This window comes from Micromonospora sp. SL4-19, from assembly GCF_047921475.1.
In the GTDB taxonomy this organism is placed as follows: Bacteria; Actinomycetota; Actinomycetes; order Mycobacteriales; family Micromonosporaceae; genus Micromonospora.
Genome location: NZ_JBLROB010000017.1, coordinates 1 through 111,018 on the forward strand (window position 1 = coordinate 1; position 111,018 = coordinate 111,018).

Genomic DNA, 111,018 nt, shown 5'->3' on the forward strand with positions numbered 1-111,018 from the left:
CGTGCGTCGCCACTTCCTGCACAAGGTCGCCAACCGGCTGGTCAAGACCCACGACCGGCTGGCTCTGGAAGACCTGCACACCGCCGGCCTGCTACGTAACCGGCGTCTGGCCGCCGCCATCTCCGACGCCGGCTGGGCCGACCTGGCCCGCATCATCAGCTACAAACAACGCTGGCGCGGCGGGCAGGCCACCCGGGCACCCCGCTGGTACCCGTCCACCAGAATGTGCAGTGCCTGCGCCACCATCGGCCCGGCCCTACCCCTGTCCGTACGCATCTTCCGCTGCGACGAGTGCGGGCACACGGCGGACCGGGACGTCAACGCGGCGGTCAACCTCGCCGTCTGGGCCGAGCAACACCATGCCCAGACCCGGGACCCCGAAGCACGAGGCCCGGACATCAACGCCTCCCGAGGGGACGGCTCTGGCCAGCGCTCACGCGCCGGTGAAACCAGCCCCGATGACGGAGGAACCCTGCCGCCACGAATATCCGTGACGGCAGGGACGCCCGAGACGGGCGGTGTCTCATGACCCAACCAACTATTGAGACACGCTGTAAGGTTCAGGAGGTCAGCTTCCCGCCGGCGGGGAAGGAGGTGCCGCGGTGGGTCTGAGGACCTTCATCGCGGGGTGGCCGGTCTACCGGCAGCTCACCGGCACCGACCCGCTGGGCCGGGGCGCCGCGGCCCGGTCGGCCCGGTCGGCGGCCCTGACCGCGCGCACCGAGACCGCCGACAGCGTGGCCCGATCGGTCTGCCCGTACTGCGCGGTGGGCTGCGGGCAGCGGGTCTTCGTCAAGGACGGGCAGGTCACCCAGATCGAGGGCGACCCGGACAGTCCGATCTCCCGCGGTCGGCTCTGCCCGAAGGGTTCGGCCAGCAAGAGCCTGGTGACCAGTCCGCTGCGGCCGACCAAGGTCCGCTACCGCCGGCCGTACGGCACCGAGTGGGAGGACCTGGACCTCGACGTCGCGCTCGACATGATCGCCGACCGGGTCATCGCCGCCCGCGCCGAGACCTGGGAGGACGTCGACGAGGAGGGCCGGCCGCTCAATCGGACGCTGGGCATCGCCAGCCTCGGTGGGGCCACCCTCGACAACGAGGAGAACTACCTCATCAAGAAGCTGTTCACGGCGATGGGGGCCCTCCAGATCGAGAACCAGGCCCGTATTTGACACTCCGCCACCGTCCCCGGTCTGGGGACCAGCTTCGGTCGCGGTGGCGCGACGGATTTCCAGCAGGACGTCGCCAACGCTGACGTCGTCATCATCCAGGGCTCCAACATGGCCGAGGCCCACCCGGTGGGCTTCCAGTGGGTGATGGAGGCCAAGAAGCGGGGCGCGAAGGTCTTCCACGTGGATCCCCGGTTCACCCGGACCAGCGCGTTGGCCGACACGTACCTGCCGATCCGGGCCGGCAGCGACATCGCCCTGCTCGGCGGCGTGGTGCGCTACATCCTGGAGAACGAGTTGGACTTCCGGGAGTACGTGCTGGCGTACACCAACGCGGCCTCCATCGTCAGCGACGAGTTCGTCGACACCGAGGATCTGGATGGCCTGTTCTCCGGGTACGACCCGGAGACCCACACGTACGGCCAGCGCAGCTGGCAGTACGCGGGCCACGAGCGAAACGGCCGCGACACGCACGGGGAGCGGGAGACGGCGGCGGCGCTGCGGCACGAGTCGCACGGCATGCCGGTCGGCGGCCAGGTCCGGCGGGACGAGACATTGCAGCACCCGCGCTGCGTCTACCAGATCCTCAAGCGGCACTTCTCCCGCTACACGCCGGAGATGGTGGAGCGGGTCTGCGGCATCCCGCAGGATAAGTTCCTGGAGCTGGCCCGGGCGTGGGCGGAGAACTCCGGCCGGGAGCGGACCGGTGTGCTGATCTACTCGGTGGGCTGGACCCAGCACAGCGTGGGCGTGCAGTACATCCGCGCCGGCGCCATCATCCAGCTGCTGCTGGGCAACATGGGCCGACCGGGCGGTGGCATCCTGGCGCTGCGCGGGCATGCCAGCATCCAGGGCTCGACCGACATCCCGACGCTGTTCAACCTGCTGCCGGGCTACCTGCCGATGCCGCGCTGCACGGACCACGTGACGTTCGACGAGTGGGTGGACGGCATCCGCCACCCGGGCCAGAAGGGCTACTGGCACGAGGCGCGGACCTTCGGCGCCAGCCTGCTCAAGGCCTACTGGGGTGACGCGGCCACGCCGGAGAACGACTTCTGCTACGGCTACCTGCCCCGGATGACCGGCGACCACGGGACGTACCAGACGGTCCTGAACATGATCGACGGAAAGGTCAAGGGTTACTTCCTGCTCGGCCAGAACCCGGCGGTAGGCTCCGCCCACGGCAAGGCCCAGCGGCTCGGCATGGCCAACCTCGACTGGCTGGTCGTCCGCGACCTGTTCATGATCGAGAGTGCCACGTTCTGGCGGAACAGCCCGGAGGTCGAGACCGGCGAGATCGTCCCGGAGGAGTGCCGCACCGAGGTGTTCTTCCTGCCGGCGGCGAGCCACGTCGAGAAGGAGGGCACCTTCACCCAGACCCAGCGGCTGCTGCAGTGGCGGGAGAAGGCCGTCGACCCACCGGGGGACTGCCGCTCCGAGCTGTGGTTCTTCTACCACCTCGGCCGGGTCGTCCGGGAGAAGCTGGCCGGCTCGGACCAGCCGCGGGACCGCGCGCTGCGGGACCTCAGCTGGGACTATCCCACGCACGGGCGGCACGCCGAGCCCAGCGCCGAGGACGTGCTCAAGGAGATCAACGGATACGAGGTGGCCACCGGTCGTCCGCTGTCGGCGTTCAGCGAGGCGAAGGACGACGGCTCGACCGCGGTCGGCTGCTGGATCTACTCCGGCGTCTATGCCGACGGGGTCAACCAGGCCGCCCGGCGCAGGTCCCGGCACGAACAGGACTGGGTGGCCGCCGAGTGGGGTTGGGCGTGGCCGGCGAACCGGCGCATCCTCTACAACCGCGCCTCCGCCGATCCCGAGGGCCGGCCGTGGAGCGAGCGGAAGAAGTACGTCTGGTGGGACGCCGAGCGGGGCGAGTGGACCGGCTACGACGTGCCCGACTTCGAGAGGACGAAGGCGCCCACCTACCGGCCGCCGGCGGGCACCACCGGCCCCGAGGGTCTCGCCGGCGACGACCCGTTCGTCATGCAGGGCGACGGCAAGGGCTGGCTGTACGTGCCGAGCGGGCTGCAGGACGGCCCGCTGCCCACGCACTACGAGCCGGCCGAGTCGCTGATGCGCAACCCGCTGTACGGGCAGCAGGGCAACCCGACCCGCAAGATCTTCGACCACCCGGTGAACTCGGTGAACCCGAGTCCGCCGCAGCCGCACACGGACGTGTTCCCGTACGTGTTCACCGTGAGCCGGCTGACCGAGCACCACACGGCCGGCGGCATGAGCCGTACCGTCCCGCGGCTGGCCGAGCTGCAGCCGGAGATGTTCGTCGAGGTCTCCCCGGAACTGGCGGCCGAGGTCGGGCTGGCGCACCTCGGCTGGGCCCACCTGATCAGCGGGCGGGCGGCGATCGAGGCACGGGTCCTGGTGACCGACCGGCTGACCCCGCTGCGCGTGGACGGGAGGATCATCCACCAGGTGTGGCTGCCGTACCACTTCGGTCGGGAGGGCCTGGTCACCGGCGACTCGGTGAACGACCTCTTCGGCATCACCCTCGACCCGAACGTCCTGATCCAGGAGAGCAAGATCGGCACCTGCGACATCCGGCCCGGCCGCCGACCCACCGGCGCGGCCCTGCTGACCCTCGTGGCGGACTACCGGCGCCGGGCCGGGCTGACCGGCGGGCGGCCGCCGATCGTCACGACCGACGCGTCCGTGCGGGAGGTCGACGGCGATGCCTGACGCCAACAGCCTCTACGGCCCGCTGGACCCGGCCCCGGACGCCGGCTGGACGGCCGCCGGACCTCGGGTGGGCTTCTTCACCGACACCAGCGTCTGCATCGGCTGCAAGGCCTGTGAGGTGGCCTGCAAGGAGTGGAACGGTGTCCCGGACTCGGGCTTCGACCTGCTCGGCATGTCATACGACAACACGGGCGCGCTGACCGCCAACTCGTGGCGGCACGTCGCCTTCATCGAGCAGCCGCGTCCGGCCGGGCACCGCACCGCGCCGTTCGCGGCGAACCCGACCGGCCCGGCGGCCAGCCCGACCAGCGCCGCGTCGGCCGCCGGCGCGGCCAACGACACCGGCACCGCCCCCGGGGTGCCTCCCGGGCAGCCCGAGGCCGCCGCCCCGATGGCCGCCGGCCCGGAATTCCTCGGCATGCCCGGCCCGCAGCCACCCGGCCGGGCCACCGGCGCGGAGTCCCGTACCGACTTCCGCTGGCTGATGATGTCGGACGTCTGCAAGCACTGCACCCACGCGGCCTGCCTGGACGTCTGCCCGACCGGCGCGCTGTTCCGGACCGAGTTCGGCACCGTCGTGGTGCAGGAGGACATCTGCAACGGCTGCGGCTACTGCATCTCCGCCTGCCCGTACGGGGTCATCGACCAGCGCAAGGGCGATGGCCGGGCATGGAAGTGCACGCTCTGCTACGACCGGCTCGGCGCCGGGCTGACTCCGGCCTGCGCGCAGGCCTGCCCGACCGAGTCCATCCAGTTCGGCCCCCTCGACGAGCTGCGCGAACGCGCCGCCCAGCGGGTCGCCACCCTGCACGAGCGGGGGGTTGCGGAGGCCCGCCTCTATGGCCACGACCCGACCGACGGCGTGGGCGGCGACGGCGCGTTCTTCCTGCTGCTCGACGAACCCGAGGTGTACGGCCTGCCGCCGGACCCGGTGGTCACCACCCGTGACCTGCCGAAGATGTGGAAGCGGGCCGGGTTGGCCGCCCTGGCCATGGCGGCGGCGGCCGTCGCCGCGTTTGTCGGAGGTTCATCGTGAGTCCGGAGCGCGCCCCGGTCGGCGCCCTGTTCCGCCGCTTCCGCGAACGGCTGGCCGCCCAGGGGCCGGAACGCGGCAGCCGCACGCCCGCGCCGCGCGACGCCGAGCCGGTCGAGCGGCCCCGACGGCGGGGGCGCAAGGGCGGCGGTGGGGAGCAGGTGAACGTTCCGCCGGCCGAGTTCACCTCCTACTACGGCCGGCCCATCCTCAAGGCCCCGGTGTGGAAGTGGGACATCGCCGCATACCTGTTCACCGGCGGGCTCGCGGCCGGGTCGTCGCTGCTCGCCGCCGGCGGGCAGCTCACCGGGCGGCCGGCGCTGCGCCGCGCCGGCCGGCTCACCTCCCTCGCGGCGGTCACCGCCAGCGCGTACTTCCTCGTCAACGACCTCGGCAAGCCGAGCCGGTTCCACCACATGCTGCGGGTGGCGAAGCTGACCTCGCCGATGTCCGTGGGCACCTGGATCCTCACCACCTTCGGGCCGGCCGCCGGGGTCGCGGCGGTCGCCGAGGCCGCTCCCTGGCTGCCCGAGCGCGGGCTGCTCGGCCTCGGCCGCAAGGTGCTGCCCCCTGCCGGGCAGGCCGCCGGGCTGGTCGCCGCCGTCACCGCCCCGGCGCTGGCCACGTACACCGGGGTGCTGCTCGCCGACACGGCCGTGCCGTCGTGGCACGAGGCGTACCCGGAACTGCCGGTCATCTTCGCGGGCAGCGCCCTGGCCAGCGGCGCCGGCGTGGGGCTGCTGGCCGCGCCCACCGCCCAGGCCGGCCCGGCCCGGCGGTTCGCGGTCGCCGGCGCGGCCCTGGAGCTGTGGGGCGCCCACCGGGTGGAGCACCGGCTCGGCCTGCTCAGCGAGCCCTATGCGACCGGCACCGCCGGCAGGCTGTTGCGCGCCGGCCGGGCGCTGACCGCCGCCGGGCTGGCCGGCGCGCTGGTCGGCCGCCGCAACCGGGTGGTGTCCGCCCTCTCGGGCGGCGCGCTGCTCGCCGCCTCCGTCTGCACCCGGTTCGGCATCTTCCACGGTGGGATCGCTTCGGCGAAGGATCCCAGGTACACCGTCGTGCCGCAGCGCGAACGCGCCGACCGGCGCGCGGCCGGGCGGGACTGACACCTCGCTGTCTCCACGGCTTGCGGCTGTGGTTGACTGCTGCGTGGAGGCGTTCAGGCGGCTGGTGCCCCTCCCGGTCTTCAAAACCGGTGTGGTCCGGGACCCGGGCCAGGCGGGTTCGATTCCCGTCCGTCTCCGCCAAGCTGCCGGGGGACGCCGCCTCTGTGAGGCATGCCAGGGAGATGACCCGATGCGTGACGCCGACCCGAGGCGGCGCGTGCCGCGCACCGACGCGTTGCTCGCCGATCCGGCCCTCGCCGCCGCCGTCGGCACGCTCGGCCGCGACCGCGTCAAGGCCGCGATCGTCCGGGCCCAGCAGCGCGCCCGCCACGGCGAGATCGCCCCCGACGAGGTACGCGACACCGCGCTGGCCGAGCTGCCCCCGCCCGCGCCCCGGGCGGTGCTCAACGCCACCGGCGTCGTGCTGCACACCAACCTCGGCCGGGCCCCGCTGTCGGCCCCCGCCGTCGCGGCCCTCGTCGCGGCCGCCGGGCACACCGATGTGGAGCTGGACCTGCGGACCGGGCGACGGGCCCGCCGCGGCCGGGACGCGCTCGCCGCGCTCGCCGCCGTCGTGCCCGACGCGCCGGCCGTGCACGTGGTCAACAACGGCGCCGCCGCCCTGGTGCTGGCCGCCACCGCGCTCGCGGCCGACCGGGAGATCGTGGTCAGTCGCGGCGAGCTGGTCGAGATCGGCGACGGCTTCCGGTTGCCGGACCTGCTGGAGAGCACCGGCGCCCGGCTACGCGAGGTGGGCACCACCAATCGCACCACGCTCGCCGACTATGCCGCCGCGGTCGGCCCGCGTACCGGGTTCGTGCTCAAGGTGCACCCGTCGAACTTCGTGGTCACCGGCTTCACCTCGGCCGTGTCGGTCCGGGAGCTGGCCACCCTCGGCGTACCCGTGGTCGCCGACATCGGCTCCGGGCTGCTCGCTCCCGACCCGCTGCTGCCCGACGAGCCGGACGCCGCCACCACCCTGCGCGCCGGCGCCCACCTGGTCACCGCCAGTGGTGACAAGCTGCTCGGCGGCCCGCAGGCCGGCCTGCTGCTCGGCGCGGCCGAGCTGGTCGATCGGCTGCGCCGGCACCCTCTCGCCCGGGCGCTTCGGGTGGACAAGCTCACCCTCGCCGCGCTCGCCGCCACCCTGCACGACCCGGCCACCCCCACCCGGAACGCGCTGCACGTGGACCTGGCCGGGCTGCGCGACCGGGTGGAACGGCTCCGCGACCGGCTCGGCGAGGACGGGTGCAAGGCCGAGGTGGTGCCCACCGTCGCGGTGGTCGGTGGCGGCGGCGCCCCCGGGGTGGAACTCGACTCGTGGGCGCTGAGCCTGCCCGAGCGGTACGCCGAGCCGCTGCGCACCGGCGAGCCGCCGGTCCTCGGCCGGGTGCTGGGCGGCCGGCTGCTGCTCGATCTGCGCTGCGTACCGGCCGACGCGGACGCGGACGTCCGCGCGGCGATCCTGCGGGCGGGCGGGTAGCCGTGTGGGTCGTCGCCACCGCCGGGCACGTCGACCACGGCAAGTCCACCCTGGTTCGGGCGTTGACCGGGATGGAACCCGACCGGTGGTCGGAGGAACGCCGCCGGGGCATGACCATCGACCTCGGCTTCGCCTGGACCACCCTGCCCTCCGGCGGGACCATCGCCTTCGTCGACGTGCCCGGGCACGAGCGGTTCGTGCCGAACATGCTCGCCGGCGTCGGCCCGGTCCCCGCCGCGCTGGTCGTCGTCGGCGCTGACGAGGGCTGGATGCCGCAGTCCGCCGAGCACCTGGCCGCGCTGGACGCGCTCGGGGTGTCGTACGGACTGCTGGCGGTGACCCGCGCGGACCTGGCCGATCCGGGGCCGGCCCTGGCCCGGGCCCGGGCGGAGATCGCCGCCACCTCCCTCGGCGCGGTGGAGGCGGTGCCGGTCAGCGGCATCACCGGCGCCGGCCTGCCCGAGCTGCGGGCCGCCCTGGACCGCCTGGTCGCCCGGCTGCCGGTCCCGGTGCTCGACGCCCCGGTCCGGCTCTGGGTGGACCGCTCGTTCACCATCCGCGGCAGCGGCACGGTGGTCACCGGCACCCTCGGCGGCGGCCGGCTGCGCGTCGGCGACCAGCTCGAACTCGCCGCCACCGGTGAGCCGGTGCGGGTCCGCGGCCTGCACTCGTGCAACTCCGCCCGAGACGGGGTCGACGCGGTCGCCCGGGTGGCGGTGAACCTGCGCGGGGTGTCCCGGGACCGGATCGCCCGCGGCGACGCGCTGCTCAGCCCGGGGCGGTTCCGCCGCACCGAGCTGCTCGACGTGCGGCTCGCCGGAGACCTGGCCGCCGAGCTGCCGGCCACCCTCACCCTGCACGTGGGGTCCGCCGCCGTACCCGCCCGGGTGCGCCCGCTCGGCCCGGACACCGTCCGGTTGCGGCTCGCCCGGCCGCTGCCGCTGTTGATCGGTGACCGGGCCTTGCTGCGCGACCCCGGCCGGCAGCACGTCGCCGGTGGGGTGACCGTGCTGGACGTGGACCCGCCGCCGCTGCGCCGGCGTGGCGCGGCCGCCGCCCGGGCCGCCGTCCTCGCCGGGCTCGACGGCCGCCCCGACCTGGCCGGTGAGCTGCGCCGCCGGCGCCTGGTCAGAGCCGGCGAGCTGATCCGGATGGGGGTGCCCGTCACCGCCGCCCCGCTCGCGGGGGACTGGCTGGCCGACCCGGAGCACTGGCGGGCGTTGGCCGCGCACCTCACCGCGGAGGTCGCCCGGTACGCCGGCGAGCACCCGCTGGAACCCGGCGTGCCGGTGGACGTGCTGCGCCAGCGTCTCGACCTGCCCGACCGGGCCCTGGTGGCGGCGCTGGCGCGGCCGCCGCTGCGGCTGCACGCCGGCCGGGTCACCGCCGCCCCGGCCGACGTCCTGCCCGCACCGGTCGCCCGCGCGGTCGAGCGGGTGCGCGCCGAGTACGGCGCCCGCCCCTTCCAGGCCCCCGAGGCGCACCGCCTCGCCGATCTCGGCCTCGGCCCGCAGGAGATCGGGGCGGCCGTCCGGGCCGGCGCGCTGCTGAAGCTGGCCGAGAACGTGGTGCTGCTGCCGGGCGCGCTCGACGACGCGATCCAGGTCCTGGCCCGGCTGCCGCAGCCGTTCACGCTCAGCGCCGCCCGGCAGGCCCTCGACACCACCCGCCGGGTGGCGGTGCCGCTGCTGGAGCTGCTGGACCGGCGCGGTGCCACCCGCCGGCTGCCCGACGACGCCCGTGAGGTGGTGGCACCACCGGGCTGACTCGTTGCGCCGGCATGCCAGGGTGACGCCATGATCACACCGCCCCACGACACCGCCCGCCTCGGCCTGGCACGCCTGCGCCGTCGCGCCTTCCCGGTCGCGGTGGTCGTGTGCTGGCTCGTCTGGGCGGCCCTCGCCTGGTGGACGGCGCCCCGCGCCGCCGACCAGGCGGAGTGGGACCGCGACCTCCGTGCGGATCGGGTCGTCACCTGGTCCCGCGCCGACGGCTGGGCCACCGACGTCGGTGCCTGGGGCCGCCGGCCGCGCCCCCGGTACGCGTCGGAAGGCTCGATGGTCGTCTGGAGCCGTCCCGACGGGCAGGTCCGCTACGCGAGTGTGGGAGCCCCGGACGGAGGCGCGCCGTACGGCAGCGACCCCGTCGACGACCCGCTCGCCCAGGCGGCGGGCAGTCGTGGCGGGGTCGCGCCGGCCGACCGGCTCGCCGGCGCGGCGGGGCTGCTCGGCGCGGCACTCGGCCTCGGCTGGCTGGTCGTGCTGGTGACCGGGCCCCCACCGGTGGCGGGTACCCGCTGGTACTGGTTCTGGATCGGCTCGCTGCCGTTGGGCGTCGGCCTGCTCGCCTGGCTGTACCGGGAGCGGTGGCGGGGCGACGTGCCGTCGGCCGGGCCCCGCCGCACCGGCTGGGCCGGACTGGGCTGGCTGCTGCTCGGCGGTCTGGTCCTGTCCGCCACCGTGGCGGGGCTGGGCGAGCTGCTCGGGGACTACGTCGTGCCCGCCTGGTGAGCCGCGCGCGTGGGCCAACCGGCACCGGTGGGGGCGCCTCGTCACCTACGGTGACGCCATGGACCCTTCGGCGGTCTGGCGGGACAAGAACCATCAGTGGCGGATCGAGGCGTACCGGGCACCGGACCTGCGGTTCGCCATCTTCGCCACGAACGGCACCACCGAGTCGGCGCCGCTGTGGCTGTTCGGGATGGCCGCGCTGGCCCGGTGGCTGATGACCCACGCGATCTCCCTGGACGACCTGGAGAACGACTGACCGTCGGGCCGGAAGGGGGTTCGGATGGGCGGGCAGCTCATCCTCGTGCTGGTCCTGGTGCTGGTCAACGCGGCGCTCTCCGGCAGCGAGATGGCCATCGTGACGCTGCGCGAGGGGCAGCTGCGGCGGCTGGGCCGAGCGGGGCGCCGCGGGGCGCGGCTGGTCCGACTGGCCCGGGAGCCGAACCGCTACCTGGCCACCATCCAGCTCGGCATCACCCTCGCCGGATTCCTGGCCTCGGCGGCCGCCGCGGTGTCCCTCGCGCAGCGGCTGGCTGGCCCGCTGGGCTTTCTCGGCCGGGCCGCGCACCCGGTCGCGGTGCTGCTGGTGACGATCGTGCTGGCCTTCATCACGCTGGTCGTCGGCGAGCTCGCCCCGAAACGGCTGGCCATGCAGCGGGCCGAACGCTGGGCACTGCTCAGCGCCGCGCCGCTGGACCTGTTGTCCAGCCTGTCCCGCCCGGCGGTGTGGTTGCTCAGCCGCACCACCGACCTGCTGGTCCGGCTGGCCGGCGGGGATCCCCGGGCGAGCCGGCCGGAGGTGACCGAGGAGGAGCTGCGGGAGATGCTGGCCACCCAGCGCGGGCTGTCGGCGCAGCAGCGGGAGATCGTCGCCGGGGCGTTCGAGATCGCCGGTCGTACGCTGCGGGAGATCCTCGTGGCGCGCCGCGACGTGATGATCCTGCCGGCGGCGATGTCGGCGCCGGAGGCGATTCGCCGGCTCGCCGCGGCCGGGCGTTCCCGCGCGCCGGTCACCGGCCCCGGCGGCCTGGACGACGTGTGCGGGGTGGTGCACATCCGCGACCTGGTGAACGGCGACGGCGTCACCACCGGCCAGCGGGCCCGGCAGCCGCTGCTGCTGCCCGGCACCCTGCCGGTCGCCGAGGCCATCCGCCACCTGCGCCAACGTCACGAGCAGCTCGCACTCGTGGTCGACGAGTACGGCGGGATCGACGGCCTGGTCACCATGGAGGACCTGCTCGAGGAGGTCGTCGGCGAGGTGTACGACGAGACCGACCGGTACGTGCGCCGGGCGGTGCGGGAGCCGGACGGCGCACTGGTGATCCCCGGCGACTTCCCGCTGCACGACCTGCCCGATGCCGGCGTACAGTTGACGTTCCCGCTGTCCCGGGAGTACGCCACGGTCGCCGGGCTGGTCCTGGCCCGGCTGGGGCGCCTGCCCACCGGCCCGGGAGAGCGGGTGCGGCTGCCTGGGCTCACCATCGAGGTGGTGGAGGTCGCCGACCGGGCGATCCGCCGGGTACGCCTGCGCGGCCCCGCCACAGGGGGCCCGGAGCCGTGAGCCGGCGGCCTCGAGCGGTGAGCCGCGACCGGCGGCCCGGCGACCAGCTGGCGCGGTTGTACCCCGGACGGGGGACCGGTGGCCGAAAACGGTATGGACAGGCGTTGACCGGACGTACCGTGCCGAGCTGTGAGGGACCGAGGATTGCGGACGTCCATCGCGGTGCTGGTCGGGCTCGCGGTGATCTACTTCGGCGCCACCGGGCACCGCAGCAACGGCGGCGAGGGCAGCGGTGTCTCCGGCGGCGTCGTGCTGATCGCCGTGCTCGCGGCCCTGCTCGTCTACTACCTGACCCGACCCGCGGCCAAGTAACGCCCGATCCGGCCCCGTGCGGTTCAGCGCGCCGCGGCCGTCCGGCTGACCTCTCGCGCCGACTCCTCGCTGAGCGCCACCCGCACCAGCGCCGACGCGAGCCGCCCGAAGTCGGCCTCGCCCACCAGCCCGGCCAACCCGCCCGGGTTGGCCGGCAGGCCCAGCCGTCGCGCCCCGGCGAGCGTCCGCCGGTCGGCGTACGGGCGGACGTCCGGCCACACCGTCTGCGCCTCGCGCAGGAAGATGTCCGCGCCGGTCGGGCCGATGCCGGGGAACTCGATCAGCAGCCGGCGCAGCGCGTCGCGGTCACCGTCGGCCTCCCGGTGCATCCGGCGCAGGTCCCCGTGCCACCGGTCCAGGCACAGCCGCGCACCGGTGCCCAACATGGTGGCGGTGCGTTCGTCGTACCGGCGGTAGTGCCCCCGGCCGAGCGCGTCCACCCGGTCCTGCCAGCTCGCCGCCTCCATGGCCTGCGGGGTCCGGTAGCCGGCGGCGAAGAGTTCCCGGGCCGCCGCCATCGCCACCGAGGCCCGGATCCTGGTGCTCAGCAGCGTCGCGAGCACCAGCAGCTGGTAGAGCGGCGCGGGCCGGTCGGCGAGCGCGATCCCCGCCTCCTCGGCGTACGTGCGATCCTGCCGGTCCAGCAGCGCCCGCGCCACGTTCCGATCGTTCGGCATCCCGTCGGCGTACCCGCCGCGGGCCGGCCCAGACGCCCGCCCGGGCCCGGAATGCGCTCGGCCCCGGCGGGTACGCCGGTCACGTGCGCGGCCCACGCCGCGTGCTCCCACCGGGAAGGAGAGACCCGTGGTCAATCCGCAGCAGGAGGAGTTCCGCCGCAACAACCGGGGTGCCACCAGCCAGGACAGCAAGGTGCCCGGCGCCGCGGGGAATCCGCGCAACCGCGGTTCGTCCAACGCGGACGTCGGGCGGCCGGTGCCCAAGGGGCAGGTGTCGCCGTACGGCCCGGCCGGCGAGCCGGTGGCCGACGACGAGAGCGGGCGGGGCCGCTAACGACCCCGCCGCGTCGGCGGCCGCAGCCTCCGCCAGGTGGCTGCGGCCGCCATTCCGTACGCCAGGTGCGGCACGATGTCCGCCACCCAGTCGGTTCGCCGCCACGTCCGGGGATCGCTCACGCCCAGCACGGCGAGCGACCCGTCGGAGGTCGCCATCACCCCGCCGCCGAGCAGTCCCGCGGCCATCGGCAGCGGGATCCGCCGCCGGGCTGCCAACACGCCGAAGGCGGCCCCGGCGGCGATGCCGGTGGCGTAACCGATGATGGCCCCGATGCCCGACCGCCGGTTGGCCGCCTTCTTCTCCGGCCCCAGGTCGAGGTGCGCCGCGTCGGCCAGCCGCCCGGCGCTCTCCTCCGGCGTGCTGCTCACCGGGCGGGCCCGGGTCGCGATGTCCAGGTAGGTGACGATGTTCAACGCGGCGGTGCCGACGGCGCCGGCGATGGCGCCGTCGACCACGGGCGTAGCCCTCACTTCGGATCGCCCGGTTCGCGCTCGCCCTTGGGGCCGAACGTCCGTTCGCCCCGTACGACGCCCCGCTGGCCGCGGTCGTCCTGCAGGATCCGGTTCGCGACCTGGTTCGCCTCCTGATCGGCCGCGCGCCCGGAATTCTCGATGAGATCGCGCAGCCGCGCCCGTTCCTTGTCGTACGCGTTGCTGCCCGGCCGTGGTCCTGGCATCCCCGCCTCCTCCGGTCGCTGGGGCTGTCCGGACCGTCTACCCGCCCGCGGCGGTGCCAACCGTTCAGTCGGGGGAGCGGACCACGGCCACCGGACAATCGGCGTGGTGCAGCACCCCCTGGCTCACCGACCCCAGCAGCAGACCGGTCAGCTCGCCCCGGCCCTGCCCGCCCACGACCATCAGTTGGGCGGTGCGGGTGGTCTCGGTGAGCACGGCGACCGGTCGGCCGTGCACCACCTCGCGGGTCAGCGGCACGTCCGGGTAGCGGTCGTCCAGCCCGGTGAGCGACTCCGCCATGATCCGGTCCTCCTCGCCGCGCAGCTGGCTCTCCTCGTACACCAGGGGTTGCATGTCGGCGGGGCCGGTCGAGACCGGGTGGGTGTAGGCGTGCACGGCGTGCAGCCGGGCGCCGCGAAGTGCCGCCTCCTCGGCGGCGAACTCGACCGCGGCCCGGGAGATGACCGAGCCGTCCACCCCGACCACCACCGGGCCGGCCGGTCGCTGCGCGCCGCGGGCCACCAGCACCGGGCAGTCGGCGTGCGCGGCGACCTGGACGGCCACCGAGCCGATCACCAGGGAGGCGAAACCGCCGAGGCCGCGGTCGCCGAGCACGATCATCGTGGCGGTGGGGGACTCGCCGAGCAGCACCGCCGACGCCTGCCCGTCGATGATCTCCCCCGAGACGCGCAGCCCGGGCGCGGCCGCCTCCGCGGCGGCGACCGCCGCCGCGACCAACTCCTCGGCCTGGTGCCGCAGGCCGCTGCCGGGTGGTCCACCGGCGGGCGGTTCCCCTGATACGCGCAGCAGCGACCAGACGAAGCCGTGCACCACCCGCAGCGGCCGGTGGCGTCGGGCGGCCTCGGCCGCCGCGAGGTGGACGGCTCGCAGCGCCGACTCCGAGCCGTCCACCCCGACCACCACCGCCGCACCGTTCGCCGAGTTCACCGCTGCACCTCCTGGCCGCCGGACGCCCGCGGCCAGTATCACGGCGGGCGGTGCGGCGCCGGGGCGATACGCCGGAGCCGGACCTGTCACCCGGCCACCGCCGGCTGCCGCCGGTGCGGCACGGCGGCCGGATTCCTCGGCACGCGCATCCCCGCAGGTCGGACGGGTGGGCGGGCGGGCGGTCGCGACCGGCCGGTACCGGGCAGCCGGCGCTCGATCCTTCTCCGTATCATGCTTGCCCTATAGCAATAGTCGTCTTCGGAGGATGAGCATGCCGGATGCGCCCGGACAGGTGTCGCGCGCGCTGCGGGCGGCGCCGCCCGACCAGTTGGCGGAGGCCGCCGACCGGGCGATCCGCCTAGCGCTCGACGTGTCGCGGACCGAGGTGTTCATCGCCGACTACCGGTCCAGCGGGCTCTGGCCGGTGCTCGACCCGGACCTGCCCGACGGCGGCTTCCTCGCCTGCCGAGGTATGGCACAGCGGTGCTTCAGCAGTCAGCAGCCGGTGCTGGACACCGGCCAGGACGGCCGGTGCCGGGCCTACCTGCCGCTGTCGGTGTGGGGCGAGCGGCTCGGGGTGCTGATGGTCGAGCTACCGGCCGCGCCCGACCCGGGGATCGTCGAGGCGGCCCTGGACGTCGCGGGCGACCTGGCTGTCGCACTGCGGGCGGCCGACCGGGAGACGGACCGGTACCGGTGCGCCCGCCGGCGGGAACGGCTCAGCATGGCCGCCGAGATGCAGTGGGACCTGCTGCCCGGGCGCAGCGTCACGCACGGCGACTTCGTGCTGGCCGGGCAGCTCGAGCCGGCGTACACGGTGAGCGGGGACCACTTCGACTGGTCGGTGGACGGGAACCGGCTCACCCTCACGGTGCTCAACGGTGCCGGCAGCGGCCTGGCCGCGTCCCTGCTCACCGCGGTGACCGTCAACGCCATGCGTAACGCGCGCCGCTCCGGCGGGAGCCTGGTGGAGCAGGCCGAGCTGGCTTCGGACACGATCTTCTACGAGCACCGGGGGAGCCGGCACGTGGCCACGCTGCTGCTGGAGATGGACACCCGGCGGGGCCTGGTGAAGGCGGTCGACGCGGGCTCACCGCACGTGCTGCGGCTGCGCGGCGGCACGGTCGCCCCGATCGCGCTCGAGCAGCAGCTGCCGCTGGGCATGTTCGCCGAGACCCGGTACGACGCTCAGGAGTTCACGGTGGAGCCGGGGGACCGGCTCTTCGTGGTAAGCGACGGGGTGTACGCGGCGGAGCCGGACGGCCGGGAGCCCTACGGGGAGAGGACGATGGCGCGATCAATGCGCTCCACTCGGTTGCAGCCGGCGACCGAAGCAGTTGGTACGGTGATGCGCGAACTGCACGCGTACCACGCCGACGCGGATCTCCGCGACGACGCGGTCGTCGTCTGCCTGGACTGGCGCGGTTCCAGCCCTCCTGACAGCGCGGGCGGGCAGTAACCGGACCGGCGGGGTGAACACGAGCGGGACGATCGCAGGGGGACAGCGGGTGGAGCGACCTCCGGACCTGGCTGCGGCCATCGATGCGGCTGCCGAGGCGCTCATCGGTGTGCTCGACTCGGCGACCGCCCCGCACACCGTTCCCGTTTCCCCGACGCAGTTGCGGGTGCTGTCGCTGATCATGTCGCACCCGAACACCAACGTGAACCGGCTGGCCGAGCTGCTGGAGGTCGTACCGTCGTCGGCGAGCCGGCTCTGTGACCGGCTGGAGGCGGTCGGCCTGCTGCGCCGCGCGGCGGATCCCCGGGACCGGCGCGAGGTGCGGCTGATCCCCACCGGGGCGGCCGAGACCCTGCTGCGGGAGTTGACCGAGCGGCGGCACCAGGCGGTCCAGGCGGTGCTGGACCGGATGCCCAACCGGGTCCAGCACGAGCTGCTGCTGGCCCTGGTCGCGTTCGGTCAGGCGGCGGCGCTGGGCGCCGTGCCGGCCGATGCCGACTCCACCGCCGTTCGTACGGCCTGACCGGTCCATCCGCTGCGCCGCGGCCCCGCTTGCCAGCTAGCGTCCTAGGACGCCGTACGGGTGGTGCGACACGGCACCAGAGACACGACGACCCAGCCCCGGAAACACGGCCCGGAACCGGTCGGAGCGGCCCGATATAGTGGCAGCGCAACTGGCCGGCCCACGATCGCCGCGATCGTGGGCCGCATCGGGGAGGTCCCAGCCCGGGATCGCACAGGGCGCCGGCGCTGACCGGCCGGCAACGCGCACGTCCGGAGGAGACGCGGCCGATCTCGGTCGGCCGTCGGACCGTGCTGCGGAGGGAGGGTTCGGTGTCGCGTCGGCCGGCTCCATCGGAGCATCCGGCTCCCGGCGGTACGGCGGTCGTGGGGGACCGGGTGCTCACCCTGCCGAACTTGATCAGTTTCGTTCGGCTCCTCGGCGTACCGCTCTTCCTCTACCTCTTCCTGGTGGTCCGGGCGGACGTGGCGGCGATCGTGGTGCTGGCGATCGGCGGCACCAGCGACTGGGTGGACGGCTGGATCGCCCGCCGGCTGGATCAGGTCAGCCGCCTGGGTGAGCTGCTCGACCCGCTCGCCGACCGGCTCTACATCCTGGCCACGCTGCTGGCGTTCACCGCGCGCGCGGTGGTGCCGTGGCAGTTCACCGCGGCGCTGCTGGCCCGCGAGCTGCTCCTGCTCGGCTCGCTCGCGGTGCTGCGCCGCTACGGTTACGGTCCGCCACCGGTGCACTATGTCGGCAAGACGGCCACGTTCCTGCTGCTGGCCGCGTTCCCGATTCTGCTGCTGGCCGCCGCGTCGCCGGCCGTCGCCACGGCGGCCGGGGCGATCGGCTGGGGGCTGGCCTGGTGGGGCCTGGTGCTCTACTGGGTGGCCGGTGTGATGTACGTGGTACAGGCCAGCCGTCTGGTCCGGGCGATGCGGGCCCGGCGCGCGGGAGCGGCGGCGTGACGGCGCCGCCCCGGGACAAGGGCCGTGACCCGTCGGCCCGGGTGTACGCGCCGGACTTCCTCACCGAACTGTTCCGCAATCCCCTCGATCCCGGGTACGCCGACGCGGCGGCGCGGCGGCCGCAGGTGCCGCAGTCGCGGTGGCGGCAGCTGGCCCGTCCGGTCAGCCTGGCGGTGATCGTGGTGATCGGGTTCCTGTTCGCGGTGGCCTATCGGGAGACGGTCGCGGAGGAGCCGAGCCGGACCAAGGCTCGGGCCGGGTTGATCACCGAGATCAAGCAGCGCGAGGCGGAGACGGACCGGTTGACGGACCGCGCGGACAAGCTGCGCGAGGAGGTCGGCCGGGAGCGGGACGCGGCGTTGAGCGGTTCGCAGGCCTCCCGGCTGCGGAACCTGGAGGCCGGCACGGGCCTGGGTCGGGTGCGCGGCGACGGTGTCGTGGTGCGGCTGGCCGACGCGCCGCGCGACAAGAACGCGGTGACCGGCGCGGATGCCGGTCCGTCCCAGGTGTTGTACTCGGACCTGCAGAAGGTGGCGAACGATCTGTGGGCGGCCGGCGCGGAGGCGGTCGCGATCAACGGGCAGCGGTTGACGGCGACGTCGACGATCCGCACGGCGGGCGAGGCGATCCTGGTGGACTACCGGCCGGTGACGAGCCCGTACGAGGTGACGGCGATCGGCCCGGGTTCGATGCGGGAGCGGTTCGACGACAGTCGGGCGGCGGCCCTCATGCGTGAGGTGGCGCGGAGCACCGGGATGTCGTTCGGGGTGAAGAAGGCGGCGGATCTCACTCTGCCGGCGGCCCCCCAGCCGCGGCTACGCTACGCCGAGCCCTCGGTGAGTCCGAGCCCGTCGGCGTCGGGTTCGGGCATCGCCGGTTCTTCCAGCCCCGGGCCGTCCCGGTCCGGGGCGTCTACCAGCCCCTCCGGAGGTGGTCGATGATCGCGGTGCTGGCGTTGCTCGTCGGTGTGGTGCTCGGGGTGTATCTGGATCCCACGGTGCCCGCGGCGTTGCAGCCGTACCTGCCGATCGCTGTGGTGGCGGCGCTCGACGCGGTGTTCGGCGGGGTTCGGGCGAAGCTGGACCGGATCTTCGACGACAAGCAGTTCGTGGTGTCGTTCATCTCGAACGTGCTGGTGGCGGCTCTGATCGTGTATCTGGGGGACCAGTTGGGCGTGGGTGGTCAGCTGTCGACCGGTGTGGTGGTCGTGCTCGGGGTGCGCATCTTCGGAAACGTGGCGGCGATCCGCCGGCACCTGTTCCGGGCGTAGGTTTGTGGCGATGAGCGAGGAGCACAGGGAGACGGGGACCGGTTGGCCGGAGCCGGCGGAGCCGGCGCGGCCCTCGGGTCCGGCGGGTGAGCCGGATCCGCGGCCGGACGCGCCCGATCCGGACGAGTTGAGCCCGTTGGCGCCGGCCGAGCGGGAGGCGGAGGCGCCGCCGGCGGATGAGCCGGAGGGTGACGGGCCGGACGGGTCGGTGGCAGTGGCGGAGCCGGTGCCGTTGTCGCGGCGGTTGACGTCCGCGGGTGCGATGATCGCGGTGCTGTTGGCGTTGCTGGGGTTCACCCTGGTCGTGCAGTTGAAGACGACGTCGACGGATCCGACCCTGGCGGCGACTCGCGAGGAGGACCTGGTCCGGATCTCGTCGGATCTGGATTCGCGGGAGCGGCGGCTGCGGCAGGACATCGCGGCGTTGGAGGACAGCCAGCGGCAGTTGCGCTCGGGTGAGCAGGGCCGGCAGGCGGCGTTGGACGAGGCGACGCGGCGGGCGGACGAGCTGGGCATTCTGGCGGGCACGTTGCCGGCGGTGGGGCCGGGCCTGTCGGTGCGGTTCCAGGGCGGGGACAAGGCGATGTCGTCGATGCGGATCCTGGACGCGGTGCAGGAGTTGCGGGGGGCGGGCGCGGAGGCGATGCAGATCCTCGGGTCGGACGGCTCGGCGGTGCGGATCATCGCGTCGACCTATTTCGTGGATGCGCAGGGCGGCGGCCTGATGGTGGACGGGCGGCGGTTGACCGGTCCGTACACCATCCTGGTGATCGGTGATTCGGCGACGATGCGCACGGCGTTGAACATCCCCGGCGGGGTGGTCGCATCGGTGTCGGATGCCGGCGGTAACGTGATCGTCGAGGATCGTGAGGCTGTCGAGGTTTCGCAGCTGCACGCGCCGATCAAGCTGGAACACGCCCGACCGGTTTCCTGACCGGTCGCGGCAGCCGCGCCGGTTCTTCCGGTGCACCGATGGATGAAGGACGCAGCTGGTGATTCCTGAGGATCTGCGATACACCGCCGAGCACGAGTGGGTGGCGGGTGGTGACGGCGGTGCCGTCCGGGTCGGTATCACGCACTTCGCGCAGGATGCCCTGGGTGACATCGTGTTCGTCCAGTTGCCGGACGCGGGTGCGGTGGTGGCCGCGGGTGCGTCGCTGGGTGAGATCGAGTCGACCAAGAGCGTGTCGGAGATCTACGCGCCGCTGAGCGGCACGGTGGCGGCGCGCAACGAGGCGTTGGCCGACACCCCTGAGCTGATCAACACCGACCCGTACGGTGCGGGGTGGTTGGTGGAGATCACTCCGGATGACCCGGCGGCGGTCGAGGGTTTGTTGACCGCTGGTGCGTACCGCGAGCTCACTGAGAGCTGATCGTGTCGTGCCGGGCGGCGGGGCTCGTCTCCGCGCGTCCGGTTGCCCTGCTTTTCGGCGCTGGCTAGGCTCGCCCAGTCGACCGAGAACCCAATAGTTGAGCGTTGTGGAATGCGCCTTCCCGGGCACGGGGAGCCAGCCGCCGGGTGTGTGACTGCCCGGCGGCCAGACCCGCCATTACTCCGACGCTGACCGAACAGATCCGTGAGGTGGTCCCCATGACGCGCCCAGACGACGAGTTCCCCCCACTCGACGTCACTTCGACGCTCAATCTCGGTTCGCTCGAGGAAGTGCTGGAGGGACCGGACACCGACGTGGTGCCGGGCCGGATGTCCGGTTCGTTGCCGCCGGGGATGGCGCTGCTGGTGGTTCGTCGCGGCCCGAATGCGGGTGCCCGGTTCCTGTTGGACCACGATGTGACGACGAGCGGCCGGCACCCCGACAGTGACATTTTCCTCGATGATGTGACGGTTTCTCGGCGGCACGCCGAGTTCCACCGGGATGGTGGCACGTTCACGGTGCGGGACGTGGGCAGCCTGAACGGCACGTACGTGAACCGGGAGCGGGTCGAGGCTGCCACGTTGAGCAATGGTGACGAGGTGCAGATCGGCAAGTTCCGGGTGGTGTTCATCGCCGGTCCGCGTCCGGAGGAGGCCGGCCGGGGGTGAACGAGCCTGCGGCTTCGGCGTCGCCCGGGGCGGCGCGTTCCACTCCGCTGATGAGCATCGGTGAGGTGTTGGCGCAGCTGCGGGTGGAGTTCCCGGACGTCACCATCTCGAAGTTGCGGTTCCTGGAGGCTGAGGGCCTGGTGGAGCCGCAGCGGACGCCGGCGGGGTACCGGAAGTACAGCTGGGACGATGTGGCGCGGTTGCGGTTCGTGTTGACCGCGCAGCGGGACCAGTATCTGCCGTTGCGGGTGATCCGTGACCAGTTGGCGGAATGGGACGCGTCGGGTGCGGCGCCTGGGCGGCAGCGGCCGACGTTGGTGGCGGTCGGTCCCGGTGGTGAGGTGCCGGGCCGGGAGACCGCGGGGCCCGCCGAGTCGTCCGAGGGGCGGCTGGGGCGGGCGGACCTGATTTCCCGCAGTGGCATCGACGAGTCGACGCTGGCCGAGTTGGAGCGGCTCGGCGTGCTGGTGTCGGATCCGCCGGGCTGGTACGACGCGGACGCGTTGATCATCGCGCGGGCGGTTGCGGGGTTGGCGGCGTACGGGTTGGAGCCGCGGCATCTGCGGGGCTATCGGACGGCGGCGGATCGGGAGGTCGGTCTGTTCGCGCAGTTGGTGGCTCCGTTGGCGCGGCAGAGTGATCCGGCGGCGCGGGCTCGGGCGGCGGAGACGGCGCGGGAGTTGGTGGCGTTGTCGCAGCAGCTGCACGCGGCGTTGGTGCGGGTGGGGCTGCGGTCGACGTTGGGTCGGTGAGCTTGTGGGGCCGGGTGTCGTGAGGCGCCCGGCCCCAGGCCGTGGGGTGGGCGCGGAAAGATCTGGCTCGGCAAGCGTGTCGTAGGCTTGCCGGGGTAACCCCTTTCTGGCGAGGCGTGGTGCACGTAGCGTATGGGATTCTCGTGTCGCGGTCCGTGTACCGTGCAGGGAAGGGCGCGGTGCGGGCGTAGGTGACAACGACACGGAGGCGGCGGTGCGCGAGCTGAGCGTGGTCGGAGTTCGGGTGGAGCTGCCCAGCAACCAGCCGATCGTCCTGCTGCGGGAGGTCGAGGGGGACCGCTATCTGCCGATCTGGATCGGCGCGGTCGAGGCGACGGCCATCGCCTATGAGCAGCAGGGGGTCAAGCCGGCGCGGCCGTTGACTCATGATCTGCTGCGGGACGTGCTGGCGGCGTTGCAGGCGCCGTTGCGGGCGGTGGAGATCACCGAGTTGAAGGAGAACGTCTTCTACGCCGATCTGTTGATCGGTGACGGGGTGCGGGTGTCGGCGCGGCCGAGCGATTCCATCGCGTTGGCGTTGCGGGTCGGGGCTCCGATTCGTTGTGCCGAGCAGGTCCTCAGCGAGGCGGGGATCGTGATCCCGGACGAGCAGGAGGACGAGGTGGAGAAGTTCCGGGAGTTCCTGGAGCAGGTGCGGCCGGAGGACTTCGCGGGTTGAGTGCCGGCCGGGATGGCCGGCGTGGACCGACAAAAGACCGTCACTCATCGTGACGGTCTTTTGCTGTGGGTGATCTTCCGGTGGCGGCGCGGCGTGTCGTGGTGTTTCCTCCGTGGTAACTCCGGTGGGCCGCTATAGGGTTGCGGTATCGAGGGGTGCGCGTACGGGGAACCGACGCGTCACCGCACGGGCGGGGAGGTTGTCCGGATGCACGAGCCGCGAGATCCTGGTCCGGGTACGGAGCAGCAGGCGGGCGTGGCGCCGCCCGAGCCGGGCACCGACAGTGACGGCGTGGTGGGTTACCGGGGTGTGACCGCATGCCACGCGGTGGGTATCAGTTACCGGCAGTTGGACTACTGGGCCCGGACAGGGCTGGTGGTGCCGAGCGTGCGGGACGCGTCGGGTTCGGGGACGTCCCGGCTGTACTCCTTCCGTGACCTCGTGGTGTTGAAGGTCGTGAAGCGGCTGCTGGACGCCGGGGTGTCGTTGCAGAACATCCGGAAGGCGATCGAGGCGCTGCGCTCGCGTGGGGTGGCGGACCTGGCGGGCATCACGTTGATCTCCGACGGGACATCGGTGTACGAGTGCCGGTCGCCGGAGGAGGTGGTCGACCTGTTGCAGGGTGGCCAGGGGGTCTTCGGCATCGCGATCGGCGGTGCCTTCAAGGAGATCCAGGGATCGCTGTCGCATCTGCCGGCGGAGCAGGTGGGTGGCCCGGAGCCGGCCGAGCCGGCGGGCGACGACTCGCCGGAGTCGCTGGGTGACGAGCTGGCGGCGCGTCGGGCGCGGCGCCGGGCGGGCTGAACCGGCCAGGGGAGAGTTGTGGGATCGCGTCGCGGCTGAGGCCCGGCGCGATTCCTTGTTGGTGACGCAGTGTGTCGACGCGACCGGGCCGGTCCGGTTGGTGGGACTCGTCCGTTGGCGTGCCGTGGCGGTGTCCGATAGCGTCGCGGGGTGGTCGCACGGGTGGGTCGTCGGCGTCGTGGTCAGCGCGGTGAGCTGCTTGTCCACGATGGAAGGTGTCACGTGGAGCGGTGCGCCACCGATGACAGGCCGTAAAGGCCAGGTGCCCATCCGTGCGGATGATGACGGCGCGACCGGTCGGCCGCTGTCAGGAATCTGATAGGCCGGACGTGACGTGGCCCGGATAGCGCGCTAGGGTCCCACACGGTCGCGCTGGCAACGACGTCACGGCAACTCCCCGCCAGCCGACCGGTTGCCCCTCCGCGCCGCCCCGGCGCGGCCCTGCACCCTGGAAGGAACGACCGTGACGGTTATTGAAGAGACCGCGCCCTCGCATTACGAGCGCATCGGCGGCGCCAGTTCGGTCAAGGCCGCGGTGGCCCTGTTCTACGACAAGGTGCTCGCCGACCCGGAGCTCGTCGGCTACTTCGCCGACATCAACATGGCGGAGCAGCGCCGGCACCTGGCGCTGATGCTGACGGTCGTGCTCGGCGGCCCGAACGAGTACGCCGGCCGTGACCTGGCCGAGGCGCACAAGCCGTTGAACATCCCGGTGGCGCACTACGTCAAGGTCGGCGAGCACCTGACCGCGACGCTGACGGAGCTGGGTGTGCCGGCGGACATCGTCACCGACGTGCAGGTCGTCCTGGAGAAGGTGCAGGACCAGGTCGTGGCCGAGGGACGCGGGACGGACGCCTGAGTGTGGACGCCGCACGGCTGAAGCAGAGCTGGTCCCTGGTCGCCGCCTACAGCGACCAGGTGCCGCTCTATTTCTATTCAACGTTGTTCCTGGCCCATCCGGACACCCGGCAGATGTTCCCCACGAACATGGCCGGGCAACGGGACCGGCTGGTGACCGCGCTGGGGCACATCGTGTCCAACGTGGACCAGATCGACAGCCTGGTCGGGTTCCTGCAGGATCTCGGTGCCGACCACCGGAAGTTCGCGGTGCGCCCCGAGCACTACCCGGCGGTCGGTGAGGCGCTGCTGGCGACGCTGCAGCACTTCCTCGGCGAGGCGTGGACCGAAGAGCTGGCCCAGGACTGGGCCGCCGCGTACGGGCTGGTCTCGAAGGTGATGATCGACGCCGCGGAGGCTGCCGAGTCGGTGAACCCGCCGTGGTGGGTGGCCGAGATCCTCGGGCACGAGCGGCGGACGTTCGACCTGGCGGTGCTGACGCTGCGTCCGCAGTACCTGCTGCCGTTCACGGCGGGCCAGTCGATCGGGGTGTCCCACCCGGCGGTGCGGTCGTGGCGGTTCTACTCGCCGGCGAACGCGCCGCGCGCCGACGGCACCCTGGAGCTGCACGTACGTGCGGCACCGGGTGGCGCGGTGTCCTCGCGGCTGGTGTACGGGTGCTCGGTAGGTGACAAGATCCACCTGGCCGCGCCGGTGGGGGACCGGTTGACGCTGTGGCCGGCCGGGTCGGCGGATCTGCTGCTGCTGGCCAGCGGCACCGGCTGGGCCCCGATCAAGTCGCTGGTGGAGCAGATCGCGGCGGAGGGTTCCCACCGTCGGGTCGACCTCTACCTGGGGGCCCGTTCGCGGGCCGAGTTCTACGACACCGAGGCGATCGACAAGCTGGCCGCGTCGTACCCGTGGCTGACCATCACCTACGTGGTGGGGTCGGACTTCCAGCGACCGGGGGAGTTCACGCACGTGGTGGACCGGGCGCTGGCCGACGGGGACTGGCGGTCCCGGCATGTCTACATCTGCGGGTCGGACGAGATGGTCAGCCATTCCGTGACGATGTTGACCAGGGCGGGTTATCACGCCGGCCAGCTGCACCACGAGGGTTTCGGTAAGCACTGGTACGGTCCTACGTGGCGGACGGCGACCGCCCAGGACGATTCCGGAGGTGTCCGGTGAACGCAACCCCGATCAGCAGGTATGACGGGGCCCAGGTCTCCAGCACGGTGCAGGTCCGGATGACCTCCGACCGGGTGCGCCGGTGGGAGTTCGGCACGTCGTCGTTCACCCGCCGCGGGTACGACCCGACGGACGTGGACCGGTTCCGGATGCAGGTGGCCGACGAGCTGGACCTGCTGGCGACGCACGTCGCGAATCTGCGGGCCGAGAACGAGCGGCTCAACGACCATCTGGAGCTGCATCGGCACGGGGTGATTCCGAGCGCCGGCGCGGCGGCGAAGCTGCCCGCGGCGAAGGAGGTCAACCTGCTGTCGGCGGCCCAGCGGGAGGCCGAGCAGATCATCGCCCAGGCTCACGACTACGCCCGGCGGGTGGCCGAGTACGCCCAGACGCAGTACGAGAGCTACATGCGTGCGGCGGCGGAGGAGGCGAAGCAGGAGGCCGAGCAGGCGGTGGCCAACTACCGCAACAGCTCCGGCGCGAACTTCGACGACTCCGTGGCGACGCGGGAGGCGTTGCGGATCTTCGGCGAAATGATGATCTCGCACATGCAGGCGGCGGCCCGGCACCTCGACGACGGCAGCGAGCAGCTGGCCCGGACGATGGACCGGATCGCCGCGGAGGTCACCGGCGCCGCCCAGGTGAGTGCCGCCAACAGCACGCCGGAGATGGGTGCCGGTCGGGTGCGGGTCGCCCTGCCGCCCCGCCACGAGCGGTGACGCGGGGTTCGGCCCGGCGGTCGGTTGACCGCGGGCCGAACCCCGTCACGGCGGCCGACGAGTGTCGTGGGGCGCAGTGACGTCGGGCGGGTGACGGTCAGCGGACGACGGCCGCGCGGACCGCGTCGAGGATCGGCGTCTCCCCACCGACCAGTTCTAGGGTCAATCCGGCGGTGTCCGGGTCGTACAGCAGGGCGAGCAGCACCCGGGCCACGTCGGCGCGGGTGACCTCGCCGGGGTCGACGTGCCGGGCGAGGGTGATCCGCCCGACCGGTTCGTCGTCGGTGAGCCGCCCGGGGCGCAGCACGGTCACGTCGAGGTCCCGGTCGGTGACGTCGTCCTCGGCGGCTTTCTTCGCGCGCAGGTACGCCGCCCACACCTCGTCGCGGCCGGGCGCGGGCGGCTTGTCCACCCCCATCGAGGAGATCAGCAGGTAGCGGCGGACGCCGCCGCGTTGCGCCGCGTCGGCGAGCAGCACCGCGGCGGCCCGGTCGACGGTGTCCTTGCGGGCGGCGCCGCTGCCCGGCCCGGCTCCGGCGGCGAACACCACCGCGTCGGCGCCGGCCAGCTGGGCGGCGACGGTGTCGACGTCGGTGTGTTCCAGGTCGGCCACGACCGGCTCGGCGCCGGCGGCGCGCAGCGCGGCGGCGTGCTCGGGGTTGCGGATCAGCCCGACCGCGACGTCGCCGCGCCCGGCGAGTTCCCGTTCGAGCAGCTTGGCGATCTTGCCGTGGCCTCCGGCGATGACGACTCGCATGCCCTCAACCTAACCGCCGGCCGGGCCGCCCACCGGCCCAGCGGCCGTCCCCTTCGCACGGGTTCCGCACGGGCGCGGTCGTCGTCGGGCGACTGTTGAGGCAGCATGGACGGGTGACACGGACGTTCGACGGGTTGACCCGGCTGGTGGCTGCCGGCGATGTGGTGGTGCTCAGCGGTGCCGGGCTGTCCACCGAGTCGGGCATCCCGGACTACCGGGGGCCCAGCGGCGCGGCCCGCCGACACACCCCGATGACGTACCAGGCGTTCACCCGCGACCCGGACGCGCGGCGACGCTACTGGGCGCGCAGCCACCTGGGGTGGCGCCTGATCGCCCGGGCCGCCCCCAACGAGGGGCACCGGGCGGTGGCGCGGCTGCAGCAGGCGGGTCTGGTCGCGGGCATCATCACGCAGAACGTCGACGGGCTGCACACCGCCGCCGGCAGCACCGCGGTGATCGAGCTGCACGGCCGCCTCGACGAGGTGATCTGCCTGGACTGCGGCAACCTGACCTCCCGGGAGGAGCTGGACCGGCGGCTGCGGCAGGCCAACCCGGGCTTCGACGCGCACGTCGCCCACGTCAACCCCGACGGTGACGTCGACCTGCCCGACGCGGCGGTCGCCGCGTTCCGCACGGTCGGCTGCGGCATCTGCTGCACCGGCATGCTGAAGCCGGACGTGGTGTTCTTCGGCGAGACCGTGCCCGCGGCCCGCGTCGCCGACTGTTTCGCCCTGGTCGAGCGGGCCCGGGCGCTGCTGGTGCTCGGCTCGTCGTTGACGGTCATGTCCGGGCGGCGGTTCGTGATCCGGGCGGCGAAACTCGGCATTCCCGTGGCGATTGTCAACCAGGGGCCGACCCGCGGCGACGGGCACGCCACCCTGACGGTCGACCGGCCGCTGGGTGAGGTGCTGCCCGCCCTGGCCGACCGCGTCGCCGACCCGGCCGCGCCCGCGCGCGAGGACGTGGCCGCCGTGGAGGCGGCGGCGGTGTAGCGCCCTGGCGGGGGTAGGACATGAGCCGGAAACACGGTCGCTGGTAGCGTTGACCATGCCGGTACCACCCACGCGGGAGAGACCGCCCGGAAACCACCCGGGCGGCGCCGAAGGGGCAGATTCCTCCCCGGAACCTCTCAGGCAAAAGGACCACGTGGGCAGGCGCTGTGGAGCGCGTCAGCGCGACTCAGGGGGAGGCCGACCCGTCGACCTCGCCCCGACAAGGAGCGCAGCGCATGACCGCAGAGCAGTTCGCCGACCGGCACATCGGCCCGGACCCGGGCGACGAGCGCCGGATGCTGGAAACCGTCGGCTACAGCTCCATCGACGAGCTGATGGACGCCGCGATCCCCGAGGTGATCCGCTGGCACGGCACCCTGGACCTGCCGGCACCGGCCAGCGAACGGGAGGCCATCGCCGAGCTGCGCGCCCTGGCCGCCCGCAACACCGTCGCCGTGTCCATGATCGGCCTCGGCTACCACGGCACCCACACCCCGGCGGTGATCCGCCGCAACGTGCTGGAGAACCCGGCCTGGTACACGGCGTACACGCCGTACCAGCCGGAGATCAGCCAGGGCCGGCTGGAGGCGCTGCTGAACTTCCAGACCGTGGTCACCGACCTGACCGGGCTGGCCACCGCGAACGCCTCCATGCTCGACGAGGGCACCGCCGCGGCCGAGGCGATGACCCTCGCGCGGCGCGCCTCGAAGAGCGGGAGCGCGGTGTACGTGGTGGACGCGGACACCCTCCCGCAGACCATCGCGGTGATCACGAGTCGGGCGGAGCCGCTGGGCATCGACGTCCGCGTGGTCGACGTGGCGCGCGACGAGCTGCCGGGTGAGTTCTTCGGCCTGCACCTGCAGTACCCGGGGGCGTCCGGGGCGGTCCGCGACCACGGCCGGCTCGTCGAGGCGGCCCACGCCGCCGGCGCGCTGGTGTGTGTCGCCGCGGACCTGCTGGCGTTGACGCTGCTGCGCCCGCCCGGTGAGATCGGCGCCGACATCGCCGCCGGCACCACCCAGCGGTTCGGCGTACCGATGGGCTTCGGTGGGCCGCACGCCGGTTACCTGGCGGTTCGGGCGGGCCTGGAGCGGATGCTGCCGGGCCGGCTGGTCGGCGTGTCGAAGGACGCGGCCGGCAACCCGGCGTACCGGCTGGCGTTGCAGACCCGCGAGCAGCACATCCGCCGGGAGAAGGCGACCAGCAACATCTGCACCGCGCAGGTGCTGCTGGCCGTGATGGCCGGCATGTACGCCGTCTACCACGGCGCGGACGGGCTGCGGGCGATCGCCCGGCGTACGCACGGCATGGCGGCGCGGCTCGCGGCCGGGCTGCGCGCCGGCGGCGTCGACGTGGCGGACGCGGCGTTCTTCGACACCGTCACCGCGACGGTGCCGGGCCGGGCGGCCGAGGTGGTGGCCGCGGCGGCCGCGGGCAACGTCAACCTGCGGCTGGTCGACGCCGACCGGGTGGGGATCTCCTGCGACGAGACGACGACCCCGGCCCACCTGGCAGCGGTGTGGGCGGCCTTCGGTGTGCCCGCCTTCGACGGCGCCGCCGTGGACGGGCTGCCGGTCGAGCTTCGCCGCACCAGCGACTTCCTCACCCACCCGGTCTTCCGCAGCCACCACTCGGAGACGGCGATGCTGCGCTACCTGCGGCGGCTGTCGGACTTCGACTACGCCCTGGACCGGGGCATGATCCCGCTGGGGTCGTGCACGATGAAGCTGAACGCCACCACCGAGATGGAGGCGATCACCTGGCCGGAGTTCGCCCACCTGCACCCGTTCGCGCCGGCTGAGCAGACCGCCGGGTACCGGGAGCTGATCGGCCAGTTGGAGGGCTGGCTGGCGGAGGTGACCGGGTACGACGCGGTCAGCGTGCAGCCCAACGCCGGCTCGCAGGGGGAGCTGGCCGGCCTGCTGGCCATCCGGGCGTATCACCGCCAGCGCGGCGAGGGGCACCGGGACGTGTGCCTGATCCCGTCGTCGGCGCACGGCACCAACGCGGCGTCGGCGGTGATGGCCGGCATGCGGGTGGTCGTGGTGGGCTGCGACGCGGACGGCAACGTCGACCTGGTCGACCTCGATGCGAAGATCGACAAGCACCGGGACGCCCTCGCGGCGATCATGGTGACGTACCCGTCGACGCACGGGGTGTACGAGACGGGCATCGCGTCGCTGTGCGCGAAGGTGCACGACGCCGGCGGCCAGGTGTACGTCGACGGGGCGAACCTCAACGCCCTGGTGGGCTTCGCCAAGCCGGGGCGTTTCGGTGCGGACGTGTCGCACCTGAACCTGCACAAGACGTTCTGCATCCCGCATGGTGGCGGCGGCCCGGGCGTGGGTCCGGTGGCGGTGCGCGCGCACCTGGCGCCGTTCCTGCCCGGCGACCCGGCGGGCCCGGCGCAGGATGGCCGCCCGGCCATCTCCGCGGCGAACCACGGGTCGGCGGGGATCCTGCCGATCCCGTGGGCGTACCTGCGGATGATGGGCGCCGAGGGGCTGACCCGGGCGACCGGGACGGCGGTGCTGGCCGCGAACTACGTGGCGGCGCGGCTGCGCGACCATTTCCCGGTGCTGTACGCCGGCAACAAGGGCCTGGTGGCGCACGAGTGCATCCTGGACCTGCGGCCGCTGACCAAGGCGACCGGGGTGAGCGTCGACGACGTGGCGAAGCGGCTGATCGACTACGGCTTCCACGCGCCGACCATGTCGTTCCCGGTGGCGGGGACGCTGATGGTGGAGCCGACCGAGAGTGAGGACCTGGCCGAGCTGGACCGGTTCTGCGACGCGATGACCGCGATCCGGGCGGAGATCGACAAGGTGGCGTCGGGGCAGTGGCCGGCCGGGGACAACCCGCTGTCCAACGCCCCGCACACCGCGGCGATGGTCTCCGGCGACGAGTGGCCGCACGCCTATCCGCGGTCGGTGGGGGCGTACCCGGCCGGAGTGGACCGGGCGGGGAAGTACTGGCCGCCGGTGCGGCGCATCGACGGTGCGTACGGTGACCGGAACCTGGTCTGCTCGTGTCCGTCGCCGGAGGCGTTCGAGAGCTGAGGCGCGGTGCCGGGGCGGTCGTCGGGCCGCCCCAGCAGGGGCGTCGGCCCGGGCGAGGCAGCCACCCGGTCGGGGGCCGGCCTGGGCCGACGACCCACGCTGCGATTACGCAGCGTGGTGAGATCAGGCGGCGAGGGCGTGGCGGGCGGGCCCGCGGTGCGGGGCGATGGTGCTGCCGTCGGGGAGCAGCTCACCGGTGTCCTCGAAGACGATGACGCCGTTGCAGAGCAGGCTCCAGCCCTGCTCACGGAAACAGGCGAGGATCCGGGCGGCTTCGCGGTCGGTCGCTTCGGCGGAGGGGCAGGTGGGTTGGTGCTGGCACATCGGGTTCTCCGGGCTGTGGGGGCGCTGTGTCATGGTTCACATGACCAGTGACGCACAGTACCAAGCGCAAGTGCGCGCTATCGAGCAGGCTTACGCCTTGTTCACCCGAAATCCTCTGAACGGATGAGTGAGAATGGGCCATACGGTGTGGAAACGCTCCCACAGATCATGATCGACGTGCCGGGCGCCCCCGCCGGCTGCCGGGGACGACGCGTGGAACGGGCCCGGCTGCAGTGGCGGCCCGCCGACGGCGGCGACCCGGCCACGCTCGCGCAGGAGTTCCTCGCCGCCCACAGGATCGCCCTGGACGACCTGGCCCGTCCGGGCACCCACGACCCGGACGGCGTCTGCGGCGCCGCCCTGTACCTGTCCGCCGCCGCCGGTGCCCGGGCCGCCGGCGGGGCGCCGGGCGCGCCCAGCCCCGTCCCGGCGTTGCCCGACCTGGTGGTGGTCGTCTACGGCCACACCGACCGGCCGGCCGCCCGAGGCGCCGAAGACCGCCCGGGCGGCTTCTGGCTGGGGGACTGGCGGGACAGCTGGACACCCCGCCAGCACGCCGACGCCGTCGCGGCGGTACGCGCCGCCATCGGCCGCGGCGACGTCTACCAGGTCAACCTGGTCGGCCACGCCGCCGCACCGTACGTCGGCGACCCCCGGCCCGCGCTCGCCCGGCTGGCCGCCCTGCCCGGCGCCCGCTACGGCGGGACCCTGTCCGGGCCGGGCTGGACGATCGGCTGCGCCTCCCCGGAGACGCTGATCGCCCTCGAGGGCGGCCGCCTCGTCACCCGGCCGATCAAGGGAACCCGGCCGGCCACCCTCGCCGGACGCCGGGAACTGCTCGCCTCCGCCAAGGAACGCGCCGAGCACGTCATGATCGTCGACCTGGAGCGCAACGACCTGGCCCGGGTGGCCCGTACCGGCTCGGTGCGGGTGGACGAGCTGTTCGCCGTACGCCGGTGGTGTGACCTGTGGCAGGCGGAGTCGACGGTGTCGGCGGCGCCCGTCGACGGGCTGGGCCTGGCGGCGCTGCTGCGCGCGGTCTGCCCCGGCGGGTCGGTGACCGGCGCGCCCAAGCTCGCCGCGCTGGACCGGATCGCGGCCCTGGAACCGGTCGGCCGGGGCGCCAGCATGGGCGCGTTGGGCTGGGTCGGCGCCGGGCAGATCGACCTGGGGCTCACGATCCGCACCGCCGCGGCGGACGCCGAGCACCTGCACCTGTGGGCCGGTGGCGGCATCACCTGGGGCAGCGACCCGGCGGCCGAGGTCGCCGAGGCGGCCGCGAAGGCCGCCCCGGTACGCGCGCTGCTCGCGGCCGGCTGAGCCGCCGCGGACCGCGGCGTCCGACTCGCGACGGGGCGGGTCAGGCCCGGACGAACTCGTCGAGGGCGGCGACCACCCGCTCGCCCACGCCGTGGCCGCTGCCGTGGCCGCCTGCCTCCACGATCTCCAGCCGGGCGTCCGGCCAGTCGCGGGTGAGCTGCCAGGCGATGTCCGGCGGGCCGCTGACGTCGAGGCGGCCCTGCACCAGCACGCCCGGGATGCCGGCCAGCTCTGCGGCGTCGCGCAGCAACTGCCCGTCGGGCAGGAAGCCCAGGTTGCGCCAGTAGTGGGTCACGATCCGGACGAAGCAGGCCCGGAACACCGGATCGGCGTAGCGGGGGCTGGGCTTGAAGCCGCCGGCGAGGGAGACGTGCACGTCCTCCCAGGCGCACCAGTCGCGCTCGGCCTGCTCCCGCACGGCCGGATCGGGGTCGTTGACCAGCCGGGCGTACGCGGCGGACAGGTCGCCGTCACGGTCTGCCGCGGGTACGCCGTCGCGGAAGCGGGCCCACTGCTCGGGGAAGATCCGGCCCATGTCCCGGGTCACCCAGTCGATCTCCCGGCGGGTGTTGGCGACCACGCTGAACAGCACCAGCGCGGTGACCCGCTCCGGGTGGCGCTGGGCGTACGCCAGGGACAGCGACGACCCCCAGGAGGCGCCGCACAGCAGCCACCGGTCGACGCCCAGGTGCTCGCGCAGCCGTTCCATGTCGGCGAGCAGGTGCGCCGTGGTGTTGACCGACAGATCCACGGCCGGATCGCTGGCGTGCGGGGTGCTGCGCCCGCACCCGCGCTGGTCGAACAGGACGATCCGATAGGCGCTCGGGTCGAACAGCTGCCGCCACGACGCGGTGGCGCCGGAGCCGGGACCGCCGTGCACCACCAGGGCGGGCCGGCCCTCGGGGTTGCCGCAGGTCTCCCAGTAGACGTGCTGGCCGTCGCCGACGTCGAGCAGGCCGTGCGCGTACGGCTCGATCGGTGGATACATCGGGCTTCCCTCCCACACCCCAGATGCAACAGCGCTGTTACATTAGCGGACGTGACCACCACCCCCGACCGCGAGGCGCTGGGCACCCTGCTGCGCCACGTCCTGGAGCTGCTCGACGGCGACGTCGCCGCCGTCTACGCCGACCTCGACCTGGCCGACTACCGGCCCCGGTACTCGCCCCTGCTGCGGGTGCTGGTCGCCGACGGGCCGCTGCCCATCCGCGACCTCGCCCCCCGGGTCGGGGTCACCCACTCCGCCGCAAGCCAGACCATCGCCCAGATGAACCGCGCCGGCCTGGTCACCCTCGCCCCCGGCGTCGACGCCCGGCAGCGCGTCGTCACCCTCACCGCCCGGGCCCGGGCGCTGCTGCCGGTCGTCGAGGCCGAGTGGGCGGCCACCGCCACCGCCATGCGCCGGCTCGACGCCGAGCTGCCCGTACCCCTCGCCGACGAGCTGTACGCGGTCCTCGCGGCGCTGCGCCGCCGGCCGCTGCGCGACCGGATCGCCGACACCGGCCTGGCCCCCACCGTCCCGCCGGCGTAGGGCCACCGACGCCCCCTTACAGTCGGCGGGTGAGCACCGAGTACAGCGGCACCGGGGATCCCGCCCGCAGCCTCGCACTGCTGTGGCGGACCCGGGAGAAGCCCAGCCGCAAGGGCGGCGACCTCACCGTGGGGCGGATCGTGCGGGCGGCCATCGAGGTCGCCGACGCCGAAGGGCTGGGCGCGCTGTCCATGCGCCGGGTCGCCGAACGGCTCAGCGTGGGCACCATGACCCTCTACACGCACGTGCCCGGCAAGGGTGAGCTGCTCGACGTCATGCTCGACAGCGTCTACGGCGAGACCGACCGCCCCGACGACGTGCCCGGAGGCTGGCGCGGCCGGTTGGCGCAGATCGCCCGGGAGAACTGGGCGCTGTACCTGCGCCACCCGTGGCTGCTGCAGGTCGCCACGACCCGGCCCCCGCTGGGCCCCCACCTGATCGCCAAGTACGAGTACGAACTGCGCGCCGTCGACGGCATCGGCCTGACCGACCTGGAGATGGACGAGGTGCTCACCCTGGTCAACGGCTACGTCCACGGCGCGGTACGCGGTGCCGTCGAGGCCGCGCAGGCCGCCCGGCACACCGGCATGACCGAGCAGCAGTGGTGGCACGCCCACGCCCCGTATCTGGAGAAGGTCCTCGATCCGCGCCGGTTCCCCCTGGCCGCCCGGGTGGGCACCACCGCGGGCGAGGAGTACCAGGCCGCCGCGGACCCGGCCCGTGCCTTCGAGTTCGGGCTGGCCCGCATCCTCGACGGGATCGAGGTCCTGGTGCGGGACCGGCCCGCCGGTTGACCGGCGGGTGCGGACGCCGCCGGGGGTAATGGCCGGATAGCCTTCCGGGCATGACTATGCGCCCGATCCGGATCATCGGCGATCCCGTGCTGCGGACCCCCTGCGAGCCGGTGACCAGCTTCGACGCCGACCTGCGCGCCCTCGTGCAGGACCTGATGGACACCCTGCTCGGCGCGCCCGGCCGGGCCGGGGTGGCCGCACCCCAGATCGGGGTGAGCGCGCAGGTGTTCGTCTACGACGCCGACGGCCACCGCGGCCACCTGATCAACCCGACGCTGCAACTGTCCGAGGAACCCCAGGACGACGACGAGGGATGCCTGTCGATCCCTGGCCTGTACTTCCCGACCGCGCGGGCGATGCACGCCACCGCGCACGGATTCGACCAGCACGGCCAGCCGCTGACCATCTCCGGCAGCGGCTTCCTGGCCCGGGCCCTGCAGCACGAGACCGACCACCTGCACGGCCGCCTGTACGTCGACACGCTGCGCGGCGACACCCGCCGCCGGGCGTTGCGGGAGATCCGCGCCGGGCGGTTCGACTCGCCCAGCCGGGGGTTGTGACGAGGCGGGGGTGGCGGTCCGCCGGCACCCCCGCGCCCGCTCACCTGCTCACGGGCGGCGGTGCAGCGCGCACTCGGTGAACTCGGCGACCCGGGTGAACCCGAGCCGCTCGTAGAGGCGTACGGCGGCGGTGTTGTCCGCCCGGACGTTGAGCACCACGTGGTCGACGTCCGCCCGCAACCGGTCGCAGAGCGCGGCCACTGCGGCGCCGGCCAGTCCTCGGCCGCGGACCCGCGGGTGGGTGGTGACGTTGCCGAGCGCGGCCACCCGCCAGGCGGGGGACCAGACGTGCACCCCGGCCACCGCGACGAGCTCGCCGCCGTCCCGGATCCCCACGTACTGGCCGGTGTCCAGCATCCGCGGGTCGAACCAGTTGCCCGGGTACGCGGCCGCGTACAGGTCGAGCAGCGCCGGCAGGTCGGCGCGGTGAAGCACCTGGCCGGCGGGGACGACCCGGGCCAGTCGGGCCGGATCGGTCAACGCCATCCGGTGGTGCGGGGCGAGGTCGGACAGCTCGTACCAGCGGGCCATGGTCACGTCCAGGCCGGGGGACAGGTGCGCCCACAGCCGGGTCGGCAGCACCGGCGCGGCCTCCGCCAGCAGTGCCGCCAGCTGCCCGGTGCGCTCGGGCGCGGTCAACGCCAGCAGCGTGGGCAGCTCGACGCCGTGGTAGAGCAGTGCCACCTGGTCGTCGCGGCGGTACCACGAGGTGTATGGCCAGAAGAAGTCGTCCAGGTCGCCCAGCTGGTAGGCGTGCAGCAGCGGGTCCCGGCTCAGCAGTTCGGCCAGGACGGCCCGGTCGTGTTCGGCGCGCACGGACATCCGCTGATGATCACACGGCGGGCGTCAGCAGGCACCGGCGCGTCCCGCCTCGGCGGGCAGGTTCTCGTGGGCCCACCGCGTGAGCGCGTCCAGGGCCGGCACCAGGGCGGCTCCCCGGTCGGTGAGCTGGTAGCTGACCCCCACCGGCGGCCCCTCCCGCACGGTGCGGGAGACCAGGCCCACCCGACACAGCTCGCCGAGCCGGTCCGAGAGCACCGACTCGCTGATGCCGGGCAACGCGCGGCCCAGCTCGGCGAAGCCGGCGGGCCCGTTGGCGAGGGTGCCCAGCAGAACCCCGTTCCACCGCTTGCCGAGGAACGCGAAGGCCCGGGCCAGCCCCCCGTCACAGGCGCGGGGATTGGCGTCCACCTGGGGCCTCCTCGTCATGTCCTCAGAATACGCGCTACGCTCGCCGGGCAACGTACTACTAAAAAGCTAGCTGCTTCCTTCCGTGGAGCAGCACGGCTGAAGCGAGGACCCTCATGGCAGACCACCTGATCACCCTGCACCCCGACGCGCAGGCCCTGCTGTTCACCGACGCCCGCACCGCGAACACCTTCACCGACGAGCCGGTCACCGACGAGCAGCTGCGCGCCATCCACGAGCTCGCCAAGTACCCGCCCACCGCCGCCAACACCCAGCCCCTGCGGGTGCTCTACGTCCGCGACGGTGAACCGCGCGAACGGCTGCTCACCCACATGAACGAGGGCAACCGCGCCAAGACCGCCTCCGCACCGGTCGTCGCCGTCCTCGCCGCCGACACCGACTTCCACGAGTTCATCCCGCAGGTCTTCCCGATCCGCCCACAGATGCGCGACGCCTTCGCCGACGACCCCGCCGGGCGCGAGCAGATGGCCCGCTTCAACGCCACCCTGCAGATCGGCTACTGGCTGCTCGCCGCGCGCGCCGCCGGCCTGGCCGCCGGACCGATGGGCGGCTTCGACGCCGCCGGCCTCGACAAGGAGTTCTTCGCCGACGGCAGCTGGCGGTCCCTGCTCGTGGTCAACCTCGGCAAGCCCGGCCCGGACGCCTGGTTCCCCCGGCTGCCCCGCCTCGACTACGACGACGTCGTCCGGCACGCCTGAACCGGCCCGGCTGACCGGTCCGACACGGCGGGCCGGTCAGCCGGCCGTCCACTGGTCGTAGCCCAACTTGGCCACCAGGGCCAGCACCACGACCAGCAGCACCACCCGCACGAAGCCGGAGCCGCGCCGCAACGCCATCCGCGCGCCGAGCGCGGCTCCGGCGACGTTGCACACCGCCATCGCCGCCCCCAGCAGCCACCACACGTGCCCGGTCGCCGCGAACACCACCAGCGCGCCCAGGTTCGTGCCCGCGTTGACCACCTTCGCCATCGCCGAGCCGTGCACGAAGTCCGCCCCCACCAGGGCGGTGAACGCCAACACCAGGAAGGTGCCGGTACCCGGGCCGATCAGGCCGTCGTACAGGGCGATGCCCAACCCGGCCACCGCGACCGCCGCCGCCACCCGCGCCGGCGTGCGCCGCTGCGGCTGCGACAGCACCCCCAGCCGCGGCCGGGTCAACACGAACACCGCCACCGACACCAGCACCACCAGCACCACCGGCCGGTACGCCCCCGCCGGCACCGTCCCCGCCAGGGCCGCGCCCAGCCCCGCGGTCAGCACCGCCAACCCCGCCGACGGGCCCGCCACCGCCCAGTCCAGCTTGGTGCGCCGCGCGTACGTCAGCGCCGCCGTCGACGTACCGAAGATCGCGGCCAGCTTGTTCGTGCCCAACGCCGTCGCCACCGGCACCCCCGGCGCGGCGATCAGCAGCGCCGGCAACAGCAACAGCCCGCCACCGCCCACCACCGCGTCCACCCAGCCCGCCATCGCGGCCGCGGTCAACAGGGTGGTCAGCGACAGAGGATCCACGGGTGATCATTCTGCTCACCAGCACCGCCCCGGCGAGATCACCTGTGGTCAGTCTCACCGCCGCCGCTCACCCGGCCGGGACCTGCCGAAAGGCCGCGATCAGCGCCCGCACCGCCTCCGACGGCGCGGCGCCGTCCCGCGTGGCCACCTGGATCGAGCGCACCGGCCGCGGATCGCGGACCTCCCGCAGCACCACCCGCGGGTCCCGCTCGCCCGACGCGATCCGCGGCACCAGGGCCACACCCAGACCGGCGGCGACGAAGCCCAGCGCGGTCCGGTAGTCCTCGCTGTCCACCACCACGTCCGGGGCGAACCCGGCGGCGGCGCAGGCGTCCAACACCGCGTCCCGGCAGGGACCCGCCGGCTCGCTGCCCACCCACGGCTCGCCGGCCAACTCGGCCAGCGCCACCACCGGCCGCTCGGCCAGCGGGTGCTCCGGCGGCAGCGCCACGTCGTACGCGTCGTCGCGCAGGTGCGTGAACCGGACGCCCGGCACCGGGCGGGCTGAGCGCGAGCGGACCACCAACACCACGTCGACCCGCCCGTCGCGCAGCAGCGGCAGGGGATCCTCGGCGCCCGTCAGACCCAGCTCCACCCGCACCCCGGGATGCTCGCGCCGCAGTCGCGCCACCGCCGGGGCCACCAGCGAGGCGCCGGCCGAAGCGAAGTACCGCACCACCACCCGCCCGGTACGCCCGGCCCGCAGGTCCGCCAACGCCGTCTCCGCCTGCGCCACCTGCTGCCCGATCACCATCGCGTACCCGGACAGCAGCCGCCCCGCGTCGGTGGCCCGCACCCCGCGGCCGGTGCGCTCCAGCAGCGGCATGCCCGCCTCCCGCTCCAGCACCGCCACCTGCTGGCTGACCGCGGACGGCGTGTAGCCCAGATTCCGGGCGGCCGCGCTGACCGACCCGCTGACCACCACCGCGCGCAGGATCTGCAACCGCCGCACGTCAAGCATGTAGCTCAGCTTAACGTGGGCCCCAATAATCGTCGCTTGTCTAACAGGTCGGGGTGGGGGAGCGTCATCGCATGACCGGCACCACCATCCGTGCCGCCGCCCTCGCCCTGCTGTGGGGGTCGGCGTTCCTGTGGACCAAACTCGCCCTCGACGGGGGCCTCAGCCCCGCCCAGATCACCGTCGCCCGATGCGCCCTGGGCGCCGCCGTCCTGCTCGCGCTGGCCCGCGCGGCCCGGCAACGCCTACCCCGCGACAGGGCGACCTGGCGGCACCTGACCATAGCCGCGCTGCTCTGCAACGCCCTGCCGTTCCTGCTGATCAGCATCGCCGAACAGCGGATCGACAGCGGCCTCGCCGGCGTCCTGCACGCCACCACACCCCTGTGGTCCCTGCTGATCGCCCTGGTCATCGGCACCGAGCGGCCACTGCGGGCCGCCCGCCTGGCCGGCATCCTCACCGGGTTCGCCGGCACCGTCCTGATCTTCGCCCCCTGGCACAGCCACGGCCCCTCCGGCCCGGGCATCGCCGCCATGCTCGCCGCCGCCGCCAGCTACGCCATCGCCTTCGCCTACATGGCCCGCCACCTCGCCGACCGCGGCACCGGTCCGCTTGCCCTGTCCGCCGCGCAACTGCTCGCCGCCACCGGCCTGGCCACCGTCGGACTGGCCGTCGAACCGGCCCCGGCCGGCCCGCCCAGCCTCACTGGAATCCTCGCCGTGCTGCTGCTCGGCACCCTCGCCACCGGAGTGACGTTCCACCTCAACTACCGGCTCATCGCCGACGAGGGCCCCACCGCCACCGCCGCCATCGGCTATCTGCTTCCGGTCGTCTCGATCAGCCTCGGCGCGCTGCTGCTCGACGAACAGCTCACCGCCCGCACCCTCACCGGCATGGCCGTCGTCCTCGCCGGCGTGGCGCTCACCCGCCCACGACCTGCCACGCTCACCGCCCCCGACGACGCCGCAACCACAGGCCGGCAGACGCCACCGCCGCGAACACCAGCATCGAACAGACCAACGCCTTCAACACCCGGCAAGCCTGCCACGCGGACGTAGGGTGTGCAGGTGCGCCTGGCCACCTTCAACCTGCTGCACGGCCGGTCCCTCACCGACGGACTCGTCGACCCCGACCGGCTCGCCGCCGCCGTCACCGCACTCGACGCCGACATCCTCGCCCTGCAGGAAGTCGACCGCGACCAGTCCCGCAGCGGCAACCTCGACCTCACCGCCATCGCCGCCCGCGCGCTCGACGCCCCCGAACACCGCTTCGCCGCCGCCGTCGTCGGCACCCCCGGCGAACAGTTCCGCCCGCTCACCCACGACGACGACGGCCACGGCGAACCCTGCTACGGCATCGGCCTGGTCAGCCGACACCCCGTGCGCTCCTGGCAGGTCACCCGACTACGCCCCGCCCCCGTACGCTCCCCGGTCTACGTCCCCGGCCCCGGCGGAGGACTGGTGCTGCTGCGCGACGAACCCCGCGTCGTCCTCGCCGCCGTCCTCGACACCCCGTACGGGCCAGTCACCGTCGCCGCCACCCACCTTTCCTTCGTCCCCGGATGGAACATCCTGCAGCTACGCCGCATCGTGCGCGCCCTGCGCACCCTGCCCGCCCCGCGGATCCTCCTCGGCGACCTCAACCTTCCCGCCGGACCCGCCGCCCTGCTGTCCCGCTGGCGGCCCCTCGGCCGACGCCCCACCTACCCGGCCGGGCAACCCCGCGTCCAACTCGACCACATCCTCGCCGACCGGCACGGCCTCGACCGGCTGCCACCCGTGCGCTCCGTCCGCACACCGCTGTCCACCATCTCCGACCATCGGCCCCTCATCGTCGACCTCGGTCCTCCCAGCTGACCTTCAGCCACCACACATACCGTCAGTGGTGAGCACCACGGCGCGACGGCCGGAAAACCCTCCGACCACCCCCACCCCGTGGTGCGATGGGTGAACGAGGGGAGGGGGCCAGCCATGTCGCTGACCGGCCTACCGCTGCTGATCCTCATCGGCGCCACCGCCGTCGCCGCCGCCGCCGTCACCGCCCGCACCTGGCGCCGCCACCGCCGCTGGCCGCACCTCACCCGAGCGGCCGCCGTCCTGCTCACCGAAGCCCTCGCCCTGCTCACCGCCGGCCTCGCCGTCAACCGGGCCGAAACGTTCTACGCCACCTGGGCGGACCTGCTGCCCGCCGACACCGTCCACCACGACACCGGCCCCGCCCGCCCCGGTCACCTCGACCACTTCGTCACCGCCCGGGCCGGCCACACCCCCGACACCCCCGTCAGCTTCACCTGGCACCCGCCCCGCTGGACCACCTGGCCCGTCACCGCCGCCCCCACCGTCGTCGTCCCCGCCGACTACCCGCGGCACCCCACCTGGCGCTACCCGGTGATCGTCCTCACCGACCAGGCCAGCCCCGCCCAGGAGAACGCCGCCGCCCATGCCGCCGAGGAGCGCGCCGGGCCCGCCGTCCTCGTCTTCACCCACCTGCAACCCACCGCCACCCCCGACATCCTCACCGACGCCCTGCCCGCCAGCCTCACCCGCGACCTGCGCGTCACCACCCACAGCTGGGCCCTCGTCGTCCCCACCGACCACACGTCACTCGCCCGAGCCGCCGTCCGCGCCGCGCCCACCCGCTATCCCGCCCTCGCCCTGCTCGACGACAACCCGCAGCACGACAGCGCCCCCGCACCCGCCGACCTGCCCACCACCGAAACCGTCGCCGTCGCCGGCGCACCCACCCGACCCGACGACCGGGCCACCCACCTCGACGCCCCGCCCGGGGAACGGCTCACCGCCGCCCTGACCTGGGCCTGCCAGCAGACACCCGCACCGCTCAGCGCACCCGCACCGCTGACCCCACCGCCCCCGCAGCGCGCCCACCACCACCCGCCCCGCACCCTGACCGTCGGAGGCTGACCATGGCGCCCGACAGCCTCGCCGCCGCCCTCACCGCCACCGTCCTCGCCGTCCTCGCCGCCGTGCTGCTCTCGGCCACCTGGGACAGCGGCACCGGCGTACGCCGCGCCGCCCGGCGCACCGCCACCGGCGTCCTCTGCCTCATCACCGCCCTCGCCGCCACCGGCATCTGGATCAACCGCCAGGTCGACACCATCACCACCTGGTCCGCCCTCACCGGCCAGACCACCACCGCCGGCACCGACCCGCCACCCGCCACCCACAGCGACACCGGCGGACAACTCGTCACCCTCACCGTCACCGGCACCGCCAGCGGCCTCACCCTGCCCGTCCACGCCTACCTGCCCGCCGCCTACCGACAGCAGCCCACCGCACGCTTCCCCGTCATCGAAGCGCTGCACGGCTTCCCCGGCTCGCCCTCCTCCTGGCTCAACCGGCTCGCCGCCACCCGCCACCTCGACCAGGAAATCGCCGCCGGCCGGATGGCCCCCACCGTCGTGCTGTTCCCCCCACAAACCCCCAACACCCTGCTCGACACCGAATGCACCGACCTCACCAACGGCCCCAAAGCCGAAACCTTCCTCACCGTCGACGTCCCCGCCGCCGCCGAAACCCACCTGCGGATACGCGCCGACCGCGCCGGCTGGGGACTCATCGGCTACTCCGCCGGCGGCTTCTGCGCCACCAACCTCGCCCTGCGCCACCCCGACCGGTACGCCACCGCCGCCAGCCTCTCCGGCTACGCCGAACCCGGCATCACCATCGGCGACGGCACCGAACACACCCTCAACAACGATTCCTGGCGACTACGCCACCTGCCCCAACCCGCCATCGCCCTCTACCTGTCCAGCGGCCGCGCCGACCGCCAGGCCCACCAGGACGCCGAAACCCTCAGCCACCTCGCCCACGCCCCGCTCACCGTCACCACCTCGTACGTCGACGGGGGCGGCCACAGCATGGCTGTCTGGGAAGCCGCCGAAGGCCCCGCCTTCGACTGGCTCTCCACCTGGCTCGGCCGCCCCGTCGACTGACCCGCCTCAGGCCAACCCGGACGCCCGCTGCGCCGCCCGCATCGCGTTGCGGAACAACATCGCCACCGTCGTCGGACCCACCCCGCCGACCCGCGGCGTGATCGCCCCCGCCACCTCGGCACACGACTCGTCCACATCCGGCAGCAGGCGCCGCCCCTCGTACCGCACCCCGCCACCGACCACCACCGCACCCGGGCGCACATGCTCGGGCCGCACGATCCCCGGCACCCCCGCCGCCGCCACCAGGATCTCCGCCCGCCGCGTGTACCGCGGCCAGTCCGCCACCCCGGTATGCACCACCGTCACCGCCGCGTTCGCGGTCGGCCGCTTCTGCGCCAGCAGCATCGCCAACGGCCGGCCCAACGTCGCGCCCCGACCCAGGATCACCACCTCCCGGCCCGCCACCGGCACCCCGTAGAACGCCAGCAACGCCTCGATCCCCGCCGGAGTGCACGGCAACGGGCCCGGCAGACCCAACGCCAGGCGCCCCATGTTCACCGGATGCATCCCGTCCACGTCCTTGTCCGGATCCAGCACCGCCAACGCCCGGTCATAGTCCAGATGCCCCGGAATCGGATGCTGCACCAGCACCCCGTGCACACCCGAATCGGCATTGAAGTCCGCCAGCACCGCGTGCAGATCCGCCTGCGACGCCGACGCCGGCAGATGCACGTGCGGCGACGCGAACCCCAACTCCGCCGCCTGCCGCTGCTTGATCCGGATGTAGCCCGCGCTCGCGTCGTCGTCGCCCACCAGCACCGTCGCCAACGCCGGCGTCACCCCCGCCGCACGCAGCGCCGCCACACCCTCGGCGACCTCCGCCAGCACCCGCTCCGCCACCGGCCCACCCGGCAACAGCCGAGCCGTCATACCCGAAGAAGACATGACCCACCCTCGCCCGCGGAGGCCCAGGCGGTCGACCCCCGCGACGAGCTCCCCGATGGTTACTGCCATCCCCGTGCCGCCAGTCGCGTCGCCGCTCAGCCTGCCACAGCGCGCTGCGCGACCGCATCCGCCACCGCCCGCCACGAACCCGGCAGCTCGTTCGCCCGCCGCTACCCACCTCCGGGAACAAGGTGCAGTTGCTGGGCCAGAAAAATCGCGCTGACCGCGGCCACCACGACGGCGATGACCCAACCCGCGACACGCAGACTCAGGTGGATCGGGGTCGGGCCGACCAGTGCGGGATTCCCCGCCGCCAGCGCGAGCAGCACCAGCCCCAGTGGGGTCGCGACGCCGGCGATCAGGCTCGCCAGGAACAGCAGACGAATCGGACCGATACCCGTCGCCGCCAACGCGACACCGGCCACCGTCTGCGCGACGACCACCGCGTAGAACCTCGGCGCCTGCCGGGGCGTGCGGCTCAGGCCACGCGGCCAGCCGAAAGCGCTGGCCGTGACATACCCACCGGTGGCCATGATCACCGGCACCGCGACGATCGCGGAGGCGAGCAGCCCGAGCGAGAACAACGCACCGGCCAACGGCCCCGCCAGGGGACGAAGCGCCTCGGCGGCCTGCTCGGCCGTCTCGACATGCTCATGGCGCGCACCGAGGGTGGCGCCGCTGGCGATCAGGATGGACCAGAAGATCACCACGGCCAGGCAGGCACCGACCAGCGCATCGAACTCACGGAGCTTGAGCCGCTCCCGGGAACCCGGCTCCTCGACCTGCTCCACCGTCTGCCACACATACATGTAGCTGGTCAACGTGGTGCCCAGAATCGCCAGCGTCCCCGCCAGGTGCTCCCGGGTGAAAGGGACCGACGGAATCAGGCTGCCCCGCGCCACCGCCAGCCAGTCCGGACGGGCCAGAACCGCCGCCGCGCCGTACGCGAGCAAACCCAGCAGCGCCACCTTCAGCACCCGTTCGACCTCGTCGTACTTGCCAAACAGCAGCAGCGCGAGCACCCCCGCGGCGAAGGCAGGAATCAGCCAGCGTGACTCAACGCCGACAAGAAGACCGATCGCCGCCGCCCCGGCGCCCACGTCCGCGGCAATCGTCGCCACATTGACCGCCAGCACGGAGACCAGCAACAGGACACTCGCCACCCGGCCGTACCCGTCGCGCACCGCCTGCTGAAGATCACGGCCGGACAGCACACCCACCCGCGTGGCAAGGATCTGCACCACGACCAGCGCCGGCAGCAGCAACAGGGTCAGCCACGCCAGCCCGAACATCGTGGTCGCCCCGACCACCACCAACGTCGCCACCGTGGTCGGATCGGTATCCGCCGCACCCGACACCAGACCCGGACCCAGCGACCTGACGCTGAACCCACCGGAGTCCGCAGACGATCCCGTCCGGCGTCTCCGGCCGCGGATCCGTGGCAGCCGCCGCTCACCCATTCCGGCCCCTGCCACCGGCGGATCCCGAGAAGCCGACGACCGCCCCACCGCGGCACAGCCCCGCACTGCGGCCGGATGGCACACACCCGGCCGCTGGTCGCGCCTCAAACGCTGCGGCAATCGCCCACTTCTCCGAGTCTGACAGCGAGCCGGCGACCAGGGGCGAAAGTTCCTGGAAGCCTCATTCCCGCAGAGATCCGCCCCCACCGACGCCGGACCGCCCAGCCACCAGACCCGCCAACGCCCGGTTCGTTCGGTTGGACCGCACCGCCGCACGCTGCTGACCCGCCGTCACCTCGATGTACGTCTGCGACGACGCCAACGACGCGTGCCCCAACAACCGCATGATCTCCGCCGCGCTCGCCCCGTCCTCCGCCAACCGGGTCGCGAAGGTGTGCCGCAACGCGTGCAGCCGCGCGCCCCTCGGCACCCGGTCACCGATGCCCGCCCGCCGGTAGCAGGACTCCACCAGGTACTGCAGCCCACCCCGGCGCAGCGGCTCACCCCGCCGGTCCACCAACAGCGCCGAGTCCGGCCGTACGCTGCGCGCGCCGAACCGGCGACGGCGGCTGTCCAGGTAGTCCGCCAGCACCCGGTCCACGCCCGCCTCGATCGGCACCGTGCGCGGCCGTCCACCCTTACCGGCCACGTCGACGCGCCGCTCGCCGTCCCGGCCGGCCACCGACGCCACCCGCAGCGCCAGCAACTCCGACAGGCGCAGCCCTCCGCAGAGCGCCAACGCCAGCACCGCCAGGTCGCGCTCCGGCCAGGGGTCGCGCTGCCGGCCGTCCTCGCGGGCCACCGCGGCCAGCAGTTCCTCTGGGGTGTCCTCGCCGCGCAGCGGCTTGGGCTGGGGGACAGGCGTGCGGGGCCGCCCCACCGCCGGCATCGGATTTCCGGGTACGACGCCTTCGGCGACGAGAAAGGTGAAGAAGCTGTTCCAGGTGGACCAGGCGCGGTGGACGGAGGCGGCGGCGCGGGGCGCGGCGAACCGGGCGAATGCCGCCCGCATGATCCGGGGGGAGAGGGCGGTGATCTCCAGCTCGTCGAGGGGGAGGGGAGGGGTGCTGTGCTCGGCCACGAGTTGGGCGACCGCGAGCAGGTCCCGCCGGTAGGCCGCGAGGGTGTGGGGGGAGGGCTTGCGGGTGGCCCGGGCGGTCAGGAACTCCTCGATCAGTCGCCATACCGACTCGTCCGGTTTGTCATGCATAAGCGATATTATGCATGATTTTCGCATTCCGGTCACCCTGAGCGAGGGGAGCGGGGACTGTGTCTCACGCTGCCTGGGCTGCGTCGCTCCGAGCTCGGCGGGCCGCCCGCCATCCGGCGAGCGCCAGATAGAGCTGACCGCCGCCGATCCAGCCGACAAAGCCGGTGAGCCAATCCAGCCAGCCTTGCCTGCCGTCCATGCTGTCGGTGACGGCGGCGACGGCGCCGCTGCTGGCGAGCAGGACGAGCCCCACGATCACACGTCGCACGGTCGTGCGGGTCGGTGCCGGTTCGACGAGCTTCCGGCGCCGGCCTCGTCGCTGCGCGGGTATGCCCGCCTGCAGGCGCTCGAGTTCGGCGAGGGTGCCGATCGCGTGCCGTCGGTCCGGCTCGGCGGCGTACGTGGCGATCGCCCTGGCCACGAGGTCCGGGTCGCCGTCCTCGAAGACGACCTCGTCGCGCATCGGTGTCCACCCGGTCATGGTGACCAGCTCGGGCCGAGCATAGGGCAGCTTGAGCAGCGACGGGTTGTCGCCACGGACCGGCGATTCCACCGCCAGCGCCTCCCAGGGGATGATCAGCGCGCCGGCCAGCTTGCCGGCTTCGATCCCGCTTGGTCGCAGGGTCACCCCGGCGCCTCGCCACATCGCCCGCCACATCGCGGCGAGCATGCCGCCGAGGAACAGCCCGGCGACGATGCCGGCCCAGGTCTCGTGGATGCCTACCAGGCAGAACCCGACCAACTGCAGGACGGCCAGGCCGAAAAGCAGGCCGTTGGCGTACATCGGCGTGCGGAAGCTGCGGTCGCGTTCGTCGACCAGAAACATCGCCCAGGGCCGCCGGTTGCGTCGGAAGCCCAGAGTTGCGGCCGCGCCGAGCAGGATCAGCATGCTCGCGAGGCAGGCGATGTAGACCGGCACCGGATACCAGACGCCGATGATCAGCTCGGCGGCGAAAACCCCGAGCCCTGCCACGATGACCTTGCGTCTGTCCACCGGGCGACGGTACGGGTGAGGCGGCTGCCCCGGAACAGCCGCCCGGCCCTCTGAAGATCATCCGATCCGCTGCCCGAGCGGGGCACAGGTACCGGCCATGAGGGAGGCCGTACCCACTCAACTTGACATAATGTACATTATCGAATTTGGGTTTCGAGCGCGCTGATCCGCTCGTAGTGCCTCCTCCGCGCGCTTGCGTCTCGGTCCCCGGCGGACCTCGCAGCCGGTCGAATGCCGCTGACTCACGAAGCATTCGACCAGCTGCCGAAACGCCCAGTCCTCGAGCATCTGCGCCTGACGCTGGTCGCCGTCGGCGCACTCCCCGAGCGAGACGAGGAACTCGTCCACCTCGAACAGGCACTCACCGACTTCCTCGCCCAGCAACAAGATCTGAACCGTCGAAGAATCCTGCGCCGCTACCTGACCGGCGACTGGGCCAGCTACGCCGCCGACGTCAGCAACCGCTCACGTCCGCACCGAGGCTGATCCCACCGACCAACGCTGACGGCGATGCCGGCAACCCGGTGGGGAACCAGGCTGCCCGGCGGATCACCGTCGGTGGCACGACACCGGCTTGTCGCGCGTGGCGTTTATCCAACGACCGCCAAGTAATCCGAGTAGAACAGGCCCAGGCCGACCGCCACGCAGACGCCGGCCACGATCCAAAACCGGACCACAATATTGACCTCGCTCCATCCACCCAACTCGAAGTGGTGGTGCAACGGCACCATCCGGAAGACACGTCTACCGGTGGTCCGGAACGAGACGATCTGGATCACCCAGGTCGTCGTGATGATGACGAAGAGCCCGCCGATCATGATCGAAAGCAGCGTGGTGCGGGTTGCCACCGCGAGCCCGCCGATCAGGGCGCCGAGCCCGAGCGAGCCCACGTCACCCATGAAGATCCGCGCCGGCGACGTGTTCCACCACAGGAAGCCCACGCAGGCGCCGGCCGCCGCCGCCGCGATCATCGCGATCTCCAGGGGATCCCGGACCTGGTAGCAGTAGTCGTTCACGCGGGCGTAGGCGTCGTCGGCGCACCAGTGCCGGTACTGCCAAAAGCCGATCAGCGCGTACGCGCCGAGCACCAGGATCGACGCGCCGGTGGCCAGGCCGTCGAGGCCGTCGGTGAGGTTCACGCCGTTCGACATCGCCGTGATCACGAAGACGATGACCATGACCGCGCCGACCTTGCCGACGTTCAGCCAACTGATGTCGCGGATGAGCGAGATGTGCTCGCTGGCCACGGTCTGGCCGTTGGTGCTCGGCACGTAGAGCGCGGCGATGCCGAACCCGCCGCCGACGATCGCCTGGCCGAGCAGCTTGCCTTTGGCGGACAGCCCGTCGGAGTTGCGCCGGAGCACCTTGAGGAAGTCGTCGAAGAAGCCGACCGCGCCGCAGAAGACGAACAGCCCGAGCAGCACCAGGGCCGTCATGGTCGGCCCCTCCTGCGCGATCTGCCGTTCGGGCAGGGTGGTCAGGGCGATGTGCCCGGCGACGTAGGCGAAGACGGTCGCCACGATGAAGACGACGCCGCCCATCGTGGGCCTGCCGTGCTTGCCCTGGTTGCTGGCGAGCCCGATGGATCGGATTGGCTGGCCGGCCTTGAGCGCGGTGAAGACGCGAATCGCCACCGGCGTGCCGAACAGGGAGATGATGAACGCGACCGCGGCCGCGACGATGACCGCCCTCACGGGCGAGCCTCCACGAGATCCGGATTTCTCACAGCGTCCCCACCGCGCAATGCGTATCGGATACGTCGGCATGATGCGAGCCATCGCCCCAGCGGCTCCGGGAACGGGCCGCCGAGGACCTCACCGAAATACGTATCGACCTGAGCTGGCCGTGCAGATCGTCGTTAGCCGAAGCAATCACGAGACACGATCTTGCCATCCGACGGCAGGCGGAGCAGCCCGGGACCTCACAGCGCCGTGGTTCGTAACTCGCCGACCCGAATCCGACGACGATCTTGCAGCGCCAGGCCCGAGGTTCAACGTGAGCCACCGCAGATCAGGGGCGGTTCAGGTGGCTCAGGAGGAATGAGAAGGGACACCACCGTGTGCGACGACAGAGCTACCGTCATACGACAACGTCAGCCTCCAAGACCACAACCGGGTCTTGAAGACCGACGTCACGCAGCCCCCGAACAGCGTCGGAGAATCGGGGGTCCGTCTCGCCACGAATGCCCGGTGGGCGGTGGCGCGGCGGGGGCGGCTCAGAGGGCGGCCGTCTCCAGGGCCGGGGCCTGCCGGGCCTCGGCCGGGTTCTCTGCGGCGCGCCGCGGGGCCGGGATCAGCAGGGCCGCGACTCCGGCCAGAGCCACCACCGCGGCCCCCACCACCAGCGCCGGCCGCAGCCCGTCCACGAAGCGCTGCGCGGTCTCGTAGCTGCCCTGTGCTGCGAAGATCGACGACATGACCGCGATGCCGAGCGCTCCGCCGACCTCGCGCAGGGCGTTGTTCGCGCCGGACGCGATGCCCTGCTCCTGGGATCGGACGCTGGACATGACCAGATTGGAGGCCGGGGCGAAGTAGAGGGACATCCCGATGCCGCTGGTGATCAGTGCGGGCAGCTGGGCCCCGTACGAGGCGTCGGTGGCGACCACGAAGGCGTAGTAGGCGAGCCCGGCGGCCTGCAGGAAGAGCCCGGCGGCGACGACCGGACGTCCGCCGATGCGGTCGGAGAGGTATCCGGCGACCGGCGCGATCAGCATGGGCATGCCCGTCCAGGGCAGCATCCGCAGGCCCGCCTGGGTCGGCGAGTAGCCCAGCACGCCCTGCAGATACTGGCTGAGCAGGAAGATCGAGCCGAACATCCCCAGGAACATCAGCAGGCTCGCGACGTTGATCCCGGAGAAGGCGCGCGAGCGGAAGAGCCGCATGGGGAGCATGGGGTTCTTGTGGCGGATGCCGTGGTGGACGAAGCCGGCAAGCAGTGCGGCACCCGCGAACAGGCCGGTCAGCACGAGGGGGCTGGTCCAGCCGTCGGCCGGGCCGCGTACCAGCCCGTACACGATCCCGAAGAGACCGCCGCTGACGAGCAGGGTGCCGGAGATGTCGAGCGGGCCGCCGCTGCCGTACGACTCGGCGAGGCGGAGGCGGGCGAGAGGCATCACGGCGAGGCCCACGGGGACGTTCAGCCAGAAGATCCAGTGCCAGGACACGTGTTCGGTGAGGCTGCCGCCGATGAGGGGCCCGGAGGCGACCGCGAGTCCGTTGACGGCGCCCCAGATCCCGTACGCCATCCCGCGCTTCTCGACCGGGATGGCGGCGGTCAGCAGGGTCAGGGTGAGCGGCATCATGATGGCCGCGCCGACCCCCTGCGCTGCGCGGGCCGCGATCAGGGAGTTGATACCGGGCGCCATGGCCGCGGCGGCGGAGGCGGCGGTGAAGACGCCGAGCCCGGCGAGGAAGAGCCGCCGACGGCCGAACCGGTCGCCGAGGGCCGCGCCGAACATGAGCAGGACCGCGAAGGTGAGCGTGTACGCGCTCACGGTCCACTCCAGGTCGTCCAGTGCGCCTCCGAGGTCCTCGCGGATGGAGGGCAGGGCGGTGGTGACGACGAGGTTGTCGAGGGCCGCCATGAATCCGGCGACACCGGTGATCACGAGGGCCCAGGTCACTCCCCCGCGTCGTGCTGTCTGCTGCTGTGACATCGCTCCCCCAGCGTGGATTTGCTCGATTGTTAGTTATTGATGACTAACAATCCCCAGGCACGAAAAGGCCGGCGACGGAGCCCTTCGCCTCTGCTTCGCTATTTCTCCAGCCGGCCCTTGAGCCGGGCCGACGGGTACATCCCCTGCCAGACCGGGTGCTCCGGCGGAAACCCCATGGCCGCAAGGGTGTTGACCAGCATCCCGTACGCCATGAACGTTGTGGTGTCGTTCACGTCGGCACCCAGCGGCAGATGCACGGTCTCCCAGAGCTTCATCCATCCGGCGCGGACCGCCTCGCCGAACTCGTGGTCGCCCTCCGCCTCGACGGCCGCCACGGTGATGTACGTCTGCATCTGCATCTGGAGATTCTCGGGGTGCTCCGCGATCAGCCGCGTGTACGCGTTCGCCATGGCGTGCAGGGCTTCCTCGCCGTCCAGCCCCTCTGCGGCCTCCTCGAAGACCCGGCGCGCGTCCTCGATGCACCGGTGTGCGGCGGCGGCGAAGATCGCCTTCTTGCCCGCGAAGAGCCGGAAGAGATACGGCTGCGAGACCCCCACACGCTTGGCGATCGCCTCGGTGGAGGTGCCGTAGTAGCCCTTCTGCGCGAACTCGGCTATCGCCGCGCGGATGACGCTCTCGCGCCTCTCTTCTGCGCTCATCCTGACCATGCGAGTAGGTTAGTGCGCAATCACTAACTAAGTCAAGCGGCCTGAGGGCCTGCTACGGACAAGAATGACTCGGGCGAGGGCCGGGAACTGACCGGCGGTCCCTCACCCCTTGGTGAGGGACCGCCGGTTGGTTCAGGCAGTCAACAACGGGACTTCCTGGTCAGAAGCCCAGGCGGTCCGTGCCCCCCACGACGGGCAGCGTCAGGACACTGCCATTCAGGTACACGGTGACCTGGCTGCCCACCGCGGCCGCGTCGCGCGCCGGGCGGTTGGACGTCGGGTTCGCGTTGTAGTTGCCGGTGATGACGATGCCGATCCGGTGGCCGGCCGGGATGACGTGCTCGGACGGGAGGGTCTTCCACCGCACGTTGTACTCCTCGCCCGGCGTCAGCGGGTGGCTCCGCCGCAGGTCGGGCGAGTTCTTCACGTCGATGTGGCCCCAGGCCAGGACCCGCTCCGGCGTGATCGCGACGCTCGCCTCCATCGGCTCGGCGCACCCGGTCCGATCGGCCAGGTCCTCGGGCTCGCAGGGCTCCTGCACCACCTCCAGCGGGTCCTTGCCCGCCACGGTGACGGTGGGCCCCGCGCCGTAGTCGACGAGGAGGGCCGACAGCAGCGCCGTCTCGGCCGTCGTCGACATCCGGACCGACAGTTCCGGCGTGCCGGAGAGGCGTACGTCCGCAGCGAGCGGCGGGGTCACGTACGCGAGCCGGCCGGGCTTGGTCTGCTCGGCGTTGCCGATCTTGACTGCCTGCGACTCGATCTGGTCGACGAAGCTCTGCTTGGGATTGCCCTTCGGCGTGTTGAGCGACAGGGTGCCCGCCGCGTCGGCCGTCGTGGGACCGAAGCGCAGGTCCACCTTCCTGGCGTCGGCGTCCGGCCAGGTCGAGTGGGTTTCCCAGGTGCCGTCGGGGCGCTGGATGTCCGCCATCGGCTCGTCCATGATCCCGTTGGGGATGTCGTACAGCCAGCGGTCCATCCACCTGTGCATGACCGCCTGCCACTCGGCGAGTCGGAAGCTGGTCGGGTTCACGTGCGCGCCGCGGTGGAGCCAGATCTTGCGCGGCATCTGGCGCTTCTCGACCTCACGCCACAGATTGTCGAAGTGCATGGTCTTGACGTTGTAGTCGGTGAGACCGTGCACCATGAACACGGACGTTCCGACCGTCTTGATCTTGTTGGCGTCCGGGACGTAGTTCCGCTCCTGCCAGAACGGGGTGAAGTCGGCGGCGCTGGCCGCCTCGGCGTCGCCGAGCCCGGTGATGACCGACTCGCAGGCCGGTGCCGACGCCGAACCCGGTAGCGTCCGGCCGACGGAGACGTAGTCGGCGAGGTACTCGGTGTATCGGAAGTTGACGTTCTCGCTCCAGGTCGACCAGGGTATCCCTTGGTCGTTCACGTACCCGTACCAGCTGGAGATCGCGGAGATGGGCACCACGGTCCGCAGGCCGGGTACGCCCTGGGTGGCGACCGCGTTGGGCAGGGTGCCGACGTAGGACACGCCCTGCATCCCCACGTTCCCGGTGCTCCAGTCGGCGACGGCCGCGCTGCCGTCGGGGTGGAAGGCTGGCGCGCGGCCGTTGAGCCAGTCGACAACCGCCTTGATGCTGATCGTGTCCTCGGGTCCGCCGGTGGTCGGGCAGCCGAAGGACCGCGAGGTGCCCTGCATCTCCACCTGGACGACGGCGTAGCCCCGGGGGACGAAGTAGTCGTCCCACCAGCCGGGGAATCCGCGGGTCTTGTCCGGCGGCGGGTCGCCGGGGTCCCGGCCGTAGTACGGGCTGGCCTCCATGATGGTGGGCACCCGCAGGCCCGCCTTGGTCTCCGCCGGCCTGATCACGTCGACCTCGATCAGATCGCGGCGGCCGTCGGCGTCGCTGTCCATCGGCGCCTCGACGTAGACGACCTCCTGGATCGCCTCGCCGTACGAGAAGACCGGTTGGGTCACACCGTTTTCGATCACGATCCGGGGTGTGTCGGTCGTAGCGCTCGCCGAAGCGGGCGCGCTCATGATCACCACCCCGACGACAGTTCCGACGGCTAGCAATTGCCGCACCACTCCCATGTCCCCACCTCCGTCAGCTCCAGAGACACACGGTTGATCCAGAGTGATCGATATTGATCGAGCGGGTCAATGACCATCCGTAGCGAAGGGGCTCTTCTCAGTTACGACAGATGTCGTGAGACCGGGTCTGAGAAATCAGTTCGCTCCGGGTGTCGAGAAAGTGGCGCCGGCTCCGTCCCAGGGACGAGAGTGGCCACGACGGGCCGCGACGAAGAAGGAGAACCACCATGAAGTACCTGCTGCTGAAGCACTACCGAGGTGGCCCTGCCCCCGCCGTCGACTGGGCGCCGATGGACCAGTGGACGCCGGAGGAGGTCGACGCGCACATGCAGTACATGCGCGACTTCGCCACCCGCCTGGAGGAGACCGGTGAGTTCGTCGACGGGCAGGCACTGGCGCCCGAGGGCGCGTTCGTGCGGTATGACGGCGAGGGGCGCCCACCGGTGACCGATGGTCCGTTCGCCGAGACCAAAGACCTCATCGCCGGCTGGATGATCATCGATGTGGAGTCCTGGGATCGCGCGGTCCAGCTGGCTGGGGAGCTGTCCGCCGCTCCCGGGGCCGGCGGCGAGCCGATCCACGAGTGGCTCGAGGTTCGACCGTTTCTCACCGCGTCGCCCACGGTGACCGAGTGAACGAGTCGCTGCTGCGGGAGCTCGTGCCCGCGGTGATCGGTGTCCTCGTCCGGCGCGGAGCCGACTTCACGTCGGCCGAGGATGCCGTGCAGGAGGCCCTGATCCGGGCGCTGGAGACCTGGCCGGGCGATCCCCCGCGCGATCCGAAGGCGTGGCTCGTCGCGGTCGCGTGGCGCAGGTTCCTCGACGCCGCCCGTGCCGAGGCGTCGCGGCGGGGGCGGGAACTCGCCGTGGAGGCCGAGCCGCCCGCCGGTCCGGCGGCCGCCACGGACGACACACTGCGGCTCTACTTCCTGTGCGCGCACCCCACCCTGCCGCGGGGCTCGGCCGTCGCCCTGACGCTGCGCGCGGTCGGTGGCCTGACCACGCGGCAGATCGCGGCGGCATACCTCGTCCCCGAGGCGACCATGGCGCAGCGGATCAGCCGGGCCAAGCGGAGGATCGCCGGGCTGACGCTCGACCAGCCCGGCGATCTCGGAACGGTGCTACGGGTGCTCTACCTCGTCTTCAACGAGGGGTACGGCGGAAACGTCGACCTGGCGGCCGAGGCGATCCGCCTCACCCGCCAGCTCGTCGCCTTGACCGACGAGCCCGAGGTCGCGGGGCTGCTCGCGCTCATGCTGCTGCATCATGCGCGCCGCGCGTCTCGCACCGGCCCGGGAGGTCGCCTGGTGCCGCTTGCTGAGCAGGATCGATCGCGCTGGGACACCGGCCTGATCACCGAGGGGGTGACGATTCTGCAGGCCGCGTTGGCCCGTGACCGGCTGGGCGAATACCAGGCACAGGCCGCGATCGCCGCCCTGCACGCGGACGCCCGGAGCACCTCCGAGACGGACTGGGTGCAGATCGTGGAGTGGTACGACGAACTGCTGCTCCTCACCGACAGCCCGGTGGTGCGGCTCAACCGCGTAGTGGCGGTCGGGGAAGCCGACGGACCGCGGGCCGGCCTGGCGGCGCTGGCTGGCGTGAACCCCGACCTGCCCCGTTACACCGCGGTGACGGCATACCTGCACGAACGCGCCGGTGACCTCGAGCACGCCGCCGAGCTGTATGCCGAGGCGTCCCGCGCCGCTCCCAGCGTGCCGGAGCGCGACCACCTGACTCGAGAGGCCGCACGGGTACGGCAACTGCTGCGTCCGTGAGTGCGGCATCCGCCTGCACCGGTGTTCACAGGGGACGACGGTCTCGTGGAGAGGGCTCGGCGAGCACCTTTCCGGGGTTCATCAGGCCGGCCGGGTCGAACAGGTGTTTGAGGGCGCGCATCAGGTCCAGCTCGTGCCGGTCCTTGTAGTCGGTGATGATGTCGCGCTTGGACTGTCCGAGTCCGTGTTCGGCGCTGATGCTGCCCTCGCAGGCGTGCGTCGCGTCGTAGATGATCCGGGCGAGTTCACCGGCTCGTGCGCGGAATTCCTCGTCGGCGGCGCCTGCCGGCTTGCTGAGGTTGTGGTGCAGGTTGCCGTCGCCGATGTGGCCGTAGGTCACGATCCGGATCCCTGGCAGGGCGGCCTCGAGCGCCCGGTCGGTGCGGGCAATGAAGGCGGGGATGCGGCTGACCGGCACGGTGATGTCGTGTTTGAGGCTGGGGCCCTCGTGGTTCTGCGCCTCGGAGATGCCTTCGCGCAGTGCCCACAGGGCGGCGGCCTGCGCCGGGCTGGAGGCGACGACGGCGTCGGCCAGCAGGCCCCGCTCGTAGGCCTCCCCCAGCGCCGCCTCGATCACCGCGTCGAGGTCCGCGCCGGGCAGGGTGTCGCTCACCTCGGTGAGCACGTACCAGGGATGGTGGTCGGGGAACGGGTCCCGGGCACCGGAACAGTGGCGCAGCACGAACTCCACGCTCTGGCGGGACATGAGCTCGAAGCCGGTCAGCCGGTCGCCGGCCAGTTCGCGGAAGACGCCGATGAGGTCGATCGCCGCCTGCGGGTTCGGGAGGGCGACCCACGCGGTCGCCCGACTGCGGAGGGCCGGGAAGAGCTTCAGCACGGCGGCGGTGATGACGCCGAGGGTGCCTTCCGCGCCGATGAACAGGTGTTTGAGGTCGTAGCCGGTGTTGTCCTTGCGCAGGCCGCGCAGCCCGTTCCAGATCCGCCCGTCGGGGAGCACGACCTCCAGCCCGAGGGTCAGGTCGCGCATCGTGCCGTAGCGCAGGACGCCGGTGCCGCCGGCGTTGGTGGCGAGGTTGCCGCCGATCGTGCAGCTGCCCTGGGCGCCGAGGGACAGCGGGAAGAGCCGGCCGGCGGCCGCCGCGGCTTCCTGCACGGACTGCAGGACGGCGCCGGCCTCGACGGTGATGGTCTGGTTGGCGGCGTCCAGGTCGCGGATGCGGCGCATCCGGTTCAGTGACAGCACCACCTGCCGGCCGGAGGCGTCGGGGACCGCCCCGCCGCACAGTCCGGTGTTGCCGCCCTGGGGGACGATCGCGACGCCCGCCGCGTGGCATCGCGCCACGGCGGCGGCGACCTCGTCGGTGGTGCCGGGCCGCACGACCGCGGCGGCGGCTCCGGCGTACGCGTTGCGCCAGTCGGTGAGGTAGCCGGCCATCTGGTCGGGATCGGTGATCAGGCCGGCGGGCCCGACGATGTCACCCAGCTGGCTGACCAGCTCCGCGGTCATTGGTGCACCTCTCCCCTGCGCACGTTCACACTCCTTCTGCTGGGTGGTGGTCAACTGAGCAGCACGGCGATGGCGGCCAGCACGGGAATGGACACGATGGTGCTGAGCAGCACGACGTCGCGGGCCAGCAGGGTGCCCCGGTCGTAGGTCGAGGCGTACACGAACACGTTCTGGGCGGTGGGCAGGGCCGAGGTGAGGGTCACCGCCAGCAGCGCCACCCCGGAGAGGTGGGCGGCCCAGCGGCCGAGAGCGTAGGCGAGCGCCGGCTGGGCGATGGTCTTGAGGGCCACCGCCAGCCACACCTGGGGGGCGCGATCACCGGAGGCGGGGCGGGGTGCGCCGTGCAGGCTCATGCCGTACGCGAGCAGCGCGGCGGGGACGGCGACGGCGGCGACGAGCTGGATCGGTTGTCGCACCGGCGCGGGCAGTTCCACGCCGGTGGCGGCGACCAGCACGCCGAGGGCGCAGCCCACCACGACGGGGGTCCGCAGGGGCTGGGTCAGCACCCGCCAGCGGGGCGGGGCGCCTTCGGCGGCGTGGGAGGCGGCCAGCACGGCGAGCCCCACCGGCGCCATGACCAGGACCTGGAACAGCAGGACCGGGGCCACGAACGAGGCGTCGCCGAGGACGTACGCGGCGATGGGAATGCCCAGGTTGCCGGCATTGACGTACGAGGTGGCGAGGGCGCCGGTGGCCAGCTGGGCCGGCGGGTGCCGCCAGCGCCATCGGGCGAGCGCCGCGTACAGCAGGGCGCTGATTACGGCGCTGCCGGCGGTGGCCACGAGAGCAGCCGACAGGAGCACCGCCGGGTCGGCGTCGGCGAGGGTGAGCAGCAGCAGCGCCGGCGTCGCCACGAAGTACGACAGCCGGGACAGTACGCCGGCGGCGTCGGCGCCGAGCAGGCCGGTGCGGCCGACGGCCCAGCCGACGGCGATGACGGCGACCAGGGCGACGAAGCCGCCGACGACGCTGTTCACTCGCGGCGGGTCAGGTGGTGGTGGTGTGGTGGGCCGGTGCGGCGGGGGTGCTCATCGGGGCAGCTCCAGGGTGCCGTCGATGCGTCGCGGGATGCCGCGGTAGTCGTCGGTGAGTTCGGGTGGGAGCAGGTCGGTGGGGGCGGACTGCCAGGTGACCGGGCGCAGGAAGCGGCGGATGGCGGTGGTGCCGACGGAGGTGTGCTGCGAGTTGGTCGACGGCCACGGTCCGCCGTGGTGTTGGGCCCAGGACACGGCCACGCCGGTGGGGTAGGCGTCGTAGATGAGTCGGCCGGCGCGGGGGCGCAGCTGGTCGGTGATCGTCTGCGGCAGGGAGGTCTCGCGGTGGCCGCGCAGCACGGTGGCGGTCAGCGAGGAGGGCAGCGCGTGCAGCGCGGTGAACAGGTCGGCGGTGTCGGTGTAGCGGGCCACGACCGCGACCGGCCCGAAGCATTCCTCGGTGACCTGCGGGGGCAGGTCTGCCGCCGTGGTGGCCAGCAGCAGCGGCGCGGCGCGGAAGCCGTCGGCTTCCGGCTGCGGGCCGTGGGCGAGCACCTGCACGCCGGGGGCGTGGGCGAGGTCGGTGGTGATGCGGCCGTACGCGGCGGCGATGCCCTGGTTGAGCAGCACGGGGGCGGCGCTGTCGCGGACCGCCTCGGTCATGGCGTCGACGAGCGCGTCGCCGTCGGGGCCGGCCGGCACGAACACCAGGCCGGGCTTGGTGCAGAACTGGCCGCCGCCGAGGGTGAAGGATCCGACGAGTTCGGCGCCGATGGCCGGTCCGCGCTCGGCGGCGGCCTGGGGTGTCACGACGACCGGGTTGAGGCTGCTGAGTTCGCCGAAGAAGGGCACCGGGTCGGGGCGTTGTTCGATGATCTGCTGCAGGGCGCGTCCGCCGGTGAGTGAGCCGGTGAAGCCGACGGCCCGGATCGCCGGGTGGGCGACGAGGTCGGCGCCGGCCTGGACGCCGTGGACGAGGCCGAGGGTGCCGGCCGGGGCGCCGGCCTTGTCCGCGGCCGTGGCGAGGATGTCGAAGACCAGTCGCGACGTCGCGGGGTGGGATCCGTGGGCCTTGACGATGACCGGGCAGCCGGCGGCGAGCGCGGAGGCGGTGTCGCCGCCGGGCACGGAGAAGGCCAGCGGGAAGTTGCTGGCGCCGAACACGGCGACCGGGCCGATCGGGAGCAGCATCCGGCGCAGGTCGGGGCGGGGACCCATCGGGGTGTCGCCGGCGTGGTCGATGGTCGCCTCGAGGTAGCTGCCCTCGTCCAGGACTTCGGCGAACAGGCGCAGCTGGTAGCAGGTGCGGGTGAGTTCGCCGCCCAGCCGGGCCGGCCCGAGGGCGGTTTCGCGGTCGGCGAGGGCGACGATGTCGTCCCGCCGGGCCTCCAGCGCGTCGGCGAGGGTGCGCAGCAGGGTGGCCCGCCCGGCGCGGCCGAGGGCCTCCAGGCCGGGCGCCGCGGCGAGGGCGGCCGCGCAGAGGTGGTGCACCTGCTCGGTGGTCGTCTCCGGGGCGACCGCTTCGACCGTGTGGCCGGTGCGGGGGTCGATGCTGACGACTGCGGCCATGAGGGGTTCCTCCGGTGTCGGGGTGGGGTGGTTCAGCGGGGCGCGTCGACGTGGACGCGGTCGACGGTCCAGGCGCGGGCCTGCTCGCTGAGGGTGACGCCGAGGCCGGGGCGGTCGGAGAGGTACATGCGTCCGCCGCGGGTTTCCAGGCGCTCGTTGAACAGCGGGTACAGCCAGTCGAAGTGCTCCACCCACGGCTCGTGCGGGTAGGCGGCCGCGAGGTGGACGTGGATCTCCATCGCGAAGTGCGGCGCCAGTTGCAGGTTGTTGTGGTCGGCGAGGGCGGCGAGCTTGAGGAACTGGGTGATGCCGCCGATGCGGGGGGCGTCGGGCTGGAGGATGTCGACCGCGCCGGCGCGGATGAGTTCGTTGTGCTCGGCGACGCTGGTGAGCATTTCGCCGGTGGCGATCGCGGTGTCCAGGGACCGGGCGAGCGCGGCGTGGCCTTCGGCGTCGTAGGCGTCCAGCGGTTCCTCGATCCACACCAGGGCGAACTCCTCCAACGCCCGGCCGACCCGCATGGCGGTGGGCCGGTCCCACTGCTGGTTGGCGTCGACCATGAACGGGACGGTGTCGCCGAGGTGTTCGCGTACGGCGCGGACGCGGCGCAGGTCCTCGGCGGCGTCGGGCTGACCGACCTTGATCTTGATGCCGCCGACGCCGGACTCGAGGGTGCGGGTGGCGTTGTCCAGGACCTGCTCGATGGGCTCGTGCAGGAAGCCGCCGGAGGTGTTGTAGCAGCGGACGGAGTCGCGGTGGGCGCCGAGCAGCTTGGCCAGCGGCAGCCCGGCGCGTTTGGCCTTGAGGTCCCACAACGCGACGTCGATCGCGGCGAGGGCCTGGGTGGCGGCGCCGCTGCGGCCGACGGAGGCGCCGGCCCAGACGAGCTTGGTCCAGAGCCGGCCGATGTCGCTGGGGTCCTCGCCGATCAGGTCGGGGGCGACCTCGCGGGCGTGGGCGAACTGCGCCGGCCCGCCGGCGCGCTTGGAGTAGCTGAAGCCGACGCCTTCCAGCCCGGCCTCGGTGCGGATCTCGGCGAAGAGGAACGCGACCTCGGTCATCGGGCGTTGCCGGCCGGTGAGGACCTTCGCGTCGCTGATCCCGGTGGGCAGGGGAAGCGTCACCGACGACAGGGTCACCGACTCGATGCGGTCGAGGATCGCGGGGGCGGTGGTCATGTCTCTCCTTCGGGTGGGGCGGCGGGTCAGCGGACCAGGCAGGGACGCTTCGGGTCGAACGTCCAGCCGGGGACGAGGTACTGCATCGCCACGGCGTCGTCGCGGGCGCCGAGGCCGTGTTCGAGGTAGCGCTCGTGCGCCGCCGCCAGGGCGTCGCGGTCGAGTTCGACGCCCAGGCCGGGGGCGGTGGGCACCGCGATCTGCCCGTCGCGGATCTGCAGCGGGGTGCGGGTGAGCGCCTGCCCGTCCTGCCAGATCCAGTGCGTGTCCAGGGCGGTGATCTGTCCGGGTGCGGCCGCGCCGACGTGGGTGAACATCGCCAGGGAGATGTCGAAGTGGTTGTTGGAGTGCGATCCCCAGGTGAGGCCGAAGTCGTCGCAGAGCTGGGCGACGCGCACCGAGCCGCGCATGGTCCAGAAGTGCGGGTCGGCGAGGGGGATGTCGACCGCGTGGGAGCCGACCGCGTGGGCCAGTTGCCGCCAGTCGGTGGCGATCATGTTGGTCGCCGTGGGCAGGCCGGTGGCGCGGCGGAACTCGGCCATCACCTCGCGGCCGGAGAAGCCGCCCTCGGCGCCGACCGGGTCCTCGGCGTAGGCGAGCACCCCGTGCAGGTCGCGGCAGAGTTCGACGGCCTCGGCCAGCAGCCAGCCGCCGTTGGGGTCGAGGGTGATCCGGGCGTCGGGGAACCGTTCGGCGAGGGCGCGCACCGCGGCGACCTCCTGCTCCCCCGCCAGTACGCCGCCCTTGAGTTTGAAGTCGGAGAACCCGTAGCGGGCCTGCGCCGCCTCGGCCAGGGCCACGATCGCGTCGGGGGTCAGCGCCGGTTCGCGGCGCAGCCGCTCCCACTCGTCGGCCGGGTCGGTTTCGGCGAGGTACGGCAGGTCGGTGGCGCGGCGGTCGCCGAGGTAGAAGAGGTAGCCGAGCATCGGGACGGTGTCGCGTTGCTGGCCGTCGCCGAGGAGCTCCGCCACCGGTACGCCGAGGTGTTGGCCGAGCAGGTCGAGCAGCGCCGACTCCAGGGCGGTCACCGCGTGGACGGTGGTGCGCAGGTCGAACGTCTGCAGTCCCCGGCCGCCGGCGTCGCGGTGGGCGTAGGTGTCGGCCACGGTGCGCAGCAGCCGGCCGAACCGGGCGACGGGCTGCCCGACGAGCAGCGCGGCGGCGTCGGAGATGGTGCGGCGGATCGCCTCGCCGCCGGGCACCTCCCCCACACCGACCCGGCCGTCACTGTCGGTGACGATGACGATGTTGCGGGTGAAGAAGGGGCCGTGCGCGCCGCTGAGGTTGAGCAGCATGCTGTCGTGTCCTGCGACGGGTACCGCCTCGACACGGGCCACGGTGGGGCTGCGGCCGGTCATCGCCGTCCTCTCGGGGGTCGGGGGGTTCAGGAGATCTTCTCTACCAGGGTGGCCAGTTCGGCCAGCTCGGAGGCGGTGAGGTCCGACAGCGGGGGCCGGACCCGGCCGCCGTCGCGTCCGACCGCGGTCAGGCCGGCCTTGACGATCGAGACCGCGTAGCCCTTGGCCCGGTCCCGGATGTTCGTGTAGGGGATCACGAAGTCGTTGAGCATCTGGTAGACGGCGGGCCGGTCCTGGGCGCGCACGGCCTGGTAGAAGCGCAGCGCGAACTCGGGCAGGAAGTTGTACAGCGCCGAGGAGTAGGTGCTCACCCCCAGCTGCAGCAGCGGCAGCGCGAACGTCTCGGCGGTGGGCAGCCCGCCGATGTACATGAGCCGGTCGCCGACGCGGGCGTAGGTGCGGGTCATCTGCTCGATGTCGCCGACGCCGTCCTTGAGGCCGATCAGGTTGGGGTTGCGGTCGGCGAGTTCGGCCACGGCGACGTCGGTGAGCACGGCGTTGGCCCGGCTGTAGACGATGACGCCGAGGTCGACGGCGCGGCAGACGGCGCTGACGTGCTCGATGAGCCCCCGCTGCCCGGCCTCGGTGAGGTACGGCGGGAACAGCAGGACACCGGAGGCGCCGGCGGCCTGCGCGGCCTGCGCCTGGGCGATGGAGACGGCGGTGCCGCCGGTGGCCGGCGCGAGGACCGGCACCTTGCCGCCCACCTCGTCGACGGCGGCGCGGACCACGCGGTCCATCTCGGCCGACGTCAGGGAGAAGCCCTCGCCGGTGCCGCCGGCGGCGAAGAGCCCGGCGACGTCGAAGCTGGCCTGCCAGCTCAGGTGCTCCCGGTAGCGGGTCTCGTCGAACTGCAGTTCGGCGTCGAAGTGGGTGACGGGGAAGGAGAGCAGGCCAGACTTCAGCCGGTCAGCGAGAACGTCCGGGGGCAGCAGCGTCACGGAGATCGTGTCCTTGGGTCCGAGGGCCCGCGCGTGGCTCGTCCAGCGGCGCGGGCGGGTGGTCGGCTGCCACCGTAGGAAGCACCAACGATGCATGTCAAAGAGCACTTCCGCATCAAACGATGCTCACCGGGTATCAGTCGTCGGCGGCGGGCTGCTCCAGCGCCGCGAGCGCCCGCCACAGTGCCGGGTTCTTCGAGTTCCTCGCCCAGAGCAGATGCAGCTCCACCGGCTGGGGCACGGGCGTCTCCAGGCGGACGAACCCCACGCCCTCGATCGGCAGCCGGGCGGCCGACTCGGGCACGAACGCCACGCCCCGCCCGGCCGCCACCAGCCAGAGCATGGTCAGCACCTGGCTGACCGTGTGCACGGCGTGCTCGGCGGCGATCGGGACCACGCCGGCGACCAGGTCGTAGAAGTACTTGGCCTTGACCGGCGAGTGCATGATGACCGGCTCGGCCGCCAGGTCCGCGGCCACCGCGGGCCGGCCCAGCGCCAGCAGCCGGTGGCCCGGCGGGGTGGCGACCAGCAGTGCCTCCCGGTGCAGCAGCCGGGAGCCGAACGTCTGTTCGTCGAAGGGCGGGCGGGCCAGGCCCAGGTCGACCTCCTCGTTGAGCAGGCCGGCGACCTGCTCGCGGGTCACCATCTCGGCCAGTTCGACGTCGACCTCGGGCAGCGCCCGGGCCAGATCGTTCAGCAACGTGCCGAGCACCCCGTACGCGGAGGCGGCGGTGAAGCCGATGCGCATCACCCCGGCGGCCCCGGACGACACCCGGCGGGCGAGTTCCGGCGCGGAGTCGGCGTGCGTGAGCAGCCGGCGGGCCTCGCCGAGGAACACCTCACCGGCGGCGGTGAGGGTGACCCGCCGGTTGTCCCGCTCGAGCAGTTGCGCGCCGATCGCGCGTTCCAGCTTCTGGATCTGCCGACTCAAGGGCGGCTGGGTCATCTGCAGCCGCGCCGCGGCGCGGCCGAAGTGCAACTCGTCGGCGACCGCCACGAAGCCACGAAGCTGCTCCAGGGTGAACGTCATGCCTGGAAGGTATCAATCAATGCTGGATTGGATTTGGACAGGCATGAGGAGAGCTTCCTACGCTGCGTCGTCAGGGTCCGTGACCCCACTCACAGCACAACCGGCCGGAATCTGCTTCCCCGTCCTCGGCCGAAACTATTGCCTTTCCCTGAGGAGAACGACATGACCTTCCACCACCGCATGCGCCGGTGGGCGACGGCCGGCGCCGGCATCGCCCTGGCGCTTTCGCTCGCCGCCTGCGGCGGCAACGTCGGCGGCAAGTCCGACGCCGGCGACAAGTTCCCCGGCAAGGCTCCGATCACGATCCTCGTCGGCCAGGACCCGGGCGGCAGCACCGACCTCATCGCGCGGGCGCTCGCCGACAAGGTCTCCGGCGACCTCGGTGTCCCGGTGACCGTCGAGAACAAGCCCGGCGCCAACGGCGGCCTGGCCGCCAAGGAGCTGGCCGGCAAGAAGGCCGACGGGCACACCCTGATGGTCTACAACGGCAGCCTCGCCTACATCACGCCGCTGGCCGTCGCCGCCGGCCAGGCACCCGACATGGCCGACTACGACATCGTCACCGGCATCAGCCAGGACGACTACGTGCTGGTCACGGCCGCCAAGTCCGGCTTCAAGACCGTCGACGACCTGGCCAAGGCCGGGCGCCCGATCACCTTCGGGACCACCGGCGTCGGCACCGGCAGCCAGCTGTCGCAGGAGCTGCTGTTCCGGCAGGCGAACATCCCGGCCAAGGCCGTTCCCTTCAAGGGCGGGTCGCCCACCCTCACCGCCGTGCTCGGCGGCCAGGTGGACGTCGGCTCGGTCCAGCTGGGCGAGGCCATCGAGCAGGTCAAGGCCGGCAAGCTCACCCCGATCGTGACCTTCGCCGAGAAGCGGCCGACGTACCTGCCCGACACCCCCACGGCGGTGGAGGCGGGCCACGACGTGCCCGTGCAGCAGTCGCGGGCGATCTTCGCCCCGAAGGGCACGCCGAAGGAGGTCATCGACGCCCTGCGCGCCTCGTTCCAGAAGGCGTTCCAGGCCGATGCCTACAAGAAGTTCAACGAGAGCAACCTGCTCACCCCCAACGAGGTGGACGGCGAGGAGCTGCGCAAGCAGTGGACCGCGAACCTGGACAAGTACCGCGCCGTCGTGCAGAAGTACAACATTCAGCTCGGTGACTCGAAGTGAGCTCGGTCCACCACGACACACCGGGTAGCCCCGGCGGCGACACCGCCGCCGGGGCCACCCCCCCGGGCATTGATCCCGCCGACGAGGAGCTCAGCCTCGAGGAGGCCATCCACCGCGTCGAGGAAGCCGAGCACGAGGGGCGCCCGCCCACGGCAGGGACGCTGAGCAACACCCTGACCGCCGCGGCGGTCGTGGCGCTCGGCATCGCCGCGCTCGTCGGCTCCAGCCGACTCGGCCTCGGGACCGCCCGCAGCCCCGAGGCCGGCACCTGGCCGCTGCTGATCAGCGGCGCGCTCATCCTGCTGGGCCTGGGCCTGCTCGCCACGGCCCGACGGACCACCGACGCAGAACGGTTCTCCCGCGCCAGCCTGCTGGTCCTCGGCGGCCTGGCCACCATGGTCGTGTTCGTCGCGGTCATCAGCGTGATCGGCTTCGAGATCCCGGCCGTCCTACTCGCCTTCGTCTGGCTGCGGGTCCTGGGCCGGGAAGGCTGGCGCACCTCGATCCTCACGAGCCTGGGCGTGGTGGTCGCCTTCTATCTCCTGTTCGTGGCGGCCCTCTCGGTCCCCATCCCGCACCTGTTCTAGGAGGGTCCGTGGATTTCGCCCCGGTGCTCCACGGCTTCGGCGTCGTACTGGAGCCCACCAACCTGCTCTACTGCCTGATCGGCGTCGTCATCGGCATGCTGATCGGCGTCCTGCCCGGCCTCGGCCCCGCGGCGACCATCGCGATCCTGCTGCCGGTCACCTTCGGCATCGAGCCGGTGACCGCGGTGATCATGCTCGCCGGCATTTTCTATGGCGCCCAGTACGGCGGCACCATCACCTCGGTGCTCCTGCGGCTGCCCGGCGAGGCCTCGTCGGTGGTGACCGTCTTCGACGGCCACGCGATGGCCCGTCAGGGCCGGGCCGGCACCGCACTCGGCATCGCCGCCATCGGCTCCTTCATCGGCGGCACCGTCTCGATCATCGCCCTGACGCTCGTCGCCCCCCTGGTGGCGGGCTTCGCCCTGGACTTCGGCCCGCCCGAGTACACCGCCCTGGCCCTGCTCGGCATTCTGCTGGTCGCCACGATCAGCAGCGGCGCACGCCTCAAGGCGGTCATCGCCGCATGCGTCGGCCTGCTGCTCGCCACCGTCGGCCAGGACGGCTTCACGGGTGCCGAGCGGTTCACCTTCGACAACCTGTCGCTGGCCGACGGCCTGGACTTCGTCCCGATCGCCATGGGACTCTTCGGCCTCGGCGAGATCCTCTACAACCTCGAGGAACGCCACCGGGCCGCGCAGGCCCCGGTCGCCGTGGCGAACGTGTGGCCGTCGCGGGCCGACCTGCGCCAGTCCTCCGGTGCCATCGGCCGCGGCTCCCTGGTGGGCTTCCTTCTGGGCATCCTGCCCGGCGGCGGCGCCACCCTCTCCTCGCTGGCCGCGTACGCGCTGGAGAAGCGCCGCGCCAAGCACCCCGAGCGGTTCGGCAAGGGCGCCGTCGAAGGCGTGGCCGCGCCGGAGACGGCGAACAACGCCGCCGCCACCTCGTCGTTCATCCCGCTGCTGACCCTCGGCATCCCGGCCAACGCGACAATGGCGGTGATCTTCGGCGCGCTGCTGATCCAGGGCGTGACGCCCGGCCCGCAGCTGGTCGAGCAGGACCCCGACCTGTTCTGGGGCGTGGTCAACTCGATGTACGTCGGCAACATCCTGCTGCTGATCATGAGCATCCCGCTGGTCGGCCTGTTCGTGAAGATCCTCAAGGTGCGGGCCGCGATCCTCGCCACCGTCACAGTGCTGATCACGCTGGTCGGCGTCTACACGGTGCGAAACAGCGTCTTCGACATCGGTCTGGTGATCGTCTTCGGCGCCCTCGGCTACCTGATGAAGAAGCTGGGCTTCGACCCCGGCCCGCTGGTGCTGGCCTTCGTGCTCGGGTCGCTGCTGGAGGACTCGCTGCGCCGCTCGCTGCTGATCTTCAACGGCGACGCGACCGGCTTCCTCACCCGGCCGATCTCCGGGACCCTGTTCGGGGTGTTCCTGCTCGTGGCCCTGCTTCCGCCGATCCGGGCCGCCTTCGCCCGCCGGCGGGCCGCGTCCGAGCCCGTCACCGCACCTCGCGACAACACCAAGGAGCTCGTGTGACCGTTCTTGTTGCCTACATTCCCACGGCAGAGGGAGACGCGGCCTTCACGGCGGCCGTCGAGGAGGCCGGCCGCCGCAAGGAACGGCTGGTGGTCCTCAACACGCCACGCGCGGGCGCACCAGTCAGCACGGCCGTCGCCAGCGAGGCACAGGTCGAGACCCTGGTGCAGCAGGCGGCGGCGGCCGGTGTGGAGATCGAGGTCCGGCAGGACGCGCACGCCGGCGAGATCGCCGAGGAGGTGGTCCGGGTCGCCGACGAGGTGGACGCCTCGGTGATCGTGATCGGCGTACGCCGGCGCTCGCCGGTCGGCAAGCTGTTCCTCGGCAGTGCCGCACAGAGCATCCTGCTCGAGGCCGACCGTCCCGTGCTCGCGGTCAAGCCCTGACCCGGGCTGCTGCGCAGCGGTCGGACCCGGCAATGCGCCGACGGGGCTGTCGATCGACAGTCCCGTCGGCGCATTCGTGCCCTCGGGGGTGAGGCCGGCCCGCTCGGCCATCCGGCAGGAGGCCGGGTTCGCCGTCGAGTGATGCCCGAGTCAGAGGCCGCCGGCGGTGCGCAGGACGGCGCCGGTGGTGTAGGAGGCGTCGGGGCCGAGGAGGAAGGCGATGGCGCCGGCGACCTCGTCGGGCTCGCCGGCGCGGCCGAGCGGGACGCGTCCGGCCGCGGTGTCGGGACGGTCGGGCATGCCGGACAGGGCGTGGATGTCGGTGCGGATGATGCCGGGGGCGACGGCGTTGACCCGGATGCCGCGCGGGGCGAGTTCCTTGGCCAGGCCGACGGTGAGGGTGTCGGTGGCGGCCTTGACGGCGGCGTAGTGGATGTATTCGCCGGGGCTGCCGAGGGTGGCGGCGGCCGAGGAGACGTTGACGATGGCGCCGCCGCGGGTCATCCGGCGGGCCGCCTGCTGGGCGCAGAGGACGTACCCGATGAGGTTGACGTCGACGACCTGGCGCAGGTCGTCGAACCGCAGGTCGGTGAAGGGGCCGATCGGGCTGGTGATGCCGGCGTTGTTGACCAGGCCGGCGAGTGGGCCGAGGTCGGCGGCGGCGTCGAAGAGGCGCTCGACCTGGTCAGGGTCGCAGGTGTCGGCGGGGACGACGATGCCGTTACGGCCGGCGGCGTGCACGTCGGCGAGGACCGCTTTGGCGGCGTCGTGGTCACGGCGGTAGCCGATGACGATGTCGTGGCCGGTGGCGGCGAGGCGGCGGGCGGTGGCGGCGCCGATGCCGCGGCTACCCCCGGTGATGATCGTTACGTGGGTCATGGGTCGTGCGTCCTCTCCCCCGGTCCGCGTCAGGCTACCGGGTGACGCTGCGGCTGACCCGGCCGAGCTCCGCAACCGTGGGCGGCGGGACGGTCCTGTGTGCACAGGGCCGCCCCGCCGCCTTCCGGTCAGCCTGTCCCGACCGCCCGGGTCATCGGGCCAGCGGGACGTCGAAGGCTTGGACCTCGTCGTGCGGCGTCTCGAAGGAGACGAGCGCCCGCTCGGGCGAGGGCGCCCCGGGGGTCAGCGGGATGCTGACCCGGTGGAGCCCGGCGTTGACGTCGACGGTGACCTGCCTGACCACATGGCCGCTCATGTCCGGTGACCATGGCGGGATGCCTCCGTCGGCCACGGCGCAGGGGGTCAGGCCGTAGTCCGGCGGCGGGTCGGCCGCAAGGGAGCAGCTGGTCTGGTAGACCGGGATCGCGCCGGCGTCCCCGGTCCAGAGGAAGACCCGTGCCGTCCCGGGCCCGCTCGCGTTGATGTCGAACGTCGCTGAGGTCGATGTCAGTGCGGGACTGCTGATCCTGATCCGGTTCTGGGCGGGGGCCGGCACCCGCCCGGAGATCGGAACCCCGTTGCGGGCCGACTGCCAGATGGTCTGCGGTGAGCTGGCGCCGTTGAGGTTGGGGTTGGACACGTTCGGCGGGGGCGCCGTCACCGGTCGTCCGGCCGGTGGGGTGTAGCCCGGCAGGGTCGCCTGTCCCCAGCGGTACGGGTCGGACTGGACGCTGCCGAACGCCGACCAGCCGAGCCGGGTGCTCATGTCGATGTGGCGAAGGGTGGTCGTGCCGGCCGCGGCGGTGTTGTCGTTGTCGTACGGGGTGATGTTGAGCCCGAGGTGGGCCGGGTCGACGGCGGCGGGAAGGTCCGCCAGGGGAATCTTCACCTCCAGGTCGTACCCGCCACCGTGGTAGGCGTGGTCGACGGTGGTGCTGTTCGAGCCGACCCAGCGGGCGGTGGAGGCCACCTGGACGCCGGGTGCGTTGGGGGCGTCGCTGACCGTGCCGGCCAGCGGGCCGGTGGAGTAGCCCTGGTGGTTGTCGGCATCGCGCGACCAGCAGGGGCCGTTGGCGCCGTTGCCGTTGCTGTTCTGCGGGTCGTTGGTGAACGGGAACACGCCCAGCTTGAACGTGTTGGCGGTGTCCTTCAGGTTCTGGGAGGCGGTGCCGCGGGGGTCGAGAAGGATCTCGACGGAGTCCGCCTGCCAGTGGCCGACGCACTCGGCGGGTGTCACGGCGTACGACTGGTAGTCGTCGCGGACGTGGATGAAGAAGTACAACGCGTCATCCGAGCGGCTCACCTTGGCGTAGCTGCTGTCGGGATCCGAGGTGCCTGAGACACCGCAGTCGGCGGTGCCGGTGCAACCCGAGGCGCCCTGCCAGATCCGGCCGATGTCCAGCCGTGGCCCGGGGTACTCCTCGCCGGTGGCGACGCCGTCCACGACGGGTGCTGCCGTGACCGCCGGGATGGTGGTTGCCGGCACGATGCTCAGGGCCAGCGTTTCGCTTCCGGTGCCGGCCGGTGAGTCGTACGTGGTCGTGATGGGGACGGACGCCTGCTGGTTGGCCGGCAGCGAGGTGTCGGTGTTGGTGAGCGTGAACGTCACGGTCGTCTCGGCGCCCGGGGCGAGGGGACCGTAGTCCTTCGACGTCGCGTCGGCGGTCAGGTTGGCGGGCAGCGCCAGGGAGACACGTCCGCTCTGCGGCGTGGTCGACCAGTTGTGTACGACCACCGGCACCTGCTCGGTTCCGCCGACTCCGATCCGTTGGACGGCGCCGGACCGGCCGAGCCGTGCGGCCTGGGGGGCGGTTCCGCCCAGCCACCGGTCGTACTCGGCCCAGTTGCCCCACCGCTCGAAACGCCCCTCCACCGGGGTGACGATGCGCACGACATTGTCGGTGTATCCCGTCCGGGTGCCGCTGGAGAACAGCGCCGAGATCTTGTGGTTCTGGTTGACCGCGGCACCGGCGGCGGGTGTGACGGTGAAGGTCACTGTGGTCTCGGTCTTGTCCGAGATGGTCCCGACGGTCTTGGGACCGTCCACCGTCCAGCCGTCCGGCACGGTCAGGGCTACCTGCCCGCCGGGCATCTTGCCCTCGGGTGACCTCAGGTGAAGGGTCGCCTGGAACGGCGTCGAGGCCACGTTGTAGAAGCGCGAGAAGGTCAGGTATTCCAGTGTGCCCAGCGGCAGACCGCCGGGGTCTGGCCGGGTCGCGCCGAGGAGAAGGGCATCGTCCCTGCCGGCCAGCGGGTTGGGCGACCCGTCAGCACGAAGGTTCGGTTGGAAGGGCACGAACGACTCGGTCATGCCGAAGCGGGGGCACGCGGGGTTGGAACTGCCCTGGTACATCACCCGGCTCTGGGTCGGGTAGGCGGCTCGTCCTTCGTCGGCGACCTGTTGCCAGATCTTCGGGGTGCCGGCGGGCTTGCCCTGGAGGTTGCCGGCGGGCCACAGGTACGGCGAGTCGTAGCCGGTCCACACGCCGGCGACGGTGTCGAGGTTGGTGCCGGGGGTCGGGACGAAGCCGGTGGTGCAGTTGGCGGCGGTGGTCGTGCCGCCGGCGCCTGCCGTGCTGCCGCCGGAGAAGACCTTCTTGACCTTCCAGGTGCTCACCGCGTTCGGGCCGGTGAGCTGTTCGGGGAACATGTGCGGGTCGGCCGCGGCGAGGACGCCTTCCCAGATGAAGCGCCCCGCCTGTTGGTGGTTGCCGTGTCCGGCGCCGAGGGTGGGGGTGAAGCCGACGTACACGTCGGGCTGGGTCGTCCGGATGATCCGGGTGATCCGGCGCAGCGTCTCCTCGTGGCCCCAGAAGTCCTGGGTCAACGGGGCGCTCTGGTTGTAGAAGAAGTCCACCCGGTCGAGGTTGAAGATGTCGACCGTGCCGGAGCGGTAGTGCGCCACCCGGTCCTCGTTCTCGCGTCGCAGCCCGAGGTCGGGGCCGAGCTCCTGGCCGACGGCGTTTCCGCCGCCCTCGCCGCGCGTGACCATGATGATCCCGCACTTGATGCCGTAGCGCTGGTGCCAGACGCCGCACGGCCCGATGATGCTCGTGTCGTCGTCGGGGTGGGCCCACTCGCCCATGACGTTGATCTTGACTGAGGTGTCGGCGTGGTATGTCTGCGGGGGCTCGGCGGCCCACGCGGACTGACCTGCCGCGACCACGCAGAGCGCGTTGACAACAGCGGCCGCCACCAGCGCAGAGATTCTGCGCGACATCTTCATGAGCTGCCTCCTTGTGACTGGATGCGGGCCCTTGTTACTCCCTGACAGCGCCCTCGAGCATGCCCGCGATGAATTTGCGCTGCAGGAAGAGGTAGAGCAGGCCGACCGGCGTCGCGACGATCACGGCGCCGGCTGCCAGCAGCGTGAACCCCTGGGTGTACTGCCCCTGGAAGAACGCCAGCCCGAGCGGTGCGGTGCGCAGCGACTCGCTGGTCACCATCACGAGCGGGATGAGGAACTCGTTCCAGGTCCACATGAACGTCAGAACGATCAGGGTGACGACGGCGGGCCAGGCGATCGGCACCAGCACGCGCCACAGGATGGTGCGGGTGGAGGCTCCGTCCAGGCGCGCCGCCTCGACCAACGTGCGACTGCTGCTGCGGAAGTACGCCCGCATCCAGAACGTGCCGAACGCGACCGACTGGGCCACCTGGGGCAGGGCCAACGCCCAGAACGAGTCGGTGAGGCCCAGCGTCCGCAGGTCGAAGTACAACGGCACGACGATGGCCTCGCTGGGCATCATGATGCCGAGGAGGAACGCGTAGAACAGGACCGTCGACCCGCGGAACCGCATCGTTCCCAACGCATATCCACTGAGGATGGACAGGACCACGCTGACCGCGACGACGAACACCGAAACCAGCAGGCTCGTGCGCAGGTAGGTGCCGAAGTGCCCGACCTGCCAGGCCGTGGCGAAGTTGCCGACATGCAACCCGGCGATACTGGCGGCGCTGCCGGAGTTGCTGCCGGGAGCGTCGTCCGGGCCCAGGGCGGCGGCCAGGACCGTCCCGATCGGGGCGAGCGCGAAGGCGGCGAACAGCACCAGGATGGCGTAGTTCGCAAGGCGTTCCGCACGGGAAATCATGACGTCGAGTCCCTGTCGCCGATGCGGGTGATCGCGAACGAGATCATGAAGATGATGACGGTCAGGCAGACCCCGATGGCAGCCGCCGAGCCGACCTTCCCCAGCTCGAACGCGCGGTGGTACACCTCGTACGACGGCACCGACGTGGACGTGCCCGGGCCGCCCCGGGTGGTCACGTACACCAGGTCGAACGTCCGCAGCGCGGCGATCACCGTGAGGGTCAGGGCCACCGCGATCTCACCACGGACCGACGGCAGGGTGACGGCGAAGAACTCCCGGACGGGACCGCCGCCGTCCAGGCGCACCGCTTCGTACAGCTCCGGGGAGATACGGCTCATGCCCGCCAGCAGCAGCACGGTGACCAGACCCGTCTCGAACCAGGTGCCGATGAAGCCGACGGCCGGCAGGGCCGCGTCGTAGTCGCCCAGCCAGGCGCGGGCGAGCGAGCCGAGACCGACCGCCTGCAGCAGCGAGTTCAGCGGCCCGTCAGGAGCGTAGATGCGCCGCCAGGCCACGGCCACGACCACCATGGCGATGACCTGCGGCAGGAACACCACGGTACGGAAGAACGACAGCCCGCGGACCTTCGCGCGGTTCAGCGTCGAGGCCAGGACAAGGCCGACGCACAACGGCACGATCGCGTAGAACACCATGAGCACCAGGGCGTGCGCGAAGGAGTCCCGCAGGTCGCCGTTGCTCAGCACGTCGGCGTAGTTGCCCAGGCCGACCCATCGCCCGAGAGTCAGCCCGTCCCAGTCGTAGAACGAGATCTGGACCGATCGCCCGAGCGGGTACAGCAGGAACGCCGCGTACACGAGGAAGGCGGGCAGGACGTACAGATATCCGGTCCCGTGGGGCCGCCGGGGTCGGCGGGGCGGTCCGGCGAGGCTGTGCTCGCGGACCGCCCCCGTCGTCGTCGCGGTCACTTGTCAACCGTTGGACACGGAGAAGTCGCCGTAGTCCTTCTGCAACGAGTCCAGGAACTGCTCCGGCGTCTTCTTCTTGGCCAGCAGATCCTGCAGCGAGGCGGTGATGCTGTCGTACATCGTCGGCGTCGCGTAGTCCAGGTACGGCACGAGCCCGTCGGCCTTGACGATGTCTCCGAATCCGGTGAAGACGTCCTTCTGCAGCCCGTCGCCGACCGCCTGGCTCGAGGTGTCCGCGACGGGGAGGTTGTCGGTGTCGGTGAGCACCTTCATCGCCTGCTCGCTGGTGATGAAGTTGATGTACGCGGCGGCGGCGTCGGGGTGCTTGCTCTTGGCGGTGATGGCGAACGGCAGCCCGGTGCCGCCGGTGGCCACCGGCTTGTCACCGGCGTTCGCCGGCGGTGGGAGCATGAAGGCGACGTCCGAACCCATGGCCTTGGCGAGGTCCGCCTGCAGCCACGTCCCGCCGATGAGGAAGACGCCCTTGCCCTTGCTGAACCCCTGCCAGGCGGGGTCGTAGCCCATGCCGTTGAAGCCGGGCTCGAAGTAGCCCTTGTCGACCCAGTCGACCAGCTGCTGGGCCGCCTTGAGATTCTCGGCGGTCTTCCACGACGCGCCCTTGCGGCCGAACGCCAGCGTCTTGATGTCCGCCGGCGCGGTGGTGCGGCCCTGGATCGTGCCGAACACGTGGATGGCCGGCCACTTGTCCAGGTTGCCGAGCATCATCGGGACCTCGCCCTTGGCCTTGGCGGTCGCCATCGCGCTCTCGAGGTCCGCCCAGCTCTTGGGTGGCTGGAGGCCGAGCGCGGCGAGCTTCTTGGTGTTGTAGAAGATGCCGACCACCTCGCCCACCTGGGGCAGCCCGTACAGGTTGCCCTCCCCGAAGGTCTTGCCGTCCGGGCTGTACGAGGAGTATTGGCGCACCGACTCGGGGTATCGGCGGTCCCAGCCGTACGCGGCGGAGTACGGGTCGAGCGGCAGTAACTGCCCGGCCTTGACGAACTCGCCCATGTCCGAGCGGCCGTTGTTGGCCTCCACGACGTCGGGGGCCTCGTTGCCGCTGAGCGCCAGCCGCAGGGTCGTCTTCAGGTCGTCGAAGGAGCGGGACACCCGTTGGATCTTGATGTTGGGGTACTTGGCTTGGAAGTCCTTGTTGAGTTGCTCCATCTGCGCCGCCTGTCCACCCCGGACCTCCTGGTCCCAGACGATCAGGGTGACGTCGCCCAACTTGGCCGCGTCGGTGGTCACCGCGGCGTTGGGCTTCGTCGGCGGCGGCGTGCTCGAGGATCCGGGGGCGCATGCGGTGACCGCGAGGACACCGATCGCACCGACCGTGATCAGAGTCCTTGACCTCAACGGCTTCATCTCCTGCTCCTTGGTGGGGGTGGCTGGACGCCCTGCGCAGCATCCGGGAGCGGCCGGGGCATGACCTGGCGATCCACGTCCGCGTGCCGCGCGATGGTAGCTGCGGCGCGGTGGACGCCACCGAGCGGCACCGTGGGAACGATCTCTTCAAGGAACTCGTAGCGCCGGCGCAACGAGGCCAGGTAGGAGCCGCCGCCGGTGCTGTCGCGCAGCGCGTGCCACCAGTCGGCGATGTCGCCCCAGCCCGGCGCGGCAAGGGATCCGCCGAACTGCTGCACGGCCAGACCGGAGCACAGGATGGCGAAGGCCAACCGGTTGCGCAGCGACCACCCGACGAGCGTGCCGACGACCAGTCCGGCGACGAAGACGTCGCCGGCTCCGGTCGGGTCGAGGGCCGGCACCCGCAACGCCGGCATGTGCGCCTCCTCGCCCGTCGCCCCGTCGATCGCCAGCGCACCCTGCGCGCCGTTGGTCACCACCGCCAGGGGAACCAGGTCCGCCAGGGCGTACAGCGCATCGTTGGGGGAATCGGTGCGGGTGTAGGCCATCGCCTCGGTGGCGTTGGGGAGGAAGGCGTCACATCCGGCGAGCTGGTCCAGGAGCCGGGGCGACCACTCGCCGGTGGGGTCCCAGCCGACGTCGCCGAAGACGAGCGCGCCCTGGGTGCGGGCGACCTCGACCCAGGTGGGCTCGTCCGCCCCGCAGGCCACGTCGTGGCCGAGGTCGACGATGACCGCCCGCGATCGCGGTGGCACCCCGATCATCTCGTTGCCCGATATCGGCGCCGGGTGGCCGTGGGTGACCATGCTGCGGTCACGATCGACGGCCATGGAGATGGTGACCGGGGAGTGCCAGGCATCGAAGCGACGCGAACGACTGAGATCGACGCCTTCCTGCTCGGCGAGGGTGCGCCAGCAGAAGTCGGCGTAGTCGTCGTCGCCGAAGGCCGCCGCCAGCGACGTGCGCAGACCCAGCCGGCTGGACGCGACGGCGAGGTTGGCGATGCCGCCCGGGCAGGAGCCCATGCCGCCGGCCCAGACCTCCGTCCCGGCCGACGGCATCGACTTCAGCCCGGTGAAGATGATGTCGAGAAAGACCGTGCCACTCAGGAACACGTCGAAGTCCGGGCCATCCGCGGTCCGCGCAGCGGCGAGCGGGTCGTAGACGACATCCGTCACGGCGGGCGCCCTTCGGGAAAGAATTCACCAACGGGCCACATACTGCCAGCCGACCGGACCAATCACAAGCAATCCCGCGCAGCTTCGCGCATCCCGTGCGCGGTATTGCTCCTCATTGACTGGTAACGTTCTCGGCGTGCGTCATCAACGCCAGCTTGAGATCGTGCGGCGGCTACGGGTCAACGGCGCCATCTCGGTCGAGGAGCTCGCCGCGTCGCTGGGCGTCAGTGCGGCGACCGTCCGTCGCGACCTGCAGCGACTGGAGTCCGAGGGCAAGCTCACTCGAGTCCACGGAGGCGCGCACCTTCCGTCCCTCGGCGCCGAGGACGCCGACGTCGAACGGCCGTTCGCCCTGGTCGCCGCAGTCGACTCGGTTGACAAGCGGGCGATTGCCCGGGCCGCCGCGGCCATGGTCCGGGACAGGGACATGGTCCTGCTCGACATCGGAACGACCACCCAGCTGCTGGCCCAGGAGCTGCGCGGGCGGCGGATCACCGTGGTCACCGCCAGCCTCGCGGTGCTGGACGTCCTGCGGGATGACGACGCCGTCGAGCTCGTCCTTCTCGGTGGCCTCGTGCGCCGCGCGTACCACTCCCTGGTCGGTGTCATCACCGAGGACACGCTCCGACAGCTGCACGCCGACGTCGCCTTCGTCGGGGCGAGCGGAGTCCGCTCCGACGGCGCGGTCCTCGACACGACCCTGGTGGAGGTTCCGGTGAAGCGTGGCCTGGTCGCCGCGTCCGGCCGCGCCGTCCTGCTGGCCGACCGTCACAAGTTTCCGGGCACGGGAACGCTGCGGGTGTGCGGGGTCGGCGACCTGAACGCCGTTGTCACCAACGCGGGCGCCGACGCCGACACGTTGGAGCTGTGCGCCCGGTCCGGAGTGGAGGTTGTGGTCGCATGAAGCTGGCGATTCTCGGCGGCGGCGGTTTCCGGGTGCCACTGGTCTACGGGGCCCTGTTGCGGGACACCGCCGACCCGCGGATCGAGTCGGTGTGTCTGCATGACGTCGCGCAGGACCGGCTTGCCGCGATCGGGCTCGTGCTGAACCAGATGGCTGCCGGCCATCCGGGCGCCCCGCGGGTCACCACCACCACCGACCTCGACCAGGCGCTGAGCGGCGCCGATTTCGTGTTCTCCGCCATCCGCGTCGGCGGCCTCGCCGGGCGCACCGCCGACGAGCGGGTGGCGCTGGACCTGGGACTGCTCGGGCAGGAGACAACGGGGCCGGGCGGCGTGGCGTACGGGCTGCGCACCGTACCGGTGGCGGTGCAGGTCGCCGAGCGGGTGGCGGCGGTCAGCCCGCGAGCATGGGTCATCAACTTCACCAACCCGGCCGGCATGGTCACCGAGGCCATGCAGCAGGTGCTGGGAGACCGGGTCGTGGGCATCTGCGACTCCCCCATCGGGCTGAGCCGTCGGGCTGCGCGCGCCCTGGGGCACGACCCGCAGCGGACCTCGCCGGACTACATCGGCCTGAACCACCTCGGCTGGCTTCGTGGGTTGCGCCACGACGGCGCCGAGGTCCTGCCCGAACTCATCGCCGACGACGCCCTGCTGAGGTGCATCGAGGAAGGCCGGCTCTTCGGCTCCGAGTGGATCCAGTCCCTCGGCGCGATCCCGAACGAGTACCTGTACTACTACTACTTCACCCGCGACGCGGTGACGTCGATCAAGGGCAGCGCGGCCACCCGCGGCGAGTTCCTGCTCGACCAGCAGCACCGCTTCTACGACGCCGTCGTGGCCAGCCCGCAGTCCGCGTACCAGGAGTGGCAGCGCGTGCGCCGGGAGCGCGACGCGACGTACATGCGGGAGAGCCGGCACTCCGACGATGAGGCGCGCGATGCGGCCGACGTCGAGGGTGGGGGCTACGAGGGCGTCGCGCTGGCCATCATGGCAGCCGTCGCCCGCAACGAACGCAGCACCATGATCCTCAACGTCCGCAACGGTGGCGCCGTCCCCGGGCTGCCTGCGGAGGCGGTCGTCGAGGTGCCGTGCATGGTGGACGCCGGCGGCCCTCAACCGCTGGCGGCGCGCCCGCTGGCCGGTCACCAGCTCGGGCTCGTGCAGCAGGTCAAGGCGGTCGAGCAGCTCACGATCCAGGCCGCGCGGACGCGATCGGCGCGGCTGGCCCTGGAGGCCTTCGCACTGCACCCCCTCGTGGACTCGGTGTCCACCGCGCGCGTGCTCCTCGACGGCTACCGGAAGCGCATTCCCGCGCTGGATGAGCTCTTCCGCTGACCACCCGGCCGATCCCCGGTGCGGCGAGTGTCGCAGCCGGCTGGTATCAAGTCAGGCATCAAACGAATGTACGGAAGAGGGTTCTGATGCATGCCGCTGGCCGAGGGTTGTCCGCTGACGACGTGCAGGGCATCCGGGACGCGTTGGCCGTGGGCCGCAAGCCGAAGGTGGTCTTCACGGCGGCGGCCGGCCAGATCGCCGGCCAGGTCGGCCAGGTGGTGGAGCTGACCGATCCGGAGGCGTCCGAGGAGTTCGTGGTGGTGCGGTTCGGCCGCGACGAGCTGCCGTTCTCCCCCACCGACGTGGCGATCGCGCCCCGTGGGGCGGGCCGGAAGGCGCCGTCGGAGCCGAAGCCGGAGGAGCCGGCAGCACCGGTGGAGCCGGAGTTCGTGTTGGACACGCCGCGGGTGCCGGCGCCGCGCCGAGAGGAGCCGAAGGTGGAGCAGCAGGCGGAGGCGAAGCCGGCCCGCCGGGCGGTGAAGGCGGCGAAGCCGAAGGGCCCCGCGGGGCTGACCGTGACGCTGGCGTACGCCGACGGCGAGTGGACGGTGGCGGCGCAGCAGGGCAGCAAGGCGTTGGCGAAGCCGTACGTGGTGAAGCCGGCGGAGGCGCTGCGGATGGTGGCGCTGGTGGACGTGCCGGGGGTGCAGGAGGCGGTGGAGCAGATCCTGGCGGCGGAGCGCGCGGATGCGGAGCAGCAGGCGGAGAAGCTGCGCGCGGAGCTGGCGGAGATCGAGGCACGCCTGGCGGAACTGCGCGAGGCCCACTGACGGCCGGCCGTTGCCGCCGCCTGTCCCCGGGAGCCGGGGGCAGGCGGCGGGACTCAGGGCCGACGCGCGGGCGTGGCGTCCGGTTCCCGGCCGGCGGGCCAGGGCCGGCCGCCGGCCGGGTCTCCGCCGGTGGTCGTGGGCAGGTCGCCGGCCGGCGTCGGGCCGGGGCCCTCGCCGTGCCCGTCGAGGGCCCACGCCGCCTCCCCGGTCCCCGGGCCGCCGGCGGGTGCGGTCAGGGGCGCGCGTCGGCGGCGCAGCGTGGCGATACCGTCGATGGCCGACGCCGTGACGGCCTCGATCGCGGCGGCCGCGAGGAGGACCAGCCCGACCCGTAGCAGCACCGCCTCCTGGATGCCGAAGCGGGCGTATTCGCCGGCCGTGAAGAGCGTGCCGGCCACGGCGCTGCCGGTGCTGGCCAGGACGAGCAGGCCACCGGCCGCCGCGAGCCAGCGGGCCCGCCGGAACCCGCGGGCGAGCAGTCCGGCGCCGACCACCACCACGAGGATCAGGCCGGCGATCGGCAGCACCCGGTCGGGGCGGGGGAAGAAGACCCGTTCCGGGAAGTCCGGCAGGGCGGCCACGGGCTCGGCGTAGCGGCCGGTGGTGCCGCCCAGCAGCGCCGGCAGTACATCGGCCGCCTTCTCGGCGGAGTGCTTCGGGTGGGCCAGGGCGTACCGGTAGGCGACCGAGCCCTTCTCCCGCTGCGCCCAGTCCTCCAGGTCCGGGCAGCTGTGGTAGCCGGCGATGAACTCGGTCATCTTCCAGGGGGTGCCCTTGGCGATCTGCTCCGCCGGCGCGCAGCGGGGCATGCCGAACTCGCGCTGGTAGGCGCTCTTCACCTGCGGGTCGTTGAGGATCTGGAAACGCAGCCGGTACAGGAAGGTGGCCTCGGACAGGCTCAGGCCGGAGTACCAGGCACGGTAGCTCTCGTCGACGGTCGGCGTGGTGGTCGTGTTCCACGCCAGGCCACCGAGCAGGACCACCGTGGCGACGATGGCCGCGCGGCGGTAGGGGCGTAGCAGGGCGTACCCGGCGAGCACGACGACCAGCAGCAGCACGTACGGCAGCACGTCCTGTCGGGTGAAGGTCCACCAGAAGGTCGCCAGGACCAGGCCGCCCAGCGCGATCCGGGAGCGGGTCCGCACCCAGATGGCCAACAGCGCCAGCGCCGCGACGCCGAGGCTGATCGACAGCGACTCGGACAGCACGGCGTGGTCCCACGGGTAGATCGACCGGGTCAGGGCCAGGCCGACCAGGGCGGCGGCGGCGAAGATCCGCGCCGGCAGCGAGCGCAGCAGCAGCCAGCAGGCGCAGATCAGCAGCGACCAGGCCAGCGTGCTGATCGCCCACTGCACCACCGCCCCGGCCCAGTTGGTGCCGGCCAGCGCGTACAGCAGCGGCACACCCCAGGGGCGGGGGGCGTGACCGGTGAACGACAGCAGGTCAAGGGTGTTGCCCGGCTGGTCCGCGTACGAGGTGCTGTCGAACGAGATGTAGACGCTGAATCGGGTGAGGATGAGCACCCGGGCGGCCAGGTAGACGCCGAGCAGGACGGCGAGGGGCAGGTGCCGCCGGTGGGGCCGCCAGCGAGACGACCGGGTCGACGGGGCCGTCGGCGGGGTGGGCGCCGGTGCTTCGGCGGCCGCTGCGCGCATGCGGGGTCCTCACGGTGGGCGGGGCGGGACGGCGGGAAGCATAGCCGCCGGCAGCCGGTGTCGGCTCGCCCAGCCGGCAGGGGCCGGTGTGCCGCGGGGGCCGGTGCCGATCGCGTCACACCGGCCCCGCGGCCGCGGGCTGCTCAGTGTTGCGGGATGTTCGCCACCCCGATCCGCTTGCGGAACACCCAGTAGGTCCAGCCCTGGTAGGCCAGCACGATCGGGGTGAACACCACCGCCACCCAGGTCATGATCTTCAGGGTGTACGGCGTCGAGGCGGCGTTGGTCGCGGTCAGCGTGCCGGCAGCGTCGAGCGTCGACGGGAGCACGTTCGGGAACAGCGCGGCGAACAGGGTCGCCACGGCCAGGGCGATGGCCACGGCCGTGCCGGTGAACGCCCAGCCCTCCCGGCGTACCCGGGCGGCGGCCACCCCACCGAGCAGGGCGAGGGCCGCGCCGGCGGCGAGCACGACGGCGGCCGCGCTGGAGCGGATGGTCAGCGTCCAGGACAGGAACGCCACCGCGATCACGGCGGTGCCGACGCCGAGCTTGACGGCGAGGGCGCCGGCTCGCTCACGGATGTCGCCGGTGGTCTTCAGGGCGAGGAACACCGCGCCGTGGGTGAGGAACAGGCCCAGGGTGGCCAGGCCGCCGAGCAGGGCGTACGGGTTGAGCAGGTCGAGCAGGCCGCCGACGTACTCGTGGTCGGCGGAGAGCGGCACGCCGCGCAGGATGTTGGCGAACGCGACGCCCCACAGGATCGCCGGCACCAGGGAGCCGAAGAAGATGGCCTGGTCCCAGCGGCGTTTCCAGGACGCCTCGGGGCGCTTGTGCCGGTATTCGAAGGCCACCCCGCGGGCGATGAGGGCGAGCAGGATGAGCAGCAGCGGCAGATAGAAGCCGGAGAACAGGGTCGCGTACCACTCGGGGAAGGCGGCGAACATGGCACCGCCGGCGGTGATCAGCCAGACCTCGTTGCCGTCCCAGACCGGGCCGATGGTGTTGATCAGGACGCGGCGTTCCCGGTCGTCGCGGCCGAGGACGGGCAGCAGCATACCGACGCCGAAGTCGAAGCCTTCGAGGATGAAGTAGCCGGTGAAGAGCACGGCGACGAGGAGAAACCAGACGGTCGTCAGTTCCACGATGGGCTCCGGGGTCAGTAGGCGAAGGCGAGCGGGCGCTCGGCGTCGTCGGTGTCTTGGGATACGGGCGCCGGGGTGACGTCGGGTACGCCGGCCTTGGCGTAGCGGACCAGCAGCTTGAACTCGACCACCGCGAGGGCGGCGTAGATCAGGGTGAACGCGGTGAAGGAGGTGAGCACCTCGGCCAGCGAGACGGTGCGGGACACCCCGTTGCGGGTGAGCATCTCCCCGAAGACGATCCACGGCTGGCGGCCCATCTCGGTGAAGATCCAGCCGAAGGAGTTGGCCAGCAGCGGCAGCGCGGGCATGACCAGGCCGGCGCGCAGCAGCCACTTGCTGCGGGGGGTGCGGCCCTTGCGCTGGCTCCAGAGCACCAGCAGGGCGATCGCGGCGGCGGCGAGCCCAAATCCGATCATGAAGCGGAAGCTCCAGTAGGTGACCGGGATGATCGGGGTGTAGCTGCCGGCGCCGTACTGGGTGGCGTACTGGGCCTGCAGGTCGTTGATGCCCTGCACGGTGCCGTTCGGGTCGCCGGTGCCGAGGAACGACAGCAGGTACGGGATCTTGAGGGCGAAGACCTCGCGGCTGCCGTCGAGGCTGCCGACGGTGAGTACGGAGAACGAGGCGGGGCTCTCGGTGGTGTAGAGACCCTCGGCGGCGGCCATCTTCATCGGCTGCACCTCGGTCATGATCTTGCCCTGGATGTCGCCGGTGAACAGCACCAGCGCGGAGGCGACCAGGACCACCCAGGAGCCGAACTTGGCGGCGAAGCGGTAGGCGCCGTGGTCGGCGCTGTCCCGGTGGCGGATGACGTGGTAAAGGCTGACGGCGACGATCAGCGACCCGGCGACCAGGAACGCCCCGGACAGGGTGTGCGGGAAGGTGATCAGCGCGACCTTGTTGGTGAGCACGGCGAGGAAGTCGGTCAGCTCCGCCCGGCCGGTGGTGGGGTTGATCCGGTAGCCGACCGGGTTCTGCATGAACGAGTTCGCGGCGAGGATGAAGTAGGCGGACAGGTTGGTGCCGATGGCGGCGGCCCAGATGCTGGCCAGGTGCAGCCGCTTGGGCAGCCGGTCCCAGCCGAAGATCCACAGGCCGATGAACGTCGACTCGAGGAAGAAGGCGACCAGGGCCTCGATGGCCAGGGGGGCGCCGAAGATGTCGCCGACGAAGCGGGAGTAGTCGCTCCAGTTCATGCCGAACTGGAACTCCTGCACGATGCCGGTGACCACACCCATCGCGAAGTTGATCAGGAACAGCTTGCCGTAGAACTTGGTGAGCTTGAGGTACCGCTCGTTGCCGGTGCGGTGCCACATGGTCTGCAGGATGGCCACCAGGACTGACAGGCCGATGGTCAACGGCACGAAGAGAAAGTGATAAACGGTGGTGACACCGAACTGCCAGCGGGCGACGTCCAACGCGTCCACCTGAAACCCCCAGCTGTGCATACTACGAGACGTAGTAAATACTACCCGGCGTCGTAGAAGAATCGGCAGGGCCGGGGGGCCCGACCCGACCCGGGACCAATGACCCTGATCACCTCTGCCGCTCGGCCCGGGATCGGGTCACCCGCCCACCCGGACGCGTGCGACCATCCAGCACACGATGAACACGCCGACCACCCCTTGGCGGGCGCCAGTGCTGTGGCGCGCCGCGCAGCTGCTCGCCCGCGCCGTCGTCGGCCTGCTGGGACGCCTCGAGGTCAGCGGCACCGTGCCGGCCGAGCTGCGCCACGGACCGCTGATCCTGGCCGCCAACCACATCAGCCCGTTCGACCCCGTGGTGCTCACCGCCGCGTGCCGGGTCCGCGGCGTCGCTCCGCGGATCATGGCCACCGGCGGGCTGTTCCGTGCCCCCGTGGTCGGACCGCTGATGCGCCGGGCCGGACACATCCGCGTCGACCGGGGCACCAGCTCGGTGCACCAGGCGCTGGCCACCGCCGCCGCGGCGGTGGCCAGCGGTTCGGTGGTGCTGCTCTACCCGGAGGGGCGGATCGGCCTGGACCCCGGGATGTGGCCCGAGCGGGGCAAGACCGGGGCCGCCCGGCTCGCCTTCGCCAGCGGCGCGCCCGTCGTCCCGGTGGCCCAGTGGGGCTCCCACGAGGTGCTGCCCTACCGGGCACCCAAGGGCATGGTGCGCGCCGTCGCCCGGGCGATCGTGCGCCGGCCGGTGATCCGGGTGCACTTCGGCGCCCCGGTGGCCCTGCGCGACCTGCATCCCGGCACGCCCGGGGCGGCCCGGCGGGCCACCGACCGGATCATCGACGCGATCACCGGCAATCTGGTGCCGCTGCGTCCCGACGAGCCGGACCGGCCCCGCCACGTCGACCCCGGCCGCCCGGTCGACACGGCCCGCTCGCACCGCCGCGGGCTGCCGGAGCGCTGACCGGCGCGGGGTCAGGCCGTGGCGCGCAGCCGTTCGTCGAGGGCGTCGAGGTCGGGCACGAACCAGACGTGGTCGGCGCGGTTGGATTCGGTGACGAGGGCTCGCAGCGCCGAACTTGCCGCGAGATGCGCGGTGATGTCCCCGACGACGACCAGCCGCAGCCGGTAGTTGACGAACTTCTGCATGATCTCCCCGGCGAAGCGGGTGCCCAGGGAGAAGAAGCTGGGATCGAGCCGGTCCGCGGGTACGGCGACCACCTCGGCGCCGGCGAAGGCCGCGCCGATCAGGTCGAGGGCCTGCCCGGTGGTGGCCACCCGCGGCCCGGTCGGGTCGCAGACCAGCACCGGCACCCCGGCCCGCTCCTGGATCAGGTCAGGCATTGCGTACCCCCCGCGCGAGCAGGCCGTTGTCGCCGCGCAGGACCGCGTCGACCAGGTGCAGCAGGTCGGCGGTCGCGGCGACGTCACCCAGGATCACGAGCTTCATGCGGTGGCGCTCCTCGTCGTAGACGGTCTGCACGCGCAGCGGGCGCGCGGGGTCGTGGTTGGTGTTGGCGCTCGTGAGCACCAACGTGGCGAGCCGGTCGGCCGCGGCGCGGTCGACGCCGTCGACCTGCACGATGCTCGACACCTCCAGCGCGGCAGCGCCGGTGGGTGGCGCCGGGGCGGGCCGGCCGGTCAACGCGTCGAGGTCGGCCCGGGCGATCCGGTACTGCTTGCCGATCCGCACCGCCCGCAGCCGACCGGCGCGGATGTAGCCGCGCACGGTGCGCGGGTGCAGGTCGAGCAGCTCGGCTACCTGCTCGACCGAGTACATGTCACTACTCATCGTTCCCAATCATACGCACGATAGGGAGCGATAGGGAAGTTTGATGATTGGACGTCGGCCGGTCACCCGGCCGCCACCCGCGCCCGGCATACTTCCGGCGTGCTGCCCCGCTTCGGCTATCTCGACGCCCCCGGGCCGCTGGCGTTCGCCCACCGCGGCGGCGCGGCCGACGGCGACGAGAACACCGCCGCCGCGTTCGCCCGCGCCGTCGCCCTGGGCTACCGGTACGTGGAGACCGACGTGCACGCCACCGCCGACGGCGTGGCGGTGATCTTCCACGACGCCACCCTGCACCGGGTCACCGGCGAACGGGGGCGCATCGCCGACCTGCGCTGGGCCGACCTGGCCTCGGTACGCGTCGGCGGAGCCGCCGTCGTCCCCCGCCTCGACGAGGTGCTCGCCGCCTGGCCGGAGGTCCGGTTCAACATCGACGTCAAGGCCGACGGCGGCGTCGACCCGACCCTGGACACCATCAACCGGGCCGGCGCCGGCGACCGGGTGCTCCTCGCCTCGTTCAGCGACGCCCGGCTGACCCGGTTGCGGGCCCTGGCCGGACCCAAGGTCGCCACCAGCCTCGGCATGCGCGGGGTGGCCCGGCTGCGGATGGCCTCCCTGCACGGCCGATCGCTGCGGCTGCCCCCGTCCGTGGTCGCCGCCCAGGTCCCCGTCCGGTACGGGCGCATCCCGGTGGTCGACCAGCGGTTCCTCGCGTACTGCCACCGGATCGGGTTGCAGGTGCACGTCTGGACCATCGACGAGCCTGCCGAGATGCACCACTTACTTGATCTCGGTGTGGATGGCATCATGACCGATCACGTCGGCGTGCTCCGCGACGTCTACCGCAGCCGCGGCCACTGGGCCGCCTGAGTCAGAGGACCCCGATGGCCGAAACGGTCGCCCCCGCCGTCGCCGAGCCCGCTGGCCCGGGCAGCACCCGCCGCGAACGCACCGGCTGGTACTTCTACGACTGGGCGAACTCCGCCTTCCAGACCACGGTGATCACCGTCTTCCTCGGCCCGTTCCTCACCACGGTCACCGAGCTGGCCGCCGGCTGCGAACTGGGCGCCGACAGCTGCACCGGGTACGTCCACCCGCTGGGCATCCGCGTCGCCGCCGGCTCCTTCTACCCGTACCTGATCTCGCTGTCGGTGTTCCTCACCGTGTTCGTGCTGCCGATCGTCGGGGCGATCGCCGACCGGTCGGCGCACAAGAAGCGGCTGCTGGCCCTCGCCGCGTTCATCGGCGCCGGGGCGACCATCGGGTTCGCCTTCGTCACCGGTGACCGCTACCTGCTCGGCGGGGCGCTGTTCCTGATCGCCAACATCTCCTTCGGCGCGGCCATCGTGGTCTACAACTCGTTCCTGCCCCAACTCGGCGGCCCCGACGAGCGCGACACCATCTCCAGCCGCGGCTGGGCCATCGGCTACCTCGGTGGCGGGCTGCTGCTCGCGCTGAACCTGGTCGCCGTCAGCATGCTCAGCGAGGATGGCAATCCGCAGCGCACCATGGACCTGGCCCGCTGGTCGATCGTGTCGGCCGGGGTGTGGTGGGCGGCGTTCACCCTGCTGCCGCTGCGCTGGCTGCGCGAGCACCCCACCGCCGAGGCGCTGCCCGCCGGCGGCGGCAACGTGCTCACCGACGGGTTCCGGCAGCTCGGCCGCACCCTGCGCGAGATCAGGGCGTACCCGCTGACGCTGTTCTTCCTGCTCGCCTTCCTGGTCTACAACGACGGCATCCAGACCGTCATCACCATGGCCAGCCAGTACGGCACCCAGGAGCTGAAGCTGGAGCAGAGCACCCTGATCGTCACGATCCTGCTGGTGCAGTTCCTCGCCTTCGGCGGCGCCCTGGCCCTCGGCGCGCTCGCCCGCCGCATCGGCGCCTGGAAGTCCGTGCTGCTCAGCCTGGTGCTCTGGACCGGAGTGATCCTCGGGGCGTTCTGGCTGCCCGCCGAGGCGCCGGTGCCGTTCATGATTCTCGGCGCGGCGATCGGCCTGGTGCTCGGCGGCAGCCAGGCGCTGAGCCGGTCGCTGTTCAGTCAGCTCATCCCCGCCGGCAAGGAGGGCGAGTACTACGGCTTCTACGAGATCAGTGACAAGGGCACCAGCTGGCTCGGGCCGCTCGCCTTCGGGCTGGTGTTCCAGCTCACCGCCTCGTACCGGGTGGGCGTGGTCTCCTTGCTGATCTTCTTCGTGGTCGGGTTCGTGCTGCTGGCCGCCGTGCCGATCCGCCGCGCCATCCTCGCCGCCGGCAACACTCCGCCCCGGGTGCTGTAGCGCCGGTCCGCGCACCGGCCTGATCGGGGTCGGTCGATCGACTAGGCTGCCCCGACGTGACCGACGACGCCGCCGCCCCGATCTGCCTGGCCCGACCCCTCCCGGACCCGGGCGACGACCGTGCGGGCGGCTGCGTCGCCGTCCGCGGCGTCGACGGGCGGCCGTTGCACGCCGCCGCGTTGAAGTTCTTCTGGGGACCGATGGACTGCGGCAAGTCCACGATGGCCCTGCAGATGAACTACAACCACGCGCGGCAGGGCCGCCGCGGCCTGGTCACCACCCGCATCGACCGTTCGCTCGGCCCGCAGGTCACCACCCGGATCGGCCTGGCCCACTCCGCCATCGAGGTCACCGACGACCTCGACCTGCGCGACCTGGTGCGCGACGCGCTCACCGACGGGGTACGCGTCGACTACCTGATCTGCGACGAGGCGTCCTTCTACAACCTGGACCACGTCGAGCAGATGGCCGACCTGGTCGACAACTACGACGTCGACGTGTACGCGTTCGGCCTGGCCACCGACTTCCGGTCCTGCCTGTTCCCGGCCGCGCAGCGGCTGTTCGAACTCGCCGACGAGGTGGCCCGCATCCAGGTCGAGGTGCTCTGCTGGTGCGGGCGGGAAGGGCTGCTCAACGCCCGGGTCGTCGACGGGCGGGTGGCCCGGGAGGGCGAACAGGTCGTCATCGGTGACACCGTCGACACCGCCGACGTGCGCTACCAGGTGCTCTGCCGCCGGCACTACCGCTCGGGCGACCTCGGCCCGCGCGACTGAACGCCGCCTCCGCCTCCGCGCCTGATCAGAACGGGTCGCCGCAGACCCGCCACTTCCCGTTCTCCTGCACCACCGGGAGCTTGCGCTCCTCGCTGTCGCCGCCGTCGCGGGTCAGCCGGGCGGTGACCGTGCCGCGCGGGCGGCCCGCCGAGGTGGCGACCGACACGTCGGTGATCTCGTAGCCGCGTACCTGCGGCGGGGTGCGTACCCAGCTGCCGAAGCCGCCCGCGCTCCACTTGCTCTTTGCCTGCCGGCACAGCTTCTCGTACGCCTTGTCGGTCTCGTCGGCGGCGACGGCGTGCAGAAACGTGTCGGCGGTCTCCCGCACCGGGCCGTTGGCCTGCATCACCACCTGCAGGTTCCACAACGCGAGGCCGGCCACCCCGATCAGGCACAGCCCCACCGTGAAACCGCCCAGCACCAGGCCGGTACGCACCGCCTGGCGAGGCCGGGCCGGCCGGGTCCACGCCTGATTGCCACCCATCACCTTCGACCGTATGCGCCCGGTCCATGCCCTCGCAGGCACATCGCCCCTGTCGCTGCCCGTGCGGAATCGTCTACGGTCGGCGCACGGCCTGGAAGGAGCGACGGATGACCCGCTATGTGCAGCCGGCACCGATTCCCGACGACCCGTACGCCGGTGACCCGCTGCTGCGGTCCTGGCTGGAGCGGCACCTCGGCCCGGCCGGGCACGCCGCGGTGAAGGGACGGCTGGCCGACCTGGCCGCCGACGTGGCCGGGCCGCTGCGGGCCGCGCACGCCGACGCCGAGGCGCACCCGCCCACCCTGGTCCGCTACGACCCGTGGGGCGCCCGCGTCGACCGGATCGACACCTCCGCCGGCTGGCAGATCCAGCGGGCCGCCGCCGCCCGGCACGCCGTGGTGGCGCTGCCCTACCTGGAGTCCGCCCGCGCCACCTGGGGGGCCGCCGCCCGAGTGGTCCAGCACGCCCTGCTGCACCTGTTCGGCCCGGAGTCGGCGACCTTCTCCTGCCCGGTGGCCATGGCCGACGGCGCCGCCACGCTGCTCAGCCACCCCGACGTCGACGGGAGTGTCCGCGACGCCTGGCTACCCCGCCTGATCTCCACCGATCCGGACATCGCCATCGTCAGCGGGCAGTGGATGACCGAGTCGCAGGGCGGCTCCGACCTGTCCCGCGCCAGCACCATCGGCCGACCCGCCGCCGACGGATCATGGCGGCTGACCGGGGAGAAGTGGTTCTGCTCGGCCGCCGACGCGCCGATGGCGGTGGCCCTGGCCCGCCCCGACGGCGCCGGCCGGGGCAGCCGGATGCTCGCGCCGTTCCTGGTGCCCCGCTACGCCGCCGACTCGCCGCTGGCCGGGGCCACCGTGGCGCCGGACGCGCCGGCGCCCGGCGTCATCGTGCACCGGCTCAAGGACAAGCTGGGCACCTGGGCGCTGCCCACCGCCGAGATCGGGCTGCGCGACGCGTACGCGCTGCCGCTGGGTGACCCCGCCGTGCCCGGGCTGGTCCGGGCGATGACCCTGGTGCGGGTGGCCCGGGTGCACAACGCGTCAGCCGCCGCCGCCGGCATGCGACGCGGGCTGGCCTACGCCCGGGCGTACGCCGAGGCCCGGCAGGTCGCCGGCGGCCGGCTGGCCGAGTCGCCGCTGCACCGCGCCACCCTGGGCACGCTCGCGGTCGACGCGGCCGGCGCGTTCGCCCTGGCCGGGCACGCGTTCGCGCTGCTCGGGCGGGTGGAGGTGGGCGCCGACCCGGAGGCCGCCGCCGAGCTGCGGGTGGTGGCGCCGTTGGCCAAACTCGCCACCGGGCGGCTGGCCGTCTCCTCCGCCAGCGAGTACGTGGAGGCGTTCGGCGGGGCCGGCTACGTCGAGGACACCGGGGTGCCGCGGCTGCTGCGCGACGCGCAGGTGCTGCCGATCTGGGAGGGCACCACCAACCTGCTCGCCCTGGACGTGCTGCGCGCGGTGGCCCGCGAGGATGCCGGCGCCCCGCTGCTGCGCCGGCTCGCCGCCGCCGTCGACCTGGCCCGACCGCTCTCCCCCGCCCTGGCCGACACCCTGGCCGCGGTCACCGGCGAGCTGCGCGAACACCTGGCCGAGGTAACCGCCGACCCGGCGGCGGTCGAGGTGGTGGCCGGTGCCCGCGGCCTGGCGCTGCGGGCGGCGTACGCGCTGGCCGCCGCGCTGCTGGTGGAGCACGCGGCGTGGGGCGACGAGCAGGCCGAGGCGGCCGCCCGGCTCTGGGCGCGGCGCTGGCTGCGCCACGAGGACATCGCCGCCGAGGCCCACCGGCAGCTGGAGCTGCTCTGCTGAAAACCGGCCCAGGTACCTGCCACAAGATGTCAGGTTCCGTGGCGAGACTGGGCGACATGACGATGCACGCCGACCTCGCGATGGTCAACCTCGACAGTTCCGACCCGGTCGCCCACGCCGGGTTCTACTCCCGTGTCCTCGGCTGGGAGGTCACCCACAGCCAGGCCGAATACGCCATGATCAGCAAGGACGGGACCTCGATCGGCTTCGGCCTGGTGCCCGGGTACGTGCCGCCGGCCTGGCCGGACGAGACCGCCGGCAAGCGCTACCACCTGGACCTGCACGTCGACGACGTGACCGTCGCCGAGAAGGAGTTCGTGGCGGCCGGCGCCACGAGGCCGGAGTTCCAGCCGGGCGGCGAGCGGTGGACGGTGCTGGTCGACCCGATCGGGCAGCCGTTCTGCATCTGCCCTCGCCAGCAGGGCTGAGGCGGCACCGGCTCGCCGCGCGGCTGTCCGCCCGGCGGGCCGGTCGGCGGACGCCTGAGTCGGCGCCCCGCAGATGTTGCCGGAGTGCCCACTCCGGCAGGGGAAATCAGGTGCTGCGGCGGGCCCGGGCGGCCCAGATGACGTACGCCGGGTCGCGGTCGAGGTTGTGCCGGTCGCGGTCGTAGCGGCGGGTGGTGCGCGGATCCGCGTGCCCCATGGCGTCCTGGACGTCCTCCAGCGGCACCCCCTCGGCGCGGGCGGTGGTGGCGAAGGCGTGTCGCAGTGAGTGCGGGGACAGCTTCGCCCAGGCCGGGATGCCGGCGGCCTGGGCGAGCCGGCGGACCAGCCGGAACACCGAGTGCCGGTCCAGCCGGGCGCCGGTGGCGGTGACCAGCAGCGGACCGGTCAGCTCGGGCACGGTCACCTGCCGCGCGGCGGCCCGCGCGGCCAGGTAGGCGTCCACCACGTACGCGGTGCCGGGGGTGAGCGCGCGGCGGCGAACCTTGCCGCCCTTGCCGACGAACCGGATGCTGCGGTGCCCCCGTTCGGCGCCCAGGTCGGTCAGGTCCAGCGAGATCAGCTCGCCGACCCGTAGCCCCAGGTCGGCCAGCAGGGCGATGGTGGCCCGGTTACGGGCGGCCGTCGGGCCGGTGTCCGCGTCGGCGGCGGCGAGCAACGCGTCGACCTCTTCCGGGGTCAGGCCGACGGTGCCCGAGTGGTCGCGGTCGATCCGGGGGCGGTCTGCGGCGGTGACCGGGTTGGCCTCGACCGCGCGCAGCTTCGCCAGGAAGTCGTACCAGCTGGACAGGGCGGACAGCCGGCGGGCGACGGTGGCCGGGGTGAGCGGCCGGCCGCTGCGTACGCCCAGTGTGGACTCCAGTTCGCGGCCGTAGGCGTTGACGTCGAGGAAGGTGGCCCGCAGCGGGTCGAGGCCGCGTCCGGCGCACCAGCTCAGCCAGCCCGCGACGTCCCGCCGGTACGCGTCGCGGGTGTGCTCGGAGAGCCGCCGGTTGCGCAGCCAGGCCTCGGTGAAGTCGGTCGGCCCGCCGCGCAGGGCGGGGCGGGCCGACCTGCGGGGCAGGACCTCGGGACGCAGCATGTGAGAAAGGCTCTCAGCCGGCGGGGTGAATGGCGACGAGGCGCGCCCGACCGGACCCGACGAACCTCACACCGTCGTCTCCGCCAGCCGGCCGTCGGCGATCCACCAGCGCCGGCTGAAGCCCACCGCCTCGGCCAGGTACGTGGCCCCGATCACCCGCAGCGTCCGCGCCAGCGTCCACCCCACGGCCCGAATCGTTGCGGCGTAAGGGATTTCCGCAACATGTTGCGGGTCTTGCGCAGCGGTCGGCGTCGATGCTGTGACGGATGCCAAATTCCGGATCTGGGCTTGCCCACGAGCAGGATGCGGTCGCCGCCGCGCACGACCAGGCCGGCCCAGTCGCCGGCCTTGACGATCAGGTCGAGGTCGGTGAAGAGGGGTTTGGCATCGTAGGACTTGCTGACCGAGACGGCTTTCAACACGGGTGATCCTCCGCGGGACGACGGGCGGGACCGCGGCCGGTGCGGCGGCGGTCGGTGACCGTGGCGGCGGGGCGGTGCGCCCGGCCGCGTCCTCGCGGATCACATCTGTCGGTCGACTCCTGCGGGTCGGCGTCGCTGTCGGCGCCGACTCTGCCAGCCGGCGGGCCTCGCGGCGACCGGTTTTCCGCCCGGGTTACCGTCGGCGGGTGCGTGCCAGCCGCCTGGTCTCCCTGCTGCTGCTCCTGCAGACGCGGGGGCGGATGACCGCCCAGGAGCTCGCCGACGCCCTGGAGGTCTCCGTGCGGACCGTCTACCGGGATGTCGAGTCGCTCGGCGCCGCCGGCGTGCCGGTGTACGCCGACCGCGGCCCGGCCGGCGGGTACCGGCTGCTGGAGGGCTACCGGACCCGGCTGACCGGGCTGACGGCGCCGGAGGCGGAGGCGCTGTTCCTGGCCGGGATGCCCGGCCCGGCCGCCGAGCTGGGCCTCGGGCCGGTGATGGCCGCCGCCGAGCTGAAGCTGCTGGCCGCGCTCCCCGACGAGCTGGCCGACCGGGGCGGCCGGGTGCGGCAGCGGTTCCACCTGGACGCGCCGGGCTGGTTCCGGCACCCCGAACCCACCCCGCACCTGGCCGCGCTGGCCCGGGCGGTGTGGGAGGAGCGGCTGGTGGAGATGCGCTACCGGCGCTGGCGGGCCCCGCGCGAGGTGACCCGGGTGGTCGCGCCGCTCGGTGTGGTGCTCAAGGCGGGCCGCTGGTACCTGGTGGCCCGGTGTGGCGAGCAGCTTCGCACCTACCGGGTCGCCGCGGTGCTCGACGTGGAGGTGCACGACGAGCGGTACGAGCGGCCCGCCGACTTCGACCTGGCCGCGTACTGGCAGGAGTGGACCGCGCGGTACGAACGGGACGTCTACCGCGCACAGGCCCGGGTCCGGATGACGGTGGCCGCGCTGGAGTACGCGTCGTACGTCTTCCCGCCGGAGATGAGCCGGGCGGCCCGGGCGGCGGCCGGCGAACCGGACGAGCACGGGTGGCTGGAGACCAGCGTGCCGATCGAGTCGGTGAAGCACGCCCACACCGAGCTGCTCAAGCTCGGCGCGGAGGTGGAGGTGCTGGCGCCGGCCGAGCTGCGGGAACGGCTGACGGCGACCGCCCACGCCCTGGCCCGGCTCTACCCGGCGTCCCCACCGGGCCCTGATCTCCGGCGCTGATCTCCTTCGGCGTCTTCGGCTCCCGTTCAGCGCCGGGCGACGGCGTCGTCGACCAGGGCCGGCAGCAGCTTCTCGAACCAGTGCTGGGCGTACGGACCCTCGTTGAAGGCGGGGATCTCGACGTAGCCGTGGCGGGCGTAGAGGGCGCGGGCCTCGACCAGGTCGGCGCGGGTGTCCAGCCGGATCCGGTCGGCCCCGGCCGCCCGGGCGTGCGCCTCGGCGGCGGCGAGCAGGGCGGCGCCACCGCCGGTGCCGCGGTGCGCCGGACGAACGTAGACCCGGGTGAGTTCCGCCCAGTCGGGATGCCGGCGCAGCCCGGCGCAGCCGGCGAGGCGCCCGTCGTGGCGGGCCAGCAGGAGCAGCCCGGTGGGCGGGGCCAGGTCGTCGCTGGGCATCTCGGCCAGCGCCGCGGTCACCTCCTCCGGCCGCTCCGGACGGCCGTACCAGCGGCGGACCATCTCCGCCATGTACTCGCGCAGCAGGGCCGCCGCGTCGGGGGCGTCGGGCGGGGTGAGGCACGTCGTCCAGGTCGTCACCGCCCGATCATCACCGGACGGTCAACGACTTTTCCGGTCAGGGCCGCCAGTAGACGCCGTGGTCGCGGGCGAGGAGCAGGTCGTCGACCAGGTAGCGGCGCAGGGTCACGTGGTCGGCTCCGCCGCTGTCGCACCAGGCCCGCAGCGCGTCGTCGACGGCACGCTCCGGATACCGTGCGCCGGGCTCGAACGAACGCTCGGTGATGTGTTCGAGCAGCACCCGGCGGCGTGCCCGCTGGGCGGGCAGGCGGGTCAGCACCCCGTCGCGGAGGAAGGTGCGCAGGATCGCCTCCCGAGGGTTCGCCGCCGGTGGCGGAGATACCGCGCCGCCCGCCCGGGCGAGCTCTCGCAGCCGGTCCCCGTCGATTCGCAGCCCGGTGCCGTCGTCGGTCACCACGTCGGCGGTCACCAGCCGGCGTACGGCGTTGGCGACATCACGCCCGGGCAGCCCGGTACGGGCCACGACCTCGGGAATGTTCGCGGCACCCAGCACGATCGCGGCGAACACGGCACGACGCCGGTCGTCGGCGAGCGCGCCCGCAAGGGCCTGTGCGGTCATGTGGGGCAGCCTGCCAGCCCGCCCCCTCGGGCGGCCAGGCGTTTTCCGGCCCGCGTCGACCGGGTCTCGCTCAGGCGCGGGTGATCGCGGCGAAGTCGACGTCGGCGGTGTCGACCGTGCCGGCGGTCCGGCCGGGGGCCTTGTGGTAGCGCCAGTACAGGTTGGTGTGGGCGATCACCTTGTCCGGCGGCGGCGCGCCGTAGGCCGAGAGGTCCTCGGTCGTGTGGGCGTCGCCGACCAGCGTCGCGTCGTAGCCGCGGGCGATCGCGCCGTGCAGGGTCGAGCGGATGCACTCGTCGGTCTGCGCACCGGTGACGATGAGCCGGCCGATGCCACGCGCGGCGAGCACCCCTTCCAGATCGGTCTCCTCGAAGGAGTCGCCGTACGCCTTCTGCACCAGCGGCTCGGCCTCGCGCCGCACGAGCTCGGGCACGTACTGCCAGCTCTCGCTGCCCGTGGGCAGGTCGTCGCTGTTGTGCTGGATCCAGACGACCTCGATGTCGCCGGTCCGCGCCCGATCGACCAGGGCCGCGATGTTCGCGATCACCCGGTCCCGGTCGAACGCGTGCCCCACGACGCCGTTCTGCACGTCGATGACGAGCAGGGCGGTGTGCGGTCGGTCGGTGAGCGTGGTCATTGCCGCCTCCCCGGACTGCGTCTACTGGTCTGCGGCCACCCTAGACCTGCCCACCGACACTGTTCCCTGGTCAGGGCCCGGCCGGCGGACGCTCGGTGGTCAGCGTGACGCGGCGCAGCAGGTCCGACAGCAGCCGCCGCTCGTCCGGGGTCAGGGCGCCGAGCACTCGGTGCTCCTCGTCGCCGACCACCCCCATGGCGCGTCGCCAGGCGGCCAGACCCGCGTCGGTCAGCTCGACGTCGATCCGGCGCCGGTCCACGGTGGACGGAATTCGCCGGACGAAGCCCCGGCGGACCAGCGCATCCACCCGGGCGGTGATCGAGGCGGGCGCCATGCGCAGGTCGCCGGCGATCTCCGTCGGCGCGGCCCGGCCGCCCCGACCGGCGAGGGCGTGCAGTGTGCCGTACTCCTTCTCCTGGAGGTCCAGGTCCGCCAGGGCGCGGTCCTTGACCTCGCGTAGGTGCCGACTGAGGAACGACATCCGGGTGACCGCGCCCTCGATGTCGGGGTCCAGGTCGGGCAGGACGGGCAGCCAGCGGGCCACGTGCTGGTCGATGCGGTCGCGGTCGGTCACCCGCCCACGGTACGCCGTCACCGAAATATTCGTTGTCGAAATATTAGACGTCGAAGTAATCTGCCCAGGTGACACACGCCCTCCGGCTCCGCGCCTTCCGCCTGCTCTTCCTCGGCCGTACGGTCTCCGCCCTCGGTGACGCCGTCGTCCCCACCGCCCTGGCCCTGGCCGTGCTCCGCGCCACCGGCTCGGCCGGCTCCCTCGCCGTGGTGCTCGGCTGCGCGATGGTGCCGCGGCTGCTGCTGCTCCCCCTCGGCGGCGTGATCGCCGACCGCTTCGACGCCCGCCGCGTGGCCATCGTGACCGACCTGGTGCGCTGTGCCGCCCAACTCGCCGTCGGCGTCGAACTGCTCGGCGACGCCCCCGCGCTGGCCCACCTCGCGGTGGCCTCCGCCGTCGGCGGTGCGGCCTCGGCCTTCGCCATCCCCACCGCGTCCCCGCTCGTCGCCGGCACCGTCGACGTCGAAGGACGCCAGCGGGCCAACGCGCTGATGGGCGTCACCGCCAACGCCAGCCGGCTCGCCGGCCCGGCCCTGGCCGGCCTGCTGATCTGGACCGCGGGCCCGGGTTGGGCGTTCGTGCTGGACGCCGCCTCGTTCGCGGTCAGCGCCGCGCTGCTGTCGGTCATCCGGGTCCGGCACGTGCCGGTTCCGCACCGGTCGCTGCGCGCCGACCTCGTGCTGGGCTGGCGAGAGGTCCGCTCCCGCGACTGGTACTGGAGCAGCCTGCTCGCGCACGGCGTGTGGAACGGTGCCGCGGCGGTGCTGCTCACCGTCGGCCCGGTGATCGCCGTGGACCGGCTCGGCGGGGAGGGCGTCTGGGTGCTGCTCCAGCAGGCCGGCGCGGTCGGCCTGCTGCTCGGATCGCTGCTCGCGGCCCGGGTACGTCCCCGCCGGCCAGTGCTGCTGGGCAACCTGGCCCTGGCCACGTACGCCGCGCCGCTGCTCCTGCTCGCCGTCGCCGCGCCCGCCCCGGCGAGTATCACCGCGTACTGCCTCGCGCTGGTCGCGCTCGGCTTTCTCAACCCGGTCTGGGAGACCGTGGTGCAGGGCCAGTTCGCACCCGACGTGCTGGCCCGGGTCACCTCGTACGACTGGCTGATGTCCCTGGGCGCCATGCCGATCGGCTACGCCCTCGCACCGCTCGCGGCCGGGGCCTGGGGGCCATCGGCGCCGCTCGCGGTGGCCGGTGCGCTGGTGCTGCTCGCCTGCGCCGGCACCGCCGCCGTCCCCGGCGTACGCCGGCTGGGCTGGCCGGTCAGCGTCCCGACCGCACCCGTGGAACAGGCGCCGGCGGGGCGCTGACCGGCCCGGTCACAGCCGGTGCCCGGTGGTGGCGTCCACGTGCGCGGGGACCTCGTCGTGCCGGTCCCCCACACTGGACGTGCCGGACGGCTCGAACATCAGGATCGACGCGCCGTCCGGCGCGAACGGGCGGTGCTCCACCCCGCGCGGCACCACGAACACCGCGCCGCGCGGCAACACCACCTCCCGCTCGGCGCCGTCCGCGCCGTCGCGCAGGGCGATCCGCAGCTCCCCGTCGAGCACCAGGAAGAACTCGTCGGTGTCGTCGTGGGAGTGCCAGACGTGCTCTCCGGCCACCTTCGCGATCCGCACGTCGTAGTCGTTGACGATGGCGACGATACGGGGACTCCACAGCTGGTCGAAGCGCCCCAGGGCGGCGGCCAGCTCGATCGGCTCAGCTCTCATCCGTCCATCGTCGCGCACCGGTCACAGCGGGCGATGCATGACATGCAGTCCCACCCGGCCCAGGGTGGGGTGGGCGAAGGACTCCGGCACCGTGCCGATCACCGCGAAGCCGAGCCGCCGGTACAGCTCCACCGCCGCCTCGTTGGTCTCCACCACCGCGTTGAACTGCATCGCGGCGTACCCCCGGCGGCGGCCCCAGTCCAGGGCGTACTCGGCGAGGGCCCGGCCGACGCCGCGACCCCGTGCGTGGGCGGCGACCATGAAGCTGGCCGTGGCCACGTGCGAGCCCGGGCCGGGCCGGTTGGTGCCCATCTTGGCGGTGCCGAGGATCGCGCCGTCCTCCTCGGCGACCACCGTCTGGCCAGGCGGTCGTTCCACCCACACGTCATGGGCGACCTCCGCGGGCCACGCGGGGTCGTACGGGAAGGTCTCCGCGGCGGTGATGACGTCCTCGACGATCGGCCAGACCTGCGCCCAGTCGGCCTCGGTGAACTCGCGAATCCGCATTCCGCGCACGCTAGACGGTGTCCACCGACGTTTCGCCGGGTTGGTCGCTGCGGAAATTTGTCGTACGGGTGGTGTTGGGTTTGGTTCGTGCCTCGTCGTCGGGATCCTGCCGCGTCTCGGGTCGTGTATCGCACGGCGCGTGTCGCTGTGCGGGTGACGGCTGGGCAGCGGCGGCGGTGTTTCGGGTTGCTGCGCTCGGCCCGTGACGTGTGGGCGTGCGTGTTGGAGATCAATGCATGGCGGCGTCGCCGCCACGACATGCCGTTGACCGGCTACCAGGCGTTGCGTCGGGAGTTGTCTGGCCACCGCGATGTGGCGGGCGAGCACCGGTCGGGGCCGGGCACGTTCGGTGAGTTGGATGTCGCGGGTGCCCAGTCGGAGTTGCGGCGGTTTTCGGATGCGTGGTTCGCGGCGGCGAAACGCCGTAAGAATGGTGACCTGGCGGCGCGGTTTCCGCGTCGTCGCCGGGGGTTGATGCCGGTGCGATGGCATCACGCCACCTTCGGCATCGACGGGCGCCGGGTGCGCATCCCACCCGCCCAGGGCGCTGCGCCGTTCGCGGCGGTGAAGCGGTACGTCGAGCAGCAGAAGGATCGGTAGATGCTGATCGGTCGTCGCTACTTGCTCGCGTTCACCGAGTCGCAGGCAACCTACGCCGAACAGGTTGGTGCCGCTTGCCGGGCGGTGTGGAACACGGCGCTGGAGCAGCGCCGTGAGTACCGCCGCCGCGGCGCATGGATCAACTACAACGAGCAGGCCCGGCAGATGGCCGAGGCGAAGAAGGACCCGGCCTGCGCGTGGCTGGCCGAGGCGCCGTCGCACACGTTGCAGCAGACCCTGCGCGACCTGGAGCAGGCATGCAAGGCGCATGGGACGTGGAAGGTGCGGTGGCGGTCCAAGACCCGCACTGCTGCGTCGTTCCGGTTCCCCGACCCGAAGCACATCATGGCTCGTCGGTTGAGCCGGCGGTGGGGTGAGGTGCGGCTGCCGAAGTTCGGGCCGGTCCGGTTTCGGTGGACCAAGCCGCTCGGCGGCACCATCCGCAACGCCACGGTCTCCCGCGACGGGGGCCGATGGTACATCTCGTTCTGCGTCGAGGACGGCGTTGCAGAGGCCGCGCCGAACGGCAAGCCGCCGATCGGCGTCGACCGGGGCGTGGCCGTCGCCGTGGCCACGTCGGACGGCGGCCTGGACGATCGGGCTTTCGTCACTGCCGGCGAGGCGGCCAGACTCAAGCGGTTGCAGCAACGCCTGTCGCGGTCGCTGCGCGTGCATGGCCGCAACCGTGGATCGAAGCGCCGCGAGAAGACGCGCGGCGAGATCAGCCGGCTCAACGCCCGCATCCGGCACCGGAGGGCCGACTTCGTCACGCAGAAAGCCGTACAGGTTGTCCGCGATCACGGCCTGGTTGCGGTCGAGGGCTTGCGGATCAAGAACATGACCGCCAGTGCCAAGGGCACCATCGAGCAGCCGGGCCGCAACGTGCGCCAGAAGGCCGGCCTGAATCGAGCCATCCTGTCCAAGGGCTGGGGTGGGTTCCTACTCAAGCTGGAACACGCCGCCCGCTACCACGGCGCACACATCGAAAAGGTCAACCCCGCGTACACGTCGCAAACCTGCCACGCCTGCAAGCACATCGCTCCGGAATCCCGCGAGAGCCAAGCGGTCTTCCGATGCGTCGCCTGCGGACACCAGGACCACGCCGACGTCAACGCGGCCAAGAACATACTCGCCGCCGGACTGGCGGTAACAGGGCGTGGAGACCTCGGGGCTACCCGGTCTGCGAAACGCCAACCACCCGAACTGGTCGCAACATGAACACCGATCAGCCACGGGAATCCCCCCGCCTTCAGGCGTGGGGAGGAAGTCAATCTTCCGGGACCTGTGCCCGAACCGTGACCGGCCAGCCACCCGGACGGGGGCCCCGCGCGGTGGTGGATTCACCCATCATGGACGCATGGTCGAACCCGCCACCGACCTTGACGACCGCGACGCGCCCCCGTCGAAGCCCATCGCGACCGTGCCCCCGCCCCTCGGCCCGGCCACCCGCGGGCCGTGGCTGGTCGGCGGTGCCGTCACGGCCGTCCTGCTGCTGCTCGCCGGCCGGTACGGCTACCACCGTGACGAGCTCTACTTCCTGCTCTGCGGCCGCCACCTCGACTGGGGATACGTCGACCAGGGCCCCCTGGTGCCGGCCCTGGCCCGACTGGCGGACACGATCGCGCCCGGCAACCTGGTGGTGCTGCGTACGCCGTCCGCGCTGATCGCCGGCGCGGCGGTCGTCCTGGTCGCGGCGATCGCCCGGGAGTTCGGCGGCGGCCGGGCCGCGCAGCTCTTCGCCGCCTTCCTCGGCGCCGTCGCGGGGATCGTGCTCGCCCCCGGCCACCTGCTCAGCACCACCACCGTCGACCTGCTGGTCTGGCTCGCCGCCGCCTGGTGCGCGGTGCGGATGCTGCGCACCGGCGACAGCCGCTGGGCCCTCGGCGTCGGCCTGACGCTCGGCCTCGGCATGCTGAACAAGCTGCTGCCCGGCCTGCTCGCCGTGGGCCTGCTGGCCGGGGTGGCCCTCGGCGGGCCACGCCGGCTGCTGCGCGACCGGTGGGTGTACGCCGCCGCTGGAATCGTCGCCGTGCTCGCCGCGCCGTACCTGGTGTGGCAGGCCGCGCACGGCTTCCCCCAGCTGTCCGTGGCCTCCCAGATCGCCGGTGGCGACAGCTCCTACAGCGGTCGCGTCGACGCGCTCACCCTGCAACTGGTCATCATCAGCCCGTACGCGGTGCCGATCTGGATCGCCGGGCTGGTGGCGCTGCTGCGCCGCCCGGCCTGGCGGGCGTACCGGGCGATCGGCTGGGCCTGGCTGGTGGTGTTCGCGATCGTGCTGCTCGCCGGCGGGAAGGGCTACTACGACGCCCCGCTGCTGCTGGTGGCCACCGCCGCCGGAGCGGTGGTCACCGCCGAGTGGGCCGGCCGGGGCGCGGTGCGAGCCCGGCGGGCGGTGCTCGCCGCCGGCGCCGCCGTGGCGGTGGCCGGCAGCGCGATCCTGCTACTGCCCACCCTGCCCGCCGACCGGCTGCCCGGTTTCGTGGTCGACGTCAACTACGACGCCGGCGAGACCATCGGCTGGCCGGCGTTCGCCGACTCGCTCGCCGCCGTCCACCGCGGCCTGCCGCCGGAACAGCAGCAGCGCGCGGTGATCCTCACCGGCAACTACGGCGAGGCGGGCGCGGTGGCCCGGTACGGGCCGCAACGGGGACTGCCGCGGGCGTACTCCGGGCACAACAGCATGGCCGGATTCGGCCGGCCGCCGGCGGACGCCGACGTGGTCATCGCGGTCGGCTGGGCCCGGCCCGACCAGCTCCGGAACTGGTTCACCGAGGTCACCGAGGCCGGCCGGATCGATCAGCGGGTCGAGGTCGACAACGACGAGAACGGCCTGCCCATCTTCGTGTGCCGGGGACTGCGACAGCCGTGGGCGCAGATCTGGGACAGCGAGGTCCGGCACGCGGGCTGACCCTCCGGCCGGGTCGGCCTGGCCCGGGCGGCGTTGAATACTTGTCGGCATGCTCTGGGGTGTCAGTGGTCCGGTCTTCCTCCTCGACTACGTGGCGGGGGTGGCCGGGGCCCTCGCGATCGCGTTGTCCGTGCGGGCGTTGGCCGGGTGGCGGACCCGCGGCGAGCCGCTGTCGACCGTCGAGTTGGCGTACCTCACCGACCGGGCCGGGCTGGCCTGCCAGGTGGGCATGGCGGCGCTGCGCCGAGCCGGCGTGGTGCAGCTCGGCGAGCTGGCGACGCTGTCGGTGGACGGGCCGCCACCACCCCGGTCCGCCCCGCTGGTGCGCGCCCTGCACGCCGCGCTGCGGCGTCCGCAGACCTGGGCCGCGGTGCTCGCCGACCCCGGCGTGGGCCGCGCCTTGCGCCGGTTGGTGAGCCGGCTCGTCCGCGACGGGTGGCTGCTCACCCCGGCGCAGCGGCGTCGCGTGGCGCTGGGCACCCTGCCGCTGTTCGCGGTCGCCGCCGTCGGGGTGACCCGGCTGCTTGACAGCGCGGTCGAGGGGCGCGAGGCCGGCGGCCCCGCCTCCATGGCGGGCCTGCTGCTGTGCTGCCTGGCCACCGTGCTCGGCGGCTGGTGGCTCTGCGAGGTGCCGGTGACCGGTGGGGCCGCGCGGCGGCTGCTACGCCGACAGCGCCGCACCTACGCCGCGCTGGCACCGGAGCAACGGCCGGTATGGAGCGAACGCGGCACGGACGAGATGCTGACCGCGATGTCGGTGTTCGGGCCGCGTCCGCTGCTCGCCGTCGACCCGGCCTTCGCCGAACTGGTCGGGGTCGACCCCGATCGCACCCGGCCCCGCGACTACGCCACCACCAAGCGCCGCTGATCGCGGTTTCCGAGCGCGGCCGGGGATCAGCGGAGTTCGGCGGCGAGGTGGATCACCCTCGCGAGGTCCTTCACCTCCGCGTCGTCGGTGGCGGCGCCGGCCCGCTCCGCGATCGCCGCCAGGTCGTCCAGGCGCACCTCCCGCCCGGACGGGCCGTCCTCCAGCGCCTGCGCGAAGTAGGCGGCCGCGTAGCAGGTCCGCAACCGGGGAGACGCGTCCCGGAAAGCCCGGTTCAGGTCGGTCACGGTCACCGACTCGTACGCTTCGGCGGCCTCATGGTTCGTCGGATCGGTCCATCGCACGTGCACCCCGGCGATCCGGGCCGACGGGGACGCCTCGTCGGCGAGCCGGACGGCGTAGAGCGCCGTGACGCTGTGTCCCGGTCCGACCTCGCCGCCGTCGACGCGGTCGTCGCGGAAGTCCTCGTCGTCGATCGCCCGGTTGTCGTAGCCGATGAGGCGGTAGGACCGCACGGTCTTCGGTTCGAAGCTCACCTGCACCTTGGCGTCGAGCGCCCGGACGCTCAACGTCGCCGGCAACTGCCGGACGAACACCTTCCGGGCCTGGGCCCGCTCGCTGACGTACACCACGAAACCGTCGCCCTTGTCGGCCAGTTGCTCCATCAACTCGTCGCCGTACTCGCTGCCGACCCCCACGCCGAGCATTGAGATCTCCTTCTCCGCCTCGGCGCGTACCCGGCGCAGAATCGGCTCCGCCTTCGTCGCGCCCGTGTTGGCGAGCCCGTCGGAGAGCACGATGACCCGGTTCGTCCTGCTGGGGCGGAAGCCGTCGCGGGCCACCCGGTAGCCGAGCACCAGGCCGGCTTCGAGGTTGGTGCTGTCCTCCGTCCGGAGGGAATCGATGGCGTCGTGCAGCTTGTCGGCGTCGGAGAGGCGGGTCATCTCGCGGACCACCCGGGCTCTGCCGCTGAAGGCGACGATGGCGATGGAGTCGGTACGACGCAGCTGGTCCACGAGCGTATGCAGCGCGTCCTGGACGAGGTCGAGCCGGCCGGGCTCATCCATCGACCCGGAGACGTCGACGACGAAGGTGAGGGCGGCGTCGGGGCGGGTCTCCTCGTCCTCCGAGCGGGTCTGCAGTCCGACCCGCATCAGCCGGACCTGCCCGGAGGCCTCGTGGGTGTCGGGGAGGCGGGCGCCGTCGACGTGCACGGCGAAGCCGTCGCCGGCGGGCTCGGCGTAGTCCTGCCGGAAGGAGTTGACGAACTCTTCGGGCCGCACCGCGGTCCCCTCGGGCAGCCGCCCGTCCAAGATGAGCCGGCGGGCGTAGCCGTAGGACGCGGTGTCGATGTCGACGCCGAAGGTGGAGCGCGGATCGTCCTCCGTCGCGGTTTCGTCCCCGCCGGTCCAGGGCGTGCCGCCGTGGTGGCGGACGGGCCCGTGGGCCGAGTCGCTTCGCCGCGCGCCCCCGGCGGAGCACGCGGTGACCGTCATCGTGATGGCGAGCGCCGCCAGCAGCAGCGGCGACCGTCGCGTATGGACCATCAGATCCTCCCGACAGGCTTGGGGGGCAGGCGATCCGGCCGCTGCGTGCCGGATCCGTCACGGTCATTGACGCAGATGGACGGTGCGCCGGGTCCCCTCGTGGCCGAGCCGATACCCAAGCGTGAACGTCGTGACCACTCTGTGTGCGGAATGTGACCTGAGCGGCCGGCAACGCACCGGTTGGCCGTTCCCACCCGGCAGGGCCGGCGCCACCGGCGACAATCAGCTCGCCCGCACCTGTACCGTGGCCGCCCGGCCCGACATGACCCCGGAGGAACCCCATGACCACACCCGCCGACGAGGCCCTGCTCGCTGCGGCGAGCGCCGGCGACCCGGCCCGCGTACGCGCCGCACTGGCGGCCGGCGCCGACCGGGAAACCCGCGACGCGCGGCGGCGTACCGCGCTGCTGCTGGCCGCCGCGAACGACCACGTCGAGGCCGCCCGCGTGCTCGTCGACGCCGGCGCGGACCCGAACGCGCTCGACGACCAGCGCGACACCCCGTGGCTGGTGACGGGCGTGACCGGCAGCGTGGCCATGCTCGAGGTCCTGCTGCCGGCTGGGCCGGATTTCACGATCGTGAACCGGTACGGCGGGATCTCGGTCATCCCGGCGAGCGAGCGGGGCCACGTCGACTACGTCCGGCGCGTCGTGCGTACCGGCATCAACGTCAACCACGTCAACAATCTCGGCTGGACCGCCCTGCTGGAATGCGTCATCCTCGGCGACGGAACGAAGCCGTATCAGCAGATCGCGGAGATCCTGGTGGCCGCCGGCGCGGACGTCCACCTGCCCGACAAGGACGGCGTCGACGCGCTGCAACATGCTCGCCACCGCGGATTCGACCAGATCGTCGCCATCCTGTCACGGTGAGCACGGCACGGCGCGGCTGGTCTCCACGACGGTGGTCCAGGCGATGTCGCGCTGCTGCGGCCCGGCGGCGCATGCGGCACAGTGGCACCGGCGGCCGGCGTAACGGCCGGAACAAGAAGGGCGGTGGCCGGTGGAGGGTCCGACCGGGGTGGTCTTCCCCCTGATCGACGGGACGCGCAGCACGACGGCGCTGGGCCGCGCGGTGGTCGCCGACGCCCTGCGCGCGGTCGACCCGGTCGGCACGCGCTCGGCGGAGCACGAGACGAACTGGCGGCACGGCTACGTGGGGCATTTCCGCCGGCTCGTCGAGGCGGGACTGCTCTCCCGCGACGCGGCGGTGACCATCGCCCGCGACGGTCTCGCCGCCCTGCACGCCCGGATGCGGGTCGTCGGCGCCGACGGGGCGGAGGTGCCGCTGGACGACGTCTTCGCCGCCACCGAGGCCGGGCAGCCGCCGCTGCGCACGGCCACCGTCGCCGGCGTCGGCGAGCCCGAGCGGGAACTGTCGCTGCCGTACCGCGGTCAGCGGCTGCGCGGCGACGAGCTGCACCGCCGGCTCGACAGCTGGGTCACCGCGGGGGTCATCGAGCCGTCCTGCGCCGAGGCGGTACGCGCCGTCATGGCCAACCCCGACTGGCTCGACCTGCGCGACCAGCGCATCGTCGTGCTCGGCGCCGGCGCCGAGATGGGCCCGCTGCCGTCGGTGCTGCGCTGGGGCGGCGACGTGGTCGCGGTGGACCTGCCGCGGCCCGACATCTGGCGGCGGCTGCTGCACACCGCCCGCCGGTACGCCGGCCGGCTGCACCTGCCGGTGCGCCCCGGCACCGGCGACGACGACCAGGCCCTCGCCGACGGCGCCGGGGCGGACCTGCTGCACCGCCTTCCCCAGGCCGCGCAGTGGCTGCTCGGCATGGACGGCCGGCTCGTGCTCGGCAACTACGTCTACGCCGACGGCGCCACCAACGTCCGGGTCGCCATGGCCGTCGACGCGCTCACCCGCCACCTGCAACGGTGCCGCGACGACGTGGCGCTGGCCTTCCTCGCCACCCCCACCGACGTGTACGCCGTCCCCGCCGAGGCGGTGCAGCACGCCGAACGGGGGTACGCCGCGCGCGGTCTTGCCCGCAGGTCGCTGCGCGTGCTCTCCGGCGGTCGGCTGCTGCACCGCAACTACCCGCCCGGCGCCGACCCGGGCGTCAATGACAGCCTGGTGCCGCAGCAGGGCCCGAACTACGCCCTGGCCAAGCGGCTGCAACGGTGGCGGGCGACGGCGGCGCGCGACGCCGGGACGACCGTGTCGTTCAAGGTCGCACCACCGACGCGTACCCGCTCGGTGCTGCGCAACCGGGCGCTCGCCGCCGCGTACGCCGGGGCGCACCGGTTCGGCATCGAGGTGTTCGACCCGGCCACCAGCAACACACTGATGGCCGCGCTGCTCGTGCACGACCTGCGTACGGGCGGCCCGGTCCAGGAGCACCCGTGGCGGGACGAGGCGTACGGGGCGGCGCACGGCGGGCTCTGGCGGGTGCCGTACGCGCCGCGCAGCGCCCTGGGCCTCGCGGTCCTGCTGGGCCTCGGCGGCGCCCGCGGCTGACCGCGCGCCGGCGCCGGCGGCTCAGGGCGTCGGGCCGAGGGCGGCGGCGAGGCGGTCGAGGTGGTGTGCGACGGGGCCGACCGTCAGCATCCCGCTGCCGGCCCCGGCCAGCTCCTGCGCGGCCGGGGCGAGCGCGGCCTGGGCGCGTTTCATCATGACCCGGTCGGCCAGTGCGACTGCGGCCTCGGCGGTGAGGCACCACAGGGCCTCGAACAGCAGATCGCGTGGCGGGTCCGGGGTCTGTCGCAGTGCGGCGGCCGCGTCGGCCCGACGGTTCCGCGCCAGCAGAACCAGCGGACGCGACCAGGGCGCGTAGGGGCCCCAGTCGGTGTCGTCGTCGACGTCGGCCGGGAGGCCGTGCCACACCCGCAGGCACAGCAGGGCCAGCGGCAGGAGGCCCCGCTGCACCCCGGGCATGCCGGCGGTGGCGAGCTGCGCCGCCGCGTCACGGTAGGCGGCCTCGACGGCCCGCGGCGACGCGTCGGCCGCGGCCAGTCGTAGCGCGCGATACCAGTGGGTGAACACGCCCACGAGGGGGCGCTCGTGCCGTGCGGCGAGCTCCTCCGCGGCGGCGGCGTGCGCGTCGGCGGCAGCGAAGTCCGCGAGCGCACTACGGGCCTGGAGACGGATGAGGTGTCCGAGGATCTCGAACGTCGGCAGGCTGTGGCGAGTGGAGAGCGCCACGATTTCGGCGCCGATCTGGTCTCGTTCGGGGGCGAGTCCTGCGCGGTGGAAGGTCTGCATGTACGCGCCGTTGAGAGCGAAGGCCAGCAGGGCGGGATCGCCCAGGCGGCGCGCGATCAGTTCCGCCTCCCGGGCCGCCTCGGGCCCGCGGGCTGCCTGCGTACCACGCGACTCGACCGCGATGGTGGCCAGCAGGCGGGCCCGGGTGGCGTCGGCCGCGCCCGGCCGAAGCCCGGCCAGGCTCCGCTCGGCCGCTGTCACGATCCGCGCGGCCTGTTCCGGGTCGTCCGAGCGCGTCCAGATCGCCGGTACGTCGAAACCCCCGATCACCCGGGCGGTCAGTTCGGGATCACCCAGTCGCTCCGCCGCGGCGATCGCGGCGACGCGTTGTTCCCGCGCCGCCTCAAGCCCGCTCGGCCCAGCGACCGCGAGGCCTCGCAGCAGGCCGACCGTCGACTCGAGCCGGGCCCGGGAGCCGGAGGCCACCGTGCGGTCGTACGCCGCCGTGGCGTCCGCCCAGACCTGGTCCGGATCCGGCGAACCGGACTGCTCGTTCACCCGATCGGCCTGCCGGAGAATGTCGGTCTCCAGGCGACGCAGACGCGGGCTCGGATCGATGCCGAGCTGTTCCAGGAGCAGGCCGCGCGCGCGCCGCAGTACGGCGAGCGCATCCCGCTGCCGTCCCGCGCGGTACAGGGCCAGAGCCAGCAGCCGCCATGCTTCCTCCCGCCACGGATGCCCGGCCACGTGGGCGTCGAGATCCGGTACGACGTCGGCGGGCCGACCGAGAGCCAGGAGCGCCTCGGCCCGCCGCTCGATCGCGTTCAGCCGTAGCTGTTCGAGTCGGGAACGCTCGCCGCGGGCCCACGGCTCGTCCTCGAAGTCGGCGTAGGCGGGCCCTCGCCACCAGCTCAGGGCACGGTCGAGGCGCTCGAGTGCTCCGTGAGGTGGCGCGGCGGGCGCGGCGGTCACCTCGTCCTCGAAGCGCCAGGCGTCGACCGCGTCCGGCGCCACCTGGAGCGCGTAGCCCGGTCCCTCGGTGAGCAACAACTGAGCCGGTTCCCGCGGCGAGCGCTGTGGCTCCAGCGCTCGGCGCAACGCCGCCACAAACGTACGGACGGCGGCCACCGCGCCCGGCGGGGGCTCCTCCCACAGGTCGTCGACGAGGCGACTGACCGGCACGACCCGGCCGCGCGCGACGACAAGCCGTGCCAGCACGGCGCGGTGTTTCGGCCCTTTCAGGGCGACCTGTGCACCGGTGTCGTCCCAGGCGACGACCGGCCCGAGAACACCGAACCTGACCTGCACTGATCGACCCACCTTCCGCGCCCGGACCAACCTAACGCGCTCATCGGTTGCTCATCCGCGACCGGCAGGCTGAACGGGCCCGGCCAACGAGAAAGGATGACCATGACAACGACCATTCCCGGCTTCGACTACCTTCGCGTCCCGGTCGATGAGGACGTCACGCTGAACGTGGCGGCGGGCGGCTCCGGCAGTCCGATCGTGCTGTTGCACGGTTTCCCGCAGACCCACCTGATGTGGCGCCACGTCGCCGTCGACCTCGCCGCCGACCACACCGTGATCTGCCCCGACCTGCGCGGCTACGGGGCCAGCGACAAGCCCGCCGCGCGCGACGCCGACACGTACGCCAAGCGGACCATGGCCGCCGACATCGTCGCCCTCGCCCGCGAGCTCGGCCACGAGCGCTTCGCCCTCGCCGGACACGATCGTGGTGCCCTCGTCGCCGTCCGCGCCGGCCTGGACCACCCGGACGCGATCAGTCATCTCGCCGCCCTCGACGTCCTGCCGACTCTGGACATGTGGGATATTCTGCACGGAGCCTCGGCCGCGGTCGCCTTCCACCTCTACCTGATGGCCCAGCCACCCGGCCTGCCCGAGCAGATGATCAGCGCGAGCGCGGACGCCTTCTTCGGCCACTTCCTCGACGTGTGGGCCCAGAATCCGCAGGCCATCCCCGCGGACGTGCGGGCGGAGTACCTGAGAGCCTCACGCGAGGCGGTGCCCTCCATCGTCGCCGACTACCGCGCCTCGGCCGGTGTCGACATCGAGCACGACCGGGCCGACCGGGCCGCCGGAAACCTGCTGGCCATGCCGGTCGCCGTCGTGCAGCAGGACTGGGGAGCGGCGCTCGGCTACGACGCCGCCGCGCTGTGGCGAGCCTGGGCCCCGAACCTGGAGCACCACACCACGTCGGCGGGACACTTCATGGCCGAGGAAGCACCTACCGAGATCATCAAGGTGCTGCGCTCTCTCCTCCTGCGGTAGCCGCTCCCCGCCGCCACCCTGCTGGCTAACCGGCGAGGACGTCGACGGCGAGTTTTCGTACGACCGACTCGTCGACGTCCACGCCGAGGCCCGGCCCGGTCGGCACGCGCGCGACACCGTCGCGGATCTCGACGGTCGCCCCGGTGGCGTACGACGACTCCAGGAACTGCCGTCCGTTGAGGTCCACCGGCGTGTCGATGCCGTACGCCGCGAACAGGTGCAGCGACGCGGCCAGGCCCAGGTCAGAGTCGGTGAGGCCGGAACCCATCAGCCGTACGCCGGCGTCCTCGGCCAGGGCGCACAGCCGTCGCGACAACGTCAACCCGCCGCTGCGCTGTACCTTGGCGATGGCCACGTCCACCGCGTCGAGCTTGACGAAGGTGGCCAGGTCACTCGGGTGGCGCAGGCTCTCGTCGAGTGCCACCGGCAGCGGCGACGCCTCCCGCAGGCGGCGCAGCCCGGCGACGTCGTTGGCCGGCAGCGGCTGCTCGAACGCGGCGACGTCGAGGTCGGCCAGCCGGCGGGCCATGCGCAGCGCGGCGTCGACGGTGTACGCCTGGTTGGCGTCGACCCACAGCGCGGCGTCGGGTGCGGCCTCGCGGACCGCCCGCACCACGGCGGCGTCCTCGGCCTCGCTGTGCAGGCCGACCTTCACCTTGAACGCCCCGTACCCGAGGGTGCGTCCCTCCGCCACCGCGTCGGCCACCTCGCCGGCGGTCTGCCCGGACACGATCCAGCCCAGCTCGATCGTGTCCCGGCGGCGCTGCCCCCACAGCACGCCCACGGGCACGCCCAGCGCCCGGCCCAGCAGATCGTGCAGCGCGACGTCGACGGCGCACTTGGCCAGCGGCGCGCCGATGGTGAAGCCCCGGTTGACGGCCCGGTCGAAGGCGGTGGTCACCCCGTCGAGGTCCCAGGCCGGGCGGCCGAGGATCGCCGGGGCGAGGTACCGGTCGACGGTGGTCACGATGGATTCGGCGGTCTCGTACGTCCAGGCCGGGATCGGGGTGGCCTCACCCCAGCCGGCCACACCGTCGGCGGTGACCTTGACCAGCACCCGGATGCTGGGCGTGCCGGCGACGGCGACCGACCCGCCGGACACCCCGAACGAGCGCACGGTGGGCAGCGCGACGGCGTACGTCTCGACCGAGTCGATGGTCAGGCCGGCCAGGGCGGTGGCGGGAGGGGTCACGGTGGCGCCTTTCCTGTCTGTCGGCTTCAGGCCAGCTTGGCGGTGCTGGCCCGGACGACCACCTCGCCGCCCATCCGCAGGATCCGGCGGCGCCGTCCGGTGTTCTCGGTGAGCGCCAGCTCCATCGCCTTCTCCCCCAACTGCTGCAGCGGCAGCGCGACGGTGGTCAGCGGCGGGGTGAGGTCACGGACGATCGGGATGTCGTCGAAGCCGGCGATAGAGACGTCGTTCGGCACGGACAGCCCGCGGTCGCGCAGCGCCGCGCAGGCGCCGATGGCCATCACGTCGGTCAGCGCGAACACGCAGGTGGCGGTCAGTCCGCGGGTCAGCAGTTCGGTCATCGCGCCGTATCCACCGTCGCGGGTGAACGCGCCCTCGACGATGTCGGTCGGGGCCAGCGTC

At 72.6% G+C, this 111,018-nt stretch carries 111 protein-coding genes, 1 tRNA gene and 2 riboswitches (1 of these 114 only partly in view); of the genes, 62 read left to right on the plus strand and 50 right to left on the minus strand.

The annotated features are described in order from the left end of the window. The 11 genes from ACNAVT_RS20045 to ACNAVT_RS20095 form a co-directional block, all read left to right on the plus strand. Nucleotides 1-529: RNA-guided endonuclease InsQ/TnpB family protein (locus ACNAVT_RS20045; RefSeq protein ID WP_416298396.1), on the plus strand; the 529-nt coding region annotated here is incomplete at its 5' end. 73 nt (nt 530-602) lie between these two features. Further along, on the plus strand, nt 603-3,869 hold the full coding sequence (gene fdh / locus ACNAVT_RS20050) for a formate dehydrogenase (protein WP_416298398.1): 3,267 nt from the start codon (nt 603-605) through the stop codon (nt 3,867-3,869). After that, nucleotides 3,862-4,905 (plus strand): 4Fe-4S dicluster domain-containing protein, encoded by a 1,044-nt coding sequence (locus tag ACNAVT_RS20055; RefSeq protein WP_416298400.1) that lies wholly within the window; start codon nt 3,862-3,864, stop codon nt 4,903-4,905. Before fdh ends, ACNAVT_RS20055 begins: the two co-directional genes overlap by 8 nt. Next, nucleotides 4,902-6,008 (plus strand): NrfD/PsrC family molybdoenzyme membrane anchor subunit, encoded by a 1,107-nt coding sequence (gene nrfD, locus ACNAVT_RS20060; protein WP_416298402.1) that lies wholly within the window; start codon nt 4,902-4,904, stop codon nt 6,006-6,008. The genes ACNAVT_RS20055 and nrfD overlap by 4 nt, the downstream gene beginning before the upstream one ends. Before the next feature lie 45 nt (nt 6,009-6,053). Next, a tRNA-Sec gene (locus tag ACNAVT_RS20065) sits at nt 6,054-6,149 on the plus strand. Nucleotides 6,150-6,198: 49 nt separating this feature from the next. Further along, nucleotides 6,199-7,491, plus strand: coding sequence for an L-seryl-tRNA(Sec) selenium transferase (gene selA, locus ACNAVT_RS20070; RefSeq protein WP_416298403.1), 1,293 nt, complete (start codon nt 6,199-6,201; stop codon nt 7,489-7,491). Between the two features lie 2 nt (nt 7,492-7,493). Continuing rightward, nucleotides 7,494-9,257: a selenocysteine-specific translation elongation factor gene (gene selB, locus ACNAVT_RS20075; RefSeq protein WP_416298405.1), complete on the plus strand. Its 1,764-nt coding sequence runs from the start codon at nt 7,494-7,496 to the stop codon at nt 9,255-9,257. A 30-nt stretch (nt 9,258-9,287) separates the two neighbouring features. Continuing rightward, complete coding sequence (locus tag ACNAVT_RS20080; RefSeq protein WP_416298407.1) at nt 9,288-10,001, plus strand: hypothetical protein; 714 nt, start codon at nt 9,288-9,290, stop codon at nt 9,999-10,001. A 58-nt stretch (nt 10,002-10,059) separates the two neighbouring features. Continuing rightward, nucleotides 10,060-10,257: a hypothetical protein gene (locus tag ACNAVT_RS20085; protein ID WP_416298408.1), complete on the plus strand. Its 198-nt coding sequence runs from the start codon at nt 10,060-10,062 to the stop codon at nt 10,255-10,257. 24 nt (nt 10,258-10,281) lie between these two features. Continuing rightward, nucleotides 10,282-11,559 carry a hemolysin family protein gene (locus tag ACNAVT_RS20090; RefSeq protein WP_416298409.1) on the plus strand — a complete coding sequence of 426 codons (1,278 nt, stop codon included), beginning with the start codon at nt 10,282-10,284 and terminating at the stop codon, nt 11,557-11,559. A gap of 129 nt (nt 11,560-11,688) precedes the next feature. After that, on the plus strand, nt 11,689-11,871 hold the full coding sequence (locus ACNAVT_RS20095) for a hypothetical protein (protein WP_416298598.1): 183 nt from the start codon (nt 11,689-11,691) through the stop codon (nt 11,869-11,871). A 23-nt stretch (nt 11,872-11,894) separates the two neighbouring features. On the opposite strand, the gene ACNAVT_RS20100 is transcribed toward ACNAVT_RS20095, so the two are convergent. Further along, a complete protein-coding gene (locus tag ACNAVT_RS20100; RefSeq protein ID WP_416298411.1) occupies nt 11,895-12,548 on the minus strand; it encodes a hypothetical protein in 654 nt (217 codons plus the stop codon). Nucleotides 12,549-12,675: 127 nt separating this feature from the next. Here ACNAVT_RS20100 and ACNAVT_RS20105 point away from each other — a divergent pair, with 127 nt between their 5' ends. Then, nucleotides 12,676-12,882 (plus strand): hypothetical protein, encoded by a 207-nt coding sequence (locus ACNAVT_RS20105; RefSeq protein WP_416298412.1) that lies wholly within the window; start codon nt 12,676-12,678, stop codon nt 12,880-12,882. Here ACNAVT_RS20105 and ACNAVT_RS20110 read toward each other — a convergent pair. The 3 genes from ACNAVT_RS20110 to ACNAVT_RS20120 all read right to left on the minus strand — a co-directional run bounded on the left by ACNAVT_RS20110 (nt 12,879) and on the right by ACNAVT_RS20120 (nt 14,507). Next, complete coding sequence (locus tag ACNAVT_RS20110; protein ID WP_416298413.1) at nt 12,879-13,355, minus strand: hypothetical protein; 477 nt, start codon at nt 13,353-13,355, stop codon at nt 12,879-12,881. The genes ACNAVT_RS20105 and ACNAVT_RS20110 overlap by 4 nt on opposite strands. Beyond that, nucleotides 13,352-13,561, minus strand: a complete 210-nt coding sequence (locus ACNAVT_RS20115) for a phosphatidylethanolamine-binding protein (RefSeq protein WP_091118689.1) — start codon at nt 13,559-13,561, stop codon at nt 13,352-13,354. Before ACNAVT_RS20115 ends, ACNAVT_RS20110 begins: the two co-directional genes overlap by 4 nt. Before the next feature lie 64 nt (nt 13,562-13,625). Further along, on the minus strand, nt 13,626-14,507 hold the full coding sequence (locus tag ACNAVT_RS20120; protein WP_416298415.1) for a universal stress protein: 882 nt from the start codon (nt 14,505-14,507) through the stop codon (nt 13,626-13,628). 271 nt (nt 14,508-14,778) lie between these two features. On the opposite strand from ACNAVT_RS20120, the gene ACNAVT_RS20125 reads away from it, so the two are divergent. The 14 genes from ACNAVT_RS20125 (at nt 14,779) to ACNAVT_RS20190 (ending at nt 25,732) form a co-directional block, all read left to right on the plus strand. Continuing rightward, complete coding sequence (locus ACNAVT_RS20125) at nt 14,779-15,966, plus strand: PP2C family protein-serine/threonine phosphatase (RefSeq protein ID WP_416298593.1); 1,188 nt, start codon at nt 14,779-14,781, stop codon at nt 15,964-15,966. Between the two features lie 49 nt (nt 15,967-16,015). Beyond that, nucleotides 16,016-16,489, plus strand: coding sequence for a MarR family transcriptional regulator (locus ACNAVT_RS20130; RefSeq protein WP_416298417.1), 474 nt, complete (start codon nt 16,016-16,018; stop codon nt 16,487-16,489). A gap of 311 nt (nt 16,490-16,800) precedes the next feature. Then, entirely contained in the window at nt 16,801-17,439 is a 639-nt protein-coding gene (locus ACNAVT_RS20135; protein ID WP_416298419.1) for a CDP-alcohol phosphatidyltransferase family protein, read from the plus strand. Continuing rightward, nucleotides 17,436-18,380: a DUF881 domain-containing protein gene (locus ACNAVT_RS20140; RefSeq protein ID WP_416298421.1), complete on the plus strand. Its 945-nt coding sequence runs from the start codon at nt 17,436-17,438 to the stop codon at nt 18,378-18,380. Before ACNAVT_RS20135 ends, ACNAVT_RS20140 begins: the two co-directional genes overlap by 4 nt. Next, on the plus strand, nt 18,377-18,709 hold the full coding sequence (locus ACNAVT_RS20145) for a small basic family protein (protein ID WP_091118685.1): 333 nt from the start codon (nt 18,377-18,379) through the stop codon (nt 18,707-18,709). The genes ACNAVT_RS20140 and ACNAVT_RS20145 overlap by 4 nt, the downstream gene beginning before the upstream one ends. Nucleotides 18,710-18,719: 10 nt before the next feature. Further along, complete coding sequence (locus tag ACNAVT_RS20150) at nt 18,720-19,643, plus strand: DUF881 domain-containing protein (RefSeq protein WP_416298423.1); 924 nt, start codon at nt 18,720-18,722, stop codon at nt 19,641-19,643. Nucleotides 19,644-19,701: 58 nt separating this feature from the next. After that, on the plus strand, nt 19,702-20,082 hold the full coding sequence (gene gcvH / locus ACNAVT_RS20155; protein WP_416298424.1) for a glycine cleavage system protein GcvH: 381 nt from the start codon (nt 19,702-19,704) through the stop codon (nt 20,080-20,082). Between the two features lie 218 nt (nt 20,083-20,300). Next, nucleotides 20,301-20,750 (plus strand): FHA domain-containing protein, encoded by a 450-nt coding sequence (locus tag ACNAVT_RS20160; protein ID WP_416298594.1) that lies wholly within the window; start codon nt 20,301-20,303, stop codon nt 20,748-20,750. 50 nt (nt 20,751-20,800) lie between these two features. Beyond that, on the plus strand, nt 20,801-21,502 hold the full coding sequence (locus tag ACNAVT_RS20165; protein ID WP_416298426.1) for a MerR family transcriptional regulator: 702 nt from the start codon (nt 20,801-20,803) through the stop codon (nt 21,500-21,502). A 214-nt stretch (nt 21,503-21,716) separates the two neighbouring features. Beyond that, entirely contained in the window at nt 21,717-22,181 is a 465-nt protein-coding gene (locus tag ACNAVT_RS20170; protein ID WP_073833177.1) for a bifunctional nuclease family protein, read from the plus strand. A gap of 207 nt (nt 22,182-22,388) precedes the next feature. Next, a complete protein-coding gene (locus ACNAVT_RS20175) occupies nt 22,389-22,985 on the plus strand; it encodes a MerR family transcriptional regulator (protein ID WP_416298428.1) in 597 nt (198 codons plus the stop codon). 463 nt (nt 22,986-23,448) lie between these two features. Continuing rightward, nucleotides 23,449-23,844 carry a group I truncated hemoglobin gene (locus ACNAVT_RS20180; protein WP_416298429.1) on the plus strand — a complete coding sequence of 132 codons (396 nt, stop codon included), beginning with the start codon at nt 23,449-23,451 and terminating at the stop codon, nt 23,842-23,844. A gap of 2 nt (nt 23,845-23,846) precedes the next feature. Then, entirely contained in the window at nt 23,847-25,013 is a 1,167-nt protein-coding gene (locus tag ACNAVT_RS20185; RefSeq protein ID WP_416298431.1) for a globin domain-containing protein, read from the plus strand. Next, nucleotides 25,010-25,732: a DivIVA domain-containing protein gene (locus tag ACNAVT_RS20190; protein WP_416298433.1), complete on the plus strand. Its 723-nt coding sequence runs from the start codon at nt 25,010-25,012 to the stop codon at nt 25,730-25,732. The genes ACNAVT_RS20185 and ACNAVT_RS20190 overlap by 4 nt, the downstream gene beginning before the upstream one ends. 97 nt (nt 25,733-25,829) lie before the next feature. Here the strand turns inward: ACNAVT_RS20190 and ACNAVT_RS20195 are convergent, their stop codons facing one another. After that, nucleotides 25,830-26,489 (minus strand): NAD(P)H-binding protein, encoded by a 660-nt coding sequence (locus tag ACNAVT_RS20195; protein ID WP_416298434.1) that lies wholly within the window; start codon nt 26,487-26,489, stop codon nt 25,830-25,832. A gap of 113 nt (nt 26,490-26,602) precedes the next feature. Between ACNAVT_RS20195 and ACNAVT_RS20200 the strand changes: the two genes are divergently transcribed. After that, on the plus strand, nt 26,603-27,481 hold the full coding sequence (locus tag ACNAVT_RS20200; protein WP_416298435.1) for an NAD-dependent protein deacetylase: 879 nt from the start codon (nt 26,603-26,605) through the stop codon (nt 27,479-27,481). 63 nt (nt 27,482-27,544) lie between these two features. After that, nucleotides 27,545-27,644: riboswitch (glycine riboswitch) on the plus strand. A 73-nt stretch (nt 27,645-27,717) separates the two neighbouring features. Then, nucleotides 27,718-30,540 (plus strand): aminomethyl-transferring glycine dehydrogenase, encoded by a 2,823-nt coding sequence (gene gcvP / locus ACNAVT_RS20205; protein ID WP_416298437.1) that lies wholly within the window; start codon nt 27,718-27,720, stop codon nt 30,538-30,540. A 123-nt stretch (nt 30,541-30,663) separates the two neighbouring features. Here gcvP and ACNAVT_RS20210 read toward each other — a convergent pair whose 3' ends face one another. Next, entirely contained in the window at nt 30,664-30,864 is a 201-nt protein-coding gene (locus ACNAVT_RS20210; RefSeq protein WP_416298596.1) for a DUF5999 family protein, read from the minus strand. Nucleotides 30,865-30,987: 123 nt separating this feature from the next. Between ACNAVT_RS20210 and ACNAVT_RS20215 the strand changes: the two genes are divergently transcribed. Next, complete coding sequence (locus tag ACNAVT_RS20215) at nt 30,988-32,184, plus strand: chorismate-binding protein (RefSeq protein ID WP_416298438.1); 1,197 nt, start codon at nt 30,988-30,990, stop codon at nt 32,182-32,184. Between the two features lie 40 nt (nt 32,185-32,224). On the opposite strand, the gene pip is transcribed toward ACNAVT_RS20215, so the two are convergent. Next, on the minus strand, nt 32,225-33,172 hold the full coding sequence (gene pip, locus ACNAVT_RS20220; RefSeq protein ID WP_416298439.1) for a prolyl aminopeptidase: 948 nt from the start codon (nt 33,170-33,172) through the stop codon (nt 32,225-32,227). A gap of 51 nt (nt 33,173-33,223) precedes the next feature. Between pip and ACNAVT_RS20225 the strand changes: the two genes are divergently transcribed. From ACNAVT_RS20225 to def, 3 genes are read left to right on the plus strand one after another with little or no spacing between them, the layout of a single operon-like run. Beyond that, nucleotides 33,224-33,715: a MarR family winged helix-turn-helix transcriptional regulator gene (locus ACNAVT_RS20225; protein WP_416298440.1), complete on the plus strand. Its 492-nt coding sequence runs from the start codon at nt 33,224-33,226 to the stop codon at nt 33,713-33,715. 29 nt (nt 33,716-33,744) lie between these two features. Then, a complete protein-coding gene (locus tag ACNAVT_RS20230) occupies nt 33,745-34,509 on the plus strand; it encodes a TetR/AcrR family transcriptional regulator (protein ID WP_416298442.1) in 765 nt (254 codons plus the stop codon). Between the two features lie 50 nt (nt 34,510-34,559). Beyond that, nucleotides 34,560-35,069, plus strand: coding sequence for a peptide deformylase (gene def / locus ACNAVT_RS20235; RefSeq protein WP_416298444.1), 510 nt, complete (start codon nt 34,560-34,562; stop codon nt 35,067-35,069). A 48-nt stretch (nt 35,070-35,117) separates the two neighbouring features. Here def and ACNAVT_RS20240 read toward each other — a convergent pair whose 3' ends face one another. Both ACNAVT_RS20240 and ACNAVT_RS20245 read right to left on the minus strand, forming a co-directional pair. Continuing rightward, entirely contained in the window at nt 35,118-35,891 is a 774-nt protein-coding gene (locus tag ACNAVT_RS20240; protein WP_416298446.1) for a GNAT family N-acetyltransferase, read from the minus strand. A gap of 24 nt (nt 35,892-35,915) precedes the next feature. Then, nucleotides 35,916-36,278, minus strand: a complete 363-nt coding sequence (locus ACNAVT_RS20245) for a winged helix-turn-helix transcriptional regulator (RefSeq protein ID WP_416298448.1) — start codon at nt 36,276-36,278, stop codon at nt 35,916-35,918. Nucleotides 36,279-36,373: 95 nt separating this feature from the next. Between ACNAVT_RS20245 and ACNAVT_RS20250 the strand changes: the two genes are divergently transcribed. Continuing rightward, a complete protein-coding gene (locus tag ACNAVT_RS20250; protein ID WP_416298450.1) occupies nt 36,374-36,976 on the plus strand; it encodes a malonic semialdehyde reductase in 603 nt (200 codons plus the stop codon). A 36-nt stretch (nt 36,977-37,012) separates the two neighbouring features. Here the strand turns inward: ACNAVT_RS20250 and ACNAVT_RS20255 are convergent, their stop codons facing one another. Continuing rightward, a complete protein-coding gene (locus ACNAVT_RS20255) occupies nt 37,013-37,786 on the minus strand; it encodes a sulfite exporter TauE/SafE family protein (RefSeq protein ID WP_416298452.1) in 774 nt (257 codons plus the stop codon). 67 nt (nt 37,787-37,853) lie between these two features. Then, nucleotides 37,854-38,747, minus strand: a complete 894-nt coding sequence (locus tag ACNAVT_RS20260; RefSeq protein WP_416298454.1) for a LysR family transcriptional regulator — start codon at nt 38,745-38,747, stop codon at nt 37,854-37,856. A gap of 71 nt (nt 38,748-38,818) precedes the next feature. Between ACNAVT_RS20260 and ACNAVT_RS20265 the strand changes: the two genes are divergently transcribed. The 4 genes from ACNAVT_RS20265 (at nt 38,819) to ACNAVT_RS20280 (ending at nt 42,696) form a co-directional block, all read left to right on the plus strand. After that, nucleotides 38,819-39,802 (plus strand): DMT family transporter, encoded by a 984-nt coding sequence (locus ACNAVT_RS20265; protein WP_416298456.1) that lies wholly within the window; start codon nt 38,819-38,821, stop codon nt 39,800-39,802. Nucleotides 39,803-39,811: 9 nt separating this feature from the next. Beyond that, nucleotides 39,812-40,600, plus strand: coding sequence for an endonuclease/exonuclease/phosphatase family protein (locus tag ACNAVT_RS20270; protein ID WP_416298458.1), 789 nt, complete (start codon nt 39,812-39,814; stop codon nt 40,598-40,600). Nucleotides 40,601-40,714: 114 nt separating this feature from the next. After that, nucleotides 40,715-41,665, plus strand: a complete 951-nt coding sequence (locus ACNAVT_RS20275; RefSeq protein WP_416298459.1) for a hypothetical protein — start codon at nt 40,715-40,717, stop codon at nt 41,663-41,665. Nucleotides 41,666-41,667: 2 nt separating this feature from the next. Beyond that, entirely contained in the window at nt 41,668-42,696 is a 1,029-nt protein-coding gene (locus ACNAVT_RS20280; protein WP_416298461.1) for an alpha/beta hydrolase, read from the plus strand. A 6-nt stretch (nt 42,697-42,702) separates the two neighbouring features. On the opposite strand, the gene ACNAVT_RS20285 is transcribed toward ACNAVT_RS20280, so the two are convergent. From ACNAVT_RS20285 to ACNAVT_RS20300, 4 genes are all read right to left on the minus strand, one after another. Then, the gene (locus ACNAVT_RS20285; RefSeq protein WP_416298462.1) at nt 42,703-43,581 is read right to left on the minus strand and encodes a bifunctional 5,10-methylenetetrahydrofolate dehydrogenase/5,10-methenyltetrahydrofolate cyclohydrolase; all 879 of its coding nucleotides are present in this window, start codon (nt 43,579-43,581) and stop codon (nt 42,703-42,705) included. A 14-nt stretch (nt 43,582-43,595) separates the two neighbouring features. Beyond that, nucleotides 43,596-43,678: riboswitch (ZMP/ZTP riboswitch) on the minus strand. A gap of 73 nt (nt 43,679-43,751) precedes the next feature. Next, nucleotides 43,752-44,906 carry an NRAMP family divalent metal transporter gene (locus ACNAVT_RS20290; protein WP_416298464.1) on the minus strand — a complete coding sequence of 385 codons (1,155 nt, stop codon included), beginning with the start codon at nt 44,904-44,906 and terminating at the stop codon, nt 43,752-43,754. A gap of 316 nt (nt 44,907-45,222) precedes the next feature. Then, on the minus strand, nt 45,223-46,251 hold the full coding sequence (locus ACNAVT_RS20295) for a tyrosine-type recombinase/integrase (RefSeq protein ID WP_416298466.1): 1,029 nt from the start codon (nt 46,249-46,251) through the stop codon (nt 45,223-45,225). A gap of 64 nt (nt 46,252-46,315) precedes the next feature. Then, nucleotides 46,316-47,245: a hypothetical protein gene (locus tag ACNAVT_RS20300; RefSeq protein ID WP_416298468.1), complete on the minus strand. Its 930-nt coding sequence runs from the start codon at nt 47,243-47,245 to the stop codon at nt 46,316-46,318. Between the two features lie 231 nt (nt 47,246-47,476). Here ACNAVT_RS20300 and ACNAVT_RS20305 point away from each other — a divergent pair, with 231 nt between their 5' ends. Next, nucleotides 47,477-47,731, plus strand: coding sequence for a hypothetical protein (locus ACNAVT_RS20305; RefSeq protein WP_416298470.1), 255 nt, complete (start codon nt 47,477-47,479; stop codon nt 47,729-47,731). A gap of 104 nt (nt 47,732-47,835) precedes the next feature. Here the strand turns inward: ACNAVT_RS20305 and mraY are convergent, their stop codons facing one another. The 4 genes from mraY to ACNAVT_RS20325 form a co-directional block, all read right to left on the minus strand. Further along, nucleotides 47,836-48,939, minus strand: coding sequence for a phospho-N-acetylmuramoyl-pentapeptide-transferase (gene mraY, locus ACNAVT_RS20310; protein ID WP_416298472.1), 1,104 nt, complete (start codon nt 48,937-48,939; stop codon nt 47,836-47,838). 521 nt (nt 48,940-49,460) lie between these two features. Next, entirely contained in the window at nt 49,461-50,867 is a 1,407-nt protein-coding gene (locus tag ACNAVT_RS20315) for a DHA2 family efflux MFS transporter permease subunit (RefSeq protein ID WP_416298474.1), read from the minus strand. A gap of 131 nt (nt 50,868-50,998) precedes the next feature. Then, nucleotides 50,999-51,559 (minus strand): TetR/AcrR family transcriptional regulator, encoded by a 561-nt coding sequence (locus ACNAVT_RS20320; protein WP_416298475.1) that lies wholly within the window; start codon nt 51,557-51,559, stop codon nt 50,999-51,001. Between the two features lie 169 nt (nt 51,560-51,728). After that, entirely contained in the window at nt 51,729-53,579 is a 1,851-nt protein-coding gene (locus tag ACNAVT_RS20325) for a CocE/NonD family hydrolase (protein WP_416298477.1), read from the minus strand. Between the two features lie 281 nt (nt 53,580-53,860). Between ACNAVT_RS20325 and ACNAVT_RS20330 the strand changes: the two genes are divergently transcribed. Together ACNAVT_RS20330 and ACNAVT_RS20335 are read left to right on the plus strand one after the other, a co-directional pair. Then, nucleotides 53,861-54,268: a YciI family protein gene (locus tag ACNAVT_RS20330; protein ID WP_416298478.1), complete on the plus strand. Its 408-nt coding sequence runs from the start codon at nt 53,861-53,863 to the stop codon at nt 54,266-54,268. Further along, on the plus strand, nt 54,265-55,410 hold the full coding sequence (locus tag ACNAVT_RS20335; RefSeq protein ID WP_416298479.1) for an RNA polymerase sigma factor: 1,146 nt from the start codon (nt 54,265-54,267) through the stop codon (nt 55,408-55,410). The genes ACNAVT_RS20330 and ACNAVT_RS20335 overlap by 4 nt, the downstream gene beginning before the upstream one ends. A gap of 25 nt (nt 55,411-55,435) precedes the next feature. Here ACNAVT_RS20335 and ACNAVT_RS20340 read toward each other — a convergent pair whose 3' ends face one another. The 7 genes from ACNAVT_RS20340 to ACNAVT_RS20370 form a co-directional block, all read right to left on the minus strand. After that, nucleotides 55,436-56,878 carry an FAD-binding oxidoreductase gene (locus tag ACNAVT_RS20340; RefSeq protein WP_416298481.1) on the minus strand — a complete coding sequence of 481 codons (1,443 nt, stop codon included), beginning with the start codon at nt 56,876-56,878 and terminating at the stop codon, nt 55,436-55,438. Nucleotides 56,879-56,928: 50 nt separating this feature from the next. After that, nucleotides 56,929-57,855, minus strand: coding sequence for an AEC family transporter (locus ACNAVT_RS20345; protein ID WP_416298482.1), 927 nt, complete (start codon nt 57,853-57,855; stop codon nt 56,929-56,931). 51 nt (nt 57,856-57,906) lie between these two features. Further along, on the minus strand, nt 57,907-59,421 hold the full coding sequence (locus ACNAVT_RS20350) for an aldehyde dehydrogenase (NADP(+)) (protein ID WP_416298484.1): 1,515 nt from the start codon (nt 59,419-59,421) through the stop codon (nt 57,907-57,909). A gap of 32 nt (nt 59,422-59,453) precedes the next feature. Beyond that, nucleotides 59,454-60,599 carry an L-talarate/galactarate dehydratase gene (locus ACNAVT_RS20355; protein WP_416298485.1) on the minus strand — a complete coding sequence of 382 codons (1,146 nt, stop codon included), beginning with the start codon at nt 60,597-60,599 and terminating at the stop codon, nt 59,454-59,456. Between the two features lie 26 nt (nt 60,600-60,625). Continuing rightward, a complete protein-coding gene (locus ACNAVT_RS20360; RefSeq protein WP_416298487.1) occupies nt 60,626-61,957 on the minus strand; it encodes an enolase C-terminal domain-like protein in 1,332 nt (443 codons plus the stop codon). Between the two features lie 26 nt (nt 61,958-61,983). Continuing rightward, nucleotides 61,984-62,898, minus strand: coding sequence for a 5-dehydro-4-deoxyglucarate dehydratase (gene kdgD, locus ACNAVT_RS20365; RefSeq protein WP_416298488.1), 915 nt, complete (start codon nt 62,896-62,898; stop codon nt 61,984-61,986). 136 nt (nt 62,899-63,034) lie between these two features. Further along, on the minus strand, nt 63,035-63,928 hold the full coding sequence (locus ACNAVT_RS20370; RefSeq protein WP_416298489.1) for a LysR substrate-binding domain-containing protein: 894 nt from the start codon (nt 63,926-63,928) through the stop codon (nt 63,035-63,037). A gap of 162 nt (nt 63,929-64,090) precedes the next feature. Between ACNAVT_RS20370 and ACNAVT_RS20375 the strand changes: the two genes are divergently transcribed. Genes ACNAVT_RS20375 through ACNAVT_RS20390 form a run of 4 tightly spaced genes read left to right on the plus strand, consistent with a single transcriptional unit; the run spans nt 64,091 to nt 67,615 of the window. Then, a complete protein-coding gene (locus ACNAVT_RS20375; protein ID WP_416298491.1) occupies nt 64,091-65,101 on the plus strand; it encodes a Bug family tripartite tricarboxylate transporter substrate binding protein in 1,011 nt (336 codons plus the stop codon). Continuing rightward, the gene (locus tag ACNAVT_RS20380) at nt 65,098-65,688 is read left to right on the plus strand and encodes a tripartite tricarboxylate transporter TctB family protein (protein WP_416298492.1); all 591 of its coding nucleotides are present in this window, start codon (nt 65,098-65,100) and stop codon (nt 65,686-65,688) included. Before ACNAVT_RS20375 ends, ACNAVT_RS20380 begins: the two co-directional genes overlap by 4 nt. Before the next feature lie 8 nt (nt 65,689-65,696). Beyond that, complete coding sequence (locus tag ACNAVT_RS20385) at nt 65,697-67,229, plus strand: tripartite tricarboxylate transporter permease (RefSeq protein WP_416298493.1); 1,533 nt, start codon at nt 65,697-65,699, stop codon at nt 67,227-67,229. After that, entirely contained in the window at nt 67,226-67,615 is a 390-nt protein-coding gene (locus ACNAVT_RS20390; protein ID WP_416298495.1) for a universal stress protein, read from the plus strand. The genes ACNAVT_RS20385 and ACNAVT_RS20390 overlap by 4 nt, the downstream gene beginning before the upstream one ends. Before the next feature lie 150 nt (nt 67,616-67,765). Here ACNAVT_RS20390 and ACNAVT_RS20395 read toward each other — a convergent pair whose 3' ends face one another. The 6 genes from ACNAVT_RS20395 to ACNAVT_RS20420 all read right to left on the minus strand — a co-directional run bounded on the left by ACNAVT_RS20395 (nt 67,766) and on the right by ACNAVT_RS20420 (nt 76,054). Further along, entirely contained in the window at nt 67,766-68,494 is a 729-nt protein-coding gene (locus ACNAVT_RS20395) for an SDR family oxidoreductase (protein ID WP_416298497.1), read from the minus strand. A gap of 151 nt (nt 68,495-68,645) precedes the next feature. Beyond that, complete coding sequence (locus tag ACNAVT_RS20400; RefSeq protein ID WP_416298499.1) at nt 68,646-71,720, minus strand: PIG-L family deacetylase; 3,075 nt, start codon at nt 71,718-71,720, stop codon at nt 68,646-68,648. A gap of 34 nt (nt 71,721-71,754) precedes the next feature. Continuing rightward, nucleotides 71,755-72,585: a carbohydrate ABC transporter permease gene (locus tag ACNAVT_RS20405; RefSeq protein WP_416298500.1), complete on the minus strand. Its 831-nt coding sequence runs from the start codon at nt 72,583-72,585 to the stop codon at nt 71,755-71,757. Continuing rightward, on the minus strand, nt 72,582-73,511 hold the full coding sequence (locus ACNAVT_RS20410) for a carbohydrate ABC transporter permease (protein WP_416298502.1): 930 nt from the start codon (nt 73,509-73,511) through the stop codon (nt 72,582-72,584). The genes ACNAVT_RS20405 and ACNAVT_RS20410 overlap by 4 nt, the downstream gene beginning before the upstream one ends. Nucleotides 73,512-73,514: 3 nt before the next feature. Continuing rightward, a complete protein-coding gene (locus ACNAVT_RS20415; protein ID WP_416298504.1) occupies nt 73,515-74,876 on the minus strand; it encodes an extracellular solute-binding protein in 1,362 nt (453 codons plus the stop codon). Next, nucleotides 74,873-76,054: a PfkB family carbohydrate kinase gene (locus tag ACNAVT_RS20420; protein ID WP_416298506.1), complete on the minus strand. Its 1,182-nt coding sequence runs from the start codon at nt 76,052-76,054 to the stop codon at nt 74,873-74,875. Before ACNAVT_RS20420 ends, ACNAVT_RS20415 begins: the two co-directional genes overlap by 4 nt. 136 nt (nt 76,055-76,190) lie before the next feature. Here ACNAVT_RS20420 and ACNAVT_RS20425 point away from each other — a divergent pair, with 136 nt between their 5' ends. From ACNAVT_RS20425 to ACNAVT_RS20435, 3 genes are all read left to right on the plus strand, one after another. Then, a complete protein-coding gene (locus tag ACNAVT_RS20425; RefSeq protein ID WP_416298508.1) occupies nt 76,191-76,958 on the plus strand; it encodes a DeoR/GlpR family DNA-binding transcription regulator in 768 nt (255 codons plus the stop codon). Further along, complete coding sequence (locus tag ACNAVT_RS20430; protein WP_416298510.1) at nt 76,955-78,295, plus strand: 6-phospho-beta-glucosidase; 1,341 nt, start codon at nt 76,955-76,957, stop codon at nt 78,293-78,295. The genes ACNAVT_RS20425 and ACNAVT_RS20430 overlap by 4 nt, the downstream gene beginning before the upstream one ends. 86 nt (nt 78,296-78,381) lie before the next feature. Then, complete coding sequence (locus ACNAVT_RS20435; RefSeq protein ID WP_416298512.1) at nt 78,382-79,065, plus strand: hypothetical protein; 684 nt, start codon at nt 78,382-78,384, stop codon at nt 79,063-79,065. A gap of 53 nt (nt 79,066-79,118) precedes the next feature. On the opposite strand, the gene ACNAVT_RS20440 is transcribed toward ACNAVT_RS20435, so the two are convergent. The 3 genes from ACNAVT_RS20440 to ACNAVT_RS20450 form a co-directional block, all read right to left on the minus strand. Then, nucleotides 79,119-80,720 carry a hypothetical protein gene (locus ACNAVT_RS20440; protein ID WP_416298514.1) on the minus strand — a complete coding sequence of 534 codons (1,602 nt, stop codon included), beginning with the start codon at nt 80,718-80,720 and terminating at the stop codon, nt 79,119-79,121. A 143-nt stretch (nt 80,721-80,863) separates the two neighbouring features. Beyond that, entirely contained in the window at nt 80,864-81,862 is a 999-nt protein-coding gene (gene cydB / locus ACNAVT_RS20445; protein WP_416298516.1) for a cytochrome d ubiquinol oxidase subunit II, read from the minus strand. A 14-nt stretch (nt 81,863-81,876) separates the two neighbouring features. Further along, entirely contained in the window at nt 81,877-83,289 is a 1,413-nt protein-coding gene (locus ACNAVT_RS20450) for a cytochrome ubiquinol oxidase subunit I (RefSeq protein ID WP_416298518.1), read from the minus strand. 178 nt (nt 83,290-83,467) lie between these two features. On the opposite strand from ACNAVT_RS20450, the gene ACNAVT_RS20455 reads away from it, so the two are divergent. Beyond that, complete coding sequence (locus tag ACNAVT_RS20455) at nt 83,468-84,247, plus strand: lysophospholipid acyltransferase family protein (RefSeq protein WP_416298520.1); 780 nt, start codon at nt 83,468-83,470, stop codon at nt 84,245-84,247. Nucleotides 84,248-84,258: 11 nt separating this feature from the next. Here the strand turns inward: ACNAVT_RS20455 and ACNAVT_RS20460 are convergent, their stop codons facing one another. Further along, nucleotides 84,259-84,627, minus strand: coding sequence for a DUF4180 domain-containing protein (locus ACNAVT_RS20460; RefSeq protein ID WP_416298521.1), 369 nt, complete (start codon nt 84,625-84,627; stop codon nt 84,259-84,261). Beyond that, entirely contained in the window at nt 84,620-85,075 is a 456-nt protein-coding gene (locus tag ACNAVT_RS20465) for a helix-turn-helix domain-containing protein (RefSeq protein WP_416298523.1), read from the minus strand. The genes ACNAVT_RS20460 and ACNAVT_RS20465 overlap by 8 nt, the downstream gene beginning before the upstream one ends. Before the next feature lie 99 nt (nt 85,076-85,174). On the opposite strand from ACNAVT_RS20465, the gene ACNAVT_RS20470 reads away from it, so the two are divergent. From ACNAVT_RS20470 to ACNAVT_RS20480, 3 genes are read left to right on the plus strand one after another with little or no spacing between them, the layout of a single operon-like run. Beyond that, complete coding sequence (locus ACNAVT_RS20470; RefSeq protein WP_416298525.1) at nt 85,175-85,942, plus strand: glycerophosphodiester phosphodiesterase; 768 nt, start codon at nt 85,175-85,177, stop codon at nt 85,940-85,942. Between the two features lie 14 nt (nt 85,943-85,956). Then, nucleotides 85,957-87,351 carry an MFS transporter gene (locus ACNAVT_RS20475; protein WP_416298527.1) on the plus strand — a complete coding sequence of 465 codons (1,395 nt, stop codon included), beginning with the start codon at nt 85,957-85,959 and terminating at the stop codon, nt 87,349-87,351. Between the two features lie 56 nt (nt 87,352-87,407). Beyond that, a complete protein-coding gene (locus ACNAVT_RS20480; RefSeq protein ID WP_416298529.1) occupies nt 87,408-88,124 on the plus strand; it encodes a thymidine kinase in 717 nt (238 codons plus the stop codon). A 25-nt stretch (nt 88,125-88,149) separates the two neighbouring features. On the opposite strand, the gene ACNAVT_RS20485 is transcribed toward ACNAVT_RS20480, so the two are convergent. Continuing rightward, complete coding sequence (locus tag ACNAVT_RS20485; RefSeq protein ID WP_416298531.1) at nt 88,150-88,608, minus strand: hypothetical protein; 459 nt, start codon at nt 88,606-88,608, stop codon at nt 88,150-88,152. A 107-nt stretch (nt 88,609-88,715) separates the two neighbouring features. On the opposite strand from ACNAVT_RS20485, the gene ACNAVT_RS20490 reads away from it, so the two are divergent. Beyond that, entirely contained in the window at nt 88,716-90,422 is a 1,707-nt protein-coding gene (locus ACNAVT_RS20490; RefSeq protein WP_416298533.1) for an acyl-CoA dehydrogenase family protein, read from the plus strand. 56 nt (nt 90,423-90,478) lie between these two features. After that, nucleotides 90,479-90,850, plus strand: coding sequence for a VOC family protein (locus tag ACNAVT_RS20495; protein WP_416298535.1), 372 nt, complete (start codon nt 90,479-90,481; stop codon nt 90,848-90,850). A gap of 106 nt (nt 90,851-90,956) precedes the next feature. On the opposite strand, the gene ACNAVT_RS20500 is transcribed toward ACNAVT_RS20495, so the two are convergent. Next, nucleotides 90,957-91,949, minus strand: a complete 993-nt coding sequence (locus ACNAVT_RS20500) for a tyrosine-type recombinase/integrase (RefSeq protein ID WP_416298536.1) — start codon at nt 91,947-91,949, stop codon at nt 90,957-90,959. A gap of 152 nt (nt 91,950-92,101) precedes the next feature. Next, nucleotides 92,102-92,371, minus strand: a complete 270-nt coding sequence (locus ACNAVT_RS20505) for a hypothetical protein (RefSeq protein ID WP_416298538.1) — start codon at nt 92,369-92,371, stop codon at nt 92,102-92,104. A gap of 206 nt (nt 92,372-92,577) precedes the next feature. Between ACNAVT_RS20505 and ACNAVT_RS20510 the strand changes: the two genes are divergently transcribed. Next, complete coding sequence (locus tag ACNAVT_RS20510; RefSeq protein WP_416298540.1) at nt 92,578-93,579, plus strand: helix-turn-helix transcriptional regulator; 1,002 nt, start codon at nt 92,578-92,580, stop codon at nt 93,577-93,579. 26 nt (nt 93,580-93,605) lie between these two features. On the opposite strand, the gene ACNAVT_RS20515 is transcribed toward ACNAVT_RS20510, so the two are convergent. The 4 genes from ACNAVT_RS20515 to ACNAVT_RS20530 all read right to left on the minus strand — a co-directional run bounded on the left by ACNAVT_RS20515 (nt 93,606) and on the right by ACNAVT_RS20530 (nt 95,885). After that, nucleotides 93,606-94,115 carry a GNAT family N-acetyltransferase gene (locus ACNAVT_RS20515; protein WP_416298542.1) on the minus strand — a complete coding sequence of 170 codons (510 nt, stop codon included), beginning with the start codon at nt 94,113-94,115 and terminating at the stop codon, nt 93,606-93,608. Between the two features lie 37 nt (nt 94,116-94,152). Further along, a complete protein-coding gene (locus ACNAVT_RS20520; RefSeq protein WP_416298544.1) occupies nt 94,153-94,674 on the minus strand; it encodes a DUF2087 domain-containing protein in 522 nt (173 codons plus the stop codon). A gap of 70 nt (nt 94,675-94,744) precedes the next feature. After that, on the minus strand, nt 94,745-95,311 hold the full coding sequence (locus tag ACNAVT_RS20525) for an isochorismatase family protein (protein WP_416298545.1): 567 nt from the start codon (nt 95,309-95,311) through the stop codon (nt 94,745-94,747). Nucleotides 95,312-95,381: 70 nt separating this feature from the next. Next, nucleotides 95,382-95,885 (minus strand): MarR family winged helix-turn-helix transcriptional regulator, encoded by a 504-nt coding sequence (locus ACNAVT_RS20530; RefSeq protein WP_416298547.1) that lies wholly within the window; start codon nt 95,883-95,885, stop codon nt 95,382-95,384. A gap of 68 nt (nt 95,886-95,953) precedes the next feature. On the opposite strand from ACNAVT_RS20530, the gene ACNAVT_RS20535 reads away from it, so the two are divergent. Further along, entirely contained in the window at nt 95,954-97,189 is a 1,236-nt protein-coding gene (locus ACNAVT_RS20535; protein ID WP_416298549.1) for an MFS transporter, read from the plus strand. A gap of 9 nt (nt 97,190-97,198) precedes the next feature. Here ACNAVT_RS20535 and ACNAVT_RS20540 read toward each other — a convergent pair whose 3' ends face one another. Continuing rightward, complete coding sequence (locus ACNAVT_RS20540; RefSeq protein ID WP_416298551.1) at nt 97,199-97,594, minus strand: cupin domain-containing protein; 396 nt, start codon at nt 97,592-97,594, stop codon at nt 97,199-97,201. 21 nt (nt 97,595-97,615) lie between these two features. Then, complete coding sequence (locus tag ACNAVT_RS20545) at nt 97,616-98,101, minus strand: GNAT family N-acetyltransferase (RefSeq protein WP_416298553.1); 486 nt, start codon at nt 98,099-98,101, stop codon at nt 97,616-97,618. A gap of 186 nt (nt 98,102-98,287) precedes the next feature. Between ACNAVT_RS20545 and ACNAVT_RS20550 the strand changes: the two genes are divergently transcribed. The 4 genes from ACNAVT_RS20550 to ACNAVT_RS20565 all read left to right on the plus strand — a co-directional run bounded on the left by ACNAVT_RS20550 (nt 98,288) and on the right by ACNAVT_RS20565 (nt 102,480). Then, nucleotides 98,288-98,701 (plus strand): hypothetical protein, encoded by a 414-nt coding sequence (locus ACNAVT_RS20550; protein ID WP_416298555.1) that lies wholly within the window; start codon nt 98,288-98,290, stop codon nt 98,699-98,701. Continuing rightward, nucleotides 98,702-99,919 carry an RNA-guided endonuclease InsQ/TnpB family protein gene (locus tag ACNAVT_RS20555; RefSeq protein WP_416298556.1) on the plus strand — a complete coding sequence of 406 codons (1,218 nt, stop codon included), beginning with the start codon at nt 98,702-98,704 and terminating at the stop codon, nt 99,917-99,919. It abuts the gene before it with no gap. Nucleotides 99,920-100,058: 139 nt separating this feature from the next. Beyond that, nucleotides 100,059-101,612: an ArnT family glycosyltransferase gene (locus ACNAVT_RS20560; protein WP_416298557.1), complete on the plus strand. Its 1,554-nt coding sequence runs from the start codon at nt 100,059-100,061 to the stop codon at nt 101,610-101,612. Nucleotides 101,613-101,661: 49 nt separating this feature from the next. Then, a complete protein-coding gene (locus ACNAVT_RS20565) occupies nt 101,662-102,480 on the plus strand; it encodes a TIGR04222 domain-containing membrane protein (protein ID WP_416298559.1) in 819 nt (272 codons plus the stop codon). A 26-nt stretch (nt 102,481-102,506) separates the two neighbouring features. Here the strand turns inward: ACNAVT_RS20565 and ACNAVT_RS20570 are convergent, their stop codons facing one another. Beyond that, nucleotides 102,507-103,985, minus strand: a complete 1,479-nt coding sequence (locus tag ACNAVT_RS20570; protein ID WP_416298561.1) for a YfbK domain-containing protein — start codon at nt 103,983-103,985, stop codon at nt 102,507-102,509. Between the two features lie 281 nt (nt 103,986-104,266). Between ACNAVT_RS20570 and ACNAVT_RS20575 the strand changes: the two genes are divergently transcribed. After that, entirely contained in the window at nt 104,267-104,857 is a 591-nt protein-coding gene (locus ACNAVT_RS20575; protein ID WP_416298563.1) for an ankyrin repeat domain-containing protein, read from the plus strand. Between the two features lie 130 nt (nt 104,858-104,987). Beyond that, a complete protein-coding gene (locus ACNAVT_RS20580) occupies nt 104,988-106,451 on the plus strand; it encodes a hypothetical protein (protein WP_416298565.1) in 1,464 nt (487 codons plus the stop codon). Nucleotides 106,452-106,472: 21 nt separating this feature from the next. Here ACNAVT_RS20580 and ACNAVT_RS20585 read toward each other — a convergent pair whose 3' ends face one another. Next, the gene (locus ACNAVT_RS20585) at nt 106,473-108,443 is read right to left on the minus strand and encodes an AfsR/SARP family transcriptional regulator (protein WP_416298567.1); all 1,971 of its coding nucleotides are present in this window, start codon (nt 108,441-108,443) and stop codon (nt 106,473-106,475) included. A 102-nt stretch (nt 108,444-108,545) separates the two neighbouring features. Here ACNAVT_RS20585 and ACNAVT_RS20590 point away from each other — a divergent pair, with 102 nt between their 5' ends. Further along, nucleotides 108,546-109,424, plus strand: coding sequence for an alpha/beta fold hydrolase (locus ACNAVT_RS20590; protein ID WP_416298569.1), 879 nt, complete (start codon nt 108,546-108,548; stop codon nt 109,422-109,424). 25 nt (nt 109,425-109,449) lie between these two features. Here the strand turns inward: ACNAVT_RS20590 and ACNAVT_RS20595 are convergent, their stop codons facing one another. Together ACNAVT_RS20595 and ACNAVT_RS20600 are read right to left on the minus strand one after the other, a co-directional pair. Then, nucleotides 109,450-110,616, minus strand: a complete 1,167-nt coding sequence (locus ACNAVT_RS20595; RefSeq protein ID WP_416298571.1) for a mandelate racemase/muconate lactonizing enzyme family protein — start codon at nt 110,614-110,616, stop codon at nt 109,450-109,452. Nucleotides 110,617-110,642: 26 nt separating this feature from the next. Then, nucleotides 110,643-111,018, minus strand: the 3' portion of a protein-coding gene (locus ACNAVT_RS20600) for a LacI family DNA-binding transcriptional regulator (RefSeq protein ID WP_416298573.1). It continues 653 nt past the right edge of the window; only the last 376 of its 1,029 coding nucleotides appear in the window; its start codon lies beyond the right edge, outside the window; its stop codon occupies nt 110,643-110,645.

Excerpts from the sequence above, each read along its gene's own strand:
- ACNAVT_RS20525 (WP_416298545.1), bottom strand. The coding sequence starts at position 95,311 with ATGACCACGCTCACCGACCGACCGCACACCGCCCTGCTCGTCATCGAC.
- ACNAVT_RS20395 (WP_416298497.1), bottom strand. The coding sequence starts at position 68,494 with ATGACCCACGTAACGATCATCACCGGGGGTAGCCGCGGCATCGGCGCC.
- ACNAVT_RS20490 (WP_416298533.1), top strand. The coding sequence starts at position 88,716 with ATGACCCGCTATGTGCAGCCGGCACCGATTCCCGACGACCCGTACGCC.
- ACNAVT_RS20265 (WP_416298456.1), top strand. The coding sequence starts at position 38,819 with ATGACCGGCACCACCATCCGTGCCGCCGCCCTCGCCCTGCTGTGGGGG.
- ACNAVT_RS20260 (WP_416298454.1), bottom strand. The coding sequence starts at position 38,747 with ATGCTTGACGTGCGGCGGTTGCAGATCCTGCGCGCGGTGGTGGTCAGC.
- ACNAVT_RS20370 (WP_416298489.1), bottom strand. The coding sequence starts at position 63,928 with ATGACGTTCACCCTGGAGCAGCTTCGTGGCTTCGTGGCGGTCGCCGAC.
- ACNAVT_RS20210 (WP_416298596.1), bottom strand. The coding sequence starts at position 30,864 with ATGTGCCAGCACCAACCCACCTGCCCCTCCGCCGAAGCGACCGACCGC.
- ACNAVT_RS20545 (WP_416298553.1), bottom strand. The coding sequence starts at position 98,101 with ATGCGGATTCGCGAGTTCACCGAGGCCGACTGGGCGCAGGTCTGGCCG.
- def (WP_416298444.1), top strand. The coding sequence starts at position 34,560 with ATGACTATGCGCCCGATCCGGATCATCGGCGATCCCGTGCTGCGGACC.
- ACNAVT_RS20575 (WP_416298563.1), top strand. The coding sequence starts at position 104,267 with ATGACCACACCCGCCGACGAGGCCCTGCTCGCTGCGGCGAGCGCCGGC.
- ACNAVT_RS20100 (WP_416298411.1), bottom strand. The coding sequence starts at position 12,548 with ATGCCGAACGATCGGAACGTGGCGCGGGCGCTGCTGGACCGGCAGGAT.
- ACNAVT_RS20495 (WP_416298535.1), top strand. The coding sequence starts at position 90,479 with ATGACGATGCACGCCGACCTCGCGATGGTCAACCTCGACAGTTCCGAC.
- ACNAVT_RS20250 (WP_416298450.1), top strand. The coding sequence starts at position 36,374 with ATGGCAGACCACCTGATCACCCTGCACCCCGACGCGCAGGCCCTGCTG.
- gcvP (WP_416298437.1), top strand. The coding sequence starts at position 27,718 with ATGACCGCAGAGCAGTTCGCCGACCGGCACATCGGCCCGGACCCGGGC.
- ACNAVT_RS20055 (WP_416298400.1), top strand. The coding sequence starts at position 3,862 with ATGCCTGACGCCAACAGCCTCTACGGCCCGCTGGACCCGGCCCCGGAC.
- ACNAVT_RS20150 (WP_416298423.1), top strand. The coding sequence starts at position 18,720 with ATGAGCGAGGAGCACAGGGAGACGGGGACCGGTTGGCCGGAGCCGGCG.
- ACNAVT_RS20460 (WP_416298521.1), bottom strand. The coding sequence starts at position 84,627 with ATGCCTGACCTGATCCAGGAGCGGGCCGGGGTGCCGGTGCTGGTCTGC.
- ACNAVT_RS20520 (WP_416298544.1), bottom strand. The coding sequence starts at position 94,674 with ATGACCGCACAGGCCCTTGCGGGCGCGCTCGCCGACGACCGGCGTCGT.
- ACNAVT_RS20415 (WP_416298504.1), bottom strand. The coding sequence starts at position 74,876 with ATGAAGCCGTTGAGGTCAAGGACTCTGATCACGGTCGGTGCGATCGGT.
- ACNAVT_RS20375 (WP_416298491.1), top strand. The coding sequence starts at position 64,091 with ATGACCTTCCACCACCGCATGCGCCGGTGGGCGACGGCCGGCGCCGGC.
- ACNAVT_RS20405 (WP_416298500.1), bottom strand. The coding sequence starts at position 72,585 with ATGATTTCCCGTGCGGAACGCCTTGCGAACTACGCCATCCTGGTGCTG.
- ACNAVT_RS20565 (WP_416298559.1), top strand. The coding sequence starts at position 101,662 with ATGCTCTGGGGTGTCAGTGGTCCGGTCTTCCTCCTCGACTACGTGGCG.
- ACNAVT_RS20570 (WP_416298561.1), bottom strand. The coding sequence starts at position 103,985 with ATGGTCCATACGCGACGGTCGCCGCTGCTGCTGGCGGCGCTCGCCATC.
- ACNAVT_RS20280 (WP_416298461.1), top strand. The coding sequence starts at position 41,668 with ATGGCGCCCGACAGCCTCGCCGCCGCCCTCACCGCCACCGTCCTCGCC.
- pip (WP_416298439.1), bottom strand. The coding sequence starts at position 33,172 with ATGTATCCACCGATCGAGCCGTACGCGCACGGCCTGCTCGACGTCGGC.
- ACNAVT_RS20590 (WP_416298569.1), top strand. The coding sequence starts at position 108,546 with ATGACAACGACCATTCCCGGCTTCGACTACCTTCGCGTCCCGGTCGAT.
- ACNAVT_RS20560 (WP_416298557.1), top strand. The coding sequence starts at position 100,059 with ATGGTCGAACCCGCCACCGACCTTGACGACCGCGACGCGCCCCCGTCG.
- ACNAVT_RS20080 (WP_416298407.1), top strand. The coding sequence starts at position 9,288 with ATGATCACACCGCCCCACGACACCGCCCGCCTCGGCCTGGCACGCCTG.
- ACNAVT_RS20435 (WP_416298512.1), top strand. The coding sequence starts at position 78,382 with ATGCATGCCGCTGGCCGAGGGTTGTCCGCTGACGACGTGCAGGGCATC.
- ACNAVT_RS20485 (WP_416298531.1), bottom strand. The coding sequence starts at position 88,608 with ATGGGTGGCAATCAGGCGTGGACCCGGCCGGCCCGGCCTCGCCAGGCG.
- ACNAVT_RS20540 (WP_416298551.1), bottom strand. The coding sequence starts at position 97,594 with ATGAGAGCTGAGCCGATCGAGCTGGCCGCCGCCCTGGGGCGCTTCGAC.
- ACNAVT_RS20360 (WP_416298487.1), bottom strand. The coding sequence starts at position 61,957 with ATGACCGGCCGCAGCCCCACCGTGGCCCGTGTCGAGGCGGTACCCGTC.
- ACNAVT_RS20350 (WP_416298484.1), bottom strand. The coding sequence starts at position 59,421 with ATGGCCGCAGTCGTCAGCATCGACCCCCGCACCGGCCACACGGTCGAA.
- ACNAVT_RS20340 (WP_416298481.1), bottom strand. The coding sequence starts at position 56,878 with ATGACCGCGGAGCTGGTCAGCCAGCTGGGTGACATCGTCGGGCCCGCC.
- ACNAVT_RS20355 (WP_416298485.1), bottom strand. The coding sequence starts at position 60,599 with ATGACCACCGCCCCCGCGATCCTCGACCGCATCGAGTCGGTGACCCTG.
- ACNAVT_RS20430 (WP_416298510.1), top strand. The coding sequence starts at position 76,955 with ATGAAGCTGGCGATTCTCGGCGGCGGCGGTTTCCGGGTGCCACTGGTC.
- ACNAVT_RS20240 (WP_416298446.1), bottom strand. The coding sequence starts at position 35,891 with ATGTCCGTGCGCGCCGAACACGACCGGGCCGTCCTGGCCGAACTGCTG.
- ACNAVT_RS20325 (WP_416298477.1), bottom strand. The coding sequence starts at position 53,579 with ATGAGCGCGCCCGCTTCGGCGAGCGCTACGACCGACACACCCCGGATC.
- ACNAVT_RS20275 (WP_416298459.1), top strand. The coding sequence starts at position 40,715 with ATGTCGCTGACCGGCCTACCGCTGCTGATCCTCATCGGCGCCACCGCC.
- ACNAVT_RS20465 (WP_416298523.1), bottom strand. The coding sequence starts at position 85,075 with ATGAGTAGTGACATGTACTCGGTCGAGCAGGTAGCCGAGCTGCTCGAC.
- ACNAVT_RS20085 (WP_416298408.1), top strand. The coding sequence starts at position 10,060 with ATGGACCCTTCGGCGGTCTGGCGGGACAAGAACCATCAGTGGCGGATC.
- ACNAVT_RS20145 (WP_091118685.1), top strand. The coding sequence starts at position 18,377 with ATGATCGCGGTGCTGGCGTTGCTCGTCGGTGTGGTGCTCGGGGTGTAT.
- ACNAVT_RS20215 (WP_416298438.1), top strand. The coding sequence starts at position 30,988 with ATGAGTGAGAATGGGCCATACGGTGTGGAAACGCTCCCACAGATCATG.
- ACNAVT_RS20175 (WP_416298428.1), top strand. The coding sequence starts at position 22,389 with ATGCACGAGCCGCGAGATCCTGGTCCGGGTACGGAGCAGCAGGCGGGC.
- ACNAVT_RS20195 (WP_416298434.1), bottom strand. The coding sequence starts at position 26,489 with ATGCGAGTCGTCATCGCCGGAGGCCACGGCAAGATCGCCAAGCTGCTC.
- ACNAVT_RS20245 (WP_416298448.1), bottom strand. The coding sequence starts at position 36,278 with ATGACGAGGAGGCCCCAGGTGGACGCCAATCCCCGCGCCTGTGACGGG.
- ACNAVT_RS20285 (WP_416298462.1), bottom strand. The coding sequence starts at position 43,581 with ATGTCTTCTTCGGGTATGACGGCTCGGCTGTTGCCGGGTGGGCCGGTG.
- selA (WP_416298403.1), top strand. The coding sequence starts at position 6,199 with ATGCGTGACGCCGACCCGAGGCGGCGCGTGCCGCGCACCGACGCGTTG.
- ACNAVT_RS20555 (WP_416298556.1), top strand. The coding sequence starts at position 98,702 with ATGCTGATCGGTCGTCGCTACTTGCTCGCGTTCACCGAGTCGCAGGCA.
- ACNAVT_RS20320 (WP_416298475.1), bottom strand. The coding sequence starts at position 51,559 with ATGAGCGCAGAAGAGAGGCGCGAGAGCGTCATCCGCGCGGCGATAGCC.
- ACNAVT_RS20440 (WP_416298514.1), bottom strand. The coding sequence starts at position 80,720 with ATGCGCGCAGCGGCCGCCGAAGCACCGGCGCCCACCCCGCCGACGGCC.
- ACNAVT_RS20160 (WP_416298594.1), top strand. The coding sequence starts at position 20,301 with ATGACGCGCCCAGACGACGAGTTCCCCCCACTCGACGTCACTTCGACG.
- ACNAVT_RS20295 (WP_416298466.1), bottom strand. The coding sequence starts at position 46,251 with ATGCATGACAAACCGGACGAGTCGGTATGGCGACTGATCGAGGAGTTC.
- ACNAVT_RS20455 (WP_416298520.1), top strand. The coding sequence starts at position 83,468 with ATGAACACGCCGACCACCCCTTGGCGGGCGCCAGTGCTGTGGCGCGCC.
- ACNAVT_RS20500 (WP_416298536.1), bottom strand. The coding sequence starts at position 91,949 with ATGCTGCGTCCCGAGGTCCTGCCCCGCAGGTCGGCCCGCCCCGCCCTG.
- ACNAVT_RS20475 (WP_416298527.1), top strand. The coding sequence starts at position 85,957 with ATGGCCGAAACGGTCGCCCCCGCCGTCGCCGAGCCCGCTGGCCCGGGC.
- ACNAVT_RS20400 (WP_416298499.1), bottom strand. The coding sequence starts at position 71,720 with ATGAAGATGTCGCGCAGAATCTCTGCGCTGGTGGCGGCCGCTGTTGTC.
- ACNAVT_RS20330 (WP_416298478.1), top strand. The coding sequence starts at position 53,861 with ATGAAGTACCTGCTGCTGAAGCACTACCGAGGTGGCCCTGCCCCCGCC.
- ACNAVT_RS20165 (WP_416298426.1), top strand. The coding sequence starts at position 20,801 with ATGAGCATCGGTGAGGTGTTGGCGCAGCTGCGGGTGGAGTTCCCGGAC.
- ACNAVT_RS20115 (WP_091118689.1), bottom strand. The coding sequence starts at position 13,561 with ATGCCAGGACCACGGCCGGGCAGCAACGCGTACGACAAGGAACGGGCG.
- ACNAVT_RS20305 (WP_416298470.1), top strand. The coding sequence starts at position 47,477 with ATGCCGCTGACTCACGAAGCATTCGACCAGCTGCCGAAACGCCCAGTC.
- ACNAVT_RS20090 (WP_416298409.1), top strand. The coding sequence starts at position 10,282 with ATGGGCGGGCAGCTCATCCTCGTGCTGGTCCTGGTGCTGGTCAACGCG.
- ACNAVT_RS20125 (WP_416298593.1), top strand. The coding sequence starts at position 14,779 with ATGCCGGATGCGCCCGGACAGGTGTCGCGCGCGCTGCGGGCGGCGCCG.